The organism is Amycolatopsis sp. NPDC058340 (assembly GCF_042723975.1).
Taxonomy (GTDB): Bacteria; Actinomycetota; Actinomycetes; order Mycobacteriales; family Pseudonocardiaceae; genus Amycolatopsis.
Genome location: NZ_JBHXIB010000026.1, coordinates 1 through 108,080, shown reverse-complemented (window position 1 = coordinate 108,080; position 108,080 = coordinate 1). Strand labels below are relative to the sequence as shown.

The window sequence follows — 108,080 nt, the reverse complement described above, 5'->3', positions numbered from 1 at the left end:
GTAAGGGCCTCGTGAGTGGCGAGGACGGTTCTAACCGTCCTCGCCACTCACGAGGCCGAGCACCCGCTGTTCCCCGGTGTAGAGGTTCATGCTGTCGCCGCGCAGGAAACCGATGAGGGTCATGCCGTTCTCCTCGGCCAGTTCCGCGGCCAGCGACGACGGCGCGGAGACGGCCGCCAGCAGCCCGATCCCGGCCATGGCCGCCTTCTGCACCAGCTCGAACGAGGCGCGGCCGGACACCAGCAGCCCGGTGTCCGCCGCGGGGATCCGGCCCTCCTGCAGTGCCCAGCCCAGCACCTTGTCGACGGCGTTGTGCCTGCCGACGTCTTCGCGGACGACGGCGAGGTTCCCGTCTCCGTCGAACAGGGCGGCCGCGTGCAGGCCGCCGGTGCTGGAGAACACCTTCTGGTGCGCACGGAGCGTGTCCGGGAGCTTCGCCAGCACGTCGGTGCTCACCGCGAATTCGGACTTCTCCGGGGAAAACCGGCTCTTCAGCTTCACCGCGTCGAGCGCGGCCTTGCCGCAGACGCCGCACGAGGACGTGGTGTAGAAGTTCCGCTCGACGCCGGTCTCCGGCGGAGCGACCCCTTCGGCCAGCGCGATGTCCAGGACGTTGTAGGTGTTGCGGCCCTGGTCGTCGACGCCGTCGCAGTACCGCGCGACCGCGACGTCCTCGCGCGCGGCGAGCACGCCTTCGGACAGCAGGAACCCGTGCGCGAGCTCGACGTCGTTGCCGGGTGTCCGCATGGTGACCGCGAGTGCCTTGCCACCGACGCGGATCTCCAGCGGTTCTTCGGCCGCGAGCGCGTCGGGGCGCCGCACGTCCTTGGTCGCGGAGATCTTCCGCACCGGACGCCGCACCGTCACCCTGCCCACTTGTCCACCCTTCTGACCGGTTATTCGACACTTGAGTACTGCAACGTCGGGAATTAAGTAATACATTCCCAGTGCACATCCTCAGAGTACGGAGGCGCCGGATGGCTGTCGGCTTCCTGGACCGTTCCCGCATCGTCGCATCACCGGGCTGGAGCCGCTGGCTGGTGCCGCCCGCCGCGCTGGCCGTCCACCTGTCGATCGGGCAGGCCTACGCGTGGAGCGTCTTCAAACCGCCGCTGGAGAAGACCCTCGGCCTCACCGGCACGGAGAGCGCGCTCCCGTTCCAGCTCGGCATCGTGATGCTCGGGTTGTCGGCGGCCTTCGGCGGCACGCTGGTCGAACGCAACGGGCCGCGCTGGGCGATGTTCGTCTCGATGGTCTGTTTCAGCTCGGGCTTCCTGCTCTCCGCGCTCGGCGTGGCGACTTCGCAGTACTGGCTCGTCGTCCTCGGCTGGGGCGGGATCGGTGGCATCGGGCTCGGGATCGGCTACATCTCGCCGGTTTCCACCTTGATCAAATGGTTCCCGGACCGGCCGGGGATGGCCACCGGCATCGCGATCATGGGCTTCGGCGGCGGCGCGCTGATCGCCTCCCCGTGGTCTTCCCAGATGCTGGGCGCGGCGCCGTGGTCCATCGGGACGGTCGCGACGGCGTTCCTCGTGCACGGTCTGGTCTACGCCGTCTTCATGACCCTCGGCATCCTGCTGGTGCGCGTCCCCGCCGACGGCTGGAAGCCGACGGGCTGGGAACCGAAGACCGACCACGGCAACGCGATGATCACCACCGCGAACGTGTCCGCGCGCAACGCGCTCAAGACACCGCAGTTCTGGCTGCTCTGGGTGGTCCTGTGCTTCAACGTGACCGCGGGTATCGGCATCCTGGAGAAGGCCTCGCCGATGATCGCGGACTTCTTCCGCGAGACCTCGACCCCGGTCGGCACCGCCGCCGCGGCCGGGTTCGTCGCGTTGCTCTCGCTGACCAACATGCTCGGCCGGTTCGTCTGGTCGTCCACTTCGGACCTGGTGGGGCGCAAGAACATCTACCGGCTGTACCTCGGCGTCGGCGCCCTGCTCTACCTCGTGATCGCGCTGACCACCAACGCCTCGAAGCTCGTGTTCGTCCTGTGCGCGATGTTGATCCTGTCGTTCTACGGCGGCGGTTTCGCGACCGTGCCGGCGTATCTGAAGGACCTCTTCGGCACCTACCAGGTGGGCGCGATCCACGGCAGGCTGCTGACCGCGTGGTCGATGGCGGGGGTGCTCGGGCCGCTGATCGTCAACGCCATCGCCGACAGCCAGAAGGCGGCGGGCAAGGTCGGCCCGGATCTGTACTCGACGTCGCTGTTCATCATGATCGGCCTGCTGGTCGTCGGCTTCGTCGCCAACGAACTGGTGCGCCCGGTCAACCCGAAGTACCACGAGCCGGCGCCGTCCGGCGAGCCCGCGAGGAGTGAGGCCCGATGACCGAACAGGTTCCCGAACGCCGCCGCACCGGGCTGATGGTCTTCGCGTGGCTGTGGGTCGCGCTCCCGTTCGCCTACGGCGTCTACGAACTGTTCCGCAAGGTGGTGCAGCTCTTCGGCGGCTGAGTAGGGTCGGCCCGTGGGAGTTCTGGTCACCGGGGCGTCGCGCGGCATCGGCCGTGCGATCGCCCGCGCGTTCGCGGAAAAGGGCGACCGTGTCGCCGTCCACTACGCCTCGAAACGGGAGGACGCCGAGCGGACGCTCGGCGAGCTGCCCGGTTCCGGGCACGGCCTGGTCCAAGGTGACCTATCGGAGCCCGAAGTGGCGCGGCGGGTCGCCGACGAGGCCGAGGCGCTGGTGGGCGGCGTCGACGTCCTGGTGAACAACGCCGCCTTCGCGCCATCCGCGGCCTGGGCCCATCCTGTCGCCGAAGTGTCCTATGAGGACTGGCAGCGGGTCTGGCGGCGGATGTTCGACGTCAACGTGCACGGCACCGCGAACGTGACCTACTGCGTGGCGCGGCACATGATCGAGCGCGGCGCGCCCGGCCGCGTGGTCAACATCGGCTCGCGCGGAGCCTTCAAGGGCGAGCCCGAATTCCCGGCGTACGGCGCGAGCAAGGCGGCGCTGCACTCGCTGGGGCAGTCGCTCGCCGTCGCCCTCGCCCCGCACGGGATCGCCGTGACCTCGGTCGCGCCCGGTTTCACCGCGACCGACCGGGTCGCGGCGAAGGTCGAAGGCGCGCGGGGCGAGAGCCCGTTCGGCCGGGTCGGCACGCCGGAGGAGGTCGCGGCCGCGGTGCTCTACCTCGCTTCCGGCGAGGCCGCGTGGGCGTCCGGCGCGATCCTCGACCTGAACGGCGCGTCGCATCTGCGGATGTGAACTGGATCACCTATGCAGCGTTGAAGGCCTCCCGCGCGTCTACGGAACGTGCACAAGCTGGGGAAGGTCCTGGTCGCCGCGCTGGCGGTGGCGGTGTTCGGCGGGACCGCGTACGGATACACGACGCTGGAGTCGCTCGACGGCATCACCCGCGAGGACGTGATCGAGGCGCCGGATCCGGGGGAGCAGCCCGCCGACGGTTCGCTGGACATCCTGCTGGTCGGACGCGACGCGCGGACCGACAACCAGGACCGGCCGCTCCCGCCGGAGATCCTGCGCGAACTGCGGGCCGGGGCGAACGGCGACGACCTGACCGACACGCTCATAGTGCTCCGCATCCCCAACGGGCAGCAGGCGGTGAAGGCGTTCTCGATCCCGCGTGACTCGTGGGTCGCGCAGCCGGGCACGAAGGACAAGAGCAAGATCAACGAGATCTTCGGCCGGACCAAGTTCGCCTCGGCCAACGAGCAGCGAGCCGCGGGCAAGACCGACAAGGCCGAGATCAACAAACAGGCGATCACCGCGGCGCGGAAGGCGACCCTGAAGGCCGTCGAGGAGCTCAGCGGCGTCAAGATCGACCACTTCGCCGAGGTCAACCTGCTGAGCTTCTACGAGATCAGCAAGGCCGTCGGCGGCGTCGAGGTCTGCCTGAAGAAGGCGACCAAGGACCGCGATTCGGGGGCGGACTTCCCCGCCGGGCGGCAGACCATCGCGGGCGCCGACGCGCTCGCCTTCGTCCGCCAGCGCAAGAACCTGCCCCGCAGCGACCTCGACCGCGTCCGCCGTCAGCAGGTGTTCCTCGCGGGACTGGCGAAGCAGGTGCTCTCCGGCGGGACCCTCGCCAACCCGGCGCGCGTGTCCGACCTGATCGACGCGGTGAAACGTTCGGTCGTGCTCGACGGGTCGTGGAACCTGCTCGACTTCGTGCGGCAGATGCGCGGCGTGTCCGGCGGCGGGATCGCGTTCGAGACCATCCCGGTGGTCAACCCCGACTACCGCTACGACCCCCGGCATCCGACCTGGACCGCCGTGCAGGTCGACCCCGCCCAGGTGCGCGCGTTCGCCGCCTCCCTGATCGGCGCCCAGCCCGCGACACCGCAGGCGCCGGCCGGGCCCAAGGTCGACGTCGTCAACGCGAGCGGCAAGGACGGTCTCGCCGCCCGCGTCTCGGATCTCTTGGCGGAGAAGGGATACGGCAAGGGCGACACGAAGGCCGAGGCCGGTCGGCGGACGTCGGTCGTCCGGTACAGCGACGCGGCCGGGCCCGCCGCGGAGATCGCGAAACTGCTCGGCGGACTGGACCTCCAGAAGGCCGATTCGGTCGCGGCGGGCCAGGTCGAGGTCGTCCTCGGCCAGGTCTACAAAGGACCGGGCGTCTCCGCGGGCGGTGGAGCGACGGGCGCGCTCGCGGAGCCGCCGATCACGGCCGAAGGCGCCGACTGCATCGACTGAGCCGCGTCACTCCCTTGGCGGGATCTTCCCGTTCTTGGCGACCGGGAGGCCGAGCTGAACCGGCTCGGTGATCACGGCGGCCTCGCTGGGAAGGTGGGCCAGCACCGGGTTCAGGTGGGTCAGCTTCAGCGTGACCGGCCCGACCACGCTCGGCGCGGTGCTGACATCCGCCTTCGCCAGATCCAGCCACTGGACGGTGCCGAGCACCTCCGGCGGGATCTCGTCACCGCGTTTCGCCACCGGGACGCACAACTGCCGCGCGTTGCCGACCTTCACGTCCGTCTTCGGCCGGTCGGCCAGCACCGGGTTGAGATGGCCCAGTGTGAGCGGGAACGGGACGGTGGGGATGCCGAGGACGCGCAAGGCGTAGCACTCGAGGTCGATGTGCCGCACGAACGACAGGATCTCCGGCGGCGGCAGCTTCCCGTTCTTCGCGACCGGGACGCACAACTGCTCCGGCGACAACATGGTCACGTGCGAGTCCTGAATGCCGAGCTTCTGCACGACGGGGTTCAGATGGCTCAGCGTCAACGGGAAGTCCACCGTGCGGCCTTCGATCCGGTAGCACGACAGATCCACCCAGCGGACGAAGTCGATGATCCCCGGCGGCGGGATCACGCCGTTCTTCGCGACCGGCACGCAAAGCTGCTGGCGTTCACCCAGCTTGACCGTCTCCACCGGCAGGTTCCCGAGCACCGGATTGAGGTGCTTGAGGGTGAGCTCCACCGATGGTGGTTTGTAGCCTTCGGTCTTGTAGCAGGACAGGTCGAGCTGGGAGACGAACGGCAGCGGCGGCGGTGCGCCCGGAGCGGCGGTGGCCGCGCCGGGCAGCACCGCGACGAGCAAGAGCGAGGCCAGGGCGGCGAAGCAACGCAAGGTCGATCTTCGTGACATGGCAAGGCCTTTCCGCGAAAGGGGTGGGCCATTTCACGGTGGACCCCGCTTGGTGCCGCGCGGCACCGCCAAGAGGGCGGCCTATGGTGCGGTCACCGGCTCCAGCCGTACCACGATCGCCTTCGACACCGGGGTGTTCGACTTGTCCGCCACCGCGTCCAGCGGCACCAAGGCGTTCGCCTCCGGGAAGTACGCGGCCGCGCAGCCCTTCGCCGTCGGATAGGAGACCACCCGGAACCGCGGGGCCCGGCGGTCGCCGTCCCGCCATTCCGAGACCAGGTCGACCATCGCGCCGTCGGAAAGCCCGAGCGAGGCCAGGTCCTCGGGGTTCACCAGCACCACGCGCCGCGCGTCCTCGATACCGCGGTAACGGTCGGAAAGGCCGTAGATGGTGGTGTTGTACTGGTCGTGGCTGCGCATCGTCTGCAGCAGCAGCCTGCCTTCGGGCACCTCGGGGTATTCGAGCTCGGAGACGGTGAAGTTCGCCTTGCCGTTCGCGGTTCCGTTGAACTGCCGGGAATCGCGCGGCGCGTGCGGCAGGACGAACCCGTCGGGCTCGCGCACCCGGGCGTTGTAGTCGTGGCAGCCGGGCACGACCTTCGCGATCCGGTCGCGGATCAGGTCGTAGTCGGCGTGGAACTCCCGCCACGGCACGGCGTGCCCGGCGCCGAGCAGGGCTTCCGCGAGATGGCAGATGATCGCGACCTCGGAGAGCAGATGCTCGCTGGCCGGGGCCAGCCTGCCGCGTGAGGTGTGCACCTGCGACATCGAATCCTCGACGGTGACGAACTGTTCGCCGCCGGCTTGGACGTCGCGTTCCGTGCGGCCGAGGGTGGGCAGGATCAGCGCCGTCTTGCCGGGCACGACGTGTGAGCGGTTGAGCTTCGTCGACACGTGCGCGGTCAACGAGCACGACTTGAGCGCCTTTTCGGTCAGCTCCGTGTCCGGGGTGGCGGAAGCGAAGTTGCCGCCGACGGCGAAGAAGACCTTGCCGTGCCCGTCCCGCATCGCGCGGATCGCGGCGACGGTGTCGTGACCGTGGTCTCGCGGCACCTTGATGCCGAACTCCGCGTCGAGGCTGTCCATGAACGATTCCGGCATCTTCTCCCAGATGCCCATCGTCCGGTCGCCCTGGACGTTGGAGTGCCCGCGCACCGGGCACAGGCCCGCGCCCGGCTCGCCGATCATGCCGCGCATCAGCGCCAGATTCGCGATCTCGGAGATGGTCTGCACCGCGTGCTTGTGCTGGGTCAGGCCCATCGCCCAGCAGTAGATGGTCCGCTTCGACGTCGCGATCATCCGTGCCAGCCGCTCGATCTGCTCACGCGGCAGCCCGGTCGCGGTGCCGACCTCGGTCCAGTCGATCTCGCGCAGGTGCTTCGCGTAGTCCTCGAACCCTTCGGAGGACGACTCGATGAACGCGTGGTCGACGATCGTGCCGGGGGTCTCCTGCTCCCACTGCAGCAGGAGATGACCGATCGCCTGGAACAGCGCGAGGTCGCCGCCGAGCCGGATCTGCGCGAACTCGTCGGCCAGCGGGGTGCCCTTGCCGACCACGCCGCGGACGTTCTGCGGGTTCTTGAACCGCATCAGGCCCGCTTCGGGCAGCGGGTTGACCGCCATGATCTTCGCGCCGTTGCCCTTGGCCTCTTCCAGCGCGGACAGCATGCGCGGATGGTTGGTGCCGGGGTTCTGGCCGACCACCACGATCAGATCCGCCTTGTGGATGTCGGCGAGCGACACCGAACCCTTGCCGATCCCGGTCGTGGCCGCGAGCGCCGCGCCGGAGGACTCGTGGCACATGTTGGAGCAGTCCGGCAGGTTGTTGGTGCCGTAGGAGCGCACGAGCAGCTGGTAGAGGAACGCGGCCTCGTTGCTGGTGCGGCCGGAGGTGTAGAAGATCGCTTCGTTCGGGTCGCTCAGCGCGCGCAGTTCGTCCGCGACCAGCGTGAACGCGTCGTCCCAGGAGATCGGTTCGTAGTGCGAAGCCCCTTCGCGCAACACGAACGGCTCGGTGATGCGGCCCTGCTGGCCGAGCCAGTAGTCCGTCTTGTCCGCGAGCTCGTGGATGGAATGCGCGGCGAAGAACTCGCGGCCGACCCGGCGCTTCGTCGCCTCCTCGGCGACGGCCTTCGCCCCGTTCTCGCAGAACTCCGCGAGTTTGCGGTGCTCGCCGTCGACCTCGCGCGGCTCCGGCCAGGCGCAACCCGGACAGTCGAAACCGTCGCGCTGGTTCAGCAGGCGCAGCGTCTTCACGGTGCGCGCGGCGCCCATCTGCTCCATGCCGCGCATCAGGGAGACGGCGACACCGGGGATCCCGGCCGCCCAGCTCTTCGGTTTCCCGACTTCGAGCTGTGTCTCGTCAACGTCGTTCGCGGGTGCTTCGCGGGTCATGCCCCCATCGTGCGCCTTGCCGCTTCCGCGCGCGACCGAGGGGGTCAGGCGTCGGTGACGAGCCGGGTGATCTGCGATTCGTCGAGCGGGAACCAGGGCGTCTCGTTGACGCCGCGTTCCTGCACCGCGTTCACCGTCACCGCAGCCACGACCAGCACGATCAGGCCGACGAGCGCCGCGATGCCCGGCCACCGGCTCGTCCCCGGCGCGGAGTAGCCGCCCCCGGAGGCCGCGGCGGCCTTCTGCTGCTTACGACGCTTCTTCTTGAGTTCCTTCTTCGCGCCCAGCCAGGCGTCGCGTTCTGCGTGTTTCTGCCAGTCCGGATTCATCAGATCCGGATGGGTCTCGATCCGCCGGTCCTCTTCGTCCATCTCGGTCCTCTTCCCCAGGGTTTCGGCCGGCTACCGGCAGGTGTCCCTCGTCGGCATGGGTTTCGTCGGGTCGTAGGTGGCGGCTTCGTCGACAGCGGGAACGCCGTAATTGGGCGCGCTCTTGTCAGCGTACTGGGGTGCGAGGACGCCGGTCTTGATGGCGTCACAGGCCATGCGTGAGGTGAAGCCCGAGCTTGCGCCCAGGCTGAGTCCCGCGTCACCCTTCGCGAACGGTGCCTTGCGGAGCACGTAGTCCTCCTCGTCGCGGACGAACGGGACGATGTCCACCGGCGAGCGGGCCTCACCCGGGCGTACGTCGAAGGCGTACGCGGTCACGTAACTCGCGTGGACGATCAGCTCGCCCTTGCGACCGGCCTTCGCGGTGAGAAAACCGGTCATGCGCGGCCGCGCCGGGAGCAGCCGATTCGTCCCGAGGAGGGTCAGGTAACCGCCCTTCTCGACGGTGGGTGCGCTCGTCAGCGTCGCTTCGAGCCGGGCGCGCTCGTTCGGGGTCAGCAGGGCGAGCAGTTCCGAGCCGTCGCCGCTCAGCGCACGGGAGCCGAGCCGCGCGGCCGCGATGGCCTCCGTCGCCTTGCGATAGGCGGCGTCGACCTCCTGCGCGGTGAAGTCACCGACGGCCTGCCCCGGCGGCACGGTGATCCCGGCGAGGCCTTCACTCCAGTTCGCGGCCGGGGTGCGGTCGTAAGGCCGGGCGAGGTCGACGCCGATGACCACCGGGGCCACCTTCGGAGGCTGCCCCGGATCGGAACTTCCCCGCATCTGCTGCACGACGACCGTCGCGGCCCCGAGCACCGCCACGGTCCCGGTCACGAACAGGACCACGACGACCTTGCGGGTCATCCGTAACCGGCGGCGCGGCCGCTGCTTCCGGCGCCGTTTGAGGTCCTTCTTCGCGCCGAGCCGGGCTTCGCGCTCCGCGTGCTTGCGCCATTCCGGATCGATCAGATCCGGATGCGTCTCCAGCTGCCGGTCTTCCAAGAACCCGCCCCTCCCCAGTGCGTGACGACATCCCCTCATCGGCTGGGAACGGCGGGCGTTACGGCCGGTGAGGAAGTCGGTGGAGGAGGTTCGTAGACTTGTCAACTGTGACCGAGAACGCCCAGCCGCAGCAGACCGACCTTCCGGGTACCTGGAACCCGGCCGACGAAGAAGCCTCGCTCTACCAGCGTTGGGTAGACGCCGGCTACTTCACGGCCGACCCCACGTCGGACAAGCCGCCGTTCACGGTAGTCATCCCGCCCCCGAACGTGACCGGTTCGCTGCACATCGGGCACGCGTTCGAGCACACCCTGATCGACGCCATCACCCGCTACCACCGCATGCTCGGCGACGAGACGCTGTACCTGCCGGGCATGGACCACGCGAGCATCGCGGTCCACGCGCTGGTCGAGAAGCAGCTCCGCGCCGAGGGCACCAGCCGCCGCGAGCTCGGCCGCGAGGCCTTCGTGGAGCGCGTCTGGCAGTGGAAGAACGAGCACGGCGGCAAGATCCTCGCCCAGATGAAACGCCTCGGCGAGGGCGTGGACTGGACCCGCGAGCGGTTCACCATGGACGACGGCCTGTCCAAGGCCGTCAACACGATCTTCAAGAAGCTCTACGACGACGGCCTGATCTACCGCGCCGAGCGGCTGGTCAACTGGTCGCCGGAGCTGCGGTCGGTGCTGTCCGACGCCGAGGTGAAGCACGAAGAGGTCGAGGGCGAACTCGTTTCGATGCGCTACGGCGACGGCGAGAACGCGATCGTCGTGGCCACCACCCGGATGGAGACGATGCTCGGCGACACCGCCGTCGCGGTCCACCCGGACGACGAGCGGTACACGCACCTCATCGGCACCGAGGTCGAGCTTCCGCTGACCGGGCGCAAGATCCCGATCGTCGCGGACAAGCACGTCGACCCGGAGTTCGGCACCGGCGCGGTCAAGGTGACCCCCGCGCACGACCCGAACGACTTCGAGATCGGGCAGCGTCACGACCTGCCGATGATCACGATCATGGACGAGCAGGGCCGCATCGACGGCACCGGCACCGAGTTCGACGGCATGGACCGGTTCGAGGCTCGCGTCGCGGTGCGGGAGAAGCTGCGCGAGCAGGGCCGCATCGTCGCGGAGAAGCGTCCGTACCTGCACAGCGTCGGGCACTCCGAGCGGTCGAAGGAGCCGATCGAGCCGCGGCTTTCGCTGCAGTGGTTCGTCAAGGTCGGCCCGCTCGCGAAGGCCGCCGGCGACGCGGTGCGCGACGGCCGTGTGAACGTCCACCCGGCGGAGATGGAGAAGCGCTACTTCGACTGGGTCGACAACCTGCACGACTGGTGCATCTCGCGCCAGCTGTGGTGGGGCCACCGCATCCCGGTCTGGTACGGCCCGAACGACGAGGTCGTCTGCGTCGGACCGGACGAGGAGCCGCCTTCGGGTGAAGGCTGGACCCAGGACCCGGACGTCCTCGACACCTGGTTCTCCTCGGGTCTGTGGCCGTTCTCCACCCTGGGCTGGCCGGAGAAGACGCCGGACCTGAACAAGTTCTATCCGACGTCGGTGCTGGTCACCGGCTACGACATCCTGTTCTTCTGGGTCGTGCGGATGATGATGTTCGGCCTCTACGCCACCGGCGAGGCGCCGTTCAAGACCATCGCGCTGCACGGCATGGTCCGCGACCAGTTCGGCAAGAAGATGTCGAAGACCGCGGGCAACGGCGTCGACCCCATCGAGTGGATGGACTCCTACGGCACCGACGCGCTGCGCTTCACCCTCACGCGGGGCGCCAACCCGGGCACCGACGTGCCGATCGGCGAGGAATGGGTCGCCGGCTCCCGGAACTTCACCACGAAGCTCTGGAACGCCACCAAGTTCGCGATGATGAACGGCGCGGACGCGAACGCCCCGCTGCCGCCGTCCGCCGAACTCACCGAGGCCGACCGCTGGATCCTCGGCAGGCTCGGCAACGTCGTCGACGAGGTCACCGGCTACCTGGCGGACTACCAGTTCGCGAAGGCCACCGACACGCTCTACCAGTTCACCTGGACCGAGCTGTGCGACTGGTACCTGGAGCTGTCGAAGGTCCAGGTCTTCCAGGGTGACGAGGCCCGCGTGACGGCGACCCGCGCGGTGCTGGGGCACGTGTTCGACACGGTGCTGAAGCTGCTGCACCCGTTCATCCCGTTCATCACCGAGAAGCTGTGGACGGCGCTGACCGGCCGCGAGTCGCTGGTGATCGCCCCGTGGCCGGTGGCCGACGCCTCGTACGCCGACCCTGTGGCGGACAAGCGGATCGCGGACGTGCAGAAGCTGGTCACCGAGGTCCGCCGCTTCCGCGCGGACCAGGGCCTCAAGCCCAGCCAGAAGGTGGCCGCGCGGCTGTCCGGCGACGGGTTCGCCGAGATCGCCGGGCACGACGAGCCGGTCCGCTCGCTGGTCCGGCTCACGCAGCCCGAAGAGGGCTTCGCGCCGAGCGCGTCGCTCGAGGTCGGGCTGTCGGCCGGTGTGGTGACCGTCGAGCTGGACCTGTCCGGCACGATCGACGTCGCCGCGGAGCGCAAGCGCCTGCAGAAGGACCTCGGCGCGGCGGAGAAGGAACTGGCGCAGGCCGAGGCCAAACTCGGCAACCAGGCCTTCATCGACAAGGCGCCGGAGCCGGTGATCGGCAAGATCCGGGCCCGCAAGGAGACCGCGGTCGCGGATATCGAGCGCATCAACGCCCGGCTGGCCGCCCTTCCCGCCTCCTGACCTCGTGAGTGGTAAGGACGGTTCTAACCGTCCTTACCACTCACGAGACCCGAGCGGCTCGGTACCGGCGCCTGCTCGGTGGCTCAGCGGAGGTGCCTGAGGACCACCGCGGCCACGCCCGCCATCCCCGTGCGGTACGGGTGGTAAGCCGCCGCGGCGAGCAGTTTCGTGTGTTGCCCGTTGATCCACGCGGCACCGTTCTTCGCGCAGGCGTCGTGCCCGGCCGACGGACCGAAGGTGTCCACGAAGGTCGATTTGCCATCGGCGGCGACGGCCTTCTCGATCGCCGAGTTCAGCGCCTTTTCGACGTCGTTGAGCCAGGCGTAGTCGCCCTCGGCGAAGGGCAGGATCTTCGGGCAGTAGCCGCGTTCCGGCGCGATCCGCGGGTAGCCGACGACGAGCACGTCGGCGCGCGGCGAGCGGGCGTGGATCCCGGCCAGCACCTTCTCGACGTTCTTGCCGGTGTCGGCGATCTTGGCCTTGATGGTGTCGACGCCGCCGACGGTGAACCTCTCCTGGCACGGGTTCCCGGTGGGATCGCTCGCCCGCAGTGCCGGGCAGGTGCCGACCAGCGTGCCGAAGACGCCGTAGTCGTTGCCGCCGATCCCGACCGTGACCAGGTCGGTGTTCGCCCGCAGGGCGCTGAACTGGGGCGGGTTGCTGCCGAGGGTGACGCTCTGCCGTCGCGTCATGTTGGTGGTGTCGGCGCCACCGCAGCTGATGTCGGTGAAGGAACGGACCCGCAGCGCCGCGGCGAGCATCGACGGGTAGTTCTGCGTCGACTTGCCGCAGAAGAGCGGATCGAGGCGGGGGAGCGGGATGAGCGGCCCGGAGGTGTAGGAATCACCCAGCGCGACGTAATTCCGGTATGACCGCGTGGTGGCGGTGGCCGCCGTGGCGGAGGCGATCAGCAGGACGACGGTCGAGACGGCCGCGAACAGGACGCGTCTGTAGCGCATGAGAACCCCGATCTCCGGACTGGATGGCCTCTCAAAAATGAACCGGATCCGGCCGGGACGGGGCCGCCGATCGGGTGGACGAGCGGTGGTTTCACCCGCTTGGGGTGTCACATCGGGTGATCGACTTCCGGCCGCCGGTAGACGAGGAGGTAGCGGAAGAAGAGCAGGTTCCGGACCTTGCTCCCGGGCAGCAGGCGGTCCGCGTCGCGCCGGACCCGGTTCATCGGCGGGAAGGTCTCCACGATCGGCGCCGTCGGCAAGGGATCGGCGCCGCCGTTCAGCCGGTCGCCCGCGTAGACGACCACCCTGGCCAGCGCGTTGACCGGCGAGGCCACGAGAGCGCGCGCGTAGTCGGCGAAGGTGCTGGGCCTGCCGAGGCCGAGCACGGCGAGCACACCGCCGGGGACCAGCGCGTCACGCAGCTTCGTGACCGTGTCGAACGGCACGTGGTGGAGCATCGCCAAGCAGGAGATGAAGTCGTACGCCTCGTCCGGCAGTTTCTCGGCGACCACGTCGGCCCGCCGGTACGAGATCGTGCCAGGGCCGGGCGAGCCGGCGGCGCGGGCGAGGTCGATCATCGGACCGGACCGGTCGATCGCCTCGACGTGCATCCCGGTCGCCGCGAGCCGCCGCGCGAACCGGCCGCTGCCGCAGCCCACGTCCAGCGCCACGCCGGGGCCGGGAGGCAACTGGTCGAGCAGCAGCGGGTGATAGTGGTCGTTGTGGTTGAACCCCATGCGTCGAGAGTGCCAGGAAAAGCCGCACGTAGACTCGGCGTGACAGGTAGCAAGGCTAAGAGGAGAGTTCGTGCCGCGAGGTGACGGCCGGGATTCCGAAGATTTCAGGGAATCCCCGGACCTGGCAGATCTGGACAGTTTCGCCGGTGTCGACGAATTGGGGGCCCGCGCCCACGATCCGTCCGACGACACCGACCCGGATCTGGACGCACCCGACGCCGCGTACCAGGCGGGCGGCGGTTCACGGGGCGGCATCGGCGGGATCGGGCAGCTGGGGGACAACCTCGCGCTCGGCCCCGTGCCGGACCTGGTCGCCCCGGAGGACGTGGAACTGCACGAACTGGACGACCAGGGCGACGAGTTCGCCCCGTCCGACCCCAACGGGCAGCAGGCGCGCCGCGAACTGCTCGCCGTCGAGGCCGAGCTGAACCAGCGCTGGCCCGAGACCAAGATCGAGCCGTCCCTCGCGCGGATCGCGGCCCTGGTCAACCTCATGGGTGAACCGCACCGCGGGTACCCGGTGCTGCACGTCGCCGGGACCAACGGCAAGGGCTCGACCACCCGGATGATCGACGCGCTGCTGACCCGGATGGGCCTGCGCGTCGGCCGGTACACGAGCCCGCATCTGCAGCTGGTCACCGAGCGGATCGCGCTCGACGGCGCCCCCATCTCCGCGGCCGCGTACGTCGACCTGTACCGCGATGTCGCGCCATACGTGACCATGGTCGACAACGCGGGCGGGCCCGACGCGGTGCCGATGAGCAAATTCGAGGTGCTCACCGGGATGGCGTTCGCCGCCTTCGCCGACGCGCCCGTCGAAGCCGCGGTCATCGAAACCGGGCTCGGCGGCTCCTGGGACGCCACCAACGTCGTGGACGGCGACGTCGCCGTCATCACCCCGATCGGCGTCGACCACGTCGAGTACTTCGGTGGCTCTCCGGCCAAAGCCGCGGTGGAGAAGGCCGGGATCATCAAACCCGGCAGCGTCGCGGTCATCGCCGAGCAGGAGCCCGAGGTCCAGAAGATCCTGCTGGAACGCGCCATCGAGGTCGACGCGAGTGTCGCCCGCGCCGGAAGCGAGTTCGGCGTGCTGGAGCGCGAGGTCGCCGTCGGCGGGCAGATGCTGAAACTGCAGGGCCTCGGCGGGGTGTACGACGAGATCTTCCTGCCGCTGCACGGCGCTCACCAGGCCGCCAACGCCGCTCTGGCGCTGGCCGCCGTCGAAGCGTTCTTCGGCGCGGGCAAGGACAAGCAGCTGGTCATCGAGGCCGTCCGCGAGGCCTTCGCCGAGGTCGAGACCCCCGGCAGGCTGGAGCGCGTCCGAGCCGCACCGACCGTGCTGCTCGACGCCGCCCACAACCCGCACGGTGCCAAGGCGCTCGCGACCACCGTCGCCGAGGAGTTCGCCTTCCGCCGTCTCGCCGCCGTGGTCGGCGTGATGGCGGAGAAGGACGCCCGAGGCATCCTGGACGCCCTCGAACCGGTGGTGTCCGAGATCGTCGTCACCAAGAACTCGTCCCCGCGCGCGATGCCGCTCGACGAGCTCAACGACGTCGCCATCTCGATCTTCGGCGAAGACCGGGTCGTGGCCGAGCCCAGCCTGGACGCCGCGATCGAGACCGCCATCGGCCTCGTCGAGCAGAGCGACGACCCCGAGGAGCCGCTGGCGGGCGGCGGTGTGCTGGTCACCGGCTCGGTCGTCACCGCGGGCGAGGCCAGGACCCTGTTCGGTAAGGAGCCGGCGTGACCGACGAGACCTCGAAGCCGCCTGCCAAGGACCCGATGAAGTCCTTCCGCGGTGTGATGGCCGGCTCCCTGATCATGGAGGGCATCACCGTCGCGCTCGCGCTGCCGGTGGTGGCGAAACTCGGCGGCGGTGTCGGCTCGTTCACCGGCTGGTCGGTGATCGTCATCGCGGTCGCGCTGATCGTGCTGTGCGGTTTCCTGAAGAAGCCCTGGGCCGTGCCCGCCGTGCTGGTGCTGCAGGTCGCGCTGATCGCCTTCTTCGTCGCGCTGCCCGCCGTGGCGATCCTCGGCGTGATCTTCCTGGGGATCTGGCTGTGGCTGCTGTGGCTGCGCCGCGATGTGGCGCGGCGAATGGCGGCCGGAACGCTGCCGAGCCAGCAACAGGCCCAGTAGGCCTCGTGAGTGGTAAGGACGGTTCTAACCGTCCTTACCACTCACGAGGTTTTTGTCACCGCAGCCTCACCACCTTCAGCTCCGGCGACCGCGCGATGTCCGCGGCGCAGAAGCGTCCCCGCACCCAGCCGCCCCGCGAGTACAACCGCGTTTGGTCGGCGAAATGCGGTGACGTGACGTCGGTCGACTGCGAGTAGGTCATGATCGTCGAGACGTCCGGGCAAGAGGCCTTCCCGCTGAATCCGACCACCTGCACGTAGCTGGATCCGTGCCCGACCTCGTGGTTGCCTCGCGCCGGATCCCACTGCGCCGTGATCACGTTGAGCACGCCGAGATCGCCCGGCCCGCCGTGGATCGGGATCCGCTGCCCGGCCCGCGTCACCGTCTGGTGGTCGCCGAGCCTGCCGTCGACCGGGATGCCGTTGGCCCGGAATTCCGCGAGCGTGTCACCGAAAGCCTTTTGCACGCCGGGATTCCCGGTCGCGAGGGTGTTCGGCGTGGTGACCGGCCGATTCGGGTCGAACGGGACCTGCCAGATGCCCCGCAGCCCGCCGATCCGGTCCGCGAACCGCTCGAAGAAGAGCGCGCCCCGGCTGTCGAGCCGGAACGTGCGGTCCCAGGACGCCAGTGTCGCGCAGGCGTTGCCGACGGGCACCGGTCCCGACGTGGACGGAGCCTCCCCGCCGGGGAAGGCCGCGCACATCTTCGCCGTGTCGGCGGCCGCGAGTTCGGCCGTGCGGCTTCGGTCGCGGTACAGCATGTCCTTCATCGACGACGGCGTGAATCCCTTGCCCGCCAAGCCTTCTTCGGTGGCGATCAGTGCTTCCCTCGTCCGGTCCGACCGCTGGGTGCCGGTCGAGCCGACAATGCGGGGGAGCGGTGCGATCGGCGCGCGGGCGTTGGAGAGCCAGGCGCTGTCGTTGGCGTTGAGTTCGTAGTCGCGGCGCTGCTGCAGCGGCAGCCGGGACGGCGCGAACAGGCCCGGTTCCAAGGAGCCGGGGTCGGAACCCCAGTCGCACGACGATTTCGAACCGTCCAAAACGGAGACGCCGGAGCCGGGGAAGAGAGCCCGGCCGAGCGGGGTCCCGCAGTTCGCGGCCCGCTCGTCGGTGACGTGCGGGACGACCTGGATGTCGCTGTACAGCGCGTTTCCCGCCCGGTCGGCGGCGATGGTGTTGACCCACGGGACGCCTTGGGTGCGCGCGAGCGCGTCGGCGACGTCCGTGGTGCCGCGTGCTCCGGCCAGTTCGAACCAGGTGTTGAGGCCGCGCAGGTTGCCGGCGTTGCCGTCTCGCAGCGCGTGCGCGGATGTCGTCGTCCAAGGCGTTGGCACGCCGAACGCCGAACCGATCACCTGGCCGTATCGCGTCCCGTAGAAGGTGCGGGCGACCTGCCGCCGCTCCCCGCTCGGCTCGCGGACCTCGACCTTGACCTCCTGCGCGGTCATCTTCTCCGGTTTGCCGTCGACGAGGTACGTCGTCGGGTCGCCGGGGGTGAGCGGTACTTCGAAGAGGCCGAACGTGATCGCCGTCGACACCGTATGCGTCCACGCGACGTCGGCGTTGTGGCCGATCTGCGGGAGCGGGAGCCCCAGCAGGCTTCCGCCCGCGACGTCGAACCGGCCGGGAATGGTCAGCTGCGACTGCCAGAACCGGCGCCCGCCCTGCCACGGATAGTGTGGATTCCCGAGCAGGAGGCCGCCGCCGGACTTCGTTCCGTCGCCGCCGACGGCGATGCCGTTGCTGCCGAGCTCGCCGGTCTTCATGGTCTTCCGGAGCCCGTCGGCGATCTTCGGCGCGGACTCCGGGCCGGCGGCTGGAGTGTCCTTTGTGGACGGAGGCTGTGTGCGGACGAGGTCGGGCGCGAGCAGACCCTGCCCGCCCACCGAGGTGATGGCGTAGAAGTGCCGGTAGAAGTCCAGCTCGGTGATCGGCCGGACCCAGTCCGCGCCACGGCACACCGGATCGGTGATGCGCTGGACGCCGGTCTGTTCCAGGTAGGCGTTGTATCCCGCGACGTAGCCGGCCGCCAGCTCCCGGACCTCGGCCCGCGGGCCGTGTGGCGCGGGCCGCGCGAGCAGCCGCTCGATCACTCCCGAGTCGTTGATCCGCTGGAAGTGCAGATCGCTGTCGAGGTTGTTCTCCGCCTCGCTCATCGCCGGATTGCCCTGGCCACCGGCGCCGAAGTACGCGGATCGGCGCGCGGACACCGTCAGATAGGTGTTCGCGAGTTCGCAGATGTTGTCCTTGGCCGCGGCGAACCCGTAGCCGTAGCCGAGCCCGTCGAAGTCCTTCGCCGCGATATGCGGGATGCCGTACTCGGTGTAGCGGATCACCGCCCGGGACCGGCCCAGCTCGTCGGCCGACGAGACGCCCGTCGTCAGGCCCGATACCGCCAAGGCCGCGGTGAGCAGCACGAGACCGCGCTGGAATCTTCGCATCGTTCCCCCATCCGGATCGACCATCCCCGTGATCGAAAGTACCTGCGCGGACACGGGGAGACATCGACCGAACGGTTGAGCCGGCTACCGCCCGTTCGTTCATCACCAGGTCAACCGCCGTTGGCCCACCGGCCGTGACCACGGGATAGAACCGCGCCATGACCGCAACCCACCACAACCGCCGCACGCTGCTCAAAGCCGGTCTCACCGGCGCCGGAGCGGTCGCGGGCGGCCTGCTCCTCCCCGGCACCGCGAACGCCGTCCCGCTGCTCCGCCGCGACCGCCCGGTGCTCACCCACGGCGTCCAGTCCGGCGACGTCACCACCGGTTCCGGCATCGTCTGGTCGCGCGCCGACCGGCCGTCGCGGCTGATCGTGGAGGTCTCCCGGGATCCGTCGTTCCGGCACGCACGCCGTGTGCGCGGCCCGGTGATGAGCCCGGAGACCGGCGGCACGGGCAAGGTCCGCGTCGCGGGTCTGCCGCCGGGGACCGAAGTCCACTACCGCGTGACCGCGGAAGACCTCGACGGCCGCACCAGCAGCGAAGCCGTCACCGGGCGCTTCGCCACCGCCCCGGTCGGCCGCTCGGACGTCCGGCTGCTGTGGTCCGGCGACGTCGCCGGGCAGAACTGGGGCATCAACCCCGAACTCGGCGGCATGACGATCTACCGCGCGATGGCCGACCGCCGTCCCGATCTGTTCCTCCACTGTGGAGACACGGTCTACGCCGACGGCCCGCTCACCGAGACCGTCGCGCTGCCCGGCGGGCGCGTGTGGCGCAACATCGTCACCCCGGAGAAGGCGAAGGTCGCCGAGACGCTCGACGAGTACCGCGGCCAGTTCGCCTACAACCTCCTCGACGAGAACCTCAAGCGCTTCACGGCGAATGTGCCCGCCTATGTCCAGTGGGACGATCACGAAGTCGTCAACAACTGGTACCCAGGGGAGATGCTCGACGACCGCCCCGAATACACCGAAAAGCGTGTCGACGTGCTCGCCGCCCGCGCGTTCCAGGCGTTCCACGAATGGCACCCGATCGACCGGCGCCAGGCCGTCGACGGCCGCGTCTACCGCAACTTCCGGCACGGTTCCCGCGCCGAGGTCTTCGTGCTGGACATGCGGACCTACAAGGACGCCAACACCTCGGACCAGACCAAGCCGGGCCGGATCCTCGGCGACCGTCAGGCCCGTTGGCTCGTCGACGCGCTCGACCGCAGCACCGCCACCTGGAAGATCGTCCAGGCCGACCTCCCGATCGGTCTCACCGTCCCGGACGGCAAGGCCATCGAGGGCGTCGCAAACGGCCTTCCCGGCGCGCCCGGCGGCCGCGAGACCGAACTCGCCTGGGTGCTGCGGGAGATCTCGCGGCGCCGGGTGCGCAACGTCGTCTGGCTGACCGCCGACGTGCACTACACCGCGGCGCACCACTACTCGCCGGATCGCGCTTCCTTCACCGAGTTCGATCCGTTCTGGGAGTTCGTGTCCGGTCCGCTCAACGCCGGCGCGTTCGGTCCGAACAAGCTCGACCCCACCTTCGGGCCGGAAGCGGTGTTCGTGCACGCCCCGCCCGCCGCGAACACCTCGCCGGCCGACGGCTTCCAGCACTTCGGAGAGGTGAACATCGACGGACGGAGCGGCGCGCTCACGGTCGACCTGAGGGACGCTACGGGCGCGTCGCTGTGGTCGAAGACCCTGCGGCCCCAACGCTGAGCAGTTCGGTCAGGACCGAGATGCTGCGATCGCCATACCCCGCCTCGACGGCCCGCCGCACGAGGTCGTGCATCGGCAGCTGCCACGCGACGTCGACGCCCTCCTCGGCCAGTCCGAGGTCGGCGGCGGCGCCGGCGTGGAAGATGTCCACCGAGGACGCGGGCGCGGAGTAGTCGCCGCTGTCGATTTCCTTGGCGAGGCTCGGAAGCACCGAGATGATCATCTCGAACCACTTGGTGGCGTAGGGCAACATCGTTCCGGCTTCGAGCCCGCGCGACCGCAGCGCGGCGGCACCCTGGAAGAACCCGACCAGCGCGGGCAGCAGGGTGCCGCCGACGGCCGTCTCGTACAACGCCGCCAGATCGGTTTCCCCGCCGAGATGGACGGTGTCGCCGCCCAGCACCCGCAACGTTTCCCGGTATTCGCCGAAAACGGCCTTGTCGCCGCCGTAATACAGCAGCGTGTCCGGCGCGCCCACGGCCGACGGCACGTTCTTGATCGCCCCGTCGAGGTATCGCGCGCCGTGCTCTTTCGCCCATTCGGCCATCCGGCGCGCCTCCGCCGGTGAACCGCTGTTCAAGGTGACCAAAGCGCGTCCGGTCAGCGAAACCGCATCCAGTGCCGCTCGAGTGTCTTCGTAGGTGGTCAGGCAGGCGATGGTCAACGGGCTCGCCCGCACCGCGTCGTCGGCCGTCGCGGCCCGATTCGCCCCGCGGGCGACGAGAGGATCGGCCTTCGAAGCCGTCCTGTTCCACACGGTGGTCGGATGCCCGGCCGCGAGGAAAGCGCCCGCGAGGGCCGAGCCCATCGAACCGAGGCCCACGACGGTCACCGGTGTCTTCGGCATTTTTCGCTCCAGTCAAAGGAAATCTTCGGGATGACTCCATGCTGGGCTGTCGCGTACATTCGATCAAGTACCTACTATTTTGCCGGGTACCGACAAAAAGGTAAGTGGAGCGATGACCAAGAACCGCACGTTCACCTGCGGCCTCGACGCCGCGATAGCCGTCGTCGGCGGCAAATGGAAAGGGCTCATCCTGTTCGCGCTCCAGGACGGGCCGCTGCGTTTCGGGGAGCTGCGGCGCGCGGTGCCCGGTATCAGCGAACGGGTGCTGATCCTGCAACTGCGCGAGATGGAGACCACCGGACTGCTGCATCGCGAGGTGTACCACCAGGTTCCGCCGAAAGTGGAGTATTCGCTGACGGAGTTCGGGGATTCCCTCAACACCGCGATGGCCGTGCTGGGGGAGTGGGGCGAGGAGCACCTCGACCGCATCGAGGCCATTCCCTGGTCCGACGTGAAGTGAGCGGTGAAGCACCCAGTAGGCTCCGGGCGAATAGCACGAATCCCACCCAAGGAGTAATACCGCCGTGACTGAACGCACGCTGGTCCTCGTCAAGCCCGATGGCGTCGCGCGCGGCCTCGTCGGCGAGGTCATCGCTCGCATCGAGCGCAAGGGCCTGAAGCTCGCCGCCCTCGAACTGCGCACCGTCGAGCGCTCGGTCGCCGAGGAGCACTACGCCGAGCACAAGGAGCGCCCGTTCTTCGGCGACCTCCTCGAGTTCATCACCTCGGGCCCGCTGGTCGCGATCGCCGTCGAGGGCCCGCGCGCCATCGCCGCCTTCCGCCAGCTCGCCGGCGGCACCGACCCGGTCGAGAAGGCCACCCCGGGCACCCTGCGCGGCGACTTCGCGCTGGAGACCCAGTACAACCTGGTGCACGGTTCGGACTCCCCGGAGTCGGCCGAGCGCGAGCTCAAGCTCTGGTTCCCCGAGGTCTGACACACTCGTGGACGGCGCGGGAGCGCCGCGCCGTCCACGAACCTGGGGAGCCACGATGACACCGGACGAGTACCTGGAGCGCCTGCGGGAGCTCACCACCGGTTTCGTGCGGGTCGCGAGCACCGGGGACCACGCCGCGCCCGTGCCGTGCTGCGGCGACTGGCGCCTGCGTGACCTGGTCGTCCACCTCGGCAACGTCCACCGCTGGGCGGCCGGGATCGTGCGCACCGGCGACCCCGCCCCGCAGGACCTCGAAGCCGAACCGGGCGGGGATCTCGCCGCCTGGTACCGCGAAAGCGCGGACGAACTCATCGAAGCGCTGCGCGAGGCATCTCCCCAGGACGGCGCCTGGAACTTCACCGCCGCCGACAAGACCAAGTCCTTCTGGTTCCGCCGCCAGGTCCACGAGACCGCGGTGCACCTGCTCGACGCGCACCGCGCGGCAGGGACCGGATACGCACTGGACCCGTCCCTCGCCGCCGATGGCGTGGACGAGGTCCTCCTCGGCATGCTGCCGAAGGTGAAGCGCTGGCACACCCCGCCGACGGTCACCGTTCCGTTGCTGCTGAAGACATCCGACACCGGACACGCCTGGTTGATCACACCGCCGGGTGAAACCGACGTCCCCGGCTCGCGGCAGGCGGACCTCGCCGAAGCCGCCGGCGCCGTCGTCGCGGGGACCGCCGAAGCGCTGGACTTGCTGCTGTGGCAACGCATCGAGCTCGACGGGGCGGGTCTCGAAATCACCGGTGACGCCGCGGCGGCGAAGACCTTCCTCGCCGGGCCTCTCACGCCCTGACCTTCGCGCCCTACGCCGTTCGGTTCACGTTCACCTCGGGGTCTTCTCCTGGCGGCTCGCGTCCGCTGTGCTGAGCGATGCTGCCTATCACTCGATCGTGGGGTAATTCGTGAGAAATTCACGCCTGTTGCTGCTCGCTGCCCTGCTGCCCGGATTGTTCGTCGCCCCACCGGCGTACGCCGATCCCTTGGCCGCTCCGCTCGGCCCGGCGCCCGTCGAAGCCGCCCCAGCGGCCTCTTCGGCGAAGGAGGGGCCGTCCGCGTACGCCGTGGCGGCGCCCGACGACGGCCTCGTCACCACCAGCGCGACCTCGCGGGTGGCGCCGGGGCTGAGCCTCACCGAGTTCGACCGGTACGACCCGGCGGGCTGGATCCGCGGCGACACCCTCGCCGTGGACCTCACCAGCAAGACCCTCAAGCCGGCATACCTCAGCCCCGGCACGGTTTCCGCGCGGACACCGCTTTCGCAGCAGGTCGCCAGGGCCGGTGCGGTCGCCGGGGTCAACGGCGACTTCTTCGACATCAACGCGTCCGGCGCGCCGATCGGCGTCGGTATCGACGCCGGTAACCTCCAGACGGCGCCCGCGCGCGGCCACAACCTGACCGCGTCGATCACCGAGGAAGGCAAGGCACGGCTCGCGGAGGTTTTTCTCGACGCGTCGGTCACCCTGCCCGGCGGCAAGGTCGTGCCCGCCTCGAACTTCAACAGCCCTGTGCTGAGCGGCGACGCGATCGGCGTCTACACCCCGTTGTGGGGCGCGTCCTCGCGGCGGACCTCGGTCGCGGGCGCCAAGCGCGTCGTCGAGATCGAGGTCTCCGGCGGCGTGGTCACGCAGGTGCGGCCACAGCCCGCCGACGGCCCGATCGCCGCGGGAGCGACGATCCTGCTCGCCCGTGACGGCGGCGTCGATTCGTTGTCCGGCTTGAAGCCTGGTGACAAAGTGGGCGTCGCGTACGCGCCGAAGAGCGACGCGGGCAAGCTGTCCGTGTCGGTCGGCGGGAACAAGGTCCTGCTGCGTGACGGCGCCGTCCAGCCGGTCGACAACGTCGCCATGCACCCCCGGACCGCGGTCGGGTTCTCCGCCGACGGCACGAAGATGTGGCTGGCCACGGTCGACGGCCGCCAGGCGGACAGCCGCGGCATGACCGAACTCGAACTCGCGCGGCATATGAAGTCGCTCGGCGCGGACGACGCCATCAACCTCGACGGCGGCGGCTCGTCGACGATGCTCGCCCGCGAAGAGGGCGAGAAGTCGCCGCTGGTGCGCAATTCGCCGTCGGACGGCGGGGAACGCCTGGTGCCCAACGGGATCGGCGTCGCCACCGTGCCGGGAAGCGGGCGGCTGACCGGATTCGCGCCCGCTCCCGCGCAGGACACCACCGACGCGACGCGCGTGCTTTCCGGGCTGACACGGAAACTCGTCGCCGGAGGTCACGACGAGACCGGCGCCGCCGTCGACGCCCACGTCCAGTGGCTCAGCACGAATCCGTTGCGCGGCACGGTGACCGGCGGCCTGTTCACCGCGCACGCCGACCGGCTCCGGCCGGACGCGCCCGCGAACGTCGACGTCTACGCGAAACGCGGCGGAGTGATGGGCAAGACCACGCTGAACGTCCTCGGGTCACCCGTCCGGCTGGGCACGAGCACCGAACAGGTCGCGTTGTCCGGCGAAGGCGCGAAGAGCACGTTCAAGGTCTTCGGCTACGACGCCGACGGTTACGGAACGTGGATCGAGCCCGACGACGTCAAACTCGACTACGACCCCGCGGTGGTGAAGATCGAACCGTCCGGTGACGGGTTCGCGGTCACCGCGCTGAAGGCGTCGGGCGCTTCGGCGATCACCGCCACCGCGGGCGGGAAGGTGACGCATCTGGCGGCTTCCGTCGGCACGGAATCCCGGGTGGCGGCACCGCTGGACGGCCCGGCGGGCTGGACCGCCAGCGTCTTCCCCGCCGTCGTCGGCGCCGCGCTTTCCGAGGCCCCCGGCCGTGACGGCGGACGCGGTCTCGCGCTGGACTACCGGCTGAACGGGACCAACGCCACGCGTGCGGCGTACGTCAACTCGGCGGCGCCGATCGCGCTGCCGCCGGGCACCCAGCGGGTCGGCCTGTGGGTCAACGGCGACGCGAAGGGCGCCTGGCTGCGGGCGGAACTCCGTGACGCCGCCAACGTCCCGTCCGTCGTGGACCTGTCGCTGAGTGTCGACTGGACGGGCTGGCGTTACGTCCGCGCGGCGATCCCGGCCGGGCTCCCCGACGGGCAGCGGCTGACGAAGTTCTACGCCGTCGAGAACGTTCCCGCCCAGCAGTACGAAGGACGCCTGGTCTTCGACGACCTCACCTTCGAGGTCGCGCCCGCGGCCGCCGTCCCCGCCGATCCGGCGCCGCGTGATCCGGCGCTGATCACCGACGGTGCCGCGACCGGCGGCCTGCGGATCGCCGTGGTCAGCGACGCGCAGTTCACCGCCGACCAGCCGAATGGCCCGCTGGTCGCCCAGGCGCGGCGCGCGCTGCGCGAGGCGGTGGCGGCGAAACCGGATCTCGTGCTGATCAACGGCGATTTCGTCGACCGGGGCACGGCCGCCGACTTCGTGCTGGCGAAGTCGATCATCGACGAGGAGCTCGTCGGCAAGGCGCCCTGGTACTACGTTCCGGGCAACCACGAGGCCGACGGCGGACACGGTCTGGCGGAGTTCCAGGCGGCGTTCGGGGAGACCCATCGCGTCGCCGACATCGCCGGGATCCGGTTGGTGCTGATGGATTCCTCGCGCGGATCGCTGCGCGCGGGCGGGTTCGACCAGATCAGGATGCTGCGCGAGGCGCTCGACGGCGCGAAGGCGGACCGGAGGATTCGCGGCGTGGTCGTCGCGATGCACCATCCGGTGAAGGATCCCAGCCCGACCGGTAATTCACAGCTGGCAGACCGCAAGGAAGCCGCCATGCTGACCGGCTGGCTGACCGCCTTCGAACGCGAGTCGGGAAAGCAGACGGCCGCGATCGCTTCGCACGCGGGCGTTTTCAACCTTTCGCGCGTCGACGGCGTGCCGTATCTGGTGAACGGCAACTCCGGGAAGTCGCCCGCGGCGGCTCCGGGTGACGGCGGGTTCGTCGGCTGGACGATGGTCCGGTTCGAACCGGGCGACAAGGCGCAGCCGGTGCGGTTCGAGACGCGGCCGAACGTCGACGCGCTGACGCTGTCCGGGCCCTCGTCGCTGGCGCGCGGGGAGAAGGCGGACATCCGGGCCGTGGTGACGCAGGGAGCGCGTCAGGTGCCGGTTTCGTACCCGGTCAGCGCGGACTGGAAGGGCGGCTGGGGTACGCATGTCGCCGGCGGATTCCGGCCGGCGATGCCTTGGGACGTCGCGTCGTTCGATCCGGCGAGCGGGGTGCTGACCGCGCTGCGGCCGGGGACCGCGAACCTCTCGGTCACCGTGAATGGGGTGACGAAGAGCCTCTCGGTCACCGTCCGCTGAACGACCTCGTGAGTGGTAAGGACGGTTAGAACCGTCCTTACCACTCACGAGGCTCAGGCGGCTTCGTGCGCCTCTTCGACCGTCCCCGGCAGCGCCGGACCCCGCGGCGGGATCGTCTCGGCGTCGGCCGGATCCACCGTCCGCACCGAACCGTCGGCCGCGGCCCGCGCGATCGCGAGCATCGAAGCCCGCGCGTCCTGGATCTGCTGCTGTTCCCGCTCCGGGATGAGGCTCAGCTCGATCAGCACGCTGCCGTTGCCGAGCAGTCCGTACCCGTTGCGCGCGATGCCTTGGTAGTCACCGCCGGGGTACTGCGAGACATAGCCGCCGTTACCGTCGATCGACCGTTGCACCACGACCGCGATCTGCTTCGCGAAGTCCACATCGGACGGTTTCACGCCCGGATGCGTCGGCCACATCGTGGAAGCCGTGATCTCCCGGCCGTTCGCGTCCCGGTAACGGCCCTGCATGTGGTAATCGACCATGATGTCCGGCTTGAACGCCGCGTTCCGCCGCTGGATCAGGCCCGCCTCGGTGGCCGGGTTGTCCTCCGGCGCGACGGCCGGGTCGTGATAGCGGTTGATGTCGTACCCCTTGCCCTTCTCACCGTATTCGGGAGTGGCGTCGGGGTCGTAGTTGTAGCGCCAGTCGCGCTCGTGCCCGTCGGGGTTGGCGCGCACGACGATGTCGACGGTCACCTTCGCGAGCAGCTTCCGCGCCCACGCGCTGTTCCCGACGCCGACCTCGCGCAGGAATTCGAGCGCGGCGGGGGTGCCGAGCGGCTCGTCGCCGTGCTGCTGGGTGACGTACTGGATCCGGGTCTTGCCGTGTCCGACCCTGGCCGCCCACACCGGACGGCCCTCGTTGCTGCGGCCGATCTGGTCCACCCGGATCCTGCCGTGGCTGAGCGCCGCCAGCTTGTGCAGTTCGAAGGCCAGCTTGGCGGTGGACGGACGCGGGTCGACGGCCCGGCCGGTTTCGGCCGCTTGCGCCGCGGGAGCCACCAGGAGCCCGGCGCTGACAAAAACGGACAACAGGGCGATTTTGGGCTTGAGACTCATGGTCGGTGAGTATCGACGAGCGGGCAACGGCCGACAAGGGCCGGGATAAACCGGTCGAGTTTTGTCGGTGGCAGGTCCTAGGGTGCCTACCGTGGGTGACTCGGAGCACGAATCGGCGATGGTGCAGGCGAAGGCGTTGGTCAAGCGTTTCGGCGATTTCGAGGCCGTACGCGGGATCGACGTCGAGGTCCGCCCGGGGGAGGCCTTCGGCTTCCTCGGGCCCAACGGCGCGGGCAAGTCCTCCACCATGCGGATGATCGCGAGCGTCTCCCCGCGCACCGACGGCGACCTGCGGGTCCTCGGGATGGATCCGGACGTCGAGGGGCCGAGGATCCGCGCCCGGCTCGGCGTCGTGCCGCAGCAGGACAATCTCGACACCGAGCTCACCGTCCGGCAGAACCTGCAGATCTACGGCCGCTACTTCGGGCTTTCCCGCGCGCACGTGCGGAGCAAGGCCGAGGAGCTGATGGAGTTCGCCCAGCTCACCGACCGGGCGAACGCGGAGGTCGATTCGCTCTCCGGCGGGATGAAGCGGCGGCTGACCATCGCACGGTCCCTGGTCAACGACCCGGAGCTGCTCCTGCTCGACGAGCCGACCACGGGGCTGGATCCGCAGGCCCGCCACCTGTTGTGGGACAGGCTGTTCCGGCTCAAGGCAGGCGGGACCACGCTGATCATCACCACGCACTACATGGACGAGGCGGAGCAGCTCTGCGACAGGCTGGTCGTGATGGACAACGGCCGGATCGCCGCCGAAGGCTCGCCCGCGGACCTGATCAGCCGGTACTCCACCCGCGAGGTCGTGGAGCTGCGCTTCCCGAACGGCGAGCAGGAGGCGGCCGCGAAGCGGATCGAAGGCCTCGCCGAACGCGTCGAGGTCCTGCCGGACCGCGTCCTGCTGTACACGATGACCGGTGAGGCCACCCTCGAACAGGCGCACGCTCGCGGGCTGCGTCCGTTGTCGAGCCTGGTCCGCCGCAGTTCGCTGGAGGACGTCTTCCTCCGCCTCACCGGCCGGACGCTGGTGGACTGATGACCACAGCGCAGACGAAGGCGTCGACGGGCCGTGTGGTCTCGCGCTGGGCGGGAGCCTGGCTGCGGGTCGAGGGCCATTGGATGTGGTATCGCCGGTATTGGGTGTCCACTTTGTACTCGACGGGCCTGCAACCGGTGCTGTTCCTGGCCGCGATGGGCCTCGGCTTCGGCTCGCAGGTCCAGGCGGGCGCGGCGACGGGCGGGTTCTCCTATCTGGAGTACGTCGCCCCGGCGCTGCTCGTCGCCGGTGCGGCGCAGCTGGCGGTGGGGGAGTCGAGTTACCCGGTGCTGTCGGGTTTCAAGTGGCAGCAGGATTACATCGCCGTCACCGCCACTCCGATCACGCCGGGGCAGGTGCTCGGCAGCCAGATCATGTGGGTGAGCCTGAGGTTGACGCTGGCGGGCGTGATCTACGCCGTCATCGCGGCGCTCTTCGGGTCCTGGACCAGTTTCGGCGTTCTCGCCGTGATCCTGATCGGGACGCTGACCGGCATCGCGTGCGGCACCCCGGTGATGGCGCTGGCGGCGACCACCTACGACGAGGGCACCCGGTTCGGCCTGGTGTTCCGGTTCATCCTGATCCCGATGACGTTGTTCTCCGGCACGTTCTTCCCCATCGGCGAACTGCCCGCCCCGTTGAGGTGGATCGCCTGGATCTCTCCGCTGTGGCACGGCAACGAGGCCGCCAGGGCGGTCAGCCTCGGCACCGTCGGCCCGCTCGCCACGCTGGGCCACCTCGCCTTCCTGATCGTGCTGGCCGGGGCGGGCTGGGCGTTGGCGCACAAGTACTTCTACCGACGGCTGGTGGTCTGAAATGGCGGTGCTCACCGAAGCCCCGCGCCGCGGGGTGCTGCTGCGCGTCCTGCCGTCCGCGCTGTACAGCGGCCGGTCGACGGCGGTGCTGGAGCGCACCTTCCTGACGTACTCGCACGCCTGGATGCTGTTCGTGTCCGGCGTCTTCGAGCCGCTGTTCTACCTGATGGCCTTCCAGCTCGGCTTCGGCAAGCTCGTCGGCGAGGTCGTCGGGCCCGGCGGCCAGGTGATGAGTTACGTCGCCTTCGTCGCGCCCGGCCTGCTGGCGGCGTCGGCGATGAACGGCGCGATCCTCGACTCGACGTACAACCTGTTCTTCAAGCTCAAGTACGCGAAGCTGTACGACGCCATGCTCGCCACCCCGATCGGGCCGCTGGACATCGCGCTCGGCGAGGTCGGCTGGTCGGTGCTGCGCGGCGGGATCTACTCGGCGACCTTCCTCGGCGTGATGACCGTGATGGGGCTGCCCGGGTCGTGGTGGGCCCTGTTGATGATCCCGGCGGCGCTGCTGATCGCGATGGCGTTCTCGGCCATCGGCATCGTGCTGGTGACCTTCCTGCGGTCGGTGTCGCAGTTCGACTACATCAACCTCGTGCTGATGCCGCTGTTCCTGTTCTCCACGACGTTCTACCCGCTTTCGGTGTATCCGGCGGGAATCCAGTGGATCGTGCAGATCTTCCCGCTGTACCACGGCATCGAGCTGATGCGAGGGCTCTCGGTGGGCGTCCTGTCGTGGGGCATGGTCGGCAACGTGGCGTACCTGGTGGCGCTGGCGGCGGTCGGGATCTACGCGTCCTCGAAGCGGTTCGGCAAGCTCCTGCTGCGCTGAACCGTCACCGAGCCGGGTTCGGGCCCGTCCGCCGGGGCGCCACCGCGGCCAGCGCGTCGACCATCCCGTGCCCGTAGAAGCCGTTGAACCCCGCGTAGCCGGTGCAGTACGCGTCCTGTGAGCCGTCACCGGTCAGGTCGTAGTCGGCGGGACACGCGATCGGGGTGGCCTGGGCGTCCAGCATCCGCCGCAGCTGACGGGCGCTGTGGCCGGGATGCGTCGAAGCGAGCAACGCCGCGACCCCGGCGACATGCGGCGCCGCCATCGACGTCCCGCACAGCGGCGCGTACCCGCCGGGAACGGTCGAAAGCACGCACTGCCCCGCCTCGCCACCCGGAGCGGTCACGTCGATCACGCCCAGCCCGTACGAGCTGTAGCCGGCCTTGACCCGCTCTTCGCTCACGGACGACACCGCGACGACGTCACGCAGACCGGCGGGGAGCGCTTGACAGCCCTCGGCGTGGCGCCGGGCACCCGAGCGCGGTGACGGCACCAGCTCGGCGGCTTCGTTGGTCGCCGCCGCGACGTTGAGGGTGCCCGCCGAGGTCGCGTACTCGACGGCGCGGGCCATGACCTCGTTCACCACGCCCCGTTCGTCGGCGTGGGCGCACGAGAGCGACCACGGATCGACGAAGTAGCTGCTGTTCGTCACCGCCATGCCCTGTGAGGCGGCCCACATCAGCCCGCAGACGGCGGCTTCGGGGTCGGCGTACCCGCGATCGTCGATCACCTTCACCGAGGCGATCCGCACGCCGGGCGCCACCCCGGTGACACCTTTGCCGTCGTCGGCCGCGGCGATGACCCCCGCGACGTGGGTGCCGTGCACCGACGTCGTCGCGGCCCAGTTCCGGTCGGGCGCGCCGGTCAGGCAGCCCGCGGACTTGCCGGGGTCGAGGGCGTTCGCGAGTTCGGGGTGGGTCGGGTCGACGCCTGAGTCGAGGACGCCGACGACGACGTCCCGGTTGCCCGGCTCGATCGCGTGGGCCTTGTCGGCGCCGATCGCGCGCATGTCCCACTGCTCGCCGGTGCGGTCGGCGGTGGGCACCTTCGCCGGATCCGTGGGTGCTAGTTCGGCGCGGGCGGGCGCGGACCTGGCCGGTGACGTGCCGTTGGCCCGCTGCACGGCCAGCCGTTCGGCCTGCGCGCTGAACGCCGCGGCGGGCCGGACCAGTTCGGCGAAGTCCCGGTCGGCCGAGGTCGCCACGGCCACGGCGATCTGCGGGTAGTAGACGGTCGTGCCGCCGCACCCACCGGCGACGGCCGCCCTGGCTTCTGCTTCGGAAGTGCCCTTGTCGAAGGCGACGACGTAACGCAGTGCCCGTCCCTGGGGATGACACGAGGGCTCGGCCTCGGCCGTCGCGACAGCGGCGACCGAACCGCAGAGCACCACCAAGGCGCATACGGCCGCTCGCAGGGAACGCCCCAGCAGGGACACCGGACCTCCCACCGGAGAACATCGGGCAACGGGGGCACCGCCGCCTACGCTTCAGTACCCCCGAGCGGCACGCTAGCCACCCTCGGCCGGGTCGACAAGCTCTCCCGCGAAGTTCGCTCGGCCGGTGGCCGCGGCGCGCCCGGGAGCCAGGTCTGTGGCACCGAGTACACCGGAGTGGGGCCGGGGTGTGGGATACTCGCGGTGGCCGCTGGCCGACGGGCACACGTGAGAGGTGGCGCTCGCGGTCTCGTGGCCCGGTGGTGTGCTGCACATCCTCCACACGCGTCGCCGCTGTATGCGGCTCGACGACGTGGCGGGCGGCCCGATGTCGCGAACGTGGCCAGCGCTCCGCCGAGCAGACCTTCAGCCGTACGCGGCGCCCGGACAACCCCGGCGCCGTCGCGGTGCCGGGCAAGGATTCCCGCTGCTGGTGACCACCACGGCGGAACGAACAGAAAGGGGCCCCTGCGCGGCCGCGTCGAGCCGGTGTGAGCCAGCCGACGCGCCCGGGGGCGGAGGAGATATATGTCGAACGCGGACACACCCGCCGTCACCGGCGGGAATACCGCCACACCCATCGCAGGCCAGCTGGGCGAACTGCCTCCCCGGATCCGGGTGCACGCGCTGGCGAAGCTGCTGGGATCCAACAGCCGTGAACTGATGGCCAAGCTCGGGGAGCTCGGCGAGACCGTACGCAGCGCGCAGTCCAGCGTCACCCGTGAGGTGGCGCACAAGCTCGCCGAAGCCCTCGCCGGTGGAGACGAGCCCGAAGCCGCCGAGGCGGCGCCTGCCGCCGAGGCTCCCGTCGCCGAGACCCCGGCGGCACCCGAGCCGAAGCCGGAGGCCGAGCCGGAGCCCGCTCCGCAGGTGGAGGCCCCTTCGCGGGGTGTTCCGCCCGCGCTGGCCGCCCCGGTGACCCCGGAGCCGCCGCAGCCGACGACGAAGCGTGCCAGGGCCGCTGTGCACGTCCCGGTGTTCGCCGCGCCGTCGCCGGTGTTCCTGCCGCCGGAGCCCGTCGCGGCGAAGCCCGCCCGCAAGCCGGAGCCGGCCTTCAGCCCGACCGAGGAAACCGCCTCCGACGAGGACGAGACGCAGACGGAGCAGGCCGAAGGCCAGGGCACCGACGAGGACGGTGACGACGCCAACGGCCGCCGCCGCCGTCGTCGCGGACGTCGTGGTCGCGGCCGGGGCAAGGGCGGCGACGAGAGCTCGGCCGAGTCCGAGAACGAGGACGAGCAGCCTGCCGAAACCCCGCGAGGTCGTCAGCAGCGCGCGAAGGACGCCGACGCCGAAGAGACCGGCGCCGAGACCACCGAAGAAGCGTCCACCGAGTCCGATTCGGACAATGACGGCGATTCGGACGGCGGCAGCAAGCGCCGCCGTCGCCGCCGCCGTCGCAAGGGCGGGGACGACGACAACGCCGAGGCCACCAGCGACGACCCGCCCAACACGGTCGTCCACGTGCGCCAGGCCAAGGCCGCCGAGACCGAGCGCCCCGCGCGGGACGAGGTCCGCAGCGTGCGCGGCTCGACCCGGCTCGAAGCCAAGCGCCAGCGCCGCCGGGACGGCCGTGAGGCGGGCCGTCGCCGCGCGCCGATCCTGTCCGAGGCCGAGTTCCTCGCCCGCCGCGAGTCGGTCGAGCGCACCATGGTCGTCGCCGAGAAGGGTGAGTCCACGCAGATCGGCGTGCTCGAGGACGGCGTCCTGTGCGAGCACTTCGTGACGTCGTCGGGCACCGGCTCGATCGTCGGGAACGTGTACCTCGGCCGCGTGCAGAACGTGCTGCCGTCGATGGAGGCCGCCTTCATCGACATCGGCCGCGGCCGCAACGCCGTGCTCTACGCCGGCGAGGTCGACTGGGACGCCGCCGGTCTCGAGGGCAAGGCCCGCAAGATCGAGCAGGCGCTCTCCACCGGCGATTCCGTGCTTGTCCAGGTCACCAAGGACCCGGTCGGGCACAAGGGCGCCCGGCTGACCACGCAGATCTCGCTGCCGGGCCGCTTCCTGGTCTACGTGCCCGCGGGCGGCGCCACCGGTATCTCCCGGAAGCTCCCGGAGAACGAGCGCCGTCGCCTGAAGGACATCCTCAAGCGCATCGTCCCCGAGGACGCCGGTGTGATCATCCGCACCGCGTCCGAGGGCATCAGCGAGGAGGAGCTGGACCGGGACGTCCGCCGCCTCAAGGCGCAGTGGGACGTCATCAAGGAGAAGGCCGAAGCCGGCAACGGCGGCAAGAAGAACAGCGCCCCGGTCATGCTCTACGAAGAGCCGGACCTGCTGGTCAAGGTCGTCCGGGACCTGTTCACCGAGGACTTCGCCAAGCTGGAGATCCAGGGCGACAAGGCCTGGGACACCATCTACAACTACGTGCAGCACGTGGCGCCGGACCTGGCGGATCGCGTCAAGCGGTACACGGGCACCGGTTCGGCCTTCGCCGACCACCGCATCGACGAGCAGATCACGAAGGCGCTGGACCGCAAGGTCTGGCTGCCCTCGGGCGGGTACCTGGTCATCGACCGCACCGAAGCGATGACGGTCATCGACGTCAACACCGGCAAGTTCACCGGATCGGGTGGAAACCTCGAGGAGACGGTGACCAGGAACAACCTGGAGTCGGCGGAGGAGATCGTTCGCCAGCTCCGGCTCCGGGACATCGGCGGCATCATCGTCATCGACTTCATCGACATGGTGCTCGAGTCCAACCGTGAGCTCGTGCTGCGACGGCTGACCGAATGCCTCGGCCGCGACCGCACGCGTCACCAGGTCGCCGAGGTCACCTCGCTCGGCCTGGTGCAGATGACCCGCAAGAAGATCGGCACCGGGCTGCTCGAGGCGTTCTCGACGCCGTGCGAGCACTGCAAGGGCCGCGGTGTGGTCGTCTCGACCGAGCCGCAGCGCACCGGTGGCGGCGGCAACGGTCACAGCCACGGCGGTGGTGGCGGCGGCAAGGAGCAGGGCTCCCGCCGGTCCCGCGGCCGGGGCAAGGGTGAGGACCAGGGCCAGAACGAGCCCGCCGCGGCGAAGACCGAGGCGCCCCCGGCGCCCGCCCAGCGCGAGTCGGTGGTTTCGGCGGTCCAGGCCGTGGCCAACGCCACCAAGGCGGCCAAGGGCGAGCACTCGCACGAAACCACCGAGAACGTCGAGGGCGCCGCGCTCAACGGTCACGCCCCTCAGGCGGCTGAGCAGCCCGCTGAGCCCGTTGCCGAAGCGACCGTCGAACAGGCGGCCGAGGCGGCCGCTGAGCCGGTCTCGGAGCCGGTCGCAGAGGCACCCGCGACGGAACTCGCCGGTGAACCGGTGACGACTCCGGACGACGAGGCCCCGGCCGCGCGCGAGGAAGAGATCGCCGTCGTCGCGGAATCGGGCCCCGAGCCCGAAGTGCCCGAGGTGCCGGTGACGCCTGAGGCTGTTGTGACAGAAGAGGTTTCCGAGCCCGAGGCTCCTTCCGCTCAGGAGGAGACCGAGCCCGAGGTGGACGTTCCGGCCCCGGCCGTGCGCTCCACCACCCGCCGTCGTCCGCGACGGGCGGCCTCACGGCCGGCCGGACCGCCGGTCAAGGCGTCGGAAAAGAGCTAGTGAACACCTAGGGGCACCCCGGTGTGATCGCACCGGGGAGCCCCACGTAACCTGTAGAACGGCCCGCCACCTAGAGCGGGCACCTTGCGCAGCATCCGGACCACCGAGAACTTCCTGGTGGGCCGATCACGCAAGCCCCCACCCGTTGTCGAGTAAGCAGGAGACTTCCGTGTCGGCGTACGCGATCGTCAAGACTGGCGGCAAGCAGTACAAGGTGGCCGTCGGCGACGTCGTCGAGGTCGAGAAGCTCGAAGGCGAGCCGGGTACCGAGCACACCTTCCCCGCAGTCCTTTTCGTGGACGGTGGCGACGTCACCACGGACGCCGACGCGCTGGCGAAGGTCTCGGTCACCGGCAAGGTCGTCGAGCAGACCAAGGGTCCGAAGATCCGGATCCACAAGTTCAAGAACAAGACCGGCTACCACAAGCGTCAGGGTCACCGGCAGAAGCTGACCCGCGTCGAGGTCACCGGCATCTCCAAGTAGGACTTTCTCCGGATCTTCGTCAGAAAGAGGATTGAGCCATGGCTCACAAGAAGGGTGCGTCCAGCTCCCGCAACGGTCGCGATTCGAACGCGCAGCGGCTGGGCGTCAAGCGCTACGGCGGCCAGGAAGTCAACGCGGGCGAGATCCTGATCCGCCAGCGTGGCACCAAGTTCCACCCCGGCGTGAACGTCGGCCGTGGCGGCGACGACACGCTGTTCGCGCTGGCCGCCGGTGCGGTCCAGTTCGGCGAGAAGCGTGGCCGCAAGACGGTCAACATCGTGCCGACCGAAGCCTGAGTTCCGGCTTCGAGTTAGAACCTCTGACGAGGGGTGGGGCCGGAATATCCGGGCCCACCCCTCGTTTGTTTTGTGTATCCCCTTTTTCTCGACAGTGAATAGAGGCAAGTCATGGCGTCCCGGTTCGTGGACCGAGCGGTGATCCATCTGGCCGCCGGCGACGGTGGGAACGGCTGCGCCTCGGTGCACCGCGAGAAGTTCAAACCCCTCGGCGGCCCGGACGGCGGCAACGGCGGCAACGGCGGCGACGTGCTGCTGGTCGTCGACCCGAACGTGCACACGCTGCTCGACTTCCACTTCCGGCCGCACGCCCGCGCCGGCAACGGCAAGCTGGGGCAAGGCGGCAACCGCGCCGGCGCGGCCGGGGAGACGCTGGAGATGCGTGTCCCGTCCGGCACCGTCGTGATGACCGAGGACGGCGAGATCCTGGCCGACCTGGTCGGGCCGGGCACCACCTTCGTCGCCGCCCAGGGCGGCCGTGGCGGCCTCGGCAACGCGGCGCTGGCCTCCAAGGCCCGCCGGGCGCCCGGGTTCGCGCTGCTGGGCGAGCCGGGGGAGACCCGCGACCTCGTCTTGGAGCTGCGTTCCGTCGCGGACGTCGGGCTGCTGGGCTTCCCGTCCGCGGGCAAGTCCTCGCTGATCTCGGTGCTGTCCGCGGCCAAGCCGAAGATCGCCGACTACCCGTTCACCACCCTGGTACCGAACCTCGGCGTGATCACCGCCGGTTCGACCGTGTTCACCATGGCCGACGTGCCGGGGCTGATCCCCGGCGCGAGCGAGGGCAAGGGCCTCGGCCTCGACTTCCTGCGCCACATCGAACGCTGCGCGGTGCTGGTGCACGTCGTCGACTGCGCCACCTTCGAGCCAGGCCGCGACCCGCTGTCCGACATCGACGCCCTCGAAGAAGAACTGGCCCGCTACACCCCGAGCCTCGGCGGCGACCTCGCCGACCGGCCGCGCGTGGTGGTGCTGAACAAGATCGACATTCCGGACGCCGCCGAGCTCGCCGAGTTCGTGCGCCCGGAACTGGAAGCCCGCGGGCTCAGCGTCTTCGAGATCTCGACGGCGTCTCGCCAGGGGCTGAAGGAGCTGACCTACGCGCTCGCCGCCGTCGTCGAGAAGTACCGCGCCGACCAGCCCGCCCCGGAACCGGCGAAGGTCGTGCTCCGGCCGATGGCCGTCGACGACGCCGGCTTCACCGTCGAACTCGACCCGGACGAGGAAGGCGCGTTCATCATCCGCGGTTCCCGCCCGGAGCGGTGGATCCGGCAGACCAACTTCGGCAACGACGAAGCCGTGGGTTACCTCGCGGACCGGCTCAACCGGCTGGGCGTCGAGGAAGTACTGGCACGCAAGGGCGCCGTACCCGGCAGCCCCGTCACCATCGGCGACGTCCAGTTCGAATGGGAGCCGTCGACCCCGGCCGGGGTCGCGGTGCACCTGTCGGGCCGGGGCACGGACGTGCGGCTGGAGAACACCAGCCGCGTCGGTGCCGCCGAGCGCAAGGAAGCCCGCCGGATCCGTCGTGACGGTCCGGACGGCGTCGAAGACGAAGACGAGATGGACGACGAGTGAGCTCAACCCGGGTGGCGATCGCCGACGCGAAGCGTGTGGTCGTCAAGGTCGGTTCCTCCGCACTGACCACCGCCGGCGACGGTCTCGACGTGGCCAGACTGGACGCGTTGGTGGACGCGATCGCCGACCGGGTCTCCCGCGGCACGCAGATCGTGCTGGTGTCCTCGGGGGCGATCGGCGCGGGACTCGCGCCGCTCGCCCTCGGCAAACGCCCGCGTGACCTCGCCACCCAGCAGGCCGCGGCCAGCGTCGGCCAGCTCGCGCTTGCCCACGCCTACGCCGAGTCGTTCGGCCGGTTTTCCCTGACCGTGGGCCAGGTGCTGCTGACCTCGGACGACGTCGTGCGCCGTGCGCATTACCGCAACGCGCAGAACACGTTCACCCGGCTGCTGGCCCTCGGCGCCGTTCCCGTGGTCAACGAGAACGACACCGTGGCCACCGAAGAGATCCGCTTCGGCGACAACGACCGGCTGGCCGCGCTGGTGGCGCACTTGATCGGCGCCGACGCGCTCATCCTCTTGTCCGATGTGGACGGTCTTTACGACGGGGATCCCCGTGACGGCGCGACCCGCAAGATCGCCGAGGTCGCCGGGGAGTCCGATGTGGACGGAATCACCGTCGGCATGTCGAGCTCCGGACTCGGCACCGGCGGCATGGTGTCGAAACTCGCCGCCGCCCGCACCGCCGCCGGTGCCGGGATCCCGGTCCTGCTCGCCGCCGCTTCCGAAGCCGCACGCGCCCTGACCACCGCCGAGGTCGGCACGGCGTTCGCCGCCGCGGACTCCCGGCTGTCGGCCCGCCGGTTCTGGCTGGGCTACGCCGCGGGCGCGTCCGGGAAACTGCACCTCGACGACGGCGCGGTCGCCGCCGTCGTCCGCCGCCGTCGCTCCCTGCTGGCCGCCGGGATCACCGGCGTCGACGGTGACTTCCAGGCGGGCGACGTCGTCGACCTGGTCGATCTCCGGCAGCGGACCGTGGCGCGCGGTGTCGTGGCCTTCGACGCGGGCGAACTGCCCGACCTCATCGGCCGCTCCAGTCACGACCTCCCCGTCGAGCAGCGGCGCGAGGTCGTCCACGCGGACGATCTCGTTCCCCTGCGGCGCTAGGGCACCGGGCCTCGCTCAAAGGCGGTCGCGCGTTCTCTCGGTCGCTCGGCCTGCGCCAGGTCCTCGGCGCCTTGCCCCTGGCCCGGTCGAGGCCCGAAAGGTTCAAGCGACAGCAGGGGACCTTTGCTACCGCTTTCCCGGATCGGCGAGGTGGCCGACCAGACGAGCCAGCTGTTCGCCGTAGGCCTCGGCGAACTCGGCCGACTGCGGGTCCTGGCCCGAGACGGCCCGGACGACGCGAGGGAGCGCCAGCGCGGCACTGGACGCGGCCATGAAGATCACCAGCAGGAACGCCGGGTCGAGGTCGGCGGGGAAGTCGCCCGCGGCCTGCCGGGCCCGCACGTACTCCACCTGCCGCTGGAGGAATCCGCGCTGCCCATCGACACCGATCGCGTCAGGTGCGCCGTCGGTCAGGTTCTCCCAGAGGAACAGCTTGGCGAGGTCGTGATCCCGGACGCCGGACTGGGCGAAGAACCGGACGACCTCCGCGAACGGTTTCCCGTGGTCGGCGACCGCGACGTAATCGTCGTACATCGTCGCGGTCAGCGCGTTGTACAGCCCTTCCTTGCCGCCGAAGTAGTACGAGATCAGCTGCTTGTTCACGCCCGCTTTCGCGGCGATCTCGCTGACGCGTGCCGCGGCATAGCCCTTCGCGCCGAACTCGGCCTTCGCCGCGTCGAGGAGCTGTGCCTTCGTGCGCTCGGGATCGCGCTGGCGTTCGACGGGGGCACGGCGAGGGCTGCGCGGGGCGGGTTCGGACATGCGGTTCAGCTTAGCCGCTGACTCTTTCAAACATGCGGTTGACACTATCATCCATATGGTTGATAGTTGTCGGCGGAGAGAGGAGAAACCCATGACCACGAGAATCGCGATCATCGGCGGCGGAACGGGCGGTCTCTGCTTGGCGCAAGGCCTGCGCAAGGCGGGAATCGACGTGTCCGTTCACGAACGCAGCCGCACCCGGACCGAACGCCTGCAGGGCTATCGCGTGCACATCAACCCGCACGGCTCCGCCGCCCTGCACGAATGCCTGCCGCCCGAGCTCTGGCAGCGGTTCCTGGACACCACGGGCACCACGAGCGGCCCGTTCGCCTTCGTGACCGAGCAGCTTCGGGACCTGATGGTGATCGACGCCGAGCTCACGTCGAGCCCCGATCCCGCGTCGGACCATCATTCGGTCAGCCGGATCAGCCTGCACCAGGTGCTGTCCGACGGGCTCGAAGGAGTTCTGCACCATGGCAAGGAGTTCGTCGGCTACCGCCGTGAAGGCGAGGTGGTCGTCTGCGAGTTCGCCGACGGCAGCACCGTCGAAGCCGACTTGGTCATCGGCGCCGACGGCGCCAATTCCCGCGTGCGCAAACAGTTCCTTCCCGAGGCCGAGCGGGTGGACACCGGGATCATCGCGATCGCGGGCAAACACCCGCTGACCGAAGAGACCCGCGAGCGTCTGCCCGCCCGGCTCACCGACGGCCCGAGCATGGTGATGCCGCGTACCGGGGCCGGCCTGTTCACCGCGCCGCACGAGCTGGCCGGCGTCCCGTCGGTCAACGACGAGACCGCGGACTTCGATCCCGTCCTGTTCGACAACACCTCGAGTTACGTCATGTGGGCGTTCGCGGCGGACGACCGGCGCTACCCCGGCAATCTGTCCTCATTGGACGGTGCAGCGTTGCGAGACCTGGTGCTGGACCTGATCGACGGCTGGGATCCCGCGTTCAAGGAACTGGTCGCCGGTTCACCCGAGGAGGCGGTGTCCCGGCTGCCGATCTTCACCTCGAAGCCTGTACCGCCGTGGCCGACGAGCAACGTCACGTTGCTCGGCGACGCGATCCACAGCATGACCCCGTTCCGCGGCATCGGCGCGAACACCGCGCTCCGGGACGCACAACTGTTGTGCCGCAACCTCGTCGAAGCCCGGAAGACCGGCGCGGTGCGCGCCGCGGTCGCCGACTACGAGCAGCGGATGCGTGACTACGGCTTCGCGGCGGTGCGCGACTCGGAACGCAGCGCCCGCCAGTTCGTGTCGGAGAACCGGGCTGGCCGCACGATGGCACGGGGGATGTTCCGCTTCTTCCAGGCGGTCCCTCCGCTGAAGCGCAAGGTCTTCAGCGACCACGGCGACTCATAGCCGGGCGGGAGTGGAGATGCCCAGCAGGGACAGGCCGAGTGTCAACGTCTTCGAGGTGAGCTCGGCCAGCAGCAGTCGCGAGTCGCGGACGCCGGGACCGTCCGCGTCCAGCACCGGGCACTGTTCGTAGAACCGAGAGAAGACGACAGCGGTCTCGTACAGATACGTGCACAGCTTGTGGGGGAGATGACCCGCGGTCGCCGCGCCGATCGCCTCGGGGAAGCGGGTCAGCGCGAGTGCCAGCGCGCGCTCCGCGGGATGGCCGGGCACGACCCGCGCGCCGGTGAGGTCCTGATCCGCTTTCGCCAGTACGGAACGGATCCGCGCGTTGGCGTACTGCAGATAGACCGAGGTGTTGCCGCTCTTGGCGAGCATCCGGTCCCAGGAGAAGACGTAATCACGTTCGCGATCACCGGAAAGGTCGGCGTACTTGATCGCGCCGATCCCGATCGCCCTGGCGACCTCTTCCCTGACGCCGGGGGAGAGGTCGGCCCGGTCGTCGATCACTTCGGCGGCGTGGGAGATCGCTTCGGTGAGCAGGTCGGAAAGCCGGACCGACTCGCCCGCCCGGGTCTTCATGGCGCGGCCGTCTTCGCCGAGCACCGAGCCGAACCCGATGTGCTCGGCCCGATGTTCCTCGCGGAGCCAGCCGGCGGCACGGCACACGGCGAACACCATCGCGAAGTGCTGCGCTTGCGGCGTGCCGACGACGTAGAGCAGGTCGGTGACCTCGCGTTGCTCCGTCCAGTACCGCAGGGTCGCGAGATCGGTGGCGGCGTAGCCATAACCGCCGTCCCGCTTGCGCACGATGAGCGGCAGCGGATCGCCTTCCCGGTTGCGGAAACCGTCGGGAAAGACACAGACCGCGCCGTCGCTGATCTCGGTCAACCCGGCGGTGTCCAGGTCGGCCACGACCGCGGCGAGAAACGGGTTGTAGAAGCTCTCGCCGTAGACGTCCTCACCCGCCAGCCCGATCCCGAGTAGTTCGTAGACCTGGGTGAAATGCCGGGTCGACTCGTCGACCAGACGCTGCCACAGCGCCAGCGTCTCTTCGTCACCGCTTTGCAGGAGCACCACCCGCTCGCGCGATCGGCTCGCGAAGCCGTCGTCGGTGTCGAACTTCGCCCGGGCGGCCCGGTAGAAACCGTTGAGGTCCCCGATCGCGTACGGGCCGGACGGGCGCTCGTCGAGCAGATGCTCGATCAGCATGCCGAACGGAGTACCCCAATCGCCGAGATGGTTGTGCGGGACGACCTCGTGCCCGGCGAACCGTGACAGCCGGACGATCGCGTCGCCGATGACCGTCGACCGCAGGTGCCCGACGTGCATTTCCTTCGCCACGTTCGGGCTGCTGTAGTCGACGGCGATCCGCCGAGGCCGCGGCGTCACCGCGACACCCAGCCGCGGGTCGCCGTTGAGCGCGGTCGTCCGCTCCGCGAGCCAGGACGAGCGCAGCGTGAAGTTGAGGAAACCCGGCCCCGCGACCTCCGGTGGTTCGGCGATGTCGGCGACGTCGAGCCGCGCCGCGATGTCGGCGGCGATCTCCCTCGGCGGCTTGCCGAGCCGTTTGCCCAAGCTCATCGCGAGATCGCACTGATAGTCGACGCCGCTCTGCGCGGAGACCCGCACCAGCGCGGACGGAGGTTCGAAGTCGGTGACGTGGCGAAGGGCCGCCACCACGCGTCGCGCCAATTCCTCGCTTACATCGCCGAACAACACGGTGTCCCTCCTTCGCGCTCGTCGTAGGAGCGCGAGGGTAGCCACCTGCCCACGTCTTCGGCGACGGAGTTTCAGCGCAGGTCGCTGCCCTTGGTCTCCGGAAGGGTCCGGATGACGAAGAACGCGATCACCGCACCGGCGGCCACGTACCAGAAGAACAGCGTCGACAGCCCGGCGTCGGACAACGCGGTGAGCACCAGGGGCGCGGTTCCGCCGAACAACGCGACGGTCAGGTTGTACCAGGCGCCGATGCCCAAACCGCGGAGTTCGGTGGGGAACAGCTCGCTCATGATCGCGGGCGCGATCGACGTCATCGCCGTGTACAGGCAGAGCCCGACGCAGAACACGACGAGCAACCCCGGCAGTCCCGGCCGGACCAAAGTGGACAGCGGGACGATGAGGATCGCGGTCGCCGCCGCCCAGACGAGCAGCTGTGGCTTGCGGCCGAAGCGATCCGACAGAGCGCCCATCGGGTATTGAAGCGCGACGAACAACGCCGTCGCGATCGACAACGCGAGGAACACGTCGACGTCGTCGGCCTTGCGGGTCTTGACCGCGAACGAGGTCAGGGCGCTGAAGAACGTGTAGTAGCAAAGGGTCGAGAGCATCGAGAAACCCACGAGCTGCACGACGGCCCGGGGGTGCTCGCGAAGGGTGGTGCGCAGCGGTCGCTCGACCCGGCGCGCCGTCGACTTCTTCTCCTCGAAGATCTCGGTCTCGGCGAGACTGCGCCGCAGCCACAGGCCGATGATGCCGAGAACGCCACCGAGGAGGAACGGGATCCGCCAGCCGTACGCCGTCAGATCCGCCTTGGACATCGTCCGCGCGAGCACGAACCCGAGGATCGAGGCGATCAGGACGGCGGAACCGGTCGAGATGTAGAAGAAGGCGGAGTACCGCCCGCGGCGGGTGGGCGGCGCGATCTCACCGAGGTACGCCGAAGCGTTGGAGACCTCGCCGCCGAGCGACAGTCCTTGCGCCACCCTCGCCAGCAGCAAGAGGATCGGGGCCAGCCAGCCGACCTGGTCGAACGTCGGCAGGAGACCGATGGCCACCGACCCGCCCGCCATCAGCACGATGGTCAGGATCATCGCGGGCTTCCGGCCCTTGATGTCGGCGAAGCGGCCGAGCAACATCCCGCCGAGCGGCCGGAAGAAGAACGCCAGCGCGTACGTGGCGAACGTGTTGATCAACGCCAGGGCTTCGTTGCCCTTTGGGAAGAACTCGCTGGCGAAGTAGATGCTGAAGGTCGCGTAGATGGTCCAGTCGAACCACTCCAGCGCGTTCCCGACACTGGCGGCGAACAACTTCTTCACCGGGAGCCGATGCTTCAGCCGCTCCGTCGTTGCGTCCGCCATCGGCACCTCCGTACTCGCGCGTGGACGGAACCTTGCCAGAAAGTTCCCGCGCGGGAAAGAACCTGTCGAATGTCGGGATCGTAACGCTCTCCGGCTTACGGTCGCCGACTCACGAGGTGCTCGCGAGAGCGAACGGCAGGACGGCGCGAGCCCCGGCCTGGCGGAGCAAGCGTGCGGAAAGGGTCATCGTCCATCCGGTGTCGATCAGGTCGTCGACCAGCAGGATCGGCCCCTCGGCCGAGGCGACTTCGGCGGCGAGCCCTTCGGAAAGGCCGAGGCGATTCCACAGGTCGGCCAGCCGCTGCGCGCTGTTCGCCTGGCGCGGGGGCGGGCCCGTCGAAGTCATGGCGCCCAGATAGTTCAGCCTTCCGATGGACGCCAGCTTCGTCGCCAGGCTGTGGACCAGCTGGGGGCGGGTGGCGGACGGCACCTCGACCACCGCGACCGGACGCTCCGCCCACTGCCAGCCCTTCAGTACCTCGATACAGGCTTGGAAGACCGGATCGGGGAGTTCGGTGTCCGCCGCGGACGGGCCGACGAGTTCGCGCAGCCGTGTGCCCCAGCCGACGTCGGTCACCCGCCCGACCACCTGGCCGGTTTCGGCCTGCTCGCCCGCCGGCAGCCGCCCGGAGAGCGGGACCTCCAGCCCGGCCATCCCGGTCGGCCACATCTTCCTCGGCGCGACCTCGACCCCAGGACGGCGCAGCCGCTGCCGGGTGGCGTCGACGACGTCGTCGGAGATCGTGGTGTCCCAATGCTTTCCGGTGCAGTTGTCGCACCGCCCGCAGGGTGTCGCGTCGGGATCGTCCAGCTGCTTCCGCAGGTACTCCATCCGGCAGCCGCCGGTTTCGAGGTAAGCCAGCATGGCGTTCTGTTCGTTCGTCCGTGCCGCGCTCACCCGCGCATAGCGTTCCTTGTCGTAGCGCCACTCCTCGCCGGTGCCTTCCCAGCCGCCTTTCACCCGGCGGACGGCGCCGTCGACGTCCAGCACCTTGAGGACCATCTCCAGCCGGGAACGGGACAGCTCGACGAACGGTTCGAGCGCGGGTGTCGACAGTGGACGGTCCGCGTACGCCAGCGCGTTGAGCACCTGGGTCACCCGCAGTTCGTCCGGGAACGCGAGCGAGCCGAAGTACGCCCAGATGTCCTTGTCCTCGTGGCCCGGCAACAGGATCACTTCGGCGCGATCGACACCACGTCCGGCACGGCCGACCTGCTGGTAGTACGCGATAGGGGAGGACGGAGCCCCGAGATGGACGACGAAGCCCAGATCCGGCTTGTCGAAGCCCATGCCCAGCGCCGATGTGGCCACCAGGGCTTTGACGTTGTTGTTCAACAGATCGTCTTCGGCCGCCTGGCGGTCCGCGGGGTCGGTCTTCCCGGTGTAGGCGGCGACCGGGTAGCCGCGTTCGGTCAACAGGCCCGCCACGTCGTGGGCGGCGGCGACGGTGAGCGTGTAGATGATGCCGGACCCCGGCAGTTCCTCCAGGTGCTCGGCCAGCCAGGCGAGCCGCGCCTGCGACGTCGGCAGCTTGGCCACCGAGAGGTGGAGACTTTCGCGGTCCAGGCTGCCGCGCAGGACGAGGGTGTCACCCCCGTTGCCGATGCCGAGCTGCTCGGCGACGTCGGTCGCCACACGGTCGTTCGCGGTCGCCGTGGTGGCGAGCACCGGGACGCCGTCGGGCAGGTCCTTCAGCAGTGTCCGCAGCCGCCGGTAGTCCGGCCGGAAGTCGTGGCCCCAGTCCGAGATGCAGTGCGCCTCGTCGACCACGAGCAGGCCGGCGCTCGCGGTCAGTTTCGGCAGGACGGTGTCCCGGAAGTCCGGGTTGTTGAGTCGTTCCGGGCTGACCAGCAGGACATCGACCTCTCCGGCCGCGATCGCGGCCTGGACCTGATCCCACTCCTGCGGGTTCGCGGAGTTCATCGTCGCCGCGTGGATACCCGCCCTCGCCGCCGCGGAGATCTGGTTGCGCATCAGCGCGAGCAGCGGCGAGATGATCACGGTCGGGCCGTTGCCCCGCTCCCGCAGCAACGCGGTGGCCAGGAAGTACACCGCGGACTTCCCCCAGCCGGTGCGTTGCACGACGAGCGCGCGGCGGCGATGCGCGACCAGCGCCTCGATGGCCGTCCACTGGTCGTCGCGCAGCCGGGCGCCCTCGCCCGCCAATGACTGGAGGAGGGTCTCGGCGCGATCCCGGAGAGTCGATGTGTCCACGTCCCCACCTCTACCCCATGCCACCGACGAAGTCGCGACCGGGAAGTCGTGAACGGACCGTTCATCCATGGAACCGACTGTAATGTGATCCAGATCACGCCTGGTCGGTGGGTCCGGCGACCCGCGCGTGAGGCCTCGCGCGCTGTATAGGCTCACGACCCATGTCACCACGCAGGATCGGGGTCATGGGCGGCACGTTCGACCCCATTCACCACGGGCACCTCGTCGCGGCCAGTGAGGTCCAGTCGCGGTTCGCGCTCGACGAGGTCATCTTCGTGCCCACCGGTCAGCCGTGGCAGAAGTCCGACCGGGTGGTCACCCGCGCCGAAGACCGCTATCTGATGACGGTGATCGCGACGGCGTCCAACCCCGTCTTCTCGGTCAGCCGCGTCGACATCGACCGCGTCGGGCAGACCTACACCGTCGACACCCTGCGCGACCTGCGCGCGGAGTACCCGGACGACCAGCTGTTCTTCATCACCGGCGCGGACGCGCTCGAACAGATCCTCACCTGGCGCAACGCCGACGAGCTGTTCGACCTCGCGCATTTCATCGGTGTCACCAGACCGGGTTACCGCCTCAACTCGCAGCATCTGCCGAGTGGGAAGGTGAGCCTGGTCGAGGTGACCGCGATGGCGATCTCGTCCACCGCCTGCCGCGAGCGCGTCGAAGACGGGGAGCCCGTCTGGTACCTCGTCCCCGACGGTGTGGTGCGCTACATCGCCAAAAAGGACCTCTATCGCAAAGACCGGGGTGCCCCACCGGGTACCCTCGTCGGGCGCACCCGCGAGTAAAGCCATCTGTTTGAGGAGAACTGTGACAGCCACGTCCGAGGCACGAGAGCTGGCCGTAGCGGCCGCCCATGCGGCGGCGGACAAGAAGGCGAGCGACGTGGTCGTGCTGGACGTGTCCGACCAGCTGGTCATCACCGACGCCTTCGTCATCGCGTCCGCGCCCAACGAGCGCCAGGTCGGCGCCATCGTCGACAACGTCGAGGAGCAGCTGCGGCTCGGCGGGCACAAGCCCGTCCGCCGTGAAGGCGCCCGCGAGGGCCGGTGGGTCCTGCTGGACTACGTCGACGTCGTCATCCACGTCCAGCACCAGGAGGAACGCTCCTTCTACGGTCTCGAGCGGCTCTGGAAGGACTGCCCGCGGATCGAGGTCGCCGGTCTGGAGACACCCGCCGAGGAGGACTCCGCCGACGCGCAAGGCGCCTCGTGAGCCCGCGGCGGCTGGTGCTCTGGCGCCACGGTGAGACCGATTACAACGCGGCGGGCCGGATGCAAGGGCATCTGGACTCCGCGCTGACACAGATCGGCTGGAACCAGGCCAGGTTCGCCGTGCCCGCGCTCGCCCGGTTCTCGCCGGATCTGGTGATCGCCTCGGATCTGCGCCGCGCGACCGACACGGCCACGGTGCTCACCGAGGCCATCGGCGTCCCGCTGCGCATCGACAAGCGTCTGCGGGAAACCCATCTGGGTGAATGGCAGGGCTTCACCGGCCAGCAGGTCGACGAGGCGTATCCCGGCGAACGCGCCCGCTGGCGGGTCGACGCGACCTGGGCACCGCCCGGCGGCGAATCGCGGGTCGACGTCGCCGAACGCGCGATGGAGGTCGTCGCGGACCTCGACCAGCCCAATTCCGACGCCGGCGACGCCGTGCTGCTGGCCACGCACGGCGGTCTGATCATCGCGCTGACCGCGAAACTGCTGGGCCTGCCGGTCGCCTCCTGGCCGTCGCTCGGCGGGATCGCGAACTGTCACTGGGTCGAGCTGACCAGGCGCGACGGCAACTGGCGCTTGGCCGCGTACAACGCGGGAATCACCGGCTGACCCATGGCCCCGCGCCTGCTGGTGTTCGGCGATTCCCTCAGCTTCCACGGCCCGGATGGTCCGCACGCCGCCGACGACGCGCGTCTGTGGCCCAACATCGCCGCCGAAGCGCTGGGTGGCGAAGCGGATCTTGTCGCCGGGTTCGGCTGGAACGCCCGTGACGCCTGGTGGTCGTTGATCGGCGACCCGCGTGTCTGGGCGGATCTGCATCACGTCGACGCCGTCGTGCTGGCCGTCGGGAGCATGGACACGCTGCCCTCGCCGCTGCCCACCTACCTGCGTATCGGCCTGCGGTACCTGCGGCCCGACCCGCTGCGGCGAGCGGCGCGCAAGGCGTACCTCGCCGCCCAGCCGCGGCTCGCGGTCGCTCTCCGAGGACGGCCGGTGGTCTTGCCGTCCAAGCTCACGGTCCAGTACCTCGACACCGCTGTCGGTGCCCTGAGGGTGCTGCGCCCGGACCTGCCGATCTTCGGCATCCTGCCGTCCGTCCACCGGTCCGACGCCTACGGCCGCGTGCACACCGCTCGCGCCGGTGCCGCCGCCGCCATCGCCGCGTGGGGCCGTCGTGCGGACGTCCCGCTGCTGGATCTCGGAGCCGTCGTCGGCGACCACGTGCTGAGCGGACGGGGCAATCCGGACGGGATGCACTGGGGGTGGGAAGGACATGCCGCCGTCGGCGCGGAAATGGCCCGCCTGATGGCCCCGGTGCTCCGCCCCGCGGCAACGTAGGCTGGCTGCCGTGTCGGTCGCCGTAGTCACGGATTCCACCGCCCACCTGCCGGAAGGCTTCGCCGAACGGAACGGGATCCGGGTGGTCCCGTTGCATGTCCTCGTGGACGGCGTCGTATTCCTCGACGGTGTCGAGATGGGGCCCGCGGCCCTGGCCGAGGCACTCGGGAAACGCAGCCTCGTGACGACTTCCCGGCCGACGCCCGCCGAGTTCGTCAAGGAGTTCCGCGCGGCGCTCGCCGAGGGCGCGGACGCCGTCGTGTCGGTCCATCTGTCCCGGGAGCTGTCGGGGACCTGGGAGGCGGCGGTGCTCGCGGCCCAGGAGGTCGGACCGGACAAGGTGCGCGTGGTCGATTCGCGCAGCACAGCGATGGGGCTCGGATTCGCCGCCCTGCGCGCGGCGGGCGCCGCCGCGGCCGGAGCCGAACCGGCCGAGGTGGAGGCCGCCGCGGTCGACGCGGTGAGCCGCTCGGAGACCCTGTTCGCCGTCGAGACCCTCGAATACCTGCGCCGCGGCGGACGGATCGGCCCGGCGGCCGCCCTGCTCGGTACGGCGCTCGCGGTGAAACCGGTACTCCACATGTCCGATGGCCGGATCCAGCCGCTGGAGAAGGTGCGGACGATGAATCGCGCGGTGGCTCGGCTGGTCGAACTCGCCGTGAAAGCGGCCGATGGCGGGCTCGCCGACATCGCCGTCCACCACCTGGCTTCGCCCGAGCGCGCCGTCGAGCTGGCCAACCGGCTCGAGGAATCGATCGACTGCCCGGAAGGGTGCGTGGTCTCGGAGATCGGCGCTGTCATCGGGGCCCACACCGGACCCGGTGTGCTCGGTGTCGTCATCCAGCGAGCGGGTTAGGGAAACCCGCCAGCGTTCCATACGGCCCCGACGGAAACGGTGATCCGGTCCCGGTCGCGGCCGAGTTGTCCACAACACCCCACTTGTCCACAGCCTCGGCATTCACCACTGCCGCCCGCCGCCCCGGCTCCGTAGCGTCGTTCACGTGTTCGACCAAACCGCCCGGTCACCGGGTCCCTCCGTCAACGCCAGGCTGGCGTGGCTGGCCGCGCAGCTGTCGCCGCCCACCCAGGGCCCGCCCGCGGGCAGGCTCGTACGCCGCTGGGTGCCCGCCCGGTTCACGGCGGACGGGATTCCGGTGAACCGGCGGTGGTTCGCCGTGGTGGCCGTGCTGATCGCGGTGGCCGTGATCGTGGCCGGAGCGATCGCCTTGTTCGGACACCGGCCAGGGGCGGAGACCGTGCCGCCCCTGCCGTCGGCGAAGGCCGCCGGAGACGTCCCCGCCGCGGCGGGGAAGGCGCCTCTGGTGGTCAGCGTCGTCGGCCGGGTGCTCAGACCCGGCCTGGTCACGATCCCTCCGGGCGCACGGGTCGCCGATGCCCTCACGGCGGCCGGTGGGGCACAGCCCGGAACGGATCTGACCGGAGTGAATCTGGCCCGGCGGCTCACCGACGGTGAGCAGGTGGCCGTCGGCGTCCCCGTCCCGGCCGCGGCCGGAACGGCGGCACCGGCGGGAAAGCTCGACCTGAACACGGCCACGGCCGAGCAACTCGACACGCTGCCCGGAGTCGGCGAGGTGATGGCGAAACGCATCGTCGACTGGCGGTCCGGGCACGGCGGGTTCACCACCGTCGAGCAACTCCGTGACGTAGAAGGGATCGGCGAAAGCAAGTACCGCAAGCTCCGGGAATTGGTGTCCGTCGGATGAACCCGTCCGCCGATCCGTCCGAAGTGGACACCGCGTCGTGGCGAGGTCAGGACCTGCGGCTGTTACCGGCCGCGGCGACGGCCTGGCTCGGCACTCTTTCCGGGCTTCTCGCCGGCTGGTGGATCACGATGCTCTGCGGTGCGGCCGCCGTGGTGCTCGCGATCGCCGCCGGTGTCCGTGCCCGCCGGACGGCGTCCCGGTGGGTGGCGGGCATGGGTGCCCTGGCGGTCCTCGGCGTGCTCACCGCCGGCCCGGTGGCGCTGCGGATCCGGGCCGCCGAGCACGACGACCTCCGTGCCGCCGCCGCACGGGGGAGCGACGCCACCACGAGGGTGGTGGTCACCGAGCGGCCACGTCCGGTCCGCGGCGCCGGATACGCCGATCGCCGGGCAGGCACCCGCCTGGTGGTCGTCGCCGCGACGGTGGACGCCGCCGTGACGGGTGAGCGGGCGGTGGATTCGGCCGGCCGGATCCTCCTGCTCGCTCCCGCCGAGGGGTGGACGGACCTGCTGCCCGGGCAGCAGGTCACCGCCTCCGGGCGGCTCGCACCGGCGAAGGGGGCCGAGCTGACGGTCGCGGTCCTCTCGGTGCGAGGCCCGCCGTCGGCCGTCGGACCGGCGCCCTGGTGGCAGCGAGCCGCGGAATCGCTGCGCACCGGGCTCCGGGGGCTGTGCACCGTCCTCCCGGAGGAGGAGGCCGGTCTCGTGCCCGGACTGGTCGTGGGGGACACGAGCACCCTCTCCCCGAGGGTGGAGCACGAGTTCACGGACTCCGGCATGTCCCACCTGATGGCCGTGAGCGGTGGGAACGTGGCGATCGTCTGCGGCTCGATCCTTCTCCTGCTGCGAGTGCTCCGGGTCGGGCCGCGGGCTTCCGCCACCGCGGCCGCCGTGGGGCTGGCCGGGTTCGTGGTCCTCGCCGGGCCCGCGCCCAGCGTGCTCCGCGCCGGGGTGATGGGGGCGGTCGGGCTGCTGGCGCTCGCACTCGGGCGCCGGGGGTCGGCGCTGCCCGCGCTGGCGTTCGCGGTGGCCGGACTGGTGGTGGCCGATCCCGCGATGGCCGCCGACTTCGGGTTCGCGCTTTCGGTACTCGCCACGGCCGGGCTCGTACTGTTGGCACCGAGGTGGGCGGAGTGGCTGGTCGGACGCGGTGTTCCGGCCGGCTACGCCGAGGGGCTGGCCATCCCGCTGGCCGCGTTCGTGATGACCGCCCCGGTCATCGCGGGCATGGCGGGATCGGTCAGTCTCGTCTCGGTGCTGACCAACGTGCTCGCCGCGCCGGTGGTCGCGCCTGCCACCGTGTTCGGCGTGCTCGCCACCGCCGTCGGGCCTTGGTGGCCGTCGGCGGGCAGGCTGCTGGTCCGCCTGACCGAACCCGAGGCGAGCTGGCTCATCACCGTCGCCCGCCACGGCGCCCGGGCGCCGGGAGCGGTCGTGGACTGGCCGGGTGGCTGGTGGGGCGGGCTTTTGGCGGCAGGGCTGCTCGCCGTGCTGCTCGTCGTCATCCGGTTGCGGCACGCCAGGATCCTGCTGGCGATCGCGTTGGCCACCGGGCTGATCGTCTTCGTACCGGTGCGGGTGCTGGCACCGGCATGGCCGCCAGCGGCGTGGAATGCGGTCGCCTGTGACGTCGGACAGGGCGATGCCGTCGTCCTCGCCACGGGTGAGCAGGGGAGGGCGGTCCTGGTCGACACCGGTCCGGAACCGGGACCGGTGGACGAATGCCTGAGCAGGCTCGGCGTGGATCGCGTGCCGCTGATCGTGCTGAGCCATCTGCACGCCGACCACATCGGCGGTCTCGGATCCGTCTTCGAGGGCCGGTCGGTCGGAGCGGTCGCCGTCGGCCCGGGCCGGGCTCCGGCCTGGGCTTGGCAGCAGGTCGCGGACGAGACGGCGCGCCGCGGGATTCCCTTGCTGGAGCTGGAGATCGGACAAAGGCTGGAGTGGCGGGCGTTGTCACTCGACGTACTGGGACCGCGCTATGTCACCCGGCGCTCGGTCCGGGAACAGGACGGCACGGTGATCAACAACGGTTCGGTCGTCCTGCGCGCCGGCACCCCGGCCGGCCGGCTATTGCTGACAGGCGACATAGAGCTCGCCGCACAGGCCGACCTGATGGCCGAGGGCGCCGATCTGCGCGCCGAGATCCTGAAGGTCCCGCACCACGGAAGTCGTTACACGGCACCGGATTTCCTCAACGCCGTCGCGCCGCGGGCGGCGTTGGTGACCGTCGGTGCCGGAAACACCTACGGCCATCCGAACAAGTCCACTTTGGACAATCTGGTGGCCGTCGGAGCGTCGGTCGCCAGGACGGACACGGACGGCGACACCGCGGTGGTCGCCGACGCGCGAGGCCTCGCCCTGGTACGCCGGGGTGAGCCCCGCGGCCCGCCTCGTTCCTGAGGCGGGCCGCGGAGAACTCAGATGCCCGAGCTCTTAGATACCCAGAGCCTCGCGGACCGCGTCGGCCGAGGCGCTGACGGTGGCCTTCGGGCCGATCTTGTCCTCGACGGCGTCAAGGGTCTTGAGGCCGTCACCGGTGATCAGCAGGACGATCTCCTCGTCCGGGTTGAGCTTGCCGGTCTCGATGAGCTTCTTGGCCGTCGCGACGGTGACCCCGCCCGCGGTCTCGGTGAAGATGCCCTCGGTACGGGCGAGCAGCCGGATGCCCTCGACGACCTCTTCGTCGGTGACGTCTTCGATCGCACCGCCGGTGCGGTTGACCACGTCGAGGACGTAGGGGCCGTCGGCCGGGTTCCCGATCGCCAGCGACCGGGCGATCGTGTCCGGCTTGACCGGCTGGACGACGTCGTGACCGGCGCGGAAGGCCGCCGAGACGGGGGAGCAGCCGGTGGCCTGCGCGCCGAACACCTTGTACGGCGTCTCGTCGACGAGGCCAAGCTGGCCGAACTCACGGAAACCCTTGTCCACCTTGGTGAGCTGGGAACCGGAGGCGATCGGCACCACGATCTGGGAGGGAAGCCGCCAGCCGAGCTGTTCGGCGACCTCGAAGGCCAGCGTCTTGGAGCCTTCCGAGTAGTAGGGCCGGACGTTCACGTTGACGAACGCCCAGCTCTCCTGCTCGGCGGCGAGCTGGGTGGCGAGCCGGTTCACGTCGTCGTAGTTGCCGTCGACCGCGATCAGGTCGCCGTCGTACACGGCGGTGGTGAGGATCTTGGCACGCTCGAGGGTCTTCGGGATCAGCACGACCGACCGCCAGCCGGCGCGGGCCGCCGCGGCGGCGACGGCGTTGGCCAGGTTGCCGGTCGACGGACAGGCCAGTACGTCGAACCCGAACTCGCGTGCGGCGGCCAGTGCGACGGCGACCACGCGGTCCTTGAACGAGTGGGTGGGGTTCCCGGTGTCGTCCTTGACCCAGACCTTCTTGACGCCCAAGGCTTTCGCGAGCCTGTCGGCTTGGATGAGGCGGGTGGCGCCGGGTTCGGTGTTGGGGATTTCTTCGACGTTCGACGGAACGGGAAGGAGCTTCTTGTAGCGCCAGATGTTCTTCGGCCCGGCTTCGATGTCCTCGCGGCGCACACGGCCGAAGTCGTAGGCGACCTCCAGCGGCGAGAAGTCCTCGGCGGAAACGAATTCGGGGGCGAGCGGCTGCCGGTGTCCCTCTTCCTTCGACACCAGTTCGACGGCCGGTCCGAGATCCGGGGTCTTGGTGGTGGAGGTCGTGCCGAGGGTTGCGGTCATCGCGAGGTTCCTTTCCTCATCTGCCCCGCCGTGGCGGGCCGGAATTGGCACCGTGTTCGTCAGCTATCCCGCGATCGCGGGATGACAGGCTGACGCCGGTTGCCGGGGCTTCATCGGGCCGTTCCCTCTGCCCCTCTGGATGAGCGGTATTCGATTGTCGGCACGCGAGTGGTCGCGTCGCCTCGCCAACACCGTACGACATGAGCCTCAGGTGGGGCCACCGTGCCCGGAACACATCACCGGGCAAAGCACACGAGAGGAGGAGTGGCAGGATCGTCACCGTGACGACGCAAGCTTCCGCCCCATCGCCGCTGGTCCTGGTTCTCGGTGAGGAAGAGCTGCTGATCGAACGTGCGGTCCGCAGTGCTTCGGACGCGGCCAAAGCGGCCGATCCGACGGCGGATCTCACCCGGATCCGGGTGTCGGACCTCACAGTCCCGGCGCTCGCGGAAATGGTCAGCCCCTCGCTGTTCGCCGAGGGAAGGGTGATCGTCCTCGAGTCCGCGCACGACATCTCGCAGGAGCTCGCCGACGGGGTGATGGCCTACGTCAAGGCGCCCGCCGATGGCATCGTGCTCGTCGTCGTGCACAGCGGAGGCGGCCGGAGCAAGGCCGCGAAGGGGCTCCCCGCCGCCTTGAAGAAGGCCGGTGCGGAGGTCGTCGAGTGCCCGAAATTGACCAAGGCCGCCGAGCGGGAATCCTTTGTCCGCAACGAGGTCCGCCGGGTCGGCGGGAAGATCGACGGCGCGGCCGTGCTCGCGTTGATCGACGCCGTCGGCTCGGATCTGCGCGAGCTGTCGTCGGCTGCGACCCAGCTCGTCGCGGACGCCGGCGGGGCGGTCGACGAGCAGGCGGTCCGGCGCTACCACCGCGGCCGCGCGGACGTGAACGGTTTCGCCGTCGCGGAGAAGGCCGTGGCCGGTGACAAGGCGGCGGCGCTGGAGTCGCTGCGCTGGGCGATGCAGCTGGGCGTACCGCACGTCCTGGTCGCGGACGCCCTCGCCGACGCCGTCCGCACGATCGCGCGGGTTTCCGGCGCCGGTCGCGGGAACCCGAATCAGATGGCGGGCGAGCTGGGGATGCCGCCGTGGAAGGTGCGCAAGGCCCAGGGGCAGGCCCGCGGCTGGGGGCAGGACGGTCTGGCCACCGCGATGCGGGTGGTCGCCCGGCTGAACGCCGAGGTCAAGGGGGTCGCGGCCAATCCGGAGTACGCGCTGGAGCGTGCCGTCCTGGAGGTCGTCGACGCCCACGGCACAAGCCGCTGAGAACGGCGAAGGGCCCCGGCGACCGAGTCGCCGGGGCCCTTCGAAAGCCGATCAGAGAGAGTTCGCGCGCTTCGCGAGCGCGGACTTCTTGTTGGCGGCCTGGTTGGCGTGGAGAACGCCCTTGGTCACGGCCTTGTCCAGCTTCTTGGCCGCGTCCTTCTGCAGCTCCAGGGCCTTGGCCTTGTCGCCGGCGTCGGCGGCCTCACGGAACTTGCGGATCGCGGTCTTCACCGAGGACCGGATCGCCTGGTTGCGCTGACGCGCCTTCTCGTTGGTGGTGATGCGCTTGATCTGCGACTTGATGTTGGCCACGGGGGCGCTCCTCTTGAATCTCTCGGTGGTTTCACCGCCGCGCTGTGACCGGCCCTGCGTGCTCGTGGAGCGGCGCGGGTTTCCTCCATGACGGAATGCCACACGACGGTGAAAGACAAGCTTAACAGCCGTCCCGGCGCGGCTCGCGGCAGCCTCGGGCGGGGTGCTTGCGGTACGGTGAAGATCGTAGTGCCTAGGGTTCCGCCGCCTGCCCGTTCAGCGAAAACACACAATCAGGGCAGACGGGACCGGTCCGAGCGGCACCATCGGCGGAGCCGGAAGCATCGCCGTTCATCTGACGGGACAAAAGCCTGGAGGACCGGGTTTTCCGCATGCGCGGAAAACGTGAAAGGTCCGCTGTGAACGCCACCGCTCTGTCCTTCGTCATCATCGCCGCCGTCATCCACGCGGGCTGGAACCTCGCCGCCAAGCGGATCCGCCGGGGCGGAGCCCGGTTCGTCTGGGCTTACTACAGCCTTTCCGCGATCCTGCTCGTCCCCGTCATGGCGGTCTCACTGGCCGTGGAACCACAACGTCCACAGTGGACCTGGCTGTTCGCCGCCGTGGTCACCGCGGTGTTCCATGTCACGTACGGCATCGTCCTCCAGCGGGGATACGCCGTCGGAGATCTGTCCGTCGTCTATCCCGTCGCCCGCGGTACCGGGCCGCTGATCTCGGTGCTCGCCGCTGTCGTGTTGCTCGGCGAGAGGCCGGGGATCCTCGGCCTGGTGGGCGCTTTCCTCGTGGTCGCCGGGGTGCTGGTGATCGGTACCGGGCGAGCACCGGCCCACGTCGGCGCTGTCGAGCGTGCCACTCGACGCAAAGGTCTGCTCTACGGCCTGCTGACCGGCCTCACGATCGCCGCCTACACACTGTGGGACGCACATTCGGTCACCGGTCTCGGTGTCCCGCCGATCGTGTACTTCGGAACCGGCGCGATCGTGCAGTGCCTGCTCATGGCGCCATACGCGCTGAAGGACCGCGAGGAGGTCTCGTGGCTTTGGCGCGAGCACAAGCGTGAGGTCGTCATCGTCGGTGTGCTCTCGCCGGTCGCCTACCTGCTGGTGCTCTATGCCCTCCAGGTCGCCCCGGTGAGCCTCGTCGCGCCCGCGAGGGAGCTGAGCATCGTCCTGGGCGGCATCGCCGCTTGGCTGGTCCTGGGGGAGGCGAACGCCGTCCGGCGGCTGGCCGGGTCCGTGGTGGTGCTGGCGGGTATCGCCGCGATTGCGATGGCCTGAACCCATCCGGTAGGGATTGAGCCATGGACGTGCTGAGCAGCAGGGTATTGATCCACCCGAAGGACCTCGACGTGTCGACGGCGTTCTATCGGGACACCCTGGGCCTGGCCATCGACAAGGAGTTCCCCGGCGGGACGGTGTTCTTCGCCGGGAACGGGTCGATCGAGATCGTCGGTACCGGGACGGCCGGCCCGACCCCTGACGTCGCCTTGTGGCTCCAGGTCCGGGACCTGCCCGCGGCGCTCGAGGAACTCGCGGAGAAGGGTTTGGAGCCTGTCCGCGGGGCGCGACGTGAACCCTGGGGTCTGGACGAAGCGTGGATCGCCGACCCGGACGGCACCAGGATCGTGCTGGTCGAAGTGCCGCGTGAGCACCCGCTGCGTACTGACCCGCGCTAGACGAGGGGCTTGATCGCGCGCAGCTGAGCGGCGAGGGAGGCGCCGAAGCCGGGCGGGTCCCAGGTCCAGGTCTGCAAGTCGACGAAGCCGGCGGCGGCCGCCTCGTCGGCCAGCTCGTGCCGGGACACCGGCAACCACTTCTCGTGCGACGAAAGCAGCAGCCTGCCGCCGGGGCGCAGGACCCGGAACAGCTCGGCGAATCCGGCCGCCCGGTCGTCCCACAGCTGCACGTTGTTGACGCTCAGGACCACGTCGACGCTGTCGTCGGGCTCACCCGTGGAGTCCGCGGTGCCCTGCCGTAGCTCCACCTTGTCGCCGCAGCGGCGGCGAGAGCGGGCAAGCATCTCCTCGGAGGGGTCGACACCGATCGCCCGGCCCGCACGTTCGGCGGTGGCCTGCAGGCCGACTCCGGGTCCGGGGCCCACGACCAGGGCGGTTTCGCCGGACTCGATCGAGGCCAGTTCGACGACGCGAAGCTCGGTGGCCGCGTTGCCGTGTGCCATCGCCCGTCCACCGAACCGGCCGAGCAGCCCCCGTGGATGGCCGAACGTCCGGTCGAGCATCTGGGACAGTGAAGTACTCATACTTCGAGGGCACCACAGCTCATCACGGGCCGCATCGGGGATGACCCCCACTCGCACCCGGAGCGGCATGGGACCATAGAGGTGGCACACCCCGACCTTCGCGAGGAAACCCGTTGACGACGTTCGCCGACACGACCTTCACGCCCCCGGAGCTCATCCGGAACTTCTGCATCATCGCGCATATCGACCACGGCAAGTCGACCCTGGCCGATCGGATGCTGCAGCTCACCGGCGTGGTCGAGGAGCGGGCCATGCGCGCTCAGTACCTCGACCGCATGGACATCGAACGGGAACGCGGGATCACCATCAAGGCGCAGAACGTGCGCCTGCCGTGGAAGGTCGACGGCCAGGACCACGTCCTGCACCTGATCGACACCCCCGGCCACGTGGACTTCACCTACGAGGTCTCCCGGGCCTTGGAGGCCTGTGAAGGGGCGATCCTGCTGGTCGACGCCGCGCAGGGGATCGAGGCGCAGACGCTGGCGAACCTCTACCTCGCGCTCGAGAAGAACCTGCACATCATCCCGGTGCTGAACAAGATCGACCTGCCGTCGGCCGACCCGGACAAGTACGCGGCCGAACTGGCGCACATCATCGGCTGCGAGCCCTCCGACGTGCTCCGCGTGTCGGCGAAGACCGGCATGGGCGTGACCGAACTGCTCGACGAGTGCGTGAAGCAGGTCCCGCCGCCGGTCGGCGACGCGGACGCGCCCGCCCGGGCGATGATCTTCGACTCGGTCTACGACACCTACCGGGGCGTCGTGACCTACATCAGGGTCGTCGACGGGAAGATCACGCCGCGCGAGCGGATCAAGATGATGTCCACCGGCGCCACACACGAACTCCTCGAGGTCGGGATCATCTCTCCGGAGCCCAAGGCCAGCAAGGGGCTCGGGGTCGGCGAGGTGGGCTACCTCATCACCGGGGTGAAGGACGTCCGCCAGTCGAAGGTGGGTGACACCGTCACCTCCGAGCGCAAGGGTGCGTCGGAGCCGCTCGCGGGGTACCGCGAGCCGAAGCCGATGGTCTACTCCGGCCTGTACCCGGTGGACGGTTCGGACTACCCCGAACTGCGTGAGGCACTGGACAAGCTCCAGCTCAACGACGCCGCGCTCGCCTACGAGCCGGAAACCTCCGTGGCCCTCGGGTTCGGGTTCCGCTGCGGCTTCCTCGGCCTTCTGCACCTGGAGATCACGCGTGACCGGCTCGAGCGCGAATTCGGCCTCGACCTGATCTCCACCGCCCCGAACGTCATCTACAACGTCGTGCTCGAGGACAAGAGCGAGGTCGTGGTGACGAACCCGTCGGACTGGCCGTCCGGGATGAAGATCTCCGAGGTCCACGAGCCGGTTTCCAAGGTGAGCATCCTGGCACCGTCGGAATTCGTCGGCACGATCATGGAACTGTGCCAGGCCAAGCGCGGCACGCTGCTGGGGATGGACTACCTCTCCGAAGACCGCGTCGAGCTGCGTTACAACATCCCGCTCGCGGAGATCATCTTCGACTTCTTCGACACGCTGAAGTCGCGTACGCGCGGTTACGCGTCGCTCGACTACGAAGAGGGCGGAGACCAGATCGCCGATCTGGTCAAGGTCGACATCCTGCTGCAGGGGGAGACCGTCGACGCCTTCTCGGCGATCGTGCACAAGGACGCCGCCTACGGCTACGGGAACCGGATGGCGACGCGGCTGCGCGAGCTGATCCCGCGGCAGCAGTTCGAGGTGCCGATCCAGGCGGCGGTCGGGTCGCGGATCATCGCCCGCGAGACCATCCGCGCGATCCGCAAGGACGTGCTCGCGAAGTGTTACGGCGGTGACATCTCGCGTAAGCGCAAGCTGTTGGAAAAGCAGAAGGAAGGCAAGAAGCGGATGAAGACCGTCGGCCGGGTCGAGGTCCCGCAGGAGGCCTTCGTCGCCGCTCTGTCCACTGAGGACGCCGGTAGCAAGAAGAAGTAACCGATACTCGCGAAGGCCGCCCGGATCACCGTCCGGGCGGCCTTTTCGTGTCAGCGGTTCCCGGAGACCCGGTTCGCGGTGACGAAGACGGCGACTCGGCGTTCGGCGGCCATCACACGGTCGTACTCGTCCCAGTCGTCGTGGGTCCCCGTCGCCGCCATGAAGACCTCGCGCAGCAGCCGGGGCAGACCGGCGGGGTCGAAGTCCGGGTCCGGGTCGTCCGGTCCGATGAGGTGGGTGCTTCCCTGGACCGCGGCCCACTCCCAGCCGCGCCGGAAGGTGATCGTGCCGTGGCCCGCCCGGCGGAACAGGTCGAGTTTCTTCACCCCGCCCATCGCCACGAACGTGACTCCCGGCACCTTGGTGACCGGGTCTTCGAAGACCCCGGCGTTGACCACCGAGGAGTGGACGGTGCCGTCCGCTCGGACCGTCGAAACGGTCGCGAGACCGTTTTCGCGCAAGGAAAGAGTGCGGACGAGTTCGAGGTCTGCGGCCATGGGACCACCGTAGCCCCGCTCGGCCCGGTGAAGGGCCGAGCGGGGCTACGGGGACGATCAGCAGGTGCCGTTGTCGCGCCAGACACCCCATTGGCCGGTCGTTCCGGGCTCTTCGCCTTGCGTCCACCACTGGGCCGTCCACTTGTGCCCGTTGTGGGAGACGGTCGCTCCGCCGGTGTAGACCGACGCGCGGTCCCACGCGGGGAGCGTGCAGGTGCCCGGGTTGCCGGATCCGGTCTCCCAGGGCACCTGGCTCGACTTGTAGTAGTCGAGACCCTGCGCCTGCCAGCGCGGCGCCTGTGCGCCGAGGCGCACCCGGAAGGTGTTCCAGTCGTGGGACGACCACGGTGACCAGCCGAGTTCGGCGTGCGCCGGGAGCCGGGGGAAGGCGAGATAGTCGATGTTCGCCGGGGTCACCACGGTTTCGGTCCACAGCGGGGATTCGACGCCGCGGACGGCGGATTCGGGCACGCCGGAGAGGTAGGCGCCCGGGTTCCAGTTGTAGGCGTCCTGGACCTCGATGTAGCCGGCCCACGAGAGCCCGATCGGCGTGCTGGAGTTGTACTTCATGTCCAGGTACGCCTTGTTCGCCGGCGACAGGATCACCTTGCTGCCGCGGGCGACGGCGTTCGAGACCTCCGTGCTGGACGTCGTCGTGCCCCAGAACTGCGGGGTCGCCGTGGCGGGCAGGGTGGCCTTGCCGATCTCGTGCCAGCCGACGACCTGTTTGCCCGCGGCGGCCACCATCGGCAGCACCCGGTTCATGAAGGTGCGGTAGTCCGCATCGCTGGTGGCCTGGGCCTCGTCGCCGCCGAGGTGGAAGTACGGTCCGGGCGTCAGCGCGGCGACCTCACGGATGACGTCGTTGACGAAGGTGTAGGTGATCTCCTTCGAGATGCAGAGCGAGCTGTAGCCGACGGCGGTGTCGGTGCGCAGCGGAGGAGCGGTGTTGTTGCAGTTCAGCTCGGCGTACGACGCCAACGCGGCGTTGGTGTGCCCCGGCATGTCGATCTCCGGGATGACCGTGATGAACCGCGAGGCCGCGTAGTTCACGATCTCCGTGTACTGCGCCTTGGTGTAGTAGCCGCCGGCGCCGCCACCGACCTGGGTACTGCCGCCGTAGGTGGTCAGCCGCGGCCAGCTGTCGATCTGGATGCGCCAGCCCTGGTCGTCGGCGAGGTGCAGGTGCAGGTTGTTGATCTTGTACTGGGCCAGCTGGTCGATGTATCGCTTGACCGTGGCGACCGGGTGGAAGTGCCGGGCGACGTCGAGCATCGCGCCTCGGTAGCCGAAGCGCGGGTAGTCCAGGATGTTCGCGCCCGGGATCGTCCAAGGGCCTTGCTGCACCGTGGGGCTTTCGATCTTGCCGGGCAGCAGTTGGCGGAGTGTCTGGACGCCGCCGAAGAGGCCTTGTGCCGTCGTCGCGCGCAGGATGACCGAAGCGGATGTCGAGTTCAGCTGGTAGCCCTGGTCGCCGACGCGGGAGTCGGCGCCGGACAGGAGGAGCGAGATGCCGTCGGCCGGCGTGCCCGGCGGCGCGTCGGCGACGGGCAGGGGGAAGCCGGTGGACGTACGGAAGATCCCGGCGAGGTACTCGCCGACGGCCTTGGCCTGCGCGGACCCGGCCTGGGTGTAGATCTTGGTGTTCGCGGTCAGGGTGTGGTCGGAGCCGGTGACCGCTTGGACCGAGACCGGGACCGGGACGATCGCCTGCAGTGGCGGGGTGGCCGCGTCGGCGACGGGGGCGGCTGCGGTGGTGGCGCCGGCGAGCAGCGCCACCCCGACGAAGGCGCGACCCAGCCGCGCTCTCAAGGTCTTCACCGGGGCCTCCAGGGGGACGGGGCGGGCGTGACGTGCGTCACGACGGTCCGATCGTCGCATTTTCGCCGTTAAAGGTCTAGACCACCACGAGGGAACCTTGGGGTGACTCGAACGTCACAATGCGTGCCGCCACGAGGGGACTATCGTCGGAAACGTGTTCGAAGACTTGCGTTTCCCCGTGATCGCGGCCCCGATGGCGGGCGGGCCGACCACTCCCGAGCTCGTCGCCGCGGTGACCGCGGCGGGTGGATTCGGCTTCCTGGCCGGGGGCTATCTGAGCGCCGACGTCCTCTCGGACCGGATCGCCAAGACGGCCGAGCTGACCGGTGAGCCCTTTGGCGTGAACCTCTTCGTATCGGGTGGCTCCGCCGCCGAAGCGGATCTCGGTGCGCACATCGAGCGCTGGAGCGCGGAGGCCGAGCGGCTCGGCGTCGAGCCCGGCGAGCCGCGCTGGGACGACGACGCCTATGCCGCGAAGCTCGAGGTCGTCTTGGACCGGAAGGTGCCCGTCGTTTCCTTCACCTTCGGCACGCCTTCGGCCGAGTACGTCGAACGCTTGCACGCCAACGGGAGCAAGGTGGCCGTCACGGTCACCAGCCCGGCGGAAGCCGATCGGGCCGTGGCCGTCGGCGCCGACGCGCTCGTGGTGCAGGGATTCGAGGCCGGAGCGCATCGAGGGCTTTTCGTCGACGAGCCCGCAGCCGAAGGCGGGGGCGCGCAGTACGGCGTGCTGAGCCTGCTCCGGCTGGTTTCGGCGCGGACGGACCTGCCGCTCGTCGCGACCGGCGGGCTCGTGCACGGCGCCGACATCGCGGCGGTGCTGGCGGCGGGGGCGGTCGCGGCGCAGCTGGGCACCGCGTTCCTGCGGGCGGACGAGGCCGGGACACAGCCAGCGCACCGGCAGGCGCTGGCGGACGGGGGAAGGCCGACGGCGTTCACGCGGGCGTTCAGCGGACGTCCCGCCCGGTCGCTGGTCAACCGCGCGGTCGCGGACTTCTCGGCCACCGCTCCTTCGGCGTATCCGGAGGTCAACAACCTGACCAAGCCGATCCGCGCGGCGGCGGGGAAGGCGGGCGACCCCGAGATCATGTCCCTCTACGCGGGGCAGACCTACGAACTCGCGGGCTCCGGCCCGGCGGCGTCGATCGTCGAACGCCTCCAGGCCGAAGCCCGCGAAGCCGCTACGCGTTTGAGTCGTCTTCGCTGACCTGCTTCGCGTCGCCGTTGTTCGCGTTCATCGCGGAATGACGGCGGCTGTAGGCGAAGTAGATGATCAGGCCGACACCGAACCAGGCCGCGAACCGCAGCCAGGTCTCCGGGTTCAGGAACGTGATCAGCCAGATCGAGAAGACGATCCCGATGATCGGCACGATCGGCATACCGGGGGTCTTGAAGGATCGGGGCAGGTCCGGCTGCTTGTAGCGCAGCACGATCACCGCGACGCAGACCACGACGAACGCGAGCAGGATGCCGATGTTCGTCAGTTCCGCGGCCTCACCGATGGGCAGCAGCCCGGCGATGACCGCCGACGCGATACCGAGCACCCAGGTCATCCGGCTCGGCACCTTGCGCACCGGGTGGGTCTTGCTGAACCACTTGGGCAGCAGGCCGTCGCGGCTCATCGAGTAGCCGACGCGGCTCGCGCCCATGAGGAAGGTGAACAGCACCGTGGTGATACCGATGATCGCGCCGACCGCGATGATCAGGCCGAGCCACTTCATGCCGAGGCCCGCGAAGGCGCTGGAGAAGGCGGCTTCGCTGTCGATGTCCTTGTAGTTGACCATCCCGGTCAGGACCAGGCAGGCCAGCACGTAGAGCACCATCGAGATCGCGAGCGAGTAGATGATCGCCTTCGGCATGTGCTTCTGGGAGTCGGTCGATTCCTCGGCCGCGGTGGACATGGCGTCGTACCCGAAGACCGCGAAGAACACCGTCGCCGCTCCGGTGAACGCGCCGCTGAGGCCGAACGGGAAGAAGTTCGAGTAGTTGTCGGTGTTGATGTGGAAGACACCGACGACGATCACCAGCAGGACCAGGCCGACCTTCAGGTAGACCAGCAGCGTTTCGAACCGGGCGGCGTTCTTCATGCCCTGGTTGAGGATGAAGGCGATCAGCAGGCACAGGAGCACGGCGAACAGGTTGATCTTGTAGGACCCCGGCTCGACACCGGCCGCTTCGGTGCCCGGGGCGCCCAGCATCCACGTCGGCAGCTCGATGTTGAGATAGCCCAGCAGCTCGTTGAAGTAGCCGGAGATGCCGATCGCGACCACCGCCACGATCGCGGTGTACTCCAGCAGCAGGTCCCAGCCGATGAACCAGCCGACGATCTCGCCGAGCACGGTGTAACCGTAGGTGTAGGCCGATCCGGCGCGGGGGATCAGCCCGGCGAACTCGGCGTAGGAGAACGCGGCGGCGGCGCTGGCGATACCCGCGATGAGGAACGAGATCAGCACGGCGGGGCCTGCGGTCTTGTTGGCGACCGCGCCCGCCAGGGAGAAGATCCCCGCGCCGATGATGCCGCCGACGCCGATCGCGGTCAGCTGCCGCAGGCCCAGCGTTCGTTGGAGCCCTCCGCCTCCACTGAGTTCTTGGATCTGATCGATCGGTTTGCGGCGGAATATCCCGGATCCCGAGCCCAGGCTGCGCGGTGCGGACATCGTCGTCTCCCAACAGGTTGTGCCCTTCGGACTGGGTCACAGTCCGAAGGGCACCGTACTGGCAGACGGGCGATCGCACCTATCCGGCGACGGTGTCCTCGCTCACTTCGGCGGCCACGCGAGCGGCGATCTTCGACGGCCTGGACGCGCCGGCGGAGAAGTAGGTGAGCAGCTCCGAGATCTCGACGGGGTCGTCCAGCTGCGGGCAGTGGCCCCAATCCTCGCGCACCATCAGCCTGCTGTGCGGGACCAGCGCGTGCAACTGCCGCCCGGAGGCGGCGCTGACCAGCTTGTCCTTGCCGCAGACGACCACCAGGAGGGGGACACGGATCTCTTCGAGCCGGTACGCGTTCGCCAGCTCTTCCACGAGCTGCCTCGCCTGTTCGAGCCTGGTGGTGGTGGACCGGTAGTCCGGGAACAGCGAGGTGAACCGGCGCACCTGGGCGGCGTCCGCGGCGGCGGAATCGGCGTACAGGAGCCGGGGGACGACCTGCTCGGCGACGGCGCGCACGAGAAAGCCGGGGATCGGCAGCGGCAGGGCCGAGTACATCCGCAGCGGCAGCGGGTACCTGGCCACGGTGCGGATGAGCCAGCTGTCCACGAAACCGGGCGCGGCGATCGACACCACGCCCGCGACCGGCAGCCGGTGGTTCTCGGCGGCGCGCAGGCTCATCGTGCCGCCGAGCGAGTTGCCGGCGAGTACCACCGTGCCGAGTACGGCCTGTTCCTTGACCACGGCCGCGGTGAACGCGTCGAGCTGCGGCAGCATCGGGCCCGGCCGCAGTGGCTGAGCGTCACCGAATCCGGGCAGATCGACCGCGACCGCCGGAACACCGGCGGCCGCGAGCAGCTCCAGGACCGGGCGCCAGGTGTCGGCGCTGTCGCAGTAGCCGTGCAGCAGCACCAGCCTCGGCGCGGTCGGCTTGACCTGTCCGCGGGCCGTGGCCCGTTTGCCGAGCATTCGCCGTGGGGCGCGGTCGGCGGATTCCACCGGCTGCGGCCCGACTTCGAGCACTCTGGTGCGGACTCCGGCGTAGCGCCGGAAAGAGACGCGGATCGGGTCGGTGTCGGTGGTGGTCCGGCCCCCCGGGTCCGCCGGTTCGGGCCGCTGCGATGCGGTCATGGTTCCAGGCTAACCGCGAGAGGTCGGATTTTGGTCGAACTTTGGTCGTAAGAACCTCGCCAAGTCATAACGTTCTTGACACTTGACAAGACCGCGAAATGGCTGTTTGACCTGGGCGGAACGCGCGTACGTGCGCTTGTGTGCGCGCTTGATCTCGGCGAGGGGGTGAACTCACCCCTCCGATCAATGCGTGAAGACCACCTTGCCTGAGGTTTCCCCGTCGAGCATGTTCTTAAACCCGGTTTCGGCTTCGGCGAACGGCAGCTCGGCGCCGATCTGCGGACGGACCCCGGTGAGTTCCAGGTAGGCGAGGAGATCGTTCAGTTCGTCCCTGGTCCCCATGGTCGAACCGGCGATGCGCAGTTGCAGGAAGAACACGCGCTGCAACTCCGCGTGAGCGTCCGGGCCGCTGGTCGAGCCCGAAACGACGATGATCCCGCCCGGTTTGAGCGACTTCACCGAGTGCGACCAGGTCGCCTTGCCGACGGTTTCGAAGACGGCGTCGACCCGCTCCGGCAGCCGCGCGCCGGACTCAAAGGTCTGATGTGCGCCCAGATTCTCGGCGAGCGCACGCTTCTCTTCGCTACGCCCGGTCACCCAGACCCGGAATCCGGCCGCACGTCCGAGCTGGACGAGCGCGGTCGAGACGCCACCGGAGGCACCCTGGACGAGCATCGTCTGTCCCGGCCTCAGCCCGGACTTCACGAACAGCATCCGGTATGCCGTCAGCCATGCCGTGCCCATGGTCGCGGCTTCCGCGAAGCTCAGGCCCGACGGCTTCGGGACGACATTGCGTGCGGGGACCACGACCTGCTCGGCGAAAGTGCCCTGGTGCTTCTCGGTGAGCAGGGTGCGCTTCGGGTCGAGGGTGTCGTCGCCCTGCCAGCCCGGGGCGTTGATCACCGAGTGGACGACGACCTCGGTGCCGTCGTCGAGGGTGCCCGCGCCGTCGCAGCCCAGGATCATCGGGAACTGCTCGGGTTTGATGCCGACGCCGCGCAAGGTCCACAGGTCGTGCATGTTGAGGCTGGCGGCCTTGACGTTGACCCGCACCCAGCCTTCGGGGACCTCGGGTTCGGGTCGCTCGCCGATCACGAGCGAGTCCAGCGGCTTTTCGGCGTTGGGTTCGGAAGCGTAAACGGCGAACATGCCAGCAACTTACCCGGCCTGACCGGCGGCGGCAGTGCCTGCGAGCGTAGGCTCACAATGTGTTCAACGGGCTTGCAGACTGGTGGGACGGCGTGGAGCTGTGGCTCGCGCAGGCCCCGTTCCCCGTGCAGTTCGTGCTGGTCATGGCGGTCGTGGTGCCGCTGTGCCTGGTCGCCGCCTGGGTGCTCGACGCGGTCTTCGGCAAGGTCGCCCGGCGCTTCGGCACGGCCCGCGATGCGAACGACCCCGACCGGCCCTCCTAAGCTGGCACACCATGTTCAACCGTAGGCGGATCACCGCCGCCCTGATCGGCCTGATCGTGCTGGTGCTCGCAGGCTGGTTCGTCAAGGACGGCATCAGCGGTGACGACACGAAGAGCGCTCCGGCGAGTTCGTCCGCTTCGGCCGCGCCGTCCGGCGACGCCGCGGCGAGCGGGGCGAAGGGCAAGGTCGCCGGCGAGGAATCCGGTCTCCCGGTCAAACCGCTGACGAAGCTTCCTCCGCAGGCGTCCGACACCTGGAAACTCATCCAGGCGGGCGGGCCGTACCCGTACCCGCGCAACGACGACGTCACCTTCCAGAACCGGGAGAAGGTCCTGCCCGCCAAGGGTTCCGGCTACTACCGGGAGTACACGGTGAAGACGCCGGGCAGCCCGGATCGCGGGGCGAGGCGGCTGGTGACCGGCACCGGCAAGGAGCTGTACTACACCGAGGACCACTACAAGTCCTTCGTCGTAGTGGATCCCAGCCGATGAGCGCGGGCAAGGAAGCGGCGGACAAGGCGTTCGCCCGCGGCGCGTATCCCCATCTGATCGACGGCGCGCGGACGGTCGACAAGGACTCGACGCTCGACGTGATCGCGGAGGCACTGTCCTTCCCGGACTACTTCGGGAAGAACCTCGACGCGCTCTACGACTGCCTCACCGACCTGTCCTGGCTCCCGCCCGGCGAGCACGTACTGATCTGGGCCGGTTCCTCGGGACTGCGCGAGCGTGATCCCAAGGCGTACCTGGCCGTCCGCAGTGTGCTTTCCGATGCGCAGCGGGCGCTGGGGCCTTCCGGTGACCGGAAGGACTCCCGGCGCCTCACCGTCGTCTTGCCGGACTAGGCCTCCGGGACCCAGTTCGGTTTGCGCTTCTGCGCGAAGGCCGTGATGCCCTCCTGTCCTTCTTCGCTCGCGAAGAACCCGGCGGACAGCTTGTTCATGGCCTCGAACCCTTCGGCGGGGGTCGCCGGGCGCGGCTTGCTGAGCAGTTCCTTCGTCGCCGCGAGCGCCTTCGGCCCGCCGAGCGCGAGCGCCTTGACGTAGCGGGCGACCTCGGCGTCGAGTTCGTCGGCGGGGACGGCCGAGTTCAGCAGGCCGATCTCGACGGCGCGTTTCGCGTCGAAGGTGTCACCGGTCAGGAACAGCTCGTGCGCGGCGCGGGCGTTGAGCCGCGGCAGCACGGTGAGCGAGATGACGGCGGGTACGACGCCGATCCGCACCTCGGAGAAGGCGAAGGTCGCTTCGGGAACGGCGACGGCGATGTCGGTCGCGGCCACCATGCCGATCCCGCCCGCCCGCGCGGGGCCCGCGAGCCTCGCGACGACGGGCTTGGGGCTGGTCCACAGCTGCTCGAGGATCTTCGGGAACTCGTTCACGCCCTGGGCGCCCGCGCCTGCGCCGCGGGCCTCCTTGAGATCCATACCCGCGCAGAACACCGGACCGGTGTGGGTGAGCACGATGACCCGCACCGCGTCGTCGGCCTGTGCCTTGTCCAGCGATTCGCTCAGTTCACGCCGCAGCTGGGCGGAGAGCGCGTTGCGGTTGTGCGGGGAGTCCAAGGTGATCGTGGCGGTGCCGCCCACCACGTCGTAGTGCACCAGTTCGTCAGCCATGCCTCACCTTCGCACGGGCGAAGTCGGGCCGGGCAGTGGCCTGCGCCACCATCGCCTCCGACGGTGGCGCAGGCACGGATCAGCCGATCGTCGTCGTGGTGAACGTCGGGCTCGGGTTCGGGAAGCACGCCGTCGGCGCGGAGACGTCGAAACCGGCGCTGACCACGGCGGTGAACGTCAGGCCCGGGTCGCTGTAGCTGGTGCCGCCCAGTTTCGTCTCGATGGTGCCGGACGAGCCCGCGGTGAGGTGCGCGGTCACGGTCGGCAGTTCGAACGTCGAGCCGCCCGCGATCGGGCCGGGGAAGCTCAGCGTCGCGACGCTGCCGGACACGGTGATCTTCGGCGGGGTCGAGCCGATGCCGGAGCCGCCGGCGAGGTCGGCGCCCACCCAGGTCGAGTTCGCCGGGATCGGGATCTTCAGGGAGAAGTCCTTGATGTTCTTGACCTGGTAGCCGCTGACCTCGGCCGGGACGGTGTTCGGCGCCGGGTCGATGACGACGTCGAGCGCGGCACCGGGGGCGACCGTGGCCGGGGCGGTGACGTCCGCGTCCTGGTTCAGCTTGAGGTACTTGTTGCCGACGAGCGGCGGCTTAGCCTCGCAGTCGAAGACGACGGTGGTCGCCGCCGAAGCCGGCGCGGCCAGACCGGCGATCGGGACGAGTACGGCCGAGGCACAGACGAGGGCACGGATGGCAGCCTTCATGTTCCACCTACCTGGGGGTTCGATGGGGAGAGAGGGAGCTGCGCAGCGTTTAGAGAGTTACCGGCAAGTTAAGTAACTCGTCAAGAAATCTCCGTTCCCATAAGCGGGGTGTCACGGAAATGGGAATGAGACCCACCGAAGATCGGTATCAAGGGTCCGAACGGGACGAAACGTTCTACTGAGCCGATGAACGACCAGGGCCTATGAACGATCAGGGCCTATGAACGATCAGGCGGCGAGCCGGGCGCAGGCGACGTCGTAGCGGTCCAGGACGAGCCCGGCGATCCGCGGATCCGGCCCCAGCGGCCCGGCGACGATCACCGACGGATCGGCTTCGCGGGCCAGGCGGGCGATCCGGTCCGGCAGCAGCCCTGGCGCGAGGAACCAGCCCGCGACCGCGAGCCGCCGCGCGCCGTTGAGCCGCAATCGCGCGATGGCGGCCGGTACGTCCGGCTGGGCGGCGCTGGCGAACGCGGGTGTCGCGAGCAGGCCGCGACGCAGGTGCCAGCGGGTGGTGATCCCGGCGACGGCGTCGTTCGCCGCGACGTTCGACGAGCCGACACCCGCGAGCAGGACTCCCAGCTCGGGATTGTCCAGGTCGGCGCCCGCCTCGGTGAGCCGGTCCAACGCGACCGTCTCGATGAGCGGGTCGATGCCCAGCACCCCGGAAACCCGCACGTCGAGACCGGGGCAGTCCGCGGTCGCCTCGGCGACGAGCGCGGGCAGGTCGACCCGGGCGTGGTAGGCCACGCCGAGCAGCAGGGGCACCACGACGACCTCGCGGTGCCCCTCGGCGTACAGGCCACGCAGGGCGTCGGTGAGCAGCGGCTCCGAGAGATCCAAAAAGGACTCGCGGATGTCGAGACCCGGTGCCAGCCCACGGGAGACGTCGAGCAGGGCGCGGATGGTCGCGGCGGACCGCGGGTCGCGGCTGCCGTGGGCGACGGCGAGGAGCGGTGGGGTCATGCGAACCTTTCGCCGACGAGTCCGGCCGCCAGTGTATCGCCGTCCTTCGGGTCGATGACCAGGAAAGCGCCCGTCCGCGGGCTGACGCCGTAGTCGTCGACGCCGATCTCCTCGGCCAGCCGGAGCGTGACCCGGCCGATGTCGTTGAGTTCCAGCGTGCCCGGATCGTCCACACTGGACAACGTCTGCTCGTCGAAGCGGGCGTGAAGCTCGCCGACCAGCGCCTGCACCGTCCGCGTCCCGTGCTTCACCAGCACCCGTGCGCCCGGCTTCAGCGCCTTCGCCGAAAGCCAGCACAGGGTCGCGGTGATCTCGTCGGTCACCGTCGGCTGCCGGTCGGCGGCGGCGATCAGGTCCCCGCGCGAGATGTCGACGTCGTCGGCGAGCAACAGGGTCACCGAGGTGCCCGCGCCGGCTTCGGCGAGCGGCCCGTCGGCGGTGTCGATGGCCTCCACCCGGCTGCGGATTCCTTGTGGGAGCACGACGATCTCGTCACCGGGGCGGACGGTGCCCGCCGCGATCTGCCCCGCGTACCCGCGGTAGTCGGGATGGTCGGCCGTGCGCGGCCGGATCACGTACTGCACCGGGAACCGGAACGCCGAATCGTGCGGATCCGGCGCCACCGGCACGGTTTCCAGATGCTCCAGCAGGGTCGGGCCGGAGTACCACGGGGTCTTGTCCGACTTCTCCGCCACGTTGTCGCCCACCAGCGCCGAAACCGGCACCGCGAGCACGGAACCCCGTTCGTAGCCCAGTGACGCGGCGTGCTCGGCGAACTCCTCGGCGATCACGGTGAACGTCGCTTCGTCGTAACCGACGAGGTCGATCTTGTTCACCGCCAGCACCAGGTTCGGCACGCCCAAGAGCGCGAGCACCGCGGCGTGGCGGCGGGTCTGCTCGATGACGCCCTTGCGCGCGTCGACCAGCAGCACGGCCAGCTGCGCGGTGGACGCCCCGGTCACCGTGTTCCGCGTGTACTGCACGTGGCCCGGCGTGTCCGCGAGCACGAAACTGCGCTTCGGCGTCGCGAAGTACCGGTACGCCACGTCGATCGTGATGCCCTGCTCGCGTTCCGAGCGCAGGCCGTCCACGAGCAGTGAGAGGTCCGGAGTGGACAGTCCTTTGTCGACACTGGCGCGGGTGACCGCGTCCAGCTGGTCGGCGAGGACGGATTTTGTGTCGTATAGGAGCCGCCCGACCAGGGTCGACTTCCCGTCGTCCACACTGCCCGCGGTCGCGAGCCTGAGGAGGCTGGACATCAGAAGTACCCTTCCCGCTTGCGGTCTTCCATCGCCGCCTCCGACATCCGGTCGTCGGCGCGGGTGGCGCCGCGTTCGGTGAGCCGGGAGGCCGAGACCTCGGCGATGACCTCGTCCACCGTGGCGGCGGTCGATTCGATGGCGCCCGTGCACGAACCGTCGCCGACGGTCCGGTAGCGCACGGTCAGTTCCCGGACGACCTCGTCCGGCCGCGGCCCGCCCCACGGGCCTTCGGCCAGCCACATGCCGTCGCGCTGGTAGACCTCGCGCCGGTGCGCGTAGTAGATCGACGGCAGCTCGACCTTTTCCCGCGCGATGTAGTTCCAGACGTCCGCCTCGGTCCAGTTGGACAAGGGGAAGACGCGGACCTGCTCGCCCGGACGGTGCCGCCCGTTGTAGAGGTTCCACAGTTCCGGGCGCTGCCGTCGCGGCTCCCACTGGCCGAAAGCGTTGCGCAGGCTGAAGATCCGCTCCTTGGCGCGGGCGCGTTCCTCGTCGCGGCGCCCGCCGCCGAAGACCGCGTCGAACTTGTTCTCGGCGATCGTGTCGAGCAGCGGCGTGGTTTGCAGCGGGTTGCGCATCCCGTCGGCGCGCTCTTCGAGCCTGCCGTCGTCGATCCAGTCCTGGACCTTCGCCACCACCAGCCGGAGCCCGTGCTGCTCGACCACGCGGTCGCGGAAGTCGATGACCTCGTCGAAGTTGTGCCCGGTGTCCACGTGCAGCAACGGGAACGGCACCGGGGCGGGCCAGAACGCCTTGATCGCCAGATGCAGCAGGAGCGTCGAGTCCTTGCCGCCGGAGAACAGGATCACCGGCCGGTCGAACTCACCCGCCACCTCGCGGAAGATGTGGATGGCCTCGGATTCCAGCGCCGCCAGGTTGTCCTGGGCAGCGTCGGTGGCCGGTTCGAGCGTGGTCATTTCGTCCCTTCTCACCCGTGCAGGCCGCATTCGGTCTTGCCCTGTCCGGCCCACCGGCCGCTGCGCGGGTCCTGGCCCGGAGCGACCTTGGCGGTGCACGGCGCGCAGCCGATCGACAGATAACCGATGGACACCAACGGGTTCTCGAGGATCCCGTGTTCGCTGATGTAGCCGTTGAACTCGTCGTCGGACCACGGCGCGATCGGGTTGATCTTCACCAGCCCGTTGCGGTCGTCCCAGGTGACGATGGGGGTGTTCGCTCGGGTCGGGGCGTCGACGCGGCGGACGCCGGTCACCCACGCCGAGTACTTCGCGAGCGTCTTCCGCAGCGGTACCACCTTGCGCAGGTGGCAGCACTGGTTCGGGTCGCGTTCGTGCAGTTTCGGGCCGTACTCCGCGTCCTGTTCGGCGACGCTCTGTTCGGCTTCGGCGTTGACGATCCGTACGCCGGGGTACACCGCCTGCACCGCGTCACGGGTGCCGATGGTCTCCGGGAAGTGGTAGCCGGTCTGCAGGAACAGCACGTCGACGTCGGGTTTGACCTTGGTGGCCAGATCGATCAGGACGGCGTCCTGCATGTTCGACGCGACGATGAAGTCGTCGCCGAACGTCTCCGCGGTCCAGCGCAGGGCCTCGGTCGCGGTCGCCTCCGCGAGCTCCTTCGAGGCCCGTTCGGCGAGGGTCTTGTAGTCGGCAGTGGCGGTCATCCTTGCGACACCTCCGGAAAGGACAGTCCGAGGAACTTCACGGTGAAGACCCGCCGGCAGCCGGAGCACAGCCAGGAGCCGCCCTCTTCCGGTCGAAGGTCTTCATCGCCACAGAAAGGGCAGTGGTACGGGGTCGCGCGTTCGGTCATTGCAAGACGCCTTCGTCGGCCCGCAGGACCCACTGGGCGAACCGCTCGCCGGGTTCACGGCCGGCGATGTACGCCCGCACGACCCGCTCGACGTACGCGGTCAGCTCGGACGCGGTCACCTTGTGCCCGCGCAGTTTCCGGCCGAACCCGGCGTCCAGGCCGAGCCCGCCGCCGAGGTGCACCTGGAAGCCTTCGACCTGCTTGCCGTCCTCGTCGGTGACGATCTGGCCCTTGAGCCCGATGTCGGCGGTCTGCACGCGGGCGCAGGAGTTGGGGCAGCCGTTGAGGTGCACGGTCACCGGGTTCTCGATCTCGGCCTGGATGTCGGCGAGGCGCTTCTCCAGGTCGGTGACCAGTTCGATCGCGCGGGCCTTCGTCTCGACGATCGCGAGTTTGCAGAACTCCAGGCCGGTGCAGGCCATGATCCCGCGCCGCCACGGCGAGGGCTCGGTCTGCAGGCCGAGATCGGCCAGCTCGGTCTTCAGCCCGTTCACCTCGGCCTCGGGAACGTCGAGGACGACGAGCTTCTGGTGCGGGGTGAGGCGGACGCGGTTCGACCCGGCCCGTTCGGCGGCCTTGGCGACCGCCAGCAGGGTTGCCCCGGAGACGCGGCCCGCGACCGGCGCCGCGCCCACGTAGAACTTCCCGTCGATCTGCGGGTGCACGCCGACGTGGTCGATCTGGGTGGCGGGCACCTCGGGCGCCGGGCCGTCGGTCAGCTTGCGCTTGAGGTACTCGTCTTCCAGTACCTGGCGGAACTTCGCGGCGCCCCAGTCCTTCACCAGGAACTTGATCCGCGCACGGGCGCGGAGCCGCCGGTAGCCGTAGTCGCGGAAGACGCTGATCACGCCTTCCCAGACGTCCGGGACCTCGTCGAGCGAGACCCAGGCGCCGAGGCGCTGCCCGATCATCGGGTTGGTGGACAGACCACCGCCGACCCAGACGTCGAATCCGGGGCCGTGCTCGGGGTGGTTCACGCCGACGAAGGCGACGTCGTTGATCTCGTGCGCGACGTCCTGCTGCCCGGAGACCGCGGTCTTGAACTTGCGCGGCAGGTTCGAGTAGCGTGGGTCGCCGATGTAGCGGCGTTTGATCTCGTCGATCGCGGGAGTGCCGTCGATGATCTCGTCGGCGGCGATACCCGCCACGGGGGAGCCGAGGATGACGCGCGGGCTGTCGCCGCACGCCTCCATCGTGGTCATCCCGGCCTTCTCGAGTTTCGCCCAGATCGTCGGGACGTCCTCGATCTGGATCCAGTGGTACTGGATGTTCTGCCGGTCGGTGATGTCGGCGGTGTCGCGTGCGTGGGTCTGCGAGATCTCGGCGAGCACGGCCAGCTGTTCGGTGGTCAGAGCGCCGCCGTCGAGCCGCACCCGCAGCATGAAGTAGCGGTCGTCGAGCTCTTCGGGCTCCAGCGTCGCGGTGCGGCCCCCGTCGATCCCCGGCTTGCGCTGGGTGTAGAGACCGAACCAGCGGAACCGGCCGCGGAGGTCACCCGGGTCGATCGAATCGAAGCCGCCGCGGGCGTAGATGTTCTCGATCCGCGCCCGGACGTTGAGCGGGTTGTCGTCCTTCTTGGACCGCTCGTTGGGGTTCAACGGCTCGCGATACCCCAGTGCCCACTGTCCCTCGCCCCGTTTCTGTTTCACCCGGGGCGTACGGGCAGGGGTCTCGCGCGTGGGCGACGACATGGGAATCCTCCGGCTTATCGTGGTGGTGGCGGGGAGTCAGCGGTTCGTCGCACAGAGCGCGCTCGCCACACGACGGAGGTCCACGTGGCGGCGTGCCACGAGGCTGATTCCGGCGCGGGTCATTCATTCAGCGTGCCACGCGCCCACTATGTGGTCTAGGCCGGTCCGAATACTGGGAACCATGTCCGAACGCGGCTGTTTTCGCTGGTCAAGGGCATGCTTCGCGGGTCAAGCCCGGGTTCGCGGCCCGGCATTGTGACGCAGAACGCGCACGACTCAAGAGGGCAGGACGCGGTCCACGATGATCCGGATGACCTCCTCGTCGGTGACGTCCGCGAGCACCTCCGGCAGGGTGAGCCGTTCGACGGTCAGCCCGGTCAGCGCGAGGTACATCAGCAGCACTTCGGCGCGCCCGCCCGGCATGCCCGCCGCGACGTGCCAGTCGACGCTCATGTCGATGCCTTCGCGGACGGTCTTGGTCAGTGCGGCCGAGAGATCCGGGCGCCGGGTGGCTTCGAGGCGGAGTTCGAGCAAGGCGAGATAAGGCTCCCGATGGCCGGTCAGCCGTCCCATGAGCTCGCCGAGCAGGACGCCGACCCGGTCGTGGGACGGCGATTCGGCCTGCGGGTTCGCCATCACCTCGGCAGGCGCCGACAGCCGCTCCTGCACGCGGACGCCGACCTCGCCGAGCAGCTGGTCCCGGTTGCGGAAGTAGTTGGACGTCGTTCCCGGCGGCACGTCCGCTTCGACGTCCACGGCACGGTAGGTGAGCCCGCGTGCGCCCTCGCGGGCGAGGACGGTGATGGCGGCGTCGGTGAGCGCGGTCCGGCGCTCCGGGTTCTGTCGCATCGGGACATTCTCCTTGCCTCATTCAAACCACTATGTCTATAGTACTACGCATCAAGTGGTTCAACCTGGGAGGAACACCAGATGCAACTCAACGGTTTCGGCGCCTGCGTGGTCGTCGAGGACATCGCCGAGACCACCGCCTGGTGGAAGCGGCACCTGCAGTTGGAGGTCACGATCGAGCTGGACTGGTTCTCCAGCCTCAACGTCGGAGTGCCGGGTTACGAGATGAGCTTCGTGAAGCGCGGCCACAAGTCGACGCCGGAGCCTTGGCGAGCGCAGGAAGCCGCCGGGTCGATGGTCGGGTTGATGGTCGCCGACGCGGCGGGCGAGTACGAGCGGCTGCGCGGGGAGGGGGTCAAGATCGTGACGGAACTCGTGGACGAGGAGTTCGGCCAGCGGCATTTCTACATCGAGGACCTGAACGGCTTCCTCGTCGACATCATCGAGGCCATCCCGCCGTCCGCGGAATGGCTGGCCGCTAACGGGTTGGCCTAGTACCGCTTCGGGTGAGTGAGGCCGCGCGGGGCCGCCGTCGCCGCTAGCTTCGGTCTCCGATCCACAGAGGACGGAGGAGTTGCGCATGCGCCGATGGGTGGTCGCCGCGATGGTGCTGGCGTCCCTGCTGATCCCGGGTACGGCTTCCGGGGCTCAGCAGGGCTGCAGGCTGGTCTCGCCCGAGGAAGGGGCGGTGCTGCACAAGGGTGACTCGTACCGGTTCGAGGCGGTCGGCTGTTCGCCGGGTGTCCGGGGACATCTGTCGCATATGGTGCTGGTCGAGGTCGCCATGAGCCGCGACGCCGTCGCGGACGAGCACGGTGACTGGTCGGTCGACCACGTGGTCAACGACTACTCGCTGAACATGGAGACCCTCGTCTGGGTGCGGTTCGACGACGGCACCCGCTCGACCTCGGTCAAGGTGCGCATCGCCGACCGATGACGCGTTCCGTGAAGGCCTCTTTCCCCCGGGAAGGAGGCCTTCACGACGTGGGGGACACTGGGGTGTGCCCGCGTTGCTGCCCGAAACCACCACGCCCGTCGAATCCGCGCTGCCCGAGAGCGCGCTGGAAGGGCTCGGCACGCGACCGTTCGGCGTCTACGTGCACGTCCCCTTCTGCGCGACCCGGTGCGGCTACTGCGACTTCAACACCTACACCGCCGGTGAGCTGGACAGTGGTTCGTCGCCGCAGTCGTGGCTCGAAGGCCTCAAACGCGAGTTCGGCCTGGCCGTGCGCGTGCTGAAGGAGCCGCCCGCGGTCGACACCGTCTTCGTCGGCGGCGGGACCCCGTCGCTTCTCGGCGCCGACGGGCTGCGAAGCGTTCTCGACGCCGTTCGCGACACCTTCGGGCTCGCGCCGGACGCGGAGGTGACGACCGAATCCAATCCCGAGTCCACGTCGCCCGAGTTCTTCGCGGGCATCCGTGACGCCGGATACAACCGGATCTCGCTCGGGATGCAGTCGGCGGCGCGGCACGTGCTGAAGATCCTCGACCGCGTGCACACCGCCGGCCGTCCGGTCGCGGCCGCCGGGGAGGCCCGCGCCGCGGGGTTCGACCACGTCAACCTCGACGTCATCTACGGCACGCCGGGGGAGCGGACCGAAGACCTCCAGGCTTCGCTGGACGCGGTGCTCGCCGCCGGGGTCGACCACGTCTCGGCGTACGCGCTGATCGTCGAAGAGGGCACCGCGCTCGCCCGCCGCATCCGCCGCGGCGAACTGCCCGCCCCGGACGACGACGTGCTCGCCGCCGACTACGAGATGATCGACCGCGTCCTCGCCTCGGCGGGATTGCGCTGGTACGAGGTCTCCAACTGGGCGACCTCGGAGGAAGCCCGCTGCCGGCACAACATCGGCTACTGGCGCGGCGGCGACTGGTGGGGCGCCGGGCCGGGCGCGCACAGTCACGTCGGCGGCGTGCGGTGGTGGAACGTCAAGCATCCGGCCCGCTACGCCGCGTCCCTCGCGGCCGGGGAGTCGCCCGCCGCCGGCCGCGAGCTGCTGACCGGCGAAGACCGGCATCTGGAACGCGTGATGCTGGAACTCCGGCTGTCCGAAGGGCTTCCGCTCGACGCGCTCGACGACGACGGACGGGCCGAAGCCCGCGCCGCCGCCGCCGAGGGGTTGCTGGAACAGTCCGCTTTGGACGGTCAGGGCCGTGCGGTGCTGACCGATCGTGGGCGGTTGCTGGCCGACGGGCTGGTGCGCCGGCTCACCTGAGCTGAAGAGCGCGTTGCGAAAGCCACTTTCGCAACGTTGAAGGTTGCGAAAGTGGCTTTCGCAACACGGCCAAGCCGATAGCCGTGCCGTGGCCGGCCCGAAGCCGTGACTCGCGTGATCAGACACCGAACTCACGTGTTTGAAGGCGGATCTCGCGTGATTGAACACCGAACTCGGCGTGCGGCCTCTGATCACGCGAGTTCCGGCTCTGATCACGCGAGTTCGGCGCCCGATCACGCGAGTTCGGCGGCCGGGTGCGGAGCGTTACGCCGACCGGCGGCCCGGAAGCCATCCGGTTGGACCTGTCGCGTCGTCGGAGCGAGCCCTACTCTCCAGTATTGAGAGTGACACAGGACACACCACGGTCTTGGGAGGCTCCATGGGGTGGCACGTTCGCGAAACGATCGACGAGGATCGGCGCGAACGGCGGATCCGCCATGTCACCCGATGCCTGAGTTGCACGCTCACCTGTGTCCATTGTGGACTCCCTGCCAGATTCTCCGTGCCCGCAGGACATCCCGGCCTCGGCGTCGTCGAACACCTCCCCGGCGTGACCTCCCCCGGTCTCCCCGATCTCGCCCTGCTGCACCGATTCTGCCGCGACAATCTCGCCGCGGAGCCGGGGATCGCGCTCAGACGCGCCTATCTCGGTCTGGCGACCGAACTCTTCGAAACGGGACGGCGGATCCGCCGTCACCGCAGGCTCGGCGTGCATCCGCCACGGCCGGGACATCTCGAGGCCTACCGAAAACGGTGGCGAGTGGCCAAAATGCGGTACGCCTGCAAGGCGTGCCGGTACTACACCGGCTCTCACTGAGCCGATTCTCCCCCGGAGGACTCGTGCTCGTTCGTCTCATCCTCGGTCTGCTCATCACCGTCGCCGGCCTCGCCTTCGCCGCCCGTCGCGCCGCCTGGCTCTACAGACTGATCCGCTCCGGCCAGCCGGACGAGAAACGCTCCGACGTCATGGCCGTCCGCGCGAAAACGCATCTGGCCGAGGTCTTCGGGCAGCGCAAACTGCTCAAATGGTCCGTCCCCGGGCTCGCGCATCTGTTCACGTTCTGGGGTTTCGTGATCCTCGGGTCCGTCTACGTCGAGGCGTACGGCGCCCTGTTCGACCACGACTTCCACATCCCGCTCATCGGGCACTGGGCGGTGCTGGGTTTCCTGCAGGACTTCATCGCGGTCGCGGTACTCGTCTCGCTCGCGGTCTTCGCGGTCATCCGGATCCGCCAAGCACCCGAACGGAAAGAGCGCGCGTCGCGCTTCTTCGGCTCGCACACCGGCGGCGCCTGGCTGATCCTGTTCATGATCTTCAACGTGATCTGGACGATGTTCCTCTTCCGCGGCGCGTCGGCGGCGGTCGGCGTCTTCCCGTACGAGTCGGGCGCGTGGGTCTCGCTCGGCGTTGGCGAACTCCTGGAGCCGCTGGGCGCGCCGGTCACCGAGCCGCTGGAGACCGTCGGGCTGCTGCTGCACATCGGCGTGATGCTGGCGTTCCTGTCGATCGTGCTCTACTCCAAGCACCTGCACATCTTCCTGGCGCCGGTCAACGTCACCGCGAAACGGCTCCCGGACGCGCTCGGCCCGTTGCTGCCGATGGAATCCGGCGGCAAGCCCATCGACTTCGAGGATCCCGGCGAGGACGACACGTTCGGCCGCGGCAAGATCGAGGACTTCACCTGGAAGGGCATGCTCGATTTCGCCACGTGCACCGAATGCGGCCGCTGCCAGTCGCAGTGCCCGGCGTGGAACACCGGCAAACCGTTGTCCCCCAAGCTGTTGATCATGGATCTGCGCGACCATCTCTTCGAGAAGGCGCCGTACATCCTGGACGGGAAGGAAGCCCCCGAAGAGCGTCCGCTCGTCGGCACCAAGGAGGACTTCGGCGTCATCGATCCGGACGTCCTCTGGTCGTGCACCACGTGCGGCGCGTGCGTCGAGCAGTGCCCGGTCGACATCGAGCACGTGGACCACGTCGTGGACATGCGCCGCTACCAGGTGATGATCGAGTCGGCCTTCCCGAGCGAGCTCGGGGTGCTGTTCAAGAACCTCGAAACCAAGGGGAATCCCTGGGGCCAGAACAACTCCGACCGGCTCGCGTGGACGAAGGACCTCGGCTTCGAGGTGCCGATCTTCGACGGTGAACTCGCCGACGACGTCGAGTACGTCTACTGGGTCGGGTGCGCGGGCGCGTTCGACGACAACGCCCGCAAGACCGTCCGCGCCACGGCGGAACTCCTGCATCTCGCCGGGGTGAAGTACACGATCCTCGGCACCGACGAGTCGTGCACCGGCGACCCGGCGCGCCGCTCCGGCAACGAGTTCCTCTTCCAGATGCTCGCGCAGCAGACCGTCGAAACGCTGAACGCGGTGTTCGAGGGCCGCGAACCGGGGACACGCAAGATCGTCACCACCTGCCCCCACTGCCTGAACACCCTCGGCCGCGAGTACCCGCAACTGGACGGGCATTACGAGGTCCTGCACCACACGCAACTGCTGAACCGGCTCGTCCGCGCGGGCAAGCTGACGCCGGTCAAACCGGTCGACGCCGGCCCGGTGACCTACCACGACCCGTGTTACCTCGGCCGCCACAACAAGGTCTACGAGCCGCCGCGCGAACTCGTCGGCGCGACCGGCGCGACACTCAGTGAGATGCCCCGCCACGCGGACCGCTCGCTGTGCTGCGGCGCCGGCGGCGCGCGGATGTGGATGGAGGAACAGATCGGCAAGCGCATCAACCTCGAACGCGTCGACGAAGCGCTCGGCACGGACGCCGAAACCATCGTCACCGGCTGCCCGTTCTGCCGCGTGATGCTGAACGACGGTCTCGTGCAGCGGCAGAGCGAACAGCGTGGCGAGAACGTCACCGTGCGCGACGTCTCCCAGCTCCTGCTGGAGACGGTGAAGGAGCGCGACCGGACCGCGACGGAGATTTAAGGCACACGGGAGTTGGAAGTTCGGCGTGCCGAACTCTAGACTCACGGGATGGCGAATCTGCGCAAGACCGTGTGCGCGCTGGCGGCGTCCGCACTCGTCCTTTCGGCGTGCGGCGGGCCCGCCGGCGGCACGGACGACAAGCGGCCCGTGGTGCTGACGACGTTCACGGTCCTGGCGGACATCGCCTCGAACGTCGCGGGCGACAAGCTGAAGGTCGAGTCGATCACCAAGCCCGGCGCCGAGATCCACGGCTACGAGCCCACGCCGGACGACATCAAGAAGGCCGCGAAGGCGGACTTGATCCTCGACAACGGGCTGAACCTGGAGGCGTGGTTCGCCCAGTTCGTCAAGGAGATCGACGCACCGCACAAGGTGGTCAGCGAAGGCGTCCAGCCCATCGCCATCGGCGAAGACGCCTACCAGGGCAAGCCGAACCCGCACGCGTGGATGTCTCCGAAGAATGTGGGTATCTACGTGGACAACATGGTGAAGGCGTTCAGCGAGCTCTCCTCCGGCGACGCCGCCGTGTTCAAGGCCAACGGCGATGCCTACAAGGCGAAACTGCAGGGAGTGCAGGACGAGATGACGAACGCGCTGAGCACCCTGCCGAAGAACGAGCGCGCCCTGGTCACCTGCGAAGGCGCCTTCTCCTACCTCGCGCGCGACACCGGCCTCACCGAGCGGTACATCTGGGCGGTCAACGCCGAACAGCAGGCGACGCCGCAGCAGATCACCCGCGCCATCGGATTCGTCAAGGAGAACAAGGTCCCCGCGGTGTTCTGCGAGTCGACCGTCTCCGACGCCCCCATGCAGCAGGTCGTCTCCGCGACCGGAGCCGCGTTCGGTGGCGTGCTCTTCGTCGATTCCCTGTCCGGGCCCGAAGGTCCGGTGCCGACGTACCTCGACCTCATCCGCCACGACTCGAAGACGATCGTCGCGGCGCTCACCGGGGCGAAGCCGTGACGGCCGCGATCCGCGTCGAAGGCGTCACCGTCCACTACGGCGACGTCCTCGCGCTCGACGGTGTCGACGTCACGCTCGAACACGGTCACGTCTGCGGGCTGGTCGGGATGAACGGCTCCGGCAAGTCGACGCTGTTCAAGACGATCATGGGCATGGTCCGGCCGGACACCGGCACGGTGTCGATCGACGGCGGTACCCCCGCCCGCGCCCGCAAGACCGGCGTGATCGGCTACGTGCCGCAGAGCGAGGACGTCGACTGGTCGTTCCCGCTGTCCGTGCGGGATGTCGTGATGACAGGCCGCTACGGGCGGCTCGGCTTCACGCGCCGCCCGCGCCGCGCCGACCACGAAGCCGTCGACCACGCGCTGGAGCGGGTCGAGCTGACCGAACTCGCCGGACGTCAGATCGGCCAGTTGTCCGGTGGGCAGCGCAAACGCGCGTTCGTCGCGCGCGGCATCGCCCAAGGCGCCCGTGTCCTCCTGCTGGACGAGCCGTTCGCCGGGGTGGACAAGCGGTCCGAAGCCACGATCACCCGCCTGCTCAAGGAACTCGCGGCCGACGGCGCCGCGGTGCTGATCTCCACGCACGATCTGCACGCGCTGCCCGGCCTGGCCGACGAGGCGATCCTGCTGATGCGCAAGGTGCTCGCGCACGGCTCACCCGGCGAGGTGCTCCGGCCCGAGAACCTCGCGCTCGCCTTCGGGCTCGACGTCCTGCAACGGGAAGAAGAACCCGCGTGAGCCTCTACGACCTGTTCCTCGAACCGCTGAGCTACGACTTCATGGTGCGGGCGCTGGCGTCCACGGTCATCGCGTCGGCGGTCTGCGCGGTGCTCTCCTGCTGGCTGGTGCTGATCGGCTGGTCGCTCATGGGCGACGCGGTCTCGCACGCCGTGCTTCCCGGCGTCGTGCTCGCGTACGTCCTCGGCGCGCCCTTCGCGCTGGGCGCCGTCGTCTTCGGTTTCCTCGCCGTGGCGCTGATCGGCGTCGTCCGCGACACCAGCCGCGTCAAGGAGGACGCCGCGATCGGCATCGTGTTCACCACGTTGTTCGCGCTCGGGCTCGTGCTGATCTCGGTGACGCCGAGCCAGACCGACCTGAACCACATCATCTTCGGGAACCTGCTGGGCGTCGACACCTCGGACCTGATCCAGATCGGCGTCCTCGGCGCGATCACGCTCACCCTGCTGGTGCTCAAACGCCGCGATTTCACCTTGTACGCCTTCGATCCCACGCACGCGCACGCGATCGGGCTCAACCCCCGGGTGCTCGGCGCCGCGCTGCTCGGCCTCCTCGCGCTGACCGCGGTGGTGGCGCTGCAGGTGGTCGGCGTGATCCTGGTGGTGGCGATGCTGATCATCCCCGGCGCGACGGCGTACCTGCTGACCGACCGGTTCGGCCGCATGCTGGTGATCGCGCCGTCGTTCTCGGTGCTGGCGGCGGTGGCCGGGCTGTACCTGAGCTACCACCTCGACACCGCGTCCGGCGGGATGATCGTGCTGGTGCAGGGCGCCGGGTTCACGCTGGTGTACCTGTTCGGGCCGCGGCACGGGATCGTCGGGAAACGGCTGGCCAAGCGGCGCCGAGAGCTCGCCCGGGCCGCGTAACCGGACAATCACCCCGCGCTCTGTGTCTCTCGTGACATGGGTCCGAACCTCGTCTTAGGTTAGGCTCCCCTCATGTCTACGGAAGACGCGCTGCTCACCGGCCATGACCTGGTGCTCGCGCACCAAGAGCGGGCCGTGGTGGACGGGGTGTCCCTGTCACTGCGCGCCGGTACGGTGACCGCGCTGGTCGGGCCGAACGGCTCCGGAAAGTCGACGCTCCTGCGTTCGCTGGCGCGGCTCCACAAGCCCCGCGAGGGCGGCGTCCGGCTCGGAGAACGCGCCGTCTGGGGCGGCAACGCGTTGTCCGGCAAGGAATTCGCCCGCCTGGTCACGCTGCTGACCCAGCACCGGCCAACCCCGAGCGGCGTCTCCGTGCGCGACGTCGTCTCCTACGGCCGGTATCCGTACCGCTCCGGCTGGCGCGGGGTCGACATCGACGGCGCCGCCGCGATCCGGCGCGCGATGGAGCTCACGGGCGTGACGGCGATGGCCGAACGCGGTGTCGACGAGCTCTCCGGCGGCGAACTCCAGCGCGTCTGGCTCGCTTCCTGTCTCGCGCAGCAGACCTCGGTGCTGCTGCTCGACGAACCCACCAACCATCTCGACCTGCGCTACCAGGTCGAGATCCTCGATGTCGTCCGCGATCTGGCCAACGAAGGCGTCGCGGTCGGCGTGGTGCTGCACGACCTCGACCACGCGGCGATCATCGCCGACGAGGTCGTGCTGCTGAGCGAGGGAACCATCGTGGCCACGGGTGACATCGGGCAGGTGCTCACCTCCGAACACCTCTCCCAGGCCTACGGCGTCACCGTCCACGTCGCGAACGACCCGGTGACGGGCGCGATCCACTGCAGGCCACTCGGGCGGCATTCGCCCAGGCCCGCCTGAGAAATCCAGGAAGAACCATGCGTTTGCTGACCCCTGCCGCCCTCGTCGCGGCGACGGCCCTGCTGTTGTCCGCCTGCGGCACCACCGAGAACACCGCGGCCGCGCCGAGCGACACCGCCGCCGCGAGCGGACCGGTCACGGTGACCGACGCGCGCGGAAAGGCCGTCAACCTCAAGGCCCCGGCGAAGCGCGTCGTCGCGCTGGAGTGGGGCGAGGCCGAGATGGTCGCGTCTCTCGGTGTCATGCCGGTCGGCGCCGCGGACGTCGCGGGCTACAACGTCTGGGACAAGGCCGCCCCGCTGACCGCCGAGGTCAAGGACGTCGGCAAACGCAACGAGCCCAGTGTCGACGCGATCGTCGGGCTGAACCCCGACGTCGTCATCATCGCCGACGAGCGCGACTCGACGCTGGTGCCGCAGATCGAGAAGTACGTGCCGGTCGTGGTCACCAAGTCCAGCGACGCGAGCCGCAACTTCGACCGCCTGCGCGAGGACTTCAAGCTGATCGCCAAAACCGTCGGCAAGGAGCCGGAAGCGGACAAGGTGCTGTCCGAAATGGACGCCAAACTCGCCGAGGGCAAGAAGGCCGTCGAGGCCAAGGGCGCCGCGGGCACCCCGTTCCTGATGGCCGACGGCTACCTCGAAGGCAGCACCGTCAGCATCCGGCCGTTCGGCAAGGGTTCGCTGGTCTCCGACACCGCCGAGGCCGTCGGCCTCAAGAACGCCTGGACCGGCAAGGTCGACCCGCAGTGGGGGCTCGGCCAGACCGACGTCGAGGGGCTGACCGCGATCACCGACCCGAAGACCGTGCTGTTCTACAGCGCGTCCGAGGAAGACGTCTTCACCACCGGGCTCGCGCAGAACGCCGTCTACCAGCGGCTGCCGTTCGTGGTGTCGAAGAAGATCCACAAGCTCGAGTCGGGCACGTGGACCTTCGGCGGACCGAAGTCGATCATCATGACCGCCGACCAGATCGTGAAGGCAGTCACGACCTGATGCGTGCCCGCACCATCGCGGTGTCGGCGGGACTGGTGGTGCTCATCGCCGTCCTCGCCGGCATCCACCTGACCCAGGGCACTTCGACGTCCGGCCCGCTGGACGTGGTGAAGGCGCTCTTCGGCCAGGGCGACGCGCAAACCCTCGCGGTACTGGAGGGTGCGCGCGTCCCCCGGCTGCTCGCCGCGTTGCTGCTCGGGGTCGCGCTCGGCGTCGCGGGCGCGGGAATGCAGTCCGTGGCACGGAATCCACTCGCCTCGCCCGACACGCTCGCGGTCAACGCGGGCGCGCATTTCGCCGTGGTCGCCATCTCCGCGTTCGGTCTGTCCCTCCCCCTCGTGCCCGTGGGCGGGGCGGCGTTCGCGGGCGGACTCGCCGCGGCCGTCGTCGTGCTCGGTCTCGCGGGCGGCGGTGCCGCGAGCCCGCGGCTGGTGCTCGTCGGTTCGGCGATGCTGCTGGCGCTGCAGTCGGTGACCGTCCTGCTGCTGCTCCTGTTCGAGGAGGAGACGAGCGGGCTGTTCGCCTGGGGCAGCGGTTCGCTGACGGTGGCCGACCTGCGCGCGACCGGCCAGATGACGCCGATCGTCGTGCTCGCCGTGGTGGCGCTCATCGCGATGGGCGGCAAACTCGACATCCTCGCCCTCGGCGACGACAACGCGACCGTGCTCGGCCTGCGCGTCCGCCGGACCCGGGTCACCGCGATCGTGCTGACCGTCGCGCTGACCGCGGCGGCGGTGACCGTCGCCGGACCGGTCGGGTTCGTCGGGCTGAGCGCGCCGGTGATCACGCGGCTGCTGCTGCCGATCGCCAAACATCGCGCCCTGCTGCCGGTTTCCGGGCTGATCGGTGTCGTCACGGTACTCGGCGCCGACGTCGTCCTGCGGGCGATCATGGGTTCGGCCGCCGCCGTGCGGGTGCCGACCGGTGTGGTGACCACGATCGTCGGCGCCGTCGTGATGGTGTGGCTGGCGCGGCGCGGCCGGGGAAGCGGCTCGCGCCGTCCGGCTCCGGCCGGGCGGGTCGGGGTCGCCGGATCGACCCGGCGGCTCGTGCTCATTTCCGTCGTCCTGGTGGCTCTCCTCGCTGTCGTCCCGGTGGTGGGCCTGATGCTGGGCGACCGCATGGTGCTGCTCGGCGATCTCGCGAACTGGGTCACCGGCAACACCGGGACCGCGCTCACTTTCGTGCTGGACCAACGGCTTCCGCGGGTGCTGGCCGCGCTGCTCGCCGGTGCCGCGCTGGCCGTGTCCGGCTGCGGGATCCAGTCGGTCAGCCGCAACCCGCTCGCCGAACCCGGTCTGCTCGGCATCACCGCCGGCGCCGGGCTCGGCGCGATCACGCTGATCACCATCGTCCCCGCGGTCGGCGCCTGGTCGATCGCCGGTGCCGCCGGTGTCGGCGCGACCGTGGTGTTCCTGCTGGTCTACGGGCTGGCATGGCGTTCGGGGCTGGATTCGGACCGGCTGGTGATCATCGGTATCGCGGTCTGGTCGGCCGGGATGGCGCTGATCACGTTGCTGATCGTGGTCTCCGACCCGTGGAACTCGGCCAAGGCGCTGACGTGGCTTTCGGGCTCCACCTACGGCCGCACGCTGGAACAGGTCGTGCCGGTGGCGCTCGCGCTCGTCGCGCTGACGCCGTTGCTGTGGATCAAACACCGCGAACTCGACCTGCACGCCCTCGACGAGGACACCCCGCGCGTGCTCGGGATGCGTATCGAACGGTCGCGGCTGGTGGTGCTGGCGGCTTCCGGGATCCTCGCGGCCACGGCGGTGTCCGCCATCGGCGTTGTCGTCTTCGTCGGTCTGGTCGCTCCGCATCTGGCGCGTTCGCTGGTCGGTGGACGGCACGGCCGGGTCGTCCCGGTGGCCGCGGCGCTCGGCGCGCTGCTGGTGAGCGTCGCGGACACCCTGGGGCGCACGGTCATCGCGCCCGCCCAGATCCCGGCGGGCCTGGTCATCGCGATGGTCGGGACGCCGTACTTCGTGCTGGTGCTCTGGAAGACCAGGCCGTAGCGAGCCGTCAGGATGCCGGGCCCACCTCCCACTCCGGGTGGCCCGGCATCGGCGGCAAGGTTCCGGAGGCGTACAGCCAGCTCCGCAGGAACGGGCCGAGGTCCTGGCCCGCCACCCTGGACGCGGTCGCGATGAACTGCCCGGTGCCGGCGACCTTGTCGTGGTTCTCGGCGACCCAGGCCCGCTCGATCCGCTGGAAGGTCCCGTCGCCCACCTGCTGCCGCAGCGCGTACAACGTCAGCGCTCCGCCTTGGTACGCCCCGGATCCGAACGGGCGGTTGTCGCCGGGTCCGAAACTCGCCGGATCCGGAGCGGCGACCGGACCGTTCTCGGTGAGCCAGGAGCGATGGGAGCGATACGCGCTCCGCGCCGAGGCGTCCAGCGCGTTCCCATGGTGCGCTTCGCCCCACAGCCATTCGTAGAAGACCGCGTGCCCCTCGTTCAGCCACAGGTCGCCCCACAGCGCAGGGGACACGGAATTCCCGAACCATTCGTGGGCGAGTTCGTGCGCGATGACACTGTCCGCGCCGTTCCGGTCGAAGTTCTCGGGCGTGAGCTGATCCGAGTTCAGCCAGGTGAGCCCCTGGGTCTCCGTGGCCCCGCCGGTCGGGGTCGCGTAGGCGCCCGCGACCCGGCCCGGGAACGGGCCGAGCCGCTGCCCGAGGAACTCGATGGCCGTCCGGTACGTCTCGTCGAGCCGGGGCAGGATCGCCGCGGATTCGTCCGTGGGCAGCGCGTACCGCAGGTCGATTCCGCCCGGTCCCCGCCGATGGGTGACGGTGATCGGGCCGACGCCGACCTGGAGCAGTTCGGTGGCGATCGGCCGCGGCTCGTCGAAGACGCGGGTGGTGCGGCCGCCGGCCGTGGTGGTGGCCAGCAACCGTCCATTCGCGACGGACGTGGCCGCGCCGGAAGTGGTGATTTCGGTGGTGGTGGGCGCTTTCGCCGAAGGGTGGTCGCTCACCGCGAGCACGCGCCGAGCGCCGGTGGGCTGGGTGTGGAGCTGGACGTAGTCACCGGCCCGCCAGAGCCCGTTGACGAGGTCCTCGGGCTTCTCTGGCGGGTTCGCCAAGAGGTCGGGAGCGGTGTTGAACACCGTGACGGCGACGGTGAACCGCGTTCCGTCCCGCACCGGCCGGGCCGGGGTGATGACCAGCTCCCCGTCCGGAGTCGTCCGCCAGGCCGCCGGTTTCCCTTCCACCGCGACGGAACGGACCTGAGGACCGAGCAGGTCCAGGTCGAAACGCGACAACGACTGCGTGGCGCGCAGGCTCAGCCGCGACGTCGCCGTATACGACGAGAGATCCGGCGCGAAATCGAAGGACAGCCGCTGCCGCTCGACCCGGTAGCCGCCGTTGCCCGCGGTCGGCCAGAACGGGTCACCGATACCGGGCGCCCCCGGGGACGGCGGCGCGGGTGCGGCGAGGGCCGGTGGCCCGGCGAGCAGCAGCGCCGCCGCGAGGGCGGTGACGGCGAAGGTCCGTGCTTTGTGGTGCATACCGCCAGCCTGGCCCGATCCGCGCCGAAATGGATCAACCGTTCGGCCGATACGGGATCAACCGCATGGCCGGCGAAGTCCTTCAAGGAGGCCTTCACGGACAGGCGACCGGCTGGACATCCGCGGCGCGCGGACCGGCTGTCGGCCTGCCCCTGCGCGAAAGGTCCACAAAGGACGGTGCGTGTCGCCCGAACGGCCGGTTCATGCCTTTACGCACAGTTCCACGTGGGGGTCGTGAGTGGTGAAGACGGTTAGAACGATCCTTGCCACTCACGAGCCCCGACACAAAGCGAGCCAGCCCGGGTGTCCCTTGTGGGCGGTTCAGGCCACGACCCGGCTCGCAACCTGAAGGGGCCCTTCACCGCATGCGATGCGGTGAAGGGCCCCTTCGTGGCGTCTGATGCGGGGAAAGTCCCCTTCAGCCCCGGAGCTACAGCGACTTCTGGAGGTGCGTGGCCAGCAGCTTCGTGAAGCGCGCGGGGTCGGCCAGTTCGCCGCCTTCGGCGAGCAAAGCCATGCCGTACAACAGTTCCGCGGTCTCCGCGAGCCCGTCGTTCTCCCCCTTCGAGGCGAAGGCGTCCCGCAGCCCGGACACCAGCGGGTGCCCCGGGTTCAGCTCCAGGATCCGCTTGATCTGCGGCAGTTCCTGGCCCATCGCGCGGTACATCTTCTCCAGCGTCGGGGTGACGTCGTTCGTGTCGCCGACGATGCAGGCGGGCGACGTCGTCAGCCGCGACGAAAGCCGGACCTCCTTGACCTGCTCCCCGAGCGTCTTCGTGAGCCAGGTCAGCAGCCCGGAGAACGCTTCCTTCTGCTCGTCGGTGGTGTCGGAGCCGAGTTCGACCTCGCCCTTCGCGACCGACTGGAACTGCTTCTCCTCGAAGCCCGGAACCGCGTCGACCCACATCTCGTCGATCGGGTCGGTGAGCACGAGCACCTCGTACCCCTTGGCCTGGAAGGCTTCCAGATGCGGGGAGTTCTCGATGCTCTGCCGCGATTCACCGGTCAGGTAGTAGATGTGCTCCTGGCCGTCCTTCATCCGCTCGACGTACTCACGCAGCGACGTGAGCTTCTCCGGGTCATTCGTCGAAGCGAACGAGCAGATGTCGAGGATCGCGGTGCGGTTCTCGTGGTCGTCCAGCAGGCCTTCCTTGACGGCGCGGCCGAACTCCTTCCAGAACGTGTCGTACTTGTAGCGGTTCTCGTCGGCCATCATGGTCTTGACCGTCGAAAGCACCTTCTTGACCAGGCGACGGCGGATCAGCTGGATCTGCCGGTCCTGCTGCAGGATCTCGCGCGAGACGTTGAGCGAGAGGTCCTGCGCGTCGACGACGCCCTTCACGAAGCGCAGGTACTCCGGCATCAGCGCTTCGCAGTCGTCCATGATGAAGACGCGCTTCACGTACAGCTGGACACCGCGTTTGCGCTCCCGCATGAACAGGTCGAGCGGCGCGTGCCCGGGCAGGAACAGCAGCGCCTGGTACTCGAAGGTGCCCTCGGCCTGGAGCCGGATCGTCTCCAGCGGGTTGTTCCAGTCGTGCGCGACGTGCTTGTAGAACTCGTTGTACTCGTCCTCGGTGACGTCGGACGACGGCCGGGCCCACAGCGCCTTCATCGAGTTGACCGTGACGACCTCGTCGCCTTCGGTCATCCGGATGGGCCAGGTGATGAAGTCCGAGTACTTCTTGACGATCTGCTTGATCTTCGTGGCCGAGGTGTAGTCGAAGAGCTGGTCTTCGGCGTCCTCTGGCTTGAGGTGAAGGACGACCGACGTGCCCTGCGGCAGATCCGGCACCGTCTCGATGGTGTACGTGCCTTCGCCCTCGGACTCCCAGCGGACGCCCTCGTCCGATCCGGCGCGGCGGGTCAGCAACGTGACCTTGTCGGCCACCATGAAGCTGGCGTAGAAGCCGATGCCGAATTGGCCGATCAGATCCTGCGAAGCCGCGGAATCCTTGGTCTCCTTCAGTTTCTTCAGGAATTCGGCGGTGCCGGATTTCGCGATCGTGCCGATCAGCGCCACGACGTCGTCCCGGCTCATCCCGATCCCGTTGTCCCGCACGGTGAGGGTGCGGTTTTCGGAGTCGGTCGCGATCTCGATGTGGAGATCGTCGGTGTCCGCCTGGAGGTCCTTGTCGCGGAACGCTTCGAGGCGGAGTTTGTCCAGTGCGTCGGAGGCGTTGGACACCAGTTCCCGCAGGAAGGTGTCCTTGTTCGAGTAGATCGAGTGGATCATCAGCTGAAGCAGCTGACGTGCCTCCGACTGGAACTCGAGTGTTTCGGCAGAGGTTGTCACGGGCCGATATTACCCAGCGTGGAACGGGCTCAGGTCAGCCTCCGTCTGGCCACTTCGACCAGCCCGTCGCCGGTGGCCTGTTCGATCGTGGTGACGCACGCCCGGCCCTGCGTCTCGACCGTGGCGATGACGTTGCCGAAATGCGGACCGGACACCTTGGCCCAGGTCAGCGGATCGGGCGCGACGCCGCCGCGGCGGGCCCAGCCGCGCGCGATCGCCGCCACCGGGGACGACCAGGTGGCGGCGAAGGCCAGCCGGAGCGGACGTGGCATGGCGTTGTGAACCGGGGAGCAGGTGAGCTGGTACACCGCCGAGGTCACCGGCTCGGGATAGCGCGCCTCGGCGATATAGGCGTGATGGACGTCGCCCGAGAGCACCGCGATGGTGGCGGGCGGATCGTCCCGGCGTCCCTCACGCGCGATCATCGCCGCGAGCCGGTCGAACGACGCGCGGAACGACGCCCAGTGTTCGAGGTCCGCGGCCTGGCGGATCTTCTCCGCGAGCCGTCCGCGCCACCCGGGCCGATCGCAGGCACGCTCGTTCAGCGACTGCAGGTGGGAGACGACCGGAGGCAGCAGCCACGGGAGCGACGAGCCGATCAGCAGATGGTCGCAGGGCGACGCGGCGTTGTTCTCGATCCAGTCGAATTCGTCGTCGTCGACCATGGACCGGGCGCCGCCGGCGAGGATCCGCCCCGCCCGGCTGTCGATGACCAGCAGGCGCACGGCGCCGAAGTCGCGGCGGTAACTCCATCGCGCGCCCTTGGTGCCGTCGCGGTCGTCGTCGGCCTCGTCGGCGAACGCGGTGAGCAGGCCGGCGTTGTCCCCGCCGGAGGCGATGGCCTTCCGATACGTCGGGTCCTCGGCGAGTTCCGCGGGGCCGAGGTTCCCGAGATGCTGGTAGACCCAGTACGACATGATCGCCCCGCGCAGGCGCTACCGCCACCACGGCTGCGCGCGCATCCGCTGCCGCCACGCGTGGGAGGTGTTCCAGTCGTCGCGGACGTCGTGGTCGTCGAAGATCATCGACGGGGCGCGGTCGAGAGCAGCCACCGGATCGAAGGCTCACCCCAGGCTTCGAGGTAGAGGTGGGTGTACTCCTCGAAATCCTTCACCTCCGTGCCCGGCGGCTCGGAGATGTCGCGACGCTGTTTCAGCCATTCCTGCGTCTCTTCGGTGGTCTCGTCGGCGTAGACCTGATCGCCCAGCATCAGCAGCGCCTGCGGCCACTCGCTCTCCACGCCCGCCGCCATCCGGCGGGCGTACGCGACCAGGGCGTCCGGACCGAAGGAGGCTGCCTCGTGCGGTTTGCGGCACGAGCCGAATACGAGCCGGACCCGTGACTCCTCCTCGGGCAGCGTCCGGATCCGGCTCGGCGGGAACCCGGAATCGGCGAGCGGCCACGCCTTTTCGCCGTCCACACGCACTTCGTATTCGACGCACGAGCCGGGTTCGAGTCCGGTCAGCACGAGCAGGGCGTAATGGTGGCCCTTGATCTCGAACGTCCTCGCGGTCGTACCGAGTACTTCGACCTCACTCGCGGCGGTGGTCTCGACCCACACCGTCGCCGACGTCTCGTCGACATGCCGCAGCAGCGGCCCCAGGCGCAGACTCATTCCCAGAACGGTGCCACAACGAAGCCAAGATCGTGCGCTGAGCGGACCCCTCAGCCGAGCCGCGAAAAGATCTCGCGGATCTCGGCCAGCGACTTCTCCCGTTCGGCGTCGTCCTCGTACCAGCCCTCGGCGGCCCGGTCCTCGACGATCAGCTCGGGGGTGAACTCCTCACCGAACCGGTAGTCGCCGAGGCAGTAGGTGAACCCCGACTCGCTCAGCGGGTCCAGACCCTCCCGGTGGCAGTGGTCGAGGAAGCCTTCGGCCTGCGCCCACCTCGTGCCGTCGAACCAGAACACGCCACCGGCGTAGAGGATCGTCGCCCCCGTCTCCGCGTCGACGATGTTCAGGGATTCGTAGTTCTCCGGCCGGTTCCGCACCAGCGCGACGAGGTCTTCGGGGACACCGCCGTAGAGCGACTCCTGCTCCTCGTAGGTGCCTTCGGCGTACAGGTTCAGCGCCGATTCGTGGTCGAAGGTCAGCAGCAGCGCGCGTCCGTCCGGGGTGAAGTACCAGACCGCCGACTGGCCGCCACCGTCGTTCCAGGCGTAGCGCACCGCGCCGTCGACCTCGATCGGCTCGATCCCGGTGACCGCGTCGATCACCGCGGCACGCCGCCGCACCTCGTCGAGGGATGTCGCACCGAGGGCCGCCCAGATCTCTTCGCTCACCCGCGCAGACTACCGGTGCGCACGTGGCCGATCCGGATGCGCTGCGGGTGGTCGCCGACCGGGACGGACTTCACCTTCGCGCCGGTCGCGAAGTCGATCGCGGTCACCTGGTCGGATCCGCTTTCCGAGATGACGCAATGCCTTCCGTCGCCGCTCACGGTCGCCCAGTACGGCTTCGCGGCGGTCACGAGCGGCCCTTCCCGCAGGCTCGCGCGGTCCACGATGGTCGCGTAGTCGTCCATCGTCCCGGCGACGCAGAGCTTGTCACCCGCGGGGCTCATCGAAAGCCCGTGGTGGCGCGAGTCGTTGACCCAGGTCGTGCGGTCTTCGCTGGTGTTCGGGTTCTTCGGCAGCGTCTTCGACCGCGTGATCCGGTCGGTGGCGACGTCGTATTCGAGAAGGCCGTTGAAGAACGACACCTGGAAGTACAGCTTCGACTCGTCGGGCGTGAAGGCCACCGGCCGGACCGCGTCGGAGAGGTCCTTGCGCCCGAAGGCGTCCAGGCGTTCACGCATGTCGATCACCTTGACCTGTTGGAAGGTGTTCGCGTCGACCACGGTGATCTTCCGGTCGCCCTTGGTGAAGTCCTGCCACGGCGCGTCGAGCGCGGTGTTCACCTCGCCGATCGAGCTGTTCCAGAGGTACCGGCCGCCGTCGGTGTAGGTGTTCTCGTGCGGTTTGTCCCCGGTCTTGAACGAGCCGAGCTGTCGTCCGGTCTCGATGTCGAGCACGTGGACGGTGTTCGACGTCGAGGCCGACACCGCGATACTGCGTCCGTCCGGCGACACGGCCATGTGGTCGGAGCGGAAACCCGACACCGGGAACCGCCAGTTGACGTCGCCGGTGGCGAGGTCGATCGACACGACGTCGGCGAAACTCGGGCGGGACGCGACCACCGCACGGCCGTCCGGGGTGGTGTAGAGATCGTCGACGAGCTGGTCGTGTCCCTCGCCGACGCCGTTGCGGATACCGAGGAAGAACGCGAGCTTGATCGGGTTCAGGTAGATCTCGGTGAGCCGTTCGTCCTTGTCCGGCACCATGTTCACGCGCGCGATCTTGGCGTAGTCGCCGGAGGGCGCGATGACGTCCGCGGTCCCCTCCCAGTTGTTGCCGACGAACAGCACCTGCCGCAGGCCGTCTTCCGCCGCGGCGGGCGCCGAGCCAAGTGCCGCGGCGAGGCAGGTCACGAGGACGGTGTTCAGCAACCGGCGTTTCCGCATCACGCGCACCTTTCGGCGAGGGCCTGTTACCTTTCGGTAGCTCACAGGAAACCAACCGGCCGGACACCCTCGGTAGGGGACGGTCGCCAAGGACCGACGGCTTCGTTGTGCACCGGACACAATCCGCGCGGGAAGGCGGTGGCGATGGCGCACCGGTCGCTCCACGACGTGCTGGCCGAGATGGCCGCCGACGCCGACGTCGTCGACGAAGTGGTCCGGGCCGCCCGCACGGAGTCACCGGAGGTGGCGACCCTGCCGGTGAGCGAGAACCGGCGGCACGTCGCGATCGTGCTCGCCGCCGGCCTCGCCTCCTTCGACCGGCCGGGCGGGGCCGGGGAGCAGGACTACGCCGCCGCCGCCGTGCTCGGCGCGGACCGGGCCGCGCAGGGCGTGCCGCTCGCCGCGTTGTTGCGCGGGGTGCAGGCGGGCCGCAGCCGCGCGGTCGAGATCGCCGTCGAACGCGGCAAGGCGGCCGGGGTGCCGGACGGCGTCATGCTGGCGGCGCTGGTCGATTTCGACCGGAACACGCGCGCGCTCGAACGGCAGGTCATCGCCGGCTATCACGAGGCCGAACTCGAACTCACCCGGACGGTGCACGACAGCCGCGCCCGGGTGCTGCGGCGGCTGCTGGGCGGCGACACGGCGGCGCCCTCGGCGGAGGAGGTCGCGAACGTCGGGCTGAATCCGGGCGGGCGCTACCACTGCCTGCTCTCCGACGTCGGCGATCCGTACCAGGCGCGGGTCGTCGAGCGACGGCTCGGCGCGACGGGCGGCGTCTTCGGCCTGGTCGACGGGCGGCTGACCGGGCTGGCGCCGCGGCTTCCCGCCCCTTCGGCGCTCGGGGACGACGTCCTCATGGTGGTCTCCCCCGCCGTCCCGCTCGCGGAGGTCCGCGGGATGCACGCGCTGTGCGTGATGGCGCTGCCGACGGCCGCGCGGTCCCGCGGTCTGCACGCGGTGGCCGATCTGGCCGTCGAGACCGCGCTCGCCGCCCAGCCGGGGCTCGCCGCGCTGCTCGGTGACACCCTGCTGAGCGCGCTGACGCCGGGCGACGACTTCCACGAGCAGCTCGTCTCGACGGCGCTGGCCTACCTCGATCACGGGCGGCGGCTCGACCAGACGGCCGCGGCGCTGCACGTCCACGCGAACACCGTCCGGTACCGGCTCGCCCGGCTCGGCGAGATCACCGGGGCGTCGCTCGACCCGCCGGAAGACGACGGCGGCACGCATGTGCGGCACACCGTCGGCTGGTGGTGGGCGCTGCGTACCTGGCGATCGGGCTGAACCGCCGGGCCCCGCCGTCCGTGTAACCCGGTGAAGGCTTCTCCACCCGGAAGGAACCCGCCTTGTCGGTTTTCCCGCGCCCCGCCCTCGTGGGCCTGCCCGGCGACCGGACGGCCGCCCGCGAGATCGCGTCCAGCGCGGTGACCACCCTGTCCGCCGTTCTCGTGCTGTTCGCGCTGCTCGCGCCGGACGACCTCGACGCGCTGACCCCCGAGGCGTTCGTGCGGTTGCCGGTGGAGGCACTGCTCGGGGTGGCGGTGGTGCTCATGCTGCGCGACGGCGCCCGGCGGATCGTCGCGGTGTCCGCCGGCGCGCTCCTCGGGCTGCTGACCGTGTTCAAGGCCATCGACATCGGTTTCGGGCTCGCGCTCGACCGGCGGTTCAACCCGGTTTTCGACTGGGGTGTGCTCGGCAACGGCGTCGACCTGCTCGGCACGTCGATCGGCCGGGCTGGCGCGATCGCGTCGTTCGCCGGGCTGACGCTGCTCGCGGTGGTGGTGATCGTGCTGATGGCGCTGGCCGTGCTGCGGTTGAGCCGGGTGGTGGCCGGACGGCGCACGGCGTCGACCCGGGTGACGGCCGTGCTCAGCGTGGTCTGGATGGTGTGCGCGGTCTCCGGCGCGCAGCTCGCTCCGGGGCAGCCCCTCGCTTCGCGCAGCGCGGTCGCCTTCGCCTACGACGACCTCCGCCAGGTTCGGGCCGGGATCCGGGACAGGCAGGCCTTCGCCGAGGAAGTCGCCGTCGACGCCTTCCGTGACACGCCGTCATCCGGACTGCTGAACGCGTTGCGCGGCAAGGACGTGCTGTTCACCTTCATCGAGAGCTACGGCCGGGTGGCCGTCCAGGACTCGGACATCGCGCCCAAGGTCGACGCGGTCCTCGACGCCGGGACCGCGCGGCTGAAGAACGCGGGATACGGCTCGCGCAGCGCGTTCCTGACGTCGCCGACGACGAGCGCGGGCAGCTGGCTGGCGCATTCCACGTTCCAATCCGGGGTGTGGGTCGACAGCCAGCACCGCTACGACGACTTCGTGAAGACCGACCGGTTCACGCTCGGCGGCGCTTTCAAACGCGCGGGCTGGGAGACCGTCGGCGTCGTCCCCGCGCACACCGAGGACTGGCCGGAGGGCAAGGTCTACGGCTACGACCGCTACTACGACTCACGAAACATCGGATATCGCGGCCCGCCGTTCTCCTACGCCACGATGCCGGACCAGTTCACGCTTTCGGCTTTCCAGCGCGCCGAACGCGATCGGAACCGCCCGCCGCTCATGGCGGAGATCGACCTCGTCACCAGTCACTGGCCGTGGACGCCGCTCCCCCGCATGGTCGACTGGGCCGCCGTCGGCGACGGGTCGGTCTACAACCCCATGCCCTCGCAAGGGAAAACGCCCGAAGAGGTCTTCACCGACCCCGCCAAGGTGCGTGGCGCGTACGGCGACTCGATCGCGTATTCGCTGAACTCGCTCATCTCGTACGTGGAGACCTACGGCGACGACGACCTCGTCCTCGTGTTCCTGGGCGACCACCAGCCGAACCCGATCGTCGCCGGCGCGGGCGCGGATCACGACGTCCCGATCACGGTGGTCACGCGGGACAAGGCCGTACTCGACAAGATCGCCGGGTGGAACTGGCAGGACGGCCTGAACCCGGACCGGAACGCGCCGGTGTGGCGAATGGACTCGTTCCGGGACCGGTTCCTGACCACCTTCGCCCGCTAGCCGGTCGCGTCGCGATATCGGCAGGCCAACTCGCGCAAGTAGTCGACTAATTGCGTGGGTTCGGTGACGCGGAACGGGAGATTGAGCAGTCCTAAGTGGACAGCCATCGTCTCGATACTGTCTGCGCCGGTGTGCAGGACGCAGGTGTTCGCGTCGACGGCCTCCACCGTCCCGACGGCGGGGTTGATCCGCGCGGTCACCTCTTCGGCGGACGCGTGCACGGTGACGTCGGCCCGGTATCGCCAGGCGGCGGACGACACCCCGCGCCGCACGCGGTCCGTGACGTCTTCCGGCAGCTCGCGCGCGGTGAACCGCGGGCCGGTGGGGATACGCGGGGTCAGCCTGTCGACCCGGAAGGTGCGCCAGTCGCCGCGGTCGAGGTCCCAGGCGACCAGATACCAGCGGCGCCCCCAGTTCACCAGGCGATACGGCTCGACCTTGCGGACGCTTTCCGAACCGTCGTGGGCGAGGTAGCCGAAACGCAGTACCTCGCGATCCCGGCAGCAGGCCGTCAGCACGGTGAGCGTCTCGGCGGCGACGCGCGGGCCGGGCTCGTCCCTCGGCACCGGGACCGTGTACGCCTGCAAGGCGTTCACGCGGCGGCGCAACCGGGACGGCAGCACCTGCTCCAGTTTGGCGAGCGCGCGCAACGACGTCTCCTCCACGCCCGCGATGGTGCCGCCCGCCGCGGTGCGCAGGCCGATCGCGACCGCGACGGCCTCCTCGTCGTCCAGCAGCAGCGGCGGCAGGTCGGCGCCCGCGCCGAGCCGGTAGCCGCCGACGGAACCGCGGGTCGCGTTCACCGGGTACCCGAGCGCGCGGAGACGCTCGACGTCGTTGCGGATCGTGCGGGCACTGACCTCCAGGCGTTCCGCCAGTTCGGTGCCGGTCCAGTCGCGGGGCGTCTGCAGCAGGGAGAGCAGACGGAGCAGTCTTGCCGAGGTTTCCAACATTTCTTCAGGCTGCTCCTTTATTAGGAACGGGATGTTCCTAATGGCACTCTACCTTGGTCTCATGAACGCAAACACCGAGATCAAGCCCTTCCGCGTCGAGGTCCCGCAGGCCGAACTGGACGACCTCGCCGACCGCCTGGCCCGCGTCCGCTGGGCGAACGAACTTCCCGCCGACCAGGTGACCGACGGGGTGCAGCGCGGACCGGTCACGCCGGGCTGGGAGTACGGCGTGCCGCTGGAGTACGTGCGGCGCCTGGTCTCGTACTGGCGCGAGGGCTACGACTGGCGGAAGTGGGAGGCGAAGCTCAACGAATACCCGCAGTTCACCACGGAGATCGACGGGCAGAACATCCACTTCCTGCACGTCCGCTCGCCCGAGGCGGACGCGAAACCGCTGATCCTCACGCACGGCTGGCCGAACTCGGTCTTCGAATACCTCGGCCTCATCGACGAGCTGACGGACCCGGTTTCCCACGGGGGCGACGCGGCGGACGCGTTCCACGTGGTCATCCCGTCGCTGCCCGGGTTCGGCTTCTCCGGCCCGACGCGGGAGAAGGGCTGGAACCGGTACCGTACGGCTCAGGCTTGGGCCGAGCTGATGCGCCGCCTCGGCTACGAGCGTTACGGCACGCACGGGAACGACGCCGGTTCGTTCGTCGCCCCCGAGGTCGGCCGCGTCGACGCCGAGCACGTGCTCGGCGTGCACGTCACCCAGCTGTTCTCGTTCCCCAGCGGCGATCCGGCGGAATTCGAGGGCATGACCGAGAAGGAACTGGAGTACCTGCAGTTCCTGCAGGCCTTCAACGACGACATGTCCGGCTACGCGAAACTCCAGGAGAGCGCGCCGCAGAACCTCGCGCACGCGCTGGCCGACTCGCCGGCCGGGCAGCTGGCCTGGAGCGCGCAACTGCTTTCGGCCACGAACGACGATCACGTGCTCACCAACGCCACGCTGTACTGGCTCACCAACACCGCGGCTTCGGCGGCGCGGTTCTACTACGAGGACAAGCACAGCGAGCATCCGGCCGAACCGACGACCGCGCCGACCGGGCTGGCCAGCTTCGCCTACGACTTCCGTCCGCTGCGGCGCTTCGCCGAGCGGGACCACGCGAACATCGTTTCGTGGCAGGAATTCGACCGCGGCAGCCACTGGGCGACGCAGGACGCGCCGGACCTGCTGGTGGGAGACATCCGGGCGTTCTTCCGCAAGCTTTCTTGACGCCTCGCCGCAAGTCCGTGAAGGCCTCCTTGGGGGACCTTGGGTCCCTCAAGGAGGCCTTCACGGACTTGGGAAGGTGAGGTTCCTCGCCTGAGCCGCCTTCACGCGCCGCCGCTGGGACAGGTGGCGTTGCCGAGGCCTCGGGTGGCGATCGCGTCGTCCGTGAGGGCCTCCTTCCTTACCTTGAGGGTAGGCAAGGAGGCCCTCACGGACCTGCGACCAACGGCCAGTAGGTACCTAACCGTCCTTGCCACTCACGAGGTCATCAGCCGGGAAGTACCGACTGAACGGCCTCCGGGGTCCGCCCGACCACGGTCGTGCCGTCGTCGGCGGTGATGATCGGCCGCTGGATCAGCTTCGGATGCGTGGCCAGCGCCCCGATCCACCGGTCGCGGTCGGCGGGGGTGCGCCCCCACGTCTTGAGTTCGAGTTCCTTCGCGATCGGCTCGGCGGTGCGGGTGATGTCCCACGGCTCGAGCCCGAGCCGCTTCAGGACGGCCTTCAGTTCCTTCGCCGTCGGCGGCTCTTCGAGGTATTTCCGCACGGTGTACTCGGCCCCCGCCTCGTCCAGCATCGACACCGCGGCCCGGCATTTGGAACACGCCGGGTTCACCCAGATCTCCATCCGGGGCCACTCCCTTCGAAAAGTGCTCACTCGATGAGCACTTTGCTTCCGATGATGGTCACAGACTCCTACGACGAAAGGAACCCTGCCATGGACGAGACCACCGTCAGCGCCGCCTCCCCCGCCGAGTGGCGGGCCTGGCTCGCCGAGCACGCCGAGACCGAGAAGGAGGTCTGGCTGGTCATCCGGCACAAGGGCAGCGGCGTCCCGAGCGTCCGGATCGAAGAGGCGATGGAGCAGGCCCTGTGCTTCGGCTGGATCGACGGGCTGCACCGGAAGAACGACGCCACAAGTTCGCGGTTGCGGTTCACCCCGCGCGATCCCCGGAGCACGTGGAGCCGGGTCAACCGCGAGCGGGCCGCCCGCCTGGTCGCCGGAGGACAGATGACCGAACGCGGCCAGGCGATGATCGACTTGGCCAAGGCGAAGGGCCGCTGGCAGGTCGTGCCGGACGGCGACGGCGTCCCGGGCGACCTGCGTGCCCGGCTCGACGCCGACGAGGCCGCCCGCACCCATTTCGAGAAGTTCCCGCCGTCGTCGAAGAGGCTCATCCTGGAATGGATCCTGACGGCGAAGAAGCCGGAAACCCGCGAGCGACGGATCGCCAAGACCGTCGAACTCGCGGCCGTGAACGTCCGCGCGAATCACCCGGTCCGGTGACTCAGTTCGGTTGGCACCTGGCCACCAGGAGGGCGATGTCGTCCTGCGCCGGCGTGTTGCCGACGAGCGCGGCCATCACCCGCGCGCACACCACTCCGGGCTGATCCGCGGAGACCACGTCCGCGAGCCGCCGCAGGCCGACGTCGATCAGCTGATCCCGGCGCTCGACGAGACCGTCGGTGTAGAAGGCGAGCACGGCACCGGGCGGCAGTTCGACGACGGTTCTTCGGCGCCCCGGCCCGGTGACCCCGATGGGCGGATCGACCGGCGCGTCGACGAACACCGACGGACCGCCGGGCGGCGCGAGCACCGGCGGCAGATGCCCCGCCAGCGAGATCGCCATACTGTCGCGCGAAGCCGCCACCAATCCGTAGACGACGGTGGCCAGCGAACCCGGCTCGAAATGCTGCACCTTGCGGTCCAGTTTGGACAGTACTTCCGCCGGGTCGTCCGATTCGAGCGCGTAGGCGCGCAGCGCGCTGCGCAGCCGCCCCATGATCACGGCGGCGTTGAGGCCGTGTCCGGCGACGTCGCCCATCACGATGCCGAGCCGTCCACCCGGCAGCGAGAACAGGTCGTACCAGTCACCGCCCACCCCGGGTTCGGTACCCGGGACGTACCTCGCGGAGAACTGGATTCCCGGCACGGCGGGCAATCGCGCGGGCACCAGGCTCCGTTGCAGCGCGGCCGCGGCCGCGCGATCGGTCGACGAGAGTTCGATCTGCACCGCCAGCGCGAGGCGCGCGGCCACGAGTCGCAGGAGTTCGATGTCGGTCTCGGAGAACTCCCTCGGCGTCAGCGACCCGACGTGCAGGACACCGATCAGGTCGTCGCCCGCGAGCATCGGCACGCCGAGCAGCGTGTGCAAGCCTCGTTCCCACAGGAGCGCGTTCACCACGGTGGTCTCGTCGACGTGGTCGATGATCACCGGGCTGCGTTGCGCGGCCACCTGGCCCGCGAAACCGGCGCCGACGGGGACCCGGACGTCCTGATAGACCTCTTCCTCGATCCCGGAAGCGGCGATCGCCTGCAGCAGCTGGGCCGACGGGTCGTGCCGCAGCACGGTGGCGGTGTCGACACCGAGAACCTCGCGCACGCGGGCCAGGATCGTGGTCATCACCTTTTCCTGGCCGAGGTGACCCAGCGCCGTGTCGGTGATGGCTTCGAGCACCTGGAGCCGATCGTCGGCTGTCGGGGTCTCGGGCATGCGCAGAGCCTAGCCAGTCCGGCCCGCGGCCACCGCCCAGCCCGCCGCCAGTCCGTCGAGGTCCTCCGCCAGTACGGCACTCGGCGGAATGGCGTCGCGCGGGACGCGGCAGGCGAGCGCCGTGCCGAGACCGGCCATCCGGATGACGGTGTCGATCAGCGCCTCCGGCTCCTCCGGCCAGTCGAACCCCGGCTGGGCGATCAGCAGGCTCACGCAGCCGTGCATCGCCGACCAGAGGCCCATCGCGAGGACCTCCGGTTCGCCGCGCAGGATCCCGGCCCGCACGCAGGCGGCGGTCGCGTCGGCGAGATACCGGGAACAGGCGACCGCGCCGGGTGACGAACCGCCGGAGGGACGCATCAGGAGTACCCGGTATTGCACCGGATGGTCGAGGGCGAACCGGGCGTACACCCGGGCGCAGCGGCTGAGGGCGCGCATCGGATCGGCGACCTCGACGGCGTGCTCGCGCATCCGGCGCGCGAGTTCGTCCCACACCCGCAGGCAGACCGCCTCCAGCAAGGCGTCACGGCTGGGGAAATGCGCGTAGACCGACGGCGTGGAGACGCCGGTGCGCCTCGCGACGGCCCGCAGTGTCAGCGCCTCGTCGCTCCCCGCCTCGCCGAGCAGGGCGTCGGCGGCCGACAAGATCTCGCCGCGCAGCTTGTCCCCTTCGCCCGGCCGCGCCTTCGTCCGCTTCGCGCCCATGCCGTGATGCTGCCAGCATTGACTTGACACCGTCAACTTGACGGTGTCAGCTTGAGTCATGGCGCATTTCCGGACCGCGACCGCCCTCCGCCGCCGAGACGGCGAACCGGTCTTCGACACCGAACTCGATCCACAGTGGACGATCGGGACGAAGCTGCACGGCGGCTATCTCCTCGCCGTCCTCGCCAAGGCCGCCGCCGAGGTCTCCTCGCATCCGCATCTGACCGCGATCAGCGGCTCGTTCTCGGTGGCCCCCGAGCCCGGCCCCGCGGTCGTCGAGGTCGAGGTGCTGCGCGAGGGGCGCGGCCTCACCCAGCTGCGTGCCCGGCTGAGCCAGCACGGCGCGCCCTGCACCGAAGCGCTGATCACCCAAGGCGTCCTGACCGACGGCGACGCGTGGTGGTCCGGAGTGGATCCGGTGGAGATCCCGCCGGAGCAGGACTGCCTGCCCGTGCCCGCCGACGGCGGTGGCGGATTCCGCATCGGACTGATGGACGTCGTCGAGCAGCGGCTCGACCCGGCCGCGGCGGGTTTCGCGGTGGGACAGCCGTCCCGAAAGGGCGTGATCTCGTCCTGGCTGCGGCTCGCCGACGGCAGCGACTGGGACCCGGTGAGCCTGCTCGTCGCGCTCGACCCGGTACCGCCGATCTCCTACGACCTCGGCATCGCGGGCTGGGCGCCGACCGTCCAGTTCACCGCGTACCTGCGCGGGCTCCCGGCGCCGGGTCCGGTGCGGGTGCGGATGCGCGCGGGCGAGCTCGGCGGTGACCGGATGGACGAGGTCGCGGAGCTTTGGGACGAAAAGAACCGGTTGATCGGGCAAGCGACCCAGATCGCCGCCGTCCGGCTCCCCTGAACCACCCGAAAGCGGGTTCATGACGCGCCGCCGGGAGCTAAGATCCGGCTTCGACGTCATTGTTCTGGGGGCAGGACCATGGAAGTGGAACCACGTCGCGCGGGCGAGAACGACTCCGATCCCGGCGGAGCCGAGATCACCCGGCTCTGCCGGACCCTGGTGCCGCTAGCCGCCGCCGGCAAGTACGCCGAGGCCGCGTCGACCTATCGCTGGGTGACCAGGGCCTCGTCCGGTGATCCGCTCCGGTACGGCGATCACGCGTTGCGGCTGGAATTCTGCGCCCTCACCGGCAACGAGCACACCGGTCTCGATCTTCTGTCGCTTTTGGACGGTGTCGGCGACCATTCGGACGCCGTCGGCAGGCTCGAGTTCTTCGCTTCGGCGGCGCTGCTCACCCGCCGGTTGACGGAAACCGGATACGGCGACATCCCGTTCGTCCTCAACGGCCCGTACGACGGCGTTCCCCTGAGCAGGCTGCACGAGCGGATGCGGGCGGCGGCGTTCGTCGAAGCCGAGGAGCTCGACGGACGCGAGCACACCGGCTATTTCACCGGCTACGCCGAACGGAAGATGGCCGCGAAACCGGTCGCGGAATTCGTCCCGCTCCTGCCGTCGGCGCTCCCCCGCGTCCCGATCCTGCCGCCGCCCGGATTGTCCGCGGAGGAGCTCGTCATCCGGGCGGAGATCCACAACCACCGGTGCGAACCGGAGGAGGCGCGGGCCTGTCTCGACGCGATCGAAAGCGTCCCGGACGAAATCGAGCCTCGGCTGAGCGAACTGCGCGCGATCTTCTTCCAGGGCGAGGGCACCGAGGAGCGCCTGCGTGACGCGGCGGCCGGATTCCGGCGCCAGGGCGACGAAATCCGCTTTCTGCTCAACCAGTGCTGGCTTGGCCTGTGGCTCGTCTTCGACGATCAGGCCGAGACCGGGGTCGCGTTGACGACGGTGGCCGCGGCACGGTTGCGCGCCGGGACGGACGAGCGCGCCGCCTGCTGGGGCGAATACTGGCTGGCGCACGTGCTTTCCGGGCAGGGCCGCACTTCCGAGGCGTACGAGGCCTTGCGACGGGGCGCCGAGCGGGCTCGCGCAGCGGGGGATCCTTTGCTCCACGGGACACTTCTGTGTCTCGAAGCGTCGTTGCGGAACGGCGACGGCGAGGATCCGGCGGCCACACTGGAACTCGCGCGGGCGGCGACGGACGCCTTCATCGTCGGGAACGTCGGCGAGAAGGCGGTCGAGGCCGTCGAACAGGTCCGGATCGCTTACGAACGAACGGGATCGCTCGACGAACTGGACGTTTTCGTGGAGCTCCTGCTGGCGACGCTGCCCGTCGGCGGCCCGGAACGGTTGCGCGGACATCTCCGCCACCTCCGGGCGCTGTCGCTGATCGGCACCGGCAGATTCGCCGAAGCCGTCGACGACGCCTACGCGTCTCTCGGTGTCGCCGCGTCGAAAGGCAAGGACACCGCGGAACATTGGTACGTCCTCGTCACCGCGCTGCACGGCGCCGGCCGCTACGACGAAGTGCTCGACGTCGCGCCCCGCGCCATCGCCCTGCTCGCCGCGTCACCGGACTGGGGCCACCGCTGCCGGTGGATGTACGCCGACAGTTACCGCGCGCTTGGCGAATCTTCGCGTGCCTTCAACGAATACGCCGTCCTCGCCGAAATCCTCCAGGATTCGGGCGACACCGGGCATTCCTACATCTCGGTGAGCATGGCCGCCGCCGAACAACTCGACCTGCTCGGCTACGGCGCGAACGCCGCCGACTTCTACGCGCGGGCCGCCGACGCGGCCTTGGCGATCGGCGGCGGTTACGTGGCCGCCACTTGCCGTAACGCCGCGACGCTTTCCCGGCTGCGGTCCGGCGACGTCGACGCGGCGCTGAGCGCGCTCGACGCCGCGGAAACCGCCGTGCACGCCGTGGAAACCGAAACCGCGCCGGCCAGGGAACATCTCGTCGCGCAGCTCGACCACGTCGCCGCCCACGTGCTGAGCGCCGCCGGCCGCGTCCGCGAGGCCGCCCGCCGCGCGCTCAGCGCCGCCGAAACGTTCCACCGGATAGGCGAAGCCGAGTCCGCCCGTGACGTCGACCTGTTGCTCGAACAGATACTCCTCGGCGAACAGACGTGACGTGTGTCCTGTTCTGTCAGTGACATTCCCATCTTCCGGCGCTTATGATTCCTGGCGGTCTAGACCTCTTTGACGCATCCGGATGCCTCATCCCTGCGAGGTAAAGGCGGTTCGGCATGACCGGAAGAATCTCCAGACTCGTGGCCGGCGCGGTGCTGGCGCTCGGCGTCCTGTCCCTGCCCGCTCCCGTGGCGGCCGCGGCCGAAGCCTCGGTGGTCTGCGACGGTGACGGCGTCAGCGGCAAACGCGTTCAGGCGCTTTATGTCCGCGGGAACACGCAAGCGGACCGGTACGGGCAGTTCGTCGGCCAATTCCAGACCTTCACGAGCCAGATCGACGACATCTTCGTCGAAGCCGCGGCCCGGCTCGGCGGCGGCGTCCGGCACGTCAGGTACGTGCACGACGCGAGCTGCCGGGCGACGGTCGCGAACGTCGTCATCGCCCAGTCCGCGATGGCCAACGTGGACACGATCACCAACGCCATCAAGGCACAGGGCCACAACCGCGCCGACCGCAAGTACATCGTCTGGTACGACGCGGGCGGCTGCGGGCTCGCGTTCGGCAACGGCGGGAACGACAGCCCCGGCGCGAGCAATCCGTACAACGGCGGCCCGCATTACGCGACGGTCGGCACGGGATGCTGGAGCTGGCAGGCCACCGGGCACGAACTCCTGCACAACCTCGGCGCCGTCCAGGGCAGCGCGCCGAACGGGACACCGTACGGCCATTGCTGGGACGACGAAGACATCATGTGTTACGACGATGGCGGTCTCCCGCCGGGCGGTCTGAAGAAGGTGTGCCCCGGCGCGCCGGAGAACCAGATCGACTGCCTCGGCGACGACTACTTCCACACCAATCCCGCGCCCGGCAGCTACCTCGCCACCCATTGGAACGTCGCGAACAGCGAGTACCTGATCCGGAGCGGCACCCCGTATCCCGCCGGGCGGATCACCGGCGTGACCGGGAAATGCGTCGACGTCGACCATTCGCAGCTCGCGAACGGCACGGCGGTGCGGCTGTGGAACTGCAACGGCACCCCGGCGCAGACGTGGGCCGTGCAGAACGGGACGCTGCGCGCGCTCGGGAAATGCCTGGACGTCGCCGGCAGCGGCACGGCCGACGGCACGCGGGTGCAGCTGTGGGACTGCAACGCGACCGGCGCGCAGACCTGGCGACGGCAGGGCACGACACTGGTCAACCCGCAGTCCGGCAAATGCCTCGACGTCGAGGGCGGCGCCACCGGCGAGGGCACCCGGCTGGTGATCCGGACCTGCGACGGGGCGGCGGGCCAGTCCTGGCAAGTTCCCGCTTGAGCCGCGTTTAGTCCTCTGAACGCGGCTCGCGATGCCGGCGGATGTGTCGCGAAAGCCACTTTCGGGACATCAGGCGTCTCGAAAGTGGCTTTCGCGACATGGGCCTGGCTCCCCGCCGGCGTCTTGCCAGCCCCGCTCACCAGGAGAAAGATCCCCGGCATGTCCGGAGGAACCAGCGGTACCCGAAGCCTGTCCATCGGCTCGATCGCGCTGTGGATCGTGCGCGTCGCGCTCGCCGCCGAGTTCCTCTACAGCGGCTACCTGCTGTTCTCGGGTGGCCACACCGAACAGGTCTTCGCCGAGATCGGGCTCGGGCAGTGGCTCCGGTACGTCACCGGCGTACTCGAGGTCGCCGGCGCGATCGGCCTGCTCGTGCCCCGCTTCGGCGGACCGTCGGCGCTGCTGCTGGCGGGGGTCATGGTGGGCGCGAGCGTGACGGAACTGTTCATCCTCGCCGACGGCGGCCCGGTCCTCCCGCTGATCCTGCTGATCGTCTGCGCGACGCTGGCCTGGTTCCTCCAGGATCAGACGCGGGCCCTGCTCGGGATCAAAGCTCCCGAAGGCGACGAGGACGACCTCTAGGCACACCGCCCGAGGCGTTGCGAAAGCCACTTTCGCAACGTTGAAGGTTGCGAAAGT

At 69.5% G+C, this 108,080-nt stretch carries 96 protein-coding genes, 1 pseudogene and 1 riboswitch; of the genes and pseudogenes, 55 read left to right on the top strand and 42 right to left on the bottom strand.

The genetic code is table 11. The features are described 5' to 3' along the window. Nucleotides 1–30: 30 nt before the first annotated feature. A complete protein-coding gene (fdhD, locus tag ACFWIW_RS26065; RefSeq protein ID WP_378370851.1) occupies nt 31–876 on the bottom strand; it encodes a formate dehydrogenase accessory sulfurtransferase FdhD in 846 nt (281 codons plus the stop codon). Nucleotides 877–977: 101 nt separating this feature from the next. On the opposite strand from fdhD, the gene ACFWIW_RS26060 reads away from it, so the two are divergent. From ACFWIW_RS26060 to ACFWIW_RS26045, 4 genes are read left to right on the top strand one after another with little or no spacing between them, the layout of a single operon-like run. Continuing rightward, complete coding sequence (locus tag ACFWIW_RS26060) at nt 978–2,339, top strand: OFA family MFS transporter (protein ID WP_378370850.1); 1,362 nt, start codon at nt 978–980, stop codon at nt 2,337–2,339. After that, the gene (locus ACFWIW_RS26055) at nt 2,336–2,464 is read left to right on the top strand and encodes a hypothetical protein (RefSeq protein ID WP_016332363.1); all 129 of its coding nucleotides are present in this window, start codon (nt 2,336–2,338) and stop codon (nt 2,462–2,464) included. The genes ACFWIW_RS26060 and ACFWIW_RS26055 overlap by 4 nt, the downstream gene beginning before the upstream one ends. A gap of 13 nt (nt 2,465–2,477) precedes the next feature. After that, entirely contained in the window at nt 2,478–3,221 is a 744-nt protein-coding gene (locus ACFWIW_RS26050; RefSeq protein ID WP_378370849.1) for an SDR family NAD(P)-dependent oxidoreductase, read from the top strand. 48 nt (nt 3,222–3,269) lie between these two features. Next, nucleotides 3,270–4,673 (top strand): LCP family protein, encoded by a 1,404-nt coding sequence (locus tag ACFWIW_RS26045; protein WP_378370848.1) that lies wholly within the window; start codon nt 3,270–3,272, stop codon nt 4,671–4,673. 6 nt (nt 4,674–4,679) lie between these two features. Here the strand turns inward: ACFWIW_RS26045 and ACFWIW_RS26040 are convergent, their stop codons facing one another. The 4 genes from ACFWIW_RS26040 to ACFWIW_RS26025 all read right to left on the bottom strand — a co-directional run bounded on the left by ACFWIW_RS26040 (nt 4,680) and on the right by ACFWIW_RS26025 (nt 9,331). Next, nucleotides 4,680–5,567 (bottom strand): hypothetical protein, encoded by an 888-nt coding sequence (locus ACFWIW_RS26040; protein WP_378370847.1) that lies wholly within the window; start codon nt 5,565–5,567, stop codon nt 4,680–4,682. Between the two features lie 81 nt (nt 5,568–5,648). Further along, the gene (locus ACFWIW_RS26035) at nt 5,649–7,961 is read right to left on the bottom strand and encodes an FdhF/YdeP family oxidoreductase (RefSeq protein WP_378370846.1); all 2,313 of its coding nucleotides are present in this window, start codon (nt 7,959–7,961) and stop codon (nt 5,649–5,651) included. A gap of 44 nt (nt 7,962–8,005) precedes the next feature. Then, a complete protein-coding gene (locus ACFWIW_RS26030; RefSeq protein WP_378370845.1) occupies nt 8,006–8,332 on the bottom strand; it encodes a hypothetical protein in 327 nt (108 codons plus the stop codon). A gap of 30 nt (nt 8,333–8,362) precedes the next feature. Continuing rightward, nucleotides 8,363–9,331, bottom strand: a complete 969-nt coding sequence (locus ACFWIW_RS26025) for a hypothetical protein (protein ID WP_378370844.1) — start codon at nt 9,329–9,331, stop codon at nt 8,363–8,365. Between the two features lie 107 nt (nt 9,332–9,438). Between ACFWIW_RS26025 and ACFWIW_RS26020 the strand changes: the two genes are divergently transcribed. Next, nucleotides 9,439–12,072, top strand: a complete 2,634-nt coding sequence (locus tag ACFWIW_RS26020; RefSeq protein ID WP_378370843.1) for a valine--tRNA ligase — start codon at nt 9,439–9,441, stop codon at nt 12,070–12,072. Between the two features lie 83 nt (nt 12,073–12,155). Here the strand turns inward: ACFWIW_RS26020 and ACFWIW_RS26015 are convergent, their stop codons facing one another. Then, on the bottom strand, nt 12,156–13,031 hold the full coding sequence (locus ACFWIW_RS26015; protein ID WP_378370842.1) for an SGNH/GDSL hydrolase family protein: 876 nt from the start codon (nt 13,029–13,031) through the stop codon (nt 12,156–12,158). Nucleotides 13,032–13,138: 107 nt separating this feature from the next. Beyond that, nucleotides 13,139–13,768: a class I SAM-dependent methyltransferase gene (locus ACFWIW_RS26010; protein ID WP_378370841.1), complete on the bottom strand. Its 630-nt coding sequence runs from the start codon at nt 13,766–13,768 to the stop codon at nt 13,139–13,141. Nucleotides 13,769–13,838: 70 nt separating this feature from the next. On the opposite strand from ACFWIW_RS26010, the gene ACFWIW_RS26005 reads away from it, so the two are divergent. Further along, entirely contained in the window at nt 13,839–15,515 is a 1,677-nt protein-coding gene (locus tag ACFWIW_RS26005; protein WP_378370840.1) for a bifunctional folylpolyglutamate synthase/dihydrofolate synthase, read from the top strand. Continuing rightward, a complete protein-coding gene (locus ACFWIW_RS26000) occupies nt 15,512–15,907 on the top strand; it encodes a DUF4233 domain-containing protein (protein WP_378370839.1) in 396 nt (131 codons plus the stop codon). Before ACFWIW_RS26005 ends, ACFWIW_RS26000 begins: the two co-directional genes overlap by 4 nt. Before the next feature lie 55 nt (nt 15,908–15,962). Here ACFWIW_RS26000 and ACFWIW_RS25995 read toward each other — a convergent pair whose 3' ends face one another. Further along, nucleotides 15,963–18,347 carry a penicillin acylase family protein gene (locus ACFWIW_RS25995; protein WP_378370838.1) on the bottom strand — a complete coding sequence of 795 codons (2,385 nt, stop codon included), beginning with the start codon at nt 18,345–18,347 and terminating at the stop codon, nt 15,963–15,965. A gap of 158 nt (nt 18,348–18,505) precedes the next feature. Here ACFWIW_RS25995 and ACFWIW_RS25990 point away from each other — a divergent pair, with 158 nt between their 5' ends. Further along, the gene (locus ACFWIW_RS25990) at nt 18,506–20,056 is read left to right on the top strand and encodes an alkaline phosphatase D family protein (RefSeq protein WP_378370837.1); all 1,551 of its coding nucleotides are present in this window, start codon (nt 18,506–18,508) and stop codon (nt 20,054–20,056) included. Here the strand turns inward: ACFWIW_RS25990 and ACFWIW_RS25985 are convergent. After that, nucleotides 20,010–20,903, bottom strand: a complete 894-nt coding sequence (locus ACFWIW_RS25985) for an NAD(P)-dependent oxidoreductase (protein WP_378370836.1) — start codon at nt 20,901–20,903, stop codon at nt 20,010–20,012. The genes ACFWIW_RS25990 and ACFWIW_RS25985 overlap by 47 nt on opposite strands. A 112-nt stretch (nt 20,904–21,015) precedes the next feature. On the opposite strand from ACFWIW_RS25985, the gene ACFWIW_RS25980 reads away from it, so the two are divergent. The 4 genes from ACFWIW_RS25980 (at nt 21,016) to ACFWIW_RS25965 (ending at nt 26,109) form a co-directional block, all read left to right on the top strand. Continuing rightward, nucleotides 21,016–21,363: a winged helix-turn-helix transcriptional regulator gene (locus tag ACFWIW_RS25980; protein ID WP_378370835.1), complete on the top strand. Its 348-nt coding sequence runs from the start codon at nt 21,016–21,018 to the stop codon at nt 21,361–21,363. 64 nt (nt 21,364–21,427) lie between these two features. Beyond that, a complete protein-coding gene (ndk, locus tag ACFWIW_RS25975) occupies nt 21,428–21,838 on the top strand; it encodes a nucleoside-diphosphate kinase (protein WP_005158515.1) in 411 nt (136 codons plus the stop codon). A gap of 55 nt (nt 21,839–21,893) precedes the next feature. Next, nucleotides 21,894–22,637 (top strand): maleylpyruvate isomerase family mycothiol-dependent enzyme, encoded by a 744-nt coding sequence (locus ACFWIW_RS25970; RefSeq protein ID WP_378370834.1) that lies wholly within the window; start codon nt 21,894–21,896, stop codon nt 22,635–22,637. Nucleotides 22,638–22,764: 127 nt separating this feature from the next. Next, a complete protein-coding gene (locus tag ACFWIW_RS25965; RefSeq protein ID WP_378370853.1) occupies nt 22,765–26,109 on the top strand; it encodes a phosphodiester glycosidase family protein in 3,345 nt (1,114 codons plus the stop codon). Nucleotides 26,110–26,162: 53 nt separating this feature from the next. Here ACFWIW_RS25965 and ACFWIW_RS25960 read toward each other — a convergent pair whose 3' ends face one another. After that, nucleotides 26,163–27,170, bottom strand: coding sequence for a M14 family zinc carboxypeptidase (locus tag ACFWIW_RS25960; protein ID WP_378370833.1), 1,008 nt, complete (start codon nt 27,168–27,170; stop codon nt 26,163–26,165). A gap of 118 nt (nt 27,171–27,288) precedes the next feature. Between ACFWIW_RS25960 and ACFWIW_RS25955 the strand changes: the two genes are divergently transcribed. The 3 genes from ACFWIW_RS25955 to ACFWIW_RS25945 are packed head-to-tail and all read left to right on the top strand — an operon-like array spanning nt 27,289 to nt 29,847. Continuing rightward, a complete protein-coding gene (locus tag ACFWIW_RS25955) occupies nt 27,289–28,203 on the top strand; it encodes an ABC transporter ATP-binding protein (protein ID WP_378370852.1) in 915 nt (304 codons plus the stop codon). Further along, on the top strand, nt 28,203–29,018 hold the full coding sequence (locus ACFWIW_RS25950) for an ABC transporter permease (protein ID WP_378370832.1): 816 nt from the start codon (nt 28,203–28,205) through the stop codon (nt 29,016–29,018). The genes ACFWIW_RS25955 and ACFWIW_RS25950 overlap by 1 nt, the downstream gene beginning before the upstream one ends. A gap of 1 nt (nt 29,019) precedes the next feature. Beyond that, nucleotides 29,020–29,847 (top strand): ABC transporter permease, encoded by an 828-nt coding sequence (locus tag ACFWIW_RS25945; RefSeq protein WP_378370831.1) that lies wholly within the window; start codon nt 29,020–29,022, stop codon nt 29,845–29,847. Nucleotides 29,848–29,851: 4 nt separating this feature from the next. Here the strand turns inward: ACFWIW_RS25945 and ACFWIW_RS25940 are convergent, their stop codons facing one another. Next, nucleotides 29,852–31,282, bottom strand: coding sequence for a S8 family serine peptidase (locus tag ACFWIW_RS25940; RefSeq protein WP_378370830.1), 1,431 nt, complete (start codon nt 31,280–31,282; stop codon nt 29,852–29,854). Nucleotides 31,283–31,807: 525 nt separating this feature from the next. Between ACFWIW_RS25940 and ACFWIW_RS25935 the strand changes: the two genes are divergently transcribed. From ACFWIW_RS25935 to proB, 5 genes are all read left to right on the top strand, one after another. Then, complete coding sequence (locus tag ACFWIW_RS25935) at nt 31,808–34,858, top strand: translation initiation factor IF-2 N-terminal domain-containing protein (RefSeq protein ID WP_378370829.1); 3,051 nt, start codon at nt 31,808–31,810, stop codon at nt 34,856–34,858. Nucleotides 34,859–35,027: 169 nt separating this feature from the next. Beyond that, a complete protein-coding gene (gene rplU, locus ACFWIW_RS25930; protein ID WP_005158538.1) occupies nt 35,028–35,342 on the top strand; it encodes a 50S ribosomal protein L21 in 315 nt (104 codons plus the stop codon). Between the two features lie 38 nt (nt 35,343–35,380). Then, entirely contained in the window at nt 35,381–35,638 is a 258-nt protein-coding gene (gene rpmA, locus ACFWIW_RS25925; RefSeq protein WP_007034782.1) for a 50S ribosomal protein L27, read from the top strand. 111 nt (nt 35,639–35,749) lie between these two features. Continuing rightward, nucleotides 35,750–37,213: a GTPase ObgE gene (obgE, locus tag ACFWIW_RS25920; protein ID WP_378370828.1), complete on the top strand. Its 1,464-nt coding sequence runs from the start codon at nt 35,750–35,752 to the stop codon at nt 37,211–37,213. Next, on the top strand, nt 37,210–38,319 hold the full coding sequence (proB, locus tag ACFWIW_RS25915; RefSeq protein WP_378370827.1) for a glutamate 5-kinase: 1,110 nt from the start codon (nt 37,210–37,212) through the stop codon (nt 38,317–38,319). Before obgE ends, proB begins: the two co-directional genes overlap by 4 nt. Before the next feature lie 126 nt (nt 38,320–38,445). Here proB and ACFWIW_RS25910 read toward each other — a convergent pair whose 3' ends face one another. Further along, nucleotides 38,446–39,081, bottom strand: coding sequence for a TetR/AcrR family transcriptional regulator (locus tag ACFWIW_RS25910; protein ID WP_378370826.1), 636 nt, complete (start codon nt 39,079–39,081; stop codon nt 38,446–38,448). 91 nt (nt 39,082–39,172) lie between these two features. On the opposite strand from ACFWIW_RS25910, the gene ACFWIW_RS25905 reads away from it, so the two are divergent. Then, nucleotides 39,173–40,447, top strand: coding sequence for an FAD-dependent oxidoreductase (locus ACFWIW_RS25905; protein ID WP_378370825.1), 1,275 nt, complete (start codon nt 39,173–39,175; stop codon nt 40,445–40,447). On the opposite strand, the gene argS is transcribed toward ACFWIW_RS25905, so the two are convergent. From argS to ACFWIW_RS25890, 3 genes are all read right to left on the bottom strand, one after another. Next, nucleotides 40,442–42,166 (bottom strand): arginine--tRNA ligase, encoded by a 1,725-nt coding sequence (gene argS / locus ACFWIW_RS25900; protein WP_378370824.1) that lies wholly within the window; start codon nt 42,164–42,166, stop codon nt 40,442–40,444. The genes ACFWIW_RS25905 and argS overlap by 6 nt on opposite strands. Nucleotides 42,167–42,237: 71 nt before the next feature. Next, a complete protein-coding gene (locus ACFWIW_RS25895) occupies nt 42,238–43,524 on the bottom strand; it encodes an MFS transporter (RefSeq protein ID WP_378370823.1) in 1,287 nt (428 codons plus the stop codon). A 109-nt stretch (nt 43,525–43,633) separates the two neighbouring features. After that, nucleotides 43,634–45,739 carry a RecQ family ATP-dependent DNA helicase gene (locus ACFWIW_RS25890; protein ID WP_378370822.1) on the bottom strand — a complete coding sequence of 702 codons (2,106 nt, stop codon included), beginning with the start codon at nt 45,737–45,739 and terminating at the stop codon, nt 43,634–43,636. 161 nt (nt 45,740–45,900) lie between these two features. Here ACFWIW_RS25890 and nadD point away from each other — a divergent pair, with 161 nt between their 5' ends. From nadD to ACFWIW_RS25855, 7 genes are all read left to right on the top strand, one after another. Continuing rightward, the gene (gene nadD / locus ACFWIW_RS25885) at nt 45,901–46,533 is read left to right on the top strand and encodes a nicotinate-nucleotide adenylyltransferase (protein ID WP_378370821.1); all 633 of its coding nucleotides are present in this window, start codon (nt 45,901–45,903) and stop codon (nt 46,531–46,533) included. 22 nt (nt 46,534–46,555) lie between these two features. Further along, nucleotides 46,556–46,960 carry a ribosome silencing factor gene (rsfS, locus tag ACFWIW_RS25880; protein ID WP_240594572.1) on the top strand — a complete coding sequence of 135 codons (405 nt, stop codon included), beginning with the start codon at nt 46,556–46,558 and terminating at the stop codon, nt 46,958–46,960. Next, on the top strand, nt 46,957–47,571 hold the full coding sequence (locus ACFWIW_RS25875) for a histidine phosphatase family protein (protein WP_378370820.1): 615 nt from the start codon (nt 46,957–46,959) through the stop codon (nt 47,569–47,571). The genes rsfS and ACFWIW_RS25875 overlap by 4 nt, the downstream gene beginning before the upstream one ends. A 3-nt stretch (nt 47,572–47,574) precedes the next feature. Then, the gene (gene octT / locus ACFWIW_RS25870; protein ID WP_378370819.1) at nt 47,575–48,300 is read left to right on the top strand and encodes a diglucosylglycerate octanoyltransferase; all 726 of its coding nucleotides are present in this window, start codon (nt 47,575–47,577) and stop codon (nt 48,298–48,300) included. A gap of 10 nt (nt 48,301–48,310) precedes the next feature. Continuing rightward, nucleotides 48,311–49,156 carry a DegV family protein gene (locus ACFWIW_RS25865; protein ID WP_378370818.1) on the top strand — a complete coding sequence of 282 codons (846 nt, stop codon included), beginning with the start codon at nt 48,311–48,313 and terminating at the stop codon, nt 49,154–49,156. Nucleotides 49,157–49,301: 145 nt separating this feature from the next. Continuing rightward, nucleotides 49,302–50,024 carry a helix-hairpin-helix domain-containing protein gene (locus tag ACFWIW_RS25860; RefSeq protein WP_378370817.1) on the top strand — a complete coding sequence of 241 codons (723 nt, stop codon included), beginning with the start codon at nt 49,302–49,304 and terminating at the stop codon, nt 50,022–50,024. After that, nucleotides 50,021–52,426 (top strand): ComEC/Rec2 family competence protein, encoded by a 2,406-nt coding sequence (locus ACFWIW_RS25855; protein WP_378370816.1) that lies wholly within the window; start codon nt 50,021–50,023, stop codon nt 52,424–52,426. The genes ACFWIW_RS25860 and ACFWIW_RS25855 overlap by 4 nt, the downstream gene beginning before the upstream one ends. 33 nt (nt 52,427–52,459) lie before the next feature. On the opposite strand, the gene thrC is transcribed toward ACFWIW_RS25855, so the two are convergent. Beyond that, entirely contained in the window at nt 52,460–53,725 is a 1,266-nt protein-coding gene (gene thrC / locus ACFWIW_RS25850) for a threonine synthase (protein WP_005158594.1), read from the bottom strand. Nucleotides 53,726–53,738: 13 nt separating this feature from the next. Continuing rightward, nucleotides 53,739–53,871: riboswitch (SAM riboswitch) on the bottom strand. 135 nt (nt 53,872–54,006) lie between these two features. Between thrC and holA the strand changes: the two genes are divergently transcribed. Beyond that, nucleotides 54,007–54,990, top strand: a complete 984-nt coding sequence (gene holA, locus ACFWIW_RS25845) for a DNA polymerase III subunit delta (protein ID WP_016332404.1) — start codon at nt 54,007–54,009, stop codon at nt 54,988–54,990. Between the two features lie 51 nt (nt 54,991–55,041). On the opposite strand, the gene rpsT is transcribed toward holA, so the two are convergent. Continuing rightward, nucleotides 55,042–55,302: a 30S ribosomal protein S20 gene (gene rpsT, locus ACFWIW_RS25840; RefSeq protein WP_007034798.1), complete on the bottom strand. Its 261-nt coding sequence runs from the start codon at nt 55,300–55,302 to the stop codon at nt 55,042–55,044. Nucleotides 55,303–55,634: 332 nt separating this feature from the next. Between rpsT and ACFWIW_RS25835 the strand changes: the two genes are divergently transcribed. Continuing rightward, nucleotides 55,635–56,540 carry an EamA family transporter gene (locus tag ACFWIW_RS25835; protein WP_378370815.1) on the top strand — a complete coding sequence of 302 codons (906 nt, stop codon included), beginning with the start codon at nt 55,635–55,637 and terminating at the stop codon, nt 56,538–56,540. 23 nt (nt 56,541–56,563) lie between these two features. Next, nucleotides 56,564–56,938 (top strand): VOC family protein, encoded by a 375-nt coding sequence (locus ACFWIW_RS25830; protein ID WP_378370814.1) that lies wholly within the window; start codon nt 56,564–56,566, stop codon nt 56,936–56,938. On the opposite strand, the gene ACFWIW_RS25825 is transcribed toward ACFWIW_RS25830, so the two are convergent. Further along, entirely contained in the window at nt 56,935–57,522 is a 588-nt protein-coding gene (locus tag ACFWIW_RS25825) for a class I SAM-dependent methyltransferase (protein WP_378370813.1), read from the bottom strand. The genes ACFWIW_RS25830 and ACFWIW_RS25825 overlap by 4 nt on opposite strands. 113 nt (nt 57,523–57,635) lie before the next feature. Between ACFWIW_RS25825 and lepA the strand changes: the two genes are divergently transcribed. Next, complete coding sequence (lepA, locus tag ACFWIW_RS25820) at nt 57,636–59,477, top strand: translation elongation factor 4 (protein ID WP_378370812.1); 1,842 nt, start codon at nt 57,636–57,638, stop codon at nt 59,475–59,477. A gap of 50 nt (nt 59,478–59,527) precedes the next feature. On the opposite strand, the gene ACFWIW_RS25815 is transcribed toward lepA, so the two are convergent. Next, nucleotides 59,528–59,974 carry a pyridoxamine 5'-phosphate oxidase gene (locus ACFWIW_RS25815; protein WP_378370811.1) on the bottom strand — a complete coding sequence of 149 codons (447 nt, stop codon included), beginning with the start codon at nt 59,972–59,974 and terminating at the stop codon, nt 59,528–59,530. A 57-nt stretch (nt 59,975–60,031) separates the two neighbouring features. Next, nucleotides 60,032–61,795: a family 20 glycosylhydrolase gene (locus tag ACFWIW_RS25810; RefSeq protein ID WP_378370810.1), complete on the bottom strand. Its 1,764-nt coding sequence runs from the start codon at nt 61,793–61,795 to the stop codon at nt 60,032–60,034. A gap of 154 nt (nt 61,796–61,949) precedes the next feature. Here ACFWIW_RS25810 and ACFWIW_RS25805 point away from each other — a divergent pair, with 154 nt between their 5' ends. Continuing rightward, the gene (locus tag ACFWIW_RS25805; protein WP_378370809.1) at nt 61,950–63,002 is read left to right on the top strand and encodes an NAD(P)H-dependent flavin oxidoreductase; all 1,053 of its coding nucleotides are present in this window, start codon (nt 61,950–61,952) and stop codon (nt 63,000–63,002) included. On the opposite strand, the gene ACFWIW_RS25800 is transcribed toward ACFWIW_RS25805, so the two are convergent. The 3 genes from ACFWIW_RS25800 to ACFWIW_RS25790 form a co-directional block, all read right to left on the bottom strand. Beyond that, on the bottom strand, nt 62,977–64,452 hold the full coding sequence (locus ACFWIW_RS25800; protein WP_378370808.1) for an amino acid permease: 1,476 nt from the start codon (nt 64,450–64,452) through the stop codon (nt 62,977–62,979). The two genes, ACFWIW_RS25805 and ACFWIW_RS25800, sit on opposite strands and share 26 nt — an antisense overlap. A gap of 79 nt (nt 64,453–64,531) precedes the next feature. Beyond that, entirely contained in the window at nt 64,532–65,575 is a 1,044-nt protein-coding gene (locus ACFWIW_RS25795; protein WP_378370807.1) for an alpha/beta hydrolase, read from the bottom strand. Between the two features lie 183 nt (nt 65,576–65,758). Further along, on the bottom strand, nt 65,759–66,724 hold the full coding sequence (locus ACFWIW_RS25790) for a zinc-binding dehydrogenase (RefSeq protein ID WP_378370806.1): 966 nt from the start codon (nt 66,722–66,724) through the stop codon (nt 65,759–65,761). 59 nt (nt 66,725–66,783) lie between these two features. Between ACFWIW_RS25790 and ACFWIW_RS25785 the strand changes: the two genes are divergently transcribed. From ACFWIW_RS25785 to ACFWIW_RS25775, 3 genes are read left to right on the top strand one after another with little or no spacing between them, the layout of a single operon-like run. Continuing rightward, nucleotides 66,784–66,987 carry a hypothetical protein gene (locus tag ACFWIW_RS25785; RefSeq protein WP_378370805.1) on the top strand — a complete coding sequence of 68 codons (204 nt, stop codon included), beginning with the start codon at nt 66,784–66,786 and terminating at the stop codon, nt 66,985–66,987. An 11-nt stretch (nt 66,988–66,998) separates the two neighbouring features. Beyond that, entirely contained in the window at nt 66,999–67,478 is a 480-nt protein-coding gene (locus tag ACFWIW_RS25780; protein WP_378370804.1) for a ribonuclease domain-containing protein, read from the top strand. Next, the gene (locus tag ACFWIW_RS25775) at nt 67,475–67,831 is read left to right on the top strand and encodes a barstar family protein (RefSeq protein WP_240594557.1); all 357 of its coding nucleotides are present in this window, start codon (nt 67,475–67,477) and stop codon (nt 67,829–67,831) included. The genes ACFWIW_RS25780 and ACFWIW_RS25775 overlap by 4 nt, the downstream gene beginning before the upstream one ends. Here ACFWIW_RS25775 and ACFWIW_RS25770 read toward each other — a convergent pair. From ACFWIW_RS25770 to ACFWIW_RS25725, 10 genes are all read right to left on the bottom strand, one after another. After that, the gene (locus ACFWIW_RS25770) at nt 67,828–68,601 is read right to left on the bottom strand and encodes an enoyl-CoA hydratase family protein (RefSeq protein WP_350591393.1); all 774 of its coding nucleotides are present in this window, start codon (nt 68,599–68,601) and stop codon (nt 67,828–67,830) included. The two genes, ACFWIW_RS25775 and ACFWIW_RS25770, sit on opposite strands and share 4 nt — an antisense overlap. Before the next feature lie 79 nt (nt 68,602–68,680). Next, a complete protein-coding gene (locus tag ACFWIW_RS25765) occupies nt 68,681–69,304 on the bottom strand; it encodes a cyclase (RefSeq protein WP_240594555.1) in 624 nt (207 codons plus the stop codon). A 228-nt stretch (nt 69,305–69,532) separates the two neighbouring features. After that, a complete protein-coding gene (locus tag ACFWIW_RS25760) occupies nt 69,533–70,270 on the bottom strand; it encodes a sirohydrochlorin chelatase (protein WP_378370803.1) in 738 nt (245 codons plus the stop codon). After that, on the bottom strand, nt 70,267–71,529 hold the full coding sequence (locus ACFWIW_RS25755; protein WP_378370802.1) for a sulfate adenylyltransferase subunit 1: 1,263 nt from the start codon (nt 71,527–71,529) through the stop codon (nt 70,267–70,269). The genes ACFWIW_RS25760 and ACFWIW_RS25755 overlap by 4 nt, the downstream gene beginning before the upstream one ends. Then, nucleotides 71,529–72,449, bottom strand: coding sequence for a sulfate adenylyltransferase subunit CysD (gene cysD / locus ACFWIW_RS25750; RefSeq protein WP_016332422.1), 921 nt, complete (start codon nt 72,447–72,449; stop codon nt 71,529–71,531). Before cysD ends, ACFWIW_RS25755 begins: the two co-directional genes overlap by 1 nt. Nucleotides 72,450–72,460: 11 nt before the next feature. After that, the gene (locus tag ACFWIW_RS25745; protein ID WP_378370801.1) at nt 72,461–73,156 is read right to left on the bottom strand and encodes a phosphoadenylyl-sulfate reductase; all 696 of its coding nucleotides are present in this window, start codon (nt 73,154–73,156) and stop codon (nt 72,461–72,463) included. Beyond that, the gene (locus ACFWIW_RS25740) at nt 73,153–73,305 is read right to left on the bottom strand and encodes a hypothetical protein (RefSeq protein ID WP_007034818.1); all 153 of its coding nucleotides are present in this window, start codon (nt 73,303–73,305) and stop codon (nt 73,153–73,155) included. Before ACFWIW_RS25740 ends, ACFWIW_RS25745 begins: the two co-directional genes overlap by 4 nt. After that, a complete protein-coding gene (locus ACFWIW_RS25735) occupies nt 73,302–74,996 on the bottom strand; it encodes a nitrite/sulfite reductase (RefSeq protein ID WP_378370800.1) in 1,695 nt (564 codons plus the stop codon). The genes ACFWIW_RS25740 and ACFWIW_RS25735 overlap by 4 nt, the downstream gene beginning before the upstream one ends. A gap of 36 nt (nt 74,997–75,032) precedes the next feature. Further along, a complete protein-coding gene (locus ACFWIW_RS25730; protein WP_350573702.1) occupies nt 75,033–75,119 on the bottom strand; it encodes a putative leader peptide in 87 nt (28 codons plus the stop codon). Between the two features lie 153 nt (nt 75,120–75,272). Then, nucleotides 75,273–75,845 (bottom strand): TetR/AcrR family transcriptional regulator, encoded by a 573-nt coding sequence (locus ACFWIW_RS25725; RefSeq protein WP_038517139.1) that lies wholly within the window; start codon nt 75,843–75,845, stop codon nt 75,273–75,275. An 81-nt stretch (nt 75,846–75,926) separates the two neighbouring features. On the opposite strand from ACFWIW_RS25725, the gene ACFWIW_RS25720 reads away from it, so the two are divergent. The 11 genes from ACFWIW_RS25720 to ACFWIW_RS25670 all read left to right on the top strand — a co-directional run bounded on the left by ACFWIW_RS25720 (nt 75,927) and on the right by ACFWIW_RS25670 (nt 87,468). Beyond that, the gene (locus ACFWIW_RS25720; RefSeq protein WP_240594550.1) at nt 75,927–76,340 is read left to right on the top strand and encodes a VOC family protein; all 414 of its coding nucleotides are present in this window, start codon (nt 75,927–75,929) and stop codon (nt 76,338–76,340) included. Between the two features lie 85 nt (nt 76,341–76,425). Beyond that, nucleotides 76,426–76,782, top strand: coding sequence for a hypothetical protein (locus ACFWIW_RS25715; protein ID WP_378370799.1), 357 nt, complete (start codon nt 76,426–76,428; stop codon nt 76,780–76,782). A gap of 64 nt (nt 76,783–76,846) precedes the next feature. After that, entirely contained in the window at nt 76,847–78,061 is a 1,215-nt protein-coding gene (hemW, locus tag ACFWIW_RS25710) for a radical SAM family heme chaperone HemW (protein WP_378370798.1), read from the top strand. A gap of 379 nt (nt 78,062–78,440) precedes the next feature. Continuing rightward, entirely contained in the window at nt 78,441–78,878 is a 438-nt protein-coding gene (locus ACFWIW_RS25705; RefSeq protein ID WP_240595277.1) for a hypothetical protein, read from the top strand. Nucleotides 78,879–78,901: 23 nt separating this feature from the next. After that, a complete protein-coding gene (locus ACFWIW_RS25700) occupies nt 78,902–81,001 on the top strand; it encodes a (Fe-S)-binding protein (protein WP_378370797.1) in 2,100 nt (699 codons plus the stop codon). A 48-nt stretch (nt 81,002–81,049) separates the two neighbouring features. Further along, nucleotides 81,050–81,964, top strand: coding sequence for a metal ABC transporter substrate-binding protein (locus ACFWIW_RS25695; protein ID WP_378370796.1), 915 nt, complete (start codon nt 81,050–81,052; stop codon nt 81,962–81,964). After that, nucleotides 81,961–82,704: a metal ABC transporter ATP-binding protein gene (locus ACFWIW_RS25690; RefSeq protein WP_125796300.1), complete on the top strand. Its 744-nt coding sequence runs from the start codon at nt 81,961–81,963 to the stop codon at nt 82,702–82,704. The genes ACFWIW_RS25695 and ACFWIW_RS25690 overlap by 4 nt, the downstream gene beginning before the upstream one ends. Beyond that, complete coding sequence (locus ACFWIW_RS25685; protein ID WP_378370795.1) at nt 82,701–83,570, top strand: metal ABC transporter permease; 870 nt, start codon at nt 82,701–82,703, stop codon at nt 83,568–83,570. The genes ACFWIW_RS25690 and ACFWIW_RS25685 overlap by 4 nt, the downstream gene beginning before the upstream one ends. A gap of 72 nt (nt 83,571–83,642) precedes the next feature. Continuing rightward, complete coding sequence (locus ACFWIW_RS25680) at nt 83,643–84,458, top strand: ABC transporter ATP-binding protein (RefSeq protein ID WP_378370794.1); 816 nt, start codon at nt 83,643–83,645, stop codon at nt 84,456–84,458. Nucleotides 84,459–84,475: 17 nt separating this feature from the next. Continuing rightward, nucleotides 84,476–85,453, top strand: a complete 978-nt coding sequence (locus tag ACFWIW_RS25675) for an ABC transporter substrate-binding protein (RefSeq protein ID WP_378370793.1) — start codon at nt 84,476–84,478, stop codon at nt 85,451–85,453. Then, the gene (locus ACFWIW_RS25670; protein WP_378370792.1) at nt 85,453–87,468 is read left to right on the top strand and encodes an iron ABC transporter permease; all 2,016 of its coding nucleotides are present in this window, start codon (nt 85,453–85,455) and stop codon (nt 87,466–87,468) included. The genes ACFWIW_RS25675 and ACFWIW_RS25670 overlap by 1 nt, the downstream gene beginning before the upstream one ends. 7 nt (nt 87,469–87,475) lie before the next feature. Here the strand turns inward: ACFWIW_RS25670 and ACFWIW_RS25665 are convergent, their stop codons facing one another. The 5 genes and pseudogenes from ACFWIW_RS25665 to ACFWIW_RS25645 all read right to left on the bottom strand — a co-directional run bounded on the left by ACFWIW_RS25665 (nt 87,476) and on the right by ACFWIW_RS25645 (nt 94,765). After that, entirely contained in the window at nt 87,476–88,966 is a 1,491-nt protein-coding gene (locus ACFWIW_RS25665) for a M1 family metallopeptidase (RefSeq protein WP_378370791.1), read from the bottom strand. Nucleotides 88,967–89,396: 430 nt separating this feature from the next. Continuing rightward, the gene (htpG, locus tag ACFWIW_RS25660) at nt 89,397–91,262 is read right to left on the bottom strand and encodes a molecular chaperone HtpG (protein ID WP_378370790.1); all 1,866 of its coding nucleotides are present in this window, start codon (nt 91,260–91,262) and stop codon (nt 89,397–89,399) included. 29 nt (nt 91,263–91,291) lie between these two features. Continuing rightward, a pseudogene (locus tag ACFWIW_RS25655) lies at nt 91,292–92,877 on the bottom strand (alkaline phosphatase D family protein). Between the two features lie 50 nt (nt 92,878–92,927). Beyond that, the gene (locus tag ACFWIW_RS25650; RefSeq protein ID WP_378370789.1) at nt 92,928–93,545 is read right to left on the bottom strand and encodes a hypothetical protein; all 618 of its coding nucleotides are present in this window, start codon (nt 93,543–93,545) and stop codon (nt 92,928–92,930) included. Further along, entirely contained in the window at nt 93,542–94,765 is a 1,224-nt protein-coding gene (locus tag ACFWIW_RS25645; protein WP_378370788.1) for a YncE family protein, read from the bottom strand. The genes ACFWIW_RS25650 and ACFWIW_RS25645 overlap by 4 nt, the downstream gene beginning before the upstream one ends. A gap of 144 nt (nt 94,766–94,909) precedes the next feature. Here ACFWIW_RS25645 and ACFWIW_RS25640 point away from each other — a divergent pair, with 144 nt between their 5' ends. Continuing rightward, nucleotides 94,910–96,049, top strand: coding sequence for a PucR family transcriptional regulator (locus ACFWIW_RS25640; RefSeq protein WP_378370787.1), 1,140 nt, complete (start codon nt 94,910–94,912; stop codon nt 96,047–96,049). Between the two features lie 62 nt (nt 96,050–96,111). Beyond that, a complete protein-coding gene (locus ACFWIW_RS25635) occupies nt 96,112–97,770 on the top strand; it encodes a sulfatase-like hydrolase/transferase (RefSeq protein ID WP_378370786.1) in 1,659 nt (552 codons plus the stop codon). Here ACFWIW_RS25635 and ACFWIW_RS25630 read toward each other — a convergent pair. Beyond that, entirely contained in the window at nt 97,767–98,723 is a 957-nt protein-coding gene (locus ACFWIW_RS25630; protein WP_378370785.1) for a helix-turn-helix transcriptional regulator, read from the bottom strand. The two genes, ACFWIW_RS25635 and ACFWIW_RS25630, sit on opposite strands and share 4 nt — an antisense overlap. 61 nt (nt 98,724–98,784) lie before the next feature. On the opposite strand from ACFWIW_RS25630, the gene ACFWIW_RS25625 reads away from it, so the two are divergent. Beyond that, nucleotides 98,785–99,942 (top strand): epoxide hydrolase family protein, encoded by a 1,158-nt coding sequence (locus ACFWIW_RS25625; protein WP_378370784.1) that lies wholly within the window; start codon nt 98,785–98,787, stop codon nt 99,940–99,942. A 265-nt stretch (nt 99,943–100,207) separates the two neighbouring features. Here the strand turns inward: ACFWIW_RS25625 and ACFWIW_RS25620 are convergent, their stop codons facing one another. Next, on the bottom strand, nt 100,208–100,567 hold the full coding sequence (locus ACFWIW_RS25620) for an arsenate reductase family protein (protein ID WP_378370783.1): 360 nt from the start codon (nt 100,565–100,567) through the stop codon (nt 100,208–100,210). A 90-nt stretch (nt 100,568–100,657) separates the two neighbouring features. On the opposite strand from ACFWIW_RS25620, the gene ACFWIW_RS25615 reads away from it, so the two are divergent. After that, on the top strand, nt 100,658–101,227 hold the full coding sequence (locus tag ACFWIW_RS25615; protein ID WP_378370782.1) for a YdeI family protein: 570 nt from the start codon (nt 100,658–100,660) through the stop codon (nt 101,225–101,227). Nucleotide 101,228: 1 nt separating this feature from the next. Here ACFWIW_RS25615 and ACFWIW_RS25610 read toward each other — a convergent pair whose 3' ends face one another. Together ACFWIW_RS25610 and ACFWIW_RS25605 are read right to left on the bottom strand one after the other, a co-directional pair. Next, nucleotides 101,229–102,434, bottom strand: a complete 1,206-nt coding sequence (locus ACFWIW_RS25610; protein ID WP_378370781.1) for a PP2C family protein-serine/threonine phosphatase — start codon at nt 102,432–102,434, stop codon at nt 101,229–101,231. A 9-nt stretch (nt 102,435–102,443) separates the two neighbouring features. Further along, nucleotides 102,444–103,139 (bottom strand): TetR/AcrR family transcriptional regulator, encoded by a 696-nt coding sequence (locus ACFWIW_RS25605; protein ID WP_378370780.1) that lies wholly within the window; start codon nt 103,137–103,139, stop codon nt 102,444–102,446. 58 nt (nt 103,140–103,197) lie between these two features. On the opposite strand from ACFWIW_RS25605, the gene ACFWIW_RS25600 reads away from it, so the two are divergent. The 4 genes from ACFWIW_RS25600 (at nt 103,198) to ACFWIW_RS25585 (ending at nt 108,023) form a co-directional block, all read left to right on the top strand. Continuing rightward, the gene (locus ACFWIW_RS25600) at nt 103,198–103,995 is read left to right on the top strand and encodes a thioesterase family protein (RefSeq protein WP_378370779.1); all 798 of its coding nucleotides are present in this window, start codon (nt 103,198–103,200) and stop codon (nt 103,993–103,995) included. A 78-nt stretch (nt 103,996–104,073) separates the two neighbouring features. After that, nucleotides 104,074–106,128: a hypothetical protein gene (locus ACFWIW_RS25595; protein WP_378370778.1), complete on the top strand. Its 2,055-nt coding sequence runs from the start codon at nt 104,074–104,076 to the stop codon at nt 106,126–106,128. Nucleotides 106,129–106,244: 116 nt separating this feature from the next. Next, nucleotides 106,245–107,441: an RICIN domain-containing protein gene (locus ACFWIW_RS25590; RefSeq protein ID WP_378370777.1), complete on the top strand. Its 1,197-nt coding sequence runs from the start codon at nt 106,245–106,247 to the stop codon at nt 107,439–107,441. Nucleotides 107,442–107,600: 159 nt separating this feature from the next. After that, nucleotides 107,601–108,023: a DoxX family protein gene (locus ACFWIW_RS25585; RefSeq protein WP_378370776.1), complete on the top strand. Its 423-nt coding sequence runs from the start codon at nt 107,601–107,603 to the stop codon at nt 108,021–108,023. Nucleotides 108,024–108,080: the final 57 nt, after the last annotated feature.

Bases quoted from the DNA above. Each gene is read 5' to 3' on its own strand.
- ACFWIW_RS26060 (WP_378370850.1), top strand. From the start codon at position 978: ATGGCTGTCGGCTTCCTGGACCGTTCCCGCATCGTCGCATCACCGGGC.
- ACFWIW_RS26055 (WP_016332363.1), top strand. From the start codon at position 2,336: ATGACCGAACAGGTTCCCGAACGCCGCCGCACCGGGCTGATGGTCTTC.
- ACFWIW_RS26040 (WP_378370847.1), bottom strand. From the start codon at position 5,567: ATGTCACGAAGATCGACCTTGCGTTGCTTCGCCGCCCTGGCCTCGCTC.
- ACFWIW_RS26035 (WP_378370846.1), bottom strand. From the start codon at position 7,961: ATGACCCGCGAAGCACCCGCGAACGACGTTGACGAGACACAGCTCGAA.
- ACFWIW_RS26030 (WP_378370845.1), bottom strand. From the start codon at position 8,332: ATGGACGAAGAGGACCGGCGGATCGAGACCCATCCGGATCTGATGAAT.
- ACFWIW_RS26015 (WP_378370842.1), bottom strand. From the start codon at position 13,031: ATGCGCTACAGACGCGTCCTGTTCGCGGCCGTCTCGACCGTCGTCCTG.
- ACFWIW_RS26010 (WP_378370841.1), bottom strand. From the start codon at position 13,768: ATGGGGTTCAACCACAACGACCACTATCACCCGCTGCTGCTCGACCAG.
- ACFWIW_RS25995 (WP_378370838.1), bottom strand. From the start codon at position 18,347: ATGCGAAGATTCCAGCGCGGTCTCGTGCTGCTCACCGCGGCCTTGGCG.
- ACFWIW_RS25990 (WP_378370837.1), top strand. From the start codon at position 18,506: ATGACCGCAACCCACCACAACCGCCGCACGCTGCTCAAAGCCGGTCTC.
- ACFWIW_RS25985 (WP_378370836.1), bottom strand. From the start codon at position 20,903: ATGCCGAAGACACCGGTGACCGTCGTGGGCCTCGGTTCGATGGGCTCG.
- ACFWIW_RS25980 (WP_378370835.1), top strand. From the start codon at position 21,016: ATGACCAAGAACCGCACGTTCACCTGCGGCCTCGACGCCGCGATAGCC.
- ACFWIW_RS25970 (WP_378370834.1), top strand. From the start codon at position 21,894: ATGACACCGGACGAGTACCTGGAGCGCCTGCGGGAGCTCACCACCGGT.
- ACFWIW_RS25960 (WP_378370833.1), bottom strand. From the start codon at position 27,170: ATGAGTCTCAAGCCCAAAATCGCCCTGTTGTCCGTTTTTGTCAGCGCC.
- ACFWIW_RS25955 (WP_378370852.1), top strand. From the start codon at position 27,289: ATGGTGCAGGCGAAGGCGTTGGTCAAGCGTTTCGGCGATTTCGAGGCC.
- ACFWIW_RS25950 (WP_378370832.1), top strand. From the start codon at position 28,203: ATGACCACAGCGCAGACGAAGGCGTCGACGGGCCGTGTGGTCTCGCGC.
- ACFWIW_RS25945 (WP_378370831.1), top strand. From the start codon at position 29,020: ATGGCGGTGCTCACCGAAGCCCCGCGCCGCGGGGTGCTGCTGCGCGTC.
- ACFWIW_RS25935 (WP_378370829.1), top strand. From the start codon at position 31,808: ATGTCGAACGCGGACACACCCGCCGTCACCGGCGGGAATACCGCCACA.
- rpmA (WP_007034782.1), top strand. From the start codon at position 35,381: ATGGCTCACAAGAAGGGTGCGTCCAGCTCCCGCAACGGTCGCGATTCG.
- obgE (WP_378370828.1), top strand. From the start codon at position 35,750: ATGGCGTCCCGGTTCGTGGACCGAGCGGTGATCCATCTGGCCGCCGGC.
- ACFWIW_RS25910 (WP_378370826.1), bottom strand. From the start codon at position 39,081: ATGTCCGAACCCGCCCCGCGCAGCCCTCGCCGTGCCCCCGTCGAACGC.
- ACFWIW_RS25905 (WP_378370825.1), top strand. From the start codon at position 39,173: ATGACCACGAGAATCGCGATCATCGGCGGCGGAACGGGCGGTCTCTGC.
- ACFWIW_RS25895 (WP_378370823.1), bottom strand. From the start codon at position 43,524: ATGGCGGACGCAACGACGGAGCGGCTGAAGCATCGGCTCCCGGTGAAG.
- nadD (WP_378370821.1), top strand. From the start codon at position 45,901: ATGTCACCACGCAGGATCGGGGTCATGGGCGGCACGTTCGACCCCATT.
- octT (WP_378370819.1), top strand. From the start codon at position 47,575: ATGGCCCCGCGCCTGCTGGTGTTCGGCGATTCCCTCAGCTTCCACGGC.
- ACFWIW_RS25855 (WP_378370816.1), top strand. From the start codon at position 50,021: ATGAACCCGTCCGCCGATCCGTCCGAAGTGGACACCGCGTCGTGGCGA.
- thrC (WP_005158594.1), bottom strand. From the start codon at position 53,725: ATGACCGCAACCCTCGGCACGACCTCCACCACCAAGACCCCGGATCTC.
- ACFWIW_RS25835 (WP_378370815.1), top strand. From the start codon at position 55,635: ATGCGCGGAAAACGTGAAAGGTCCGCTGTGAACGCCACCGCTCTGTCC.
- ACFWIW_RS25830 (WP_378370814.1), top strand. From the start codon at position 56,564: ATGGACGTGCTGAGCAGCAGGGTATTGATCCACCCGAAGGACCTCGAC.
- ACFWIW_RS25825 (WP_378370813.1), bottom strand. From the start codon at position 57,522: ATGAGTACTTCACTGTCCCAGATGCTCGACCGGACGTTCGGCCATCCA.
- ACFWIW_RS25815 (WP_378370811.1), bottom strand. From the start codon at position 59,974: ATGGCCGCAGACCTCGAACTCGTCCGCACTCTTTCCTTGCGCGAAAAC.
- ACFWIW_RS25800 (WP_378370808.1), bottom strand. From the start codon at position 64,452: ATGTCCGCACCGCGCAGCCTGGGCTCGGGATCCGGGATATTCCGCCGC.
- ACFWIW_RS25795 (WP_378370807.1), bottom strand. From the start codon at position 65,575: ATGACCGCATCGCAGCGGCCCGAACCGGCGGACCCGGGGGGCCGGACC.
- ACFWIW_RS25790 (WP_378370806.1), bottom strand. From the start codon at position 66,724: ATGTTCGCCGTTTACGCTTCCGAACCCAACGCCGAAAAGCCGCTGGAC.
- ACFWIW_RS25780 (WP_378370804.1), top strand. From the start codon at position 66,999: ATGTTCAACCGTAGGCGGATCACCGCCGCCCTGATCGGCCTGATCGTG.
- ACFWIW_RS25775 (WP_240594557.1), top strand. From the start codon at position 67,475: ATGAGCGCGGGCAAGGAAGCGGCGGACAAGGCGTTCGCCCGCGGCGCG.
- ACFWIW_RS25770 (WP_350591393.1), bottom strand. From the start codon at position 68,601: ATGGCTGACGAACTGGTGCACTACGACGTGGTGGGCGGCACCGCCACG.
- ACFWIW_RS25765 (WP_240594555.1), bottom strand. From the start codon at position 69,304: ATGAAGGCTGCCATCCGTGCCCTCGTCTGTGCCTCGGCCGTACTCGTC.
- ACFWIW_RS25760 (WP_378370803.1), bottom strand. From the start codon at position 70,270: ATGACCCCACCGCTCCTCGCCGTCGCCCACGGCAGCCGCGACCCGCGG.
- ACFWIW_RS25755 (WP_378370802.1), bottom strand. From the start codon at position 71,529: ATGTCCAGCCTCCTCAGGCTCGCGACCGCGGGCAGTGTGGACGACGGG.
- cysD (WP_016332422.1), bottom strand. From the start codon at position 72,449: ATGACCACGCTCGAACCGGCCACCGACGCTGCCCAGGACAACCTGGCG.
- ACFWIW_RS25745 (WP_378370801.1), bottom strand. From the start codon at position 73,156: ATGACCGCCACTGCCGACTACAAGACCCTCGCCGAACGGGCCTCGAAG.
- ACFWIW_RS25740 (WP_007034818.1), bottom strand. From the start codon at position 73,305: ATGACCGAACGCGCGACCCCGTACCACTGCCCTTTCTGTGGCGATGAA.
- ACFWIW_RS25735 (WP_378370800.1), bottom strand. From the start codon at position 74,996: ATGTCGTCGCCCACGCGCGAGACCCCTGCCCGTACGCCCCGGGTGAAA.
- ACFWIW_RS25730 (WP_350573702.1), bottom strand. From the start codon at position 75,119: ATGACCCGCGCCGGAATCAGCCTCGTGGCACGCCGCCACGTGGACCTC.
- ACFWIW_RS25725 (WP_038517139.1), bottom strand. From the start codon at position 75,845: ATGCGACAGAACCCGGAGCGCCGGACCGCGCTCACCGACGCCGCCATC.
- ACFWIW_RS25720 (WP_240594550.1), top strand. From the start codon at position 75,927: ATGCAACTCAACGGTTTCGGCGCCTGCGTGGTCGTCGAGGACATCGCC.
- ACFWIW_RS25715 (WP_378370799.1), top strand. From the start codon at position 76,426: ATGCGCCGATGGGTGGTCGCCGCGATGGTGCTGGCGTCCCTGCTGATC.
- ACFWIW_RS25705 (WP_240595277.1), top strand. From the start codon at position 78,441: ATGGGGTGGCACGTTCGCGAAACGATCGACGAGGATCGGCGCGAACGG.
- ACFWIW_RS25695 (WP_378370796.1), top strand. From the start codon at position 81,050: ATGGCGAATCTGCGCAAGACCGTGTGCGCGCTGGCGGCGTCCGCACTC.
- ACFWIW_RS25680 (WP_378370794.1), top strand. From the start codon at position 83,643: ATGTCTACGGAAGACGCGCTGCTCACCGGCCATGACCTGGTGCTCGCG.
- ACFWIW_RS25675 (WP_378370793.1), top strand. From the start codon at position 84,476: ATGCGTTTGCTGACCCCTGCCGCCCTCGTCGCGGCGACGGCCCTGCTG.
- ACFWIW_RS25670 (WP_378370792.1), top strand. From the start codon at position 85,453: ATGCGTGCCCGCACCATCGCGGTGTCGGCGGGACTGGTGGTGCTCATC.
- ACFWIW_RS25665 (WP_378370791.1), bottom strand. From the start codon at position 88,966: ATGCACCACAAAGCACGGACCTTCGCCGTCACCGCCCTCGCGGCGGCG.
- ACFWIW_RS25645 (WP_378370788.1), bottom strand. From the start codon at position 94,765: ATGCGGAAACGCCGGTTGCTGAACACCGTCCTCGTGACCTGCCTCGCC.
- ACFWIW_RS25640 (WP_378370787.1), top strand. From the start codon at position 94,910: ATGGCGCACCGGTCGCTCCACGACGTGCTGGCCGAGATGGCCGCCGAC.
- ACFWIW_RS25630 (WP_378370785.1), bottom strand. From the start codon at position 98,723: ATGTTGGAAACCTCGGCAAGACTGCTCCGTCTGCTCTCCCTGCTGCAG.
- ACFWIW_RS25625 (WP_378370784.1), top strand. From the start codon at position 98,785: ATGAACGCAAACACCGAGATCAAGCCCTTCCGCGTCGAGGTCCCGCAG.
- ACFWIW_RS25620 (WP_378370783.1), bottom strand. From the start codon at position 100,567: ATGGAGATCTGGGTGAACCCGGCGTGTTCCAAATGCCGGGCCGCGGTG.
- ACFWIW_RS25615 (WP_378370782.1), top strand. From the start codon at position 100,658: ATGGACGAGACCACCGTCAGCGCCGCCTCCCCCGCCGAGTGGCGGGCC.
- ACFWIW_RS25610 (WP_378370781.1), bottom strand. From the start codon at position 102,434: ATGCCCGAGACCCCGACAGCCGACGATCGGCTCCAGGTGCTCGAAGCC.
- ACFWIW_RS25605 (WP_378370780.1), bottom strand. From the start codon at position 103,139: ATGGGCGCGAAGCGGACGAAGGCGCGGCCGGGCGAAGGGGACAAGCTG.
- ACFWIW_RS25600 (WP_378370779.1), top strand. From the start codon at position 103,198: ATGGCGCATTTCCGGACCGCGACCGCCCTCCGCCGCCGAGACGGCGAA.
- ACFWIW_RS25595 (WP_378370778.1), top strand. From the start codon at position 104,074: ATGGAAGTGGAACCACGTCGCGCGGGCGAGAACGACTCCGATCCCGGC.
- ACFWIW_RS25590 (WP_378370777.1), top strand. From the start codon at position 106,245: ATGACCGGAAGAATCTCCAGACTCGTGGCCGGCGCGGTGCTGGCGCTC.
- ACFWIW_RS25585 (WP_378370776.1), top strand. From the start codon at position 107,601: ATGTCCGGAGGAACCAGCGGTACCCGAAGCCTGTCCATCGGCTCGATC.